The 110,873-nt window shown below is 61.5% G+C and carries 111 protein-coding genes, 1 tRNA gene, 4 pseudogenes and 1 riboswitch (2 of these 117 only partly in view); of the genes and pseudogenes, 55 read left to right on the forward strand and 61 right to left on the reverse strand.

Annotation, left to right across the window (positions count from 1 at the left end):
* Both HFO99_RS05065 and HFO99_RS05070 read right to left on the reverse strand, forming a co-directional pair.
* Positions 1-512, reverse strand: the start of a protein-coding gene (locus tag HFO99_RS05065; protein ID WP_222249481.1) for an AI-2E family transporter. The gene continues 595 nt to the left of window position 1, outside the view; the window shows 512 of its 1,107 coding nt (coding positions 1-512); the start codon lies at positions 510-512; its stop codon lies beyond the left edge, outside the window.
* Positions 513-700: 188 nt separating this feature from the next.
* The gene (locus HFO99_RS05070) at positions 701-1,525 is read right to left on the reverse strand and encodes a helix-turn-helix domain-containing protein (RefSeq protein WP_222359720.1); all 825 of its coding nucleotides are present in this window, start codon (positions 1,523-1,525) and stop codon (positions 701-703) included.
* A 97-nt stretch (positions 1,526-1,622) separates the two neighbouring features.
* On the opposite strand from HFO99_RS05070, the gene HFO99_RS05075 reads away from it, so the two are divergent.
* A complete protein-coding gene (locus tag HFO99_RS05075) occupies positions 1,623-2,546 on the forward strand; it encodes a phytanoyl-CoA dioxygenase family protein (protein WP_222359721.1) in 924 nt (307 codons plus the stop codon).
* Positions 2,547-2,740: 194 nt separating this feature from the next.
* Positions 2,741-3,661: a LysR family transcriptional regulator gene (locus HFO99_RS05080; protein ID WP_222359722.1), complete on the forward strand. Its 921-nt coding sequence runs from the start codon at positions 2,741-2,743 to the stop codon at positions 3,659-3,661.
* Here HFO99_RS05080 and HFO99_RS05085 read toward each other — a convergent pair.
* The 3 genes and pseudogenes from HFO99_RS05085 to HFO99_RS05095 all read right to left on the reverse strand — a co-directional run bounded on the left by HFO99_RS05085 (position 3,658) and on the right by HFO99_RS05095 (position 6,711).
* Positions 3,658-4,901, reverse strand: a pseudogene (locus HFO99_RS05085) (MFS transporter). The gene HFO99_RS05080 and the pseudogene HFO99_RS05085 overlap by 4 nt on opposite strands.
* Positions 4,898-5,524 (reverse strand): ArsR/SmtB family transcription factor, encoded by a 627-nt coding sequence (locus HFO99_RS05090; protein WP_222359724.1) that lies wholly within the window; start codon positions 5,522-5,524, stop codon positions 4,898-4,900. The pseudogene HFO99_RS05085 and the gene HFO99_RS05090 overlap by 4 nt, the downstream one beginning before the upstream one ends.
* Before the next feature lie 71 nt (positions 5,525-5,595).
* Positions 5,596-6,711 (reverse strand): adenylate/guanylate cyclase domain-containing protein, encoded by a 1,116-nt coding sequence (locus HFO99_RS05095; RefSeq protein WP_222359726.1) that lies wholly within the window; start codon positions 6,709-6,711, stop codon positions 5,596-5,598.
* Between the two features lie 241 nt (positions 6,712-6,952).
* Between HFO99_RS05095 and HFO99_RS05100 the strand changes: the two genes are divergently transcribed.
* Positions 6,953-7,177, forward strand: a complete 225-nt coding sequence (locus HFO99_RS05100) for a hypothetical protein (protein WP_222331626.1) — start codon at positions 6,953-6,955, stop codon at positions 7,175-7,177.
* A gap of 101 nt (positions 7,178-7,278) precedes the next feature.
* On the opposite strand, the gene HFO99_RS05105 is transcribed toward HFO99_RS05100, so the two are convergent.
* Positions 7,279-7,590, reverse strand: a complete 312-nt coding sequence (locus HFO99_RS05105; protein ID WP_222359728.1) for a GCG_CRPN prefix-to-repeats domain-containing protein — start codon at positions 7,588-7,590, stop codon at positions 7,279-7,281.
* A 120-nt stretch (positions 7,591-7,710) separates the two neighbouring features.
* Positions 7,711-8,157, reverse strand: a complete 447-nt coding sequence (locus tag HFO99_RS05110; protein WP_222309752.1) for an SRPBCC domain-containing protein — start codon at positions 8,155-8,157, stop codon at positions 7,711-7,713.
* 246 nt (positions 8,158-8,403) lie between these two features.
* Positions 8,404-8,546: riboswitch (FMN riboswitch) on the forward strand.
* Between the two features lie 78 nt (positions 8,547-8,624).
* On the opposite strand from HFO99_RS05110, the gene HFO99_RS05115 reads away from it, so the two are divergent.
* Both HFO99_RS05115 and HFO99_RS05120 read left to right on the forward strand, forming a co-directional pair.
* Entirely contained in the window at positions 8,625-9,059 is a 435-nt protein-coding gene (locus HFO99_RS05115; protein ID WP_222359730.1) for a 6,7-dimethyl-8-ribityllumazine synthase, read from the forward strand.
* A 267-nt stretch (positions 9,060-9,326) separates the two neighbouring features.
* Positions 9,327-10,016 (forward strand): VOC family protein, encoded by a 690-nt coding sequence (locus HFO99_RS05120; protein ID WP_222359732.1) that lies wholly within the window; start codon positions 9,327-9,329, stop codon positions 10,014-10,016.
* A 142-nt stretch (positions 10,017-10,158) separates the two neighbouring features.
* On the opposite strand, the gene HFO99_RS05125 is transcribed toward HFO99_RS05120, so the two are convergent.
* Together HFO99_RS05125 and HFO99_RS05130 are read right to left on the reverse strand one after the other, a co-directional pair.
* Positions 10,159-10,371, reverse strand: a complete 213-nt coding sequence (locus HFO99_RS05125; RefSeq protein WP_261323004.1) for a hypothetical protein — start codon at positions 10,369-10,371, stop codon at positions 10,159-10,161.
* Complete coding sequence (locus HFO99_RS05130) at positions 10,352-10,828, reverse strand: MarR family winged helix-turn-helix transcriptional regulator (protein ID WP_222331623.1); 477 nt, start codon at positions 10,826-10,828, stop codon at positions 10,352-10,354. Before HFO99_RS05130 ends, HFO99_RS05125 begins: the two co-directional genes overlap by 20 nt.
* Positions 10,829-10,926: 98 nt before the next feature.
* Between HFO99_RS05130 and HFO99_RS05135 the strand changes: the two genes are divergently transcribed.
* Complete coding sequence (locus tag HFO99_RS05135; protein WP_222331622.1) at positions 10,927-11,295, forward strand: antibiotic biosynthesis monooxygenase family protein; 369 nt, start codon at positions 10,927-10,929, stop codon at positions 11,293-11,295.
* Between the two features lie 103 nt (positions 11,296-11,398).
* Here HFO99_RS05135 and HFO99_RS05140 read toward each other — a convergent pair whose 3' ends face one another.
* On the reverse strand, positions 11,399-12,283 hold the full coding sequence (locus HFO99_RS05140; protein ID WP_222359734.1) for a LysR family transcriptional regulator: 885 nt from the start codon (positions 12,281-12,283) through the stop codon (positions 11,399-11,401).
* A gap of 123 nt (positions 12,284-12,406) precedes the next feature.
* On the opposite strand from HFO99_RS05140, the gene ampC reads away from it, so the two are divergent.
* Positions 12,407-13,564, forward strand: coding sequence for a class C beta-lactamase (ampC, locus tag HFO99_RS05145; protein ID WP_222359736.1), 1,158 nt, complete (start codon positions 12,407-12,409; stop codon positions 13,562-13,564).
* A 122-nt stretch (positions 13,565-13,686) separates the two neighbouring features.
* Here the strand turns inward: ampC and HFO99_RS05150 are convergent, their stop codons facing one another.
* Together HFO99_RS05150 and HFO99_RS05155 are read right to left on the reverse strand one after the other, a co-directional pair.
* Complete coding sequence (locus HFO99_RS05150) at positions 13,687-14,463, reverse strand: DUF1194 domain-containing protein (RefSeq protein ID WP_222359738.1); 777 nt, start codon at positions 14,461-14,463, stop codon at positions 13,687-13,689.
* A 113-nt stretch (positions 14,464-14,576) separates the two neighbouring features.
* Positions 14,577-15,479, reverse strand: coding sequence for a LysR family transcriptional regulator (locus HFO99_RS05155; protein ID WP_222331618.1), 903 nt, complete (start codon positions 15,477-15,479; stop codon positions 14,577-14,579).
* Between the two features lie 192 nt (positions 15,480-15,671).
* On the opposite strand from HFO99_RS05155, the gene HFO99_RS05160 reads away from it, so the two are divergent.
* Both HFO99_RS05160 and HFO99_RS05165 read left to right on the forward strand, forming a co-directional pair.
* The gene (locus HFO99_RS05160) at positions 15,672-16,397 is read left to right on the forward strand and encodes an SDR family NAD(P)-dependent oxidoreductase (RefSeq protein WP_222331617.1); all 726 of its coding nucleotides are present in this window, start codon (positions 15,672-15,674) and stop codon (positions 16,395-16,397) included.
* On the forward strand, positions 16,391-16,879 hold the full coding sequence (locus HFO99_RS05165) for a RidA family protein (protein ID WP_222359739.1): 489 nt from the start codon (positions 16,391-16,393) through the stop codon (positions 16,877-16,879). Before HFO99_RS05160 ends, HFO99_RS05165 begins: the two co-directional genes overlap by 7 nt.
* 208 nt (positions 16,880-17,087) lie before the next feature.
* On the opposite strand, the gene HFO99_RS05170 is transcribed toward HFO99_RS05165, so the two are convergent.
* Entirely contained in the window at positions 17,088-17,627 is a 540-nt protein-coding gene (locus HFO99_RS05170; RefSeq protein ID WP_222331615.1) for a Pycsar system effector family protein, read from the reverse strand.
* Positions 17,628-17,750: 123 nt separating this feature from the next.
* Between HFO99_RS05170 and HFO99_RS05175 the strand changes: the two genes are divergently transcribed.
* The gene (locus tag HFO99_RS05175; RefSeq protein ID WP_261323007.1) at positions 17,751-21,518 is read left to right on the forward strand and encodes a FecR domain-containing protein; all 3,768 of its coding nucleotides are present in this window, start codon (positions 17,751-17,753) and stop codon (positions 21,516-21,518) included.
* On the forward strand, positions 21,518-23,500 hold the full coding sequence (locus tag HFO99_RS05180; RefSeq protein WP_222359741.1) for a CHASE2 domain-containing protein: 1,983 nt from the start codon (positions 21,518-21,520) through the stop codon (positions 23,498-23,500). The genes HFO99_RS05175 and HFO99_RS05180 overlap by 1 nt, the downstream gene beginning before the upstream one ends.
* 43 nt (positions 23,501-23,543) lie before the next feature.
* On the opposite strand, the pseudogene HFO99_RS05185 reads toward HFO99_RS05180, so the two are convergent.
* A pseudogene (locus tag HFO99_RS05185) lies at positions 23,544-24,082 on the reverse strand (GNAT family N-acetyltransferase).
* Between the two features lie 44 nt (positions 24,083-24,126).
* Entirely contained in the window at positions 24,127-24,879 is a 753-nt protein-coding gene (locus HFO99_RS05190; protein WP_315860470.1) for a nucleotidyltransferase domain-containing protein, read from the reverse strand.
* A gap of 283 nt (positions 24,880-25,162) precedes the next feature.
* On the opposite strand from HFO99_RS05190, the gene HFO99_RS05195 reads away from it, so the two are divergent.
* Complete coding sequence (locus tag HFO99_RS05195) at positions 25,163-25,858, forward strand: fumarylacetoacetate hydrolase family protein (RefSeq protein WP_222359745.1); 696 nt, start codon at positions 25,163-25,165, stop codon at positions 25,856-25,858.
* A 10-nt stretch (positions 25,859-25,868) separates the two neighbouring features.
* Positions 25,869-26,399: a gamma carbonic anhydrase family protein gene (locus HFO99_RS05200; RefSeq protein ID WP_222359747.1), complete on the forward strand. Its 531-nt coding sequence runs from the start codon at positions 25,869-25,871 to the stop codon at positions 26,397-26,399.
* A gap of 241 nt (positions 26,400-26,640) precedes the next feature.
* On the opposite strand, the gene HFO99_RS05205 is transcribed toward HFO99_RS05200, so the two are convergent.
* Together HFO99_RS05205 and HFO99_RS05210 are read right to left on the reverse strand one after the other, a co-directional pair.
* Complete coding sequence (locus HFO99_RS05205) at positions 26,641-27,351, reverse strand: methyltransferase family protein (protein ID WP_222359750.1); 711 nt, start codon at positions 27,349-27,351, stop codon at positions 26,641-26,643.
* A 228-nt stretch (positions 27,352-27,579) separates the two neighbouring features.
* Positions 27,580-27,981: a hypothetical protein gene (locus HFO99_RS05210; protein ID WP_222249443.1), complete on the reverse strand. Its 402-nt coding sequence runs from the start codon at positions 27,979-27,981 to the stop codon at positions 27,580-27,582.
* A gap of 443 nt (positions 27,982-28,424) precedes the next feature.
* Here HFO99_RS05210 and HFO99_RS05215 point away from each other — a divergent pair, with 443 nt between their 5' ends.
* Positions 28,425-28,796: a hypothetical protein gene (locus HFO99_RS05215; protein WP_222359752.1), complete on the forward strand. Its 372-nt coding sequence runs from the start codon at positions 28,425-28,427 to the stop codon at positions 28,794-28,796.
* A gap of 29 nt (positions 28,797-28,825) precedes the next feature.
* On the opposite strand, the gene HFO99_RS05220 is transcribed toward HFO99_RS05215, so the two are convergent.
* On the reverse strand, positions 28,826-29,224 hold the full coding sequence (locus HFO99_RS05220; protein WP_222359754.1) for an ester cyclase: 399 nt from the start codon (positions 29,222-29,224) through the stop codon (positions 28,826-28,828).
* 89 nt (positions 29,225-29,313) lie between these two features.
* Positions 29,314-29,889: a transglutaminase-like cysteine peptidase gene (locus HFO99_RS05225; protein ID WP_222359756.1), complete on the reverse strand. Its 576-nt coding sequence runs from the start codon at positions 29,887-29,889 to the stop codon at positions 29,314-29,316.
* Positions 29,890-30,081: 192 nt separating this feature from the next.
* Here HFO99_RS05225 and HFO99_RS33310 point away from each other — a divergent pair, with 192 nt between their 5' ends.
* Positions 30,082-31,323 carry a hypothetical protein gene (locus HFO99_RS33310; protein WP_261323008.1) on the forward strand — a complete coding sequence of 414 codons (1,242 nt, stop codon included), beginning with the start codon at positions 30,082-30,084 and terminating at the stop codon, positions 31,321-31,323.
* A 268-nt stretch (positions 31,324-31,591) separates the two neighbouring features.
* Here HFO99_RS33310 and HFO99_RS05235 read toward each other — a convergent pair whose 3' ends face one another.
* The 3 genes from HFO99_RS05235 to znuC are packed head-to-tail and all read right to left on the reverse strand — an operon-like array spanning position 31,592 to position 33,766.
* Positions 31,592-31,990 carry a Fur family transcriptional regulator gene (locus HFO99_RS05235; protein ID WP_222331607.1) on the reverse strand — a complete coding sequence of 133 codons (399 nt, stop codon included), beginning with the start codon at positions 31,988-31,990 and terminating at the stop codon, positions 31,592-31,594.
* Complete coding sequence (locus HFO99_RS05240) at positions 31,987-32,802, reverse strand: iron chelate uptake ABC transporter family permease subunit (protein WP_222359758.1); 816 nt, start codon at positions 32,800-32,802, stop codon at positions 31,987-31,989. The genes HFO99_RS05235 and HFO99_RS05240 overlap by 4 nt, the downstream gene beginning before the upstream one ends.
* Entirely contained in the window at positions 32,795-33,766 is a 972-nt protein-coding gene (gene znuC, locus HFO99_RS05245; protein ID WP_222359760.1) for a zinc ABC transporter ATP-binding protein ZnuC, read from the reverse strand. Before znuC ends, HFO99_RS05240 begins: the two co-directional genes overlap by 8 nt.
* Before the next feature lie 102 nt (positions 33,767-33,868).
* Between znuC and znuA the strand changes: the two genes are divergently transcribed.
* From znuA to HFO99_RS05260, 3 genes are all read left to right on the forward strand, one after another.
* Complete coding sequence (gene znuA / locus HFO99_RS05250) at positions 33,869-34,882, forward strand: zinc ABC transporter substrate-binding protein ZnuA (RefSeq protein ID WP_315857778.1); 1,014 nt, start codon at positions 33,869-33,871, stop codon at positions 34,880-34,882.
* 571 nt (positions 34,883-35,453) lie between these two features.
* Positions 35,454-35,837, forward strand: a complete 384-nt coding sequence (locus HFO99_RS05255; protein ID WP_064248145.1) for a VOC family protein — start codon at positions 35,454-35,456, stop codon at positions 35,835-35,837.
* A gap of 163 nt (positions 35,838-36,000) precedes the next feature.
* The gene (locus HFO99_RS05260) at positions 36,001-37,332 is read left to right on the forward strand and encodes a hemolysin family protein (protein ID WP_222359762.1); all 1,332 of its coding nucleotides are present in this window, start codon (positions 36,001-36,003) and stop codon (positions 37,330-37,332) included.
* On the opposite strand, the pseudogene chrA reads toward HFO99_RS05260, so the two are convergent.
* Positions 37,329-38,749: pseudogene (gene chrA / locus HFO99_RS05265) on the reverse strand (chromate efflux transporter). The gene HFO99_RS05260 and the pseudogene chrA sit on opposite strands and share 4 nt — an antisense overlap.
* 1 nt (position 38,750) lies before the next feature.
* Positions 38,751-39,566, reverse strand: a complete 816-nt coding sequence (locus HFO99_RS05270) for a chromate resistance protein ChrB domain-containing protein (protein ID WP_222359764.1) — start codon at positions 39,564-39,566, stop codon at positions 38,751-38,753.
* 317 nt (positions 39,567-39,883) lie between these two features.
* Here HFO99_RS05270 and HFO99_RS05275 point away from each other — a divergent pair, with 317 nt between their 5' ends.
* The gene (locus HFO99_RS05275; protein ID WP_222249423.1) at positions 39,884-40,192 is read left to right on the forward strand and encodes a hypothetical protein; all 309 of its coding nucleotides are present in this window, start codon (positions 39,884-39,886) and stop codon (positions 40,190-40,192) included.
* A 239-nt stretch (positions 40,193-40,431) separates the two neighbouring features.
* Here the strand turns inward: HFO99_RS05275 and HFO99_RS05280 are convergent, their stop codons facing one another.
* The gene (locus HFO99_RS05280; RefSeq protein WP_222359766.1) at positions 40,432-40,734 is read right to left on the reverse strand and encodes a hypothetical protein; all 303 of its coding nucleotides are present in this window, start codon (positions 40,732-40,734) and stop codon (positions 40,432-40,434) included.
* 198 nt (positions 40,735-40,932) lie between these two features.
* On the opposite strand from HFO99_RS05280, the gene HFO99_RS05285 reads away from it, so the two are divergent.
* Complete coding sequence (locus HFO99_RS05285; RefSeq protein ID WP_261323009.1) at positions 40,933-41,106, forward strand: hypothetical protein; 174 nt, start codon at positions 40,933-40,935, stop codon at positions 41,104-41,106.
* 189 nt (positions 41,107-41,295) lie between these two features.
* On the opposite strand, the gene HFO99_RS05290 is transcribed toward HFO99_RS05285, so the two are convergent.
* The 8 genes from HFO99_RS05290 to HFO99_RS05325 form a co-directional block, all read right to left on the reverse strand.
* Positions 41,296-41,592, reverse strand: a complete 297-nt coding sequence (locus HFO99_RS05290; RefSeq protein ID WP_222249417.1) for a hypothetical protein — start codon at positions 41,590-41,592, stop codon at positions 41,296-41,298.
* A 142-nt stretch (positions 41,593-41,734) separates the two neighbouring features.
* Positions 41,735-41,810: transfer RNA gene (locus HFO99_RS05295), tRNA-Lys, on the reverse strand.
* A gap of 328 nt (positions 41,811-42,138) precedes the next feature.
* Positions 42,139-43,050, reverse strand: a complete 912-nt coding sequence (locus tag HFO99_RS05300) for a PhzF family phenazine biosynthesis protein (protein ID WP_222359768.1) — start codon at positions 43,048-43,050, stop codon at positions 42,139-42,141.
* A 164-nt stretch (positions 43,051-43,214) separates the two neighbouring features.
* Positions 43,215-43,988: an NUDIX hydrolase gene (locus HFO99_RS05305; RefSeq protein WP_222331601.1), complete on the reverse strand. Its 774-nt coding sequence runs from the start codon at positions 43,986-43,988 to the stop codon at positions 43,215-43,217.
* Positions 43,985-45,094, reverse strand: coding sequence for an endonuclease/exonuclease/phosphatase family protein (locus tag HFO99_RS05310; protein WP_222359770.1), 1,110 nt, complete (start codon positions 45,092-45,094; stop codon positions 43,985-43,987). The genes HFO99_RS05305 and HFO99_RS05310 overlap by 4 nt, the downstream gene beginning before the upstream one ends.
* A 459-nt stretch (positions 45,095-45,553) precedes the next feature.
* Positions 45,554-46,573, reverse strand: a complete 1,020-nt coding sequence (locus HFO99_RS05315) for an ABC transporter ATP-binding protein (RefSeq protein WP_222359773.1) — start codon at positions 46,571-46,573, stop codon at positions 45,554-45,556.
* Positions 46,561-48,255, reverse strand: coding sequence for an ABC transporter permease (locus tag HFO99_RS05320; protein ID WP_222359775.1), 1,695 nt, complete (start codon positions 48,253-48,255; stop codon positions 46,561-46,563). Before HFO99_RS05320 ends, HFO99_RS05315 begins: the two co-directional genes overlap by 13 nt.
* 7 nt (positions 48,256-48,262) lie before the next feature.
* Complete coding sequence (locus tag HFO99_RS05325; protein WP_222247311.1) at positions 48,263-49,240, reverse strand: ABC transporter substrate-binding protein; 978 nt, start codon at positions 49,238-49,240, stop codon at positions 48,263-48,265.
* A gap of 164 nt (positions 49,241-49,404) precedes the next feature.
* On the opposite strand from HFO99_RS05325, the gene HFO99_RS33320 reads away from it, so the two are divergent.
* The 4 genes from HFO99_RS33320 to HFO99_RS05340 all read left to right on the forward strand — a co-directional run bounded on the left by HFO99_RS33320 (position 49,405) and on the right by HFO99_RS05340 (position 53,082).
* Complete coding sequence (locus HFO99_RS33320; protein WP_261323010.1) at positions 49,405-49,854, forward strand: hypothetical protein; 450 nt, start codon at positions 49,405-49,407, stop codon at positions 49,852-49,854.
* A 34-nt stretch (positions 49,855-49,888) separates the two neighbouring features.
* Positions 49,889-50,779: a hypothetical protein gene (locus tag HFO99_RS05330; protein ID WP_261323011.1), complete on the forward strand. Its 891-nt coding sequence runs from the start codon at positions 49,889-49,891 to the stop codon at positions 50,777-50,779.
* A 99-nt stretch (positions 50,780-50,878) separates the two neighbouring features.
* Positions 50,879-51,937: an aldo/keto reductase gene (locus HFO99_RS05335; protein ID WP_222310586.1), complete on the forward strand. Its 1,059-nt coding sequence runs from the start codon at positions 50,879-50,881 to the stop codon at positions 51,935-51,937.
* Between the two features lie 101 nt (positions 51,938-52,038).
* On the forward strand, positions 52,039-53,082 hold the full coding sequence (locus tag HFO99_RS05340) for a DUF2278 family protein (RefSeq protein WP_222331595.1): 1,044 nt from the start codon (positions 52,039-52,041) through the stop codon (positions 53,080-53,082).
* 151 nt (positions 53,083-53,233) lie between these two features.
* Here the strand turns inward: HFO99_RS05340 and HFO99_RS05345 are convergent, their stop codons facing one another.
* Positions 53,234-54,454 (reverse strand): PLP-dependent aminotransferase family protein, encoded by a 1,221-nt coding sequence (locus tag HFO99_RS05345; protein ID WP_222359777.1) that lies wholly within the window; start codon positions 54,452-54,454, stop codon positions 53,234-53,236.
* Between the two features lie 266 nt (positions 54,455-54,720).
* Here HFO99_RS05345 and HFO99_RS05350 point away from each other — a divergent pair, with 266 nt between their 5' ends.
* The 6 genes from HFO99_RS05350 (at position 54,721) to HFO99_RS05380 (ending at position 58,604) form a co-directional block, all read left to right on the forward strand.
* Positions 54,721-55,821 carry a branched-chain amino acid aminotransferase gene (locus tag HFO99_RS05350; protein WP_222359778.1) on the forward strand — a complete coding sequence of 367 codons (1,101 nt, stop codon included), beginning with the start codon at positions 54,721-54,723 and terminating at the stop codon, positions 55,819-55,821.
* A 352-nt stretch (positions 55,822-56,173) separates the two neighbouring features.
* The gene (locus tag HFO99_RS05360; protein ID WP_222359781.1) at positions 56,174-56,425 is read left to right on the forward strand and encodes a type II toxin-antitoxin system ParD family antitoxin; all 252 of its coding nucleotides are present in this window, start codon (positions 56,174-56,176) and stop codon (positions 56,423-56,425) included.
* Positions 56,409-56,744: a type II toxin-antitoxin system RelE/ParE family toxin gene (locus tag HFO99_RS05365; RefSeq protein ID WP_222359783.1), complete on the forward strand. Its 336-nt coding sequence runs from the start codon at positions 56,409-56,411 to the stop codon at positions 56,742-56,744. Before HFO99_RS05360 ends, HFO99_RS05365 begins: the two co-directional genes overlap by 17 nt.
* Entirely contained in the window at positions 56,734-57,321 is a 588-nt protein-coding gene (locus tag HFO99_RS05370) for a class I SAM-dependent methyltransferase (protein WP_222359785.1), read from the forward strand. The genes HFO99_RS05365 and HFO99_RS05370 overlap by 11 nt, the downstream gene beginning before the upstream one ends.
* Positions 57,322-57,571: 250 nt before the next feature.
* Positions 57,572-57,835, forward strand: a complete 264-nt coding sequence (locus HFO99_RS33880; protein ID WP_409994927.1) for a DNA-directed RNA polymerase subunit alpha C-terminal domain-containing protein — start codon at positions 57,572-57,574, stop codon at positions 57,833-57,835.
* A gap of 25 nt (positions 57,836-57,860) precedes the next feature.
* The gene (locus HFO99_RS05380; protein WP_222331590.1) at positions 57,861-58,604 is read left to right on the forward strand and encodes a TIGR04290 family methyltransferase; all 744 of its coding nucleotides are present in this window, start codon (positions 57,861-57,863) and stop codon (positions 58,602-58,604) included.
* Here the strand turns inward: HFO99_RS05380 and HFO99_RS05385 are convergent.
* Positions 58,568-60,358 (reverse strand): hypothetical protein, encoded by a 1,791-nt coding sequence (locus HFO99_RS05385; protein ID WP_222359787.1) that lies wholly within the window; start codon positions 60,356-60,358, stop codon positions 58,568-58,570. The two genes, HFO99_RS05380 and HFO99_RS05385, sit on opposite strands and share 37 nt — an antisense overlap.
* A 147-nt stretch (positions 60,359-60,505) precedes the next feature.
* Here HFO99_RS05385 and HFO99_RS05390 point away from each other — a divergent pair, with 147 nt between their 5' ends.
* From HFO99_RS05390 to HFO99_RS05400, 3 genes are read left to right on the forward strand one after another with little or no spacing between them, the layout of a single operon-like run.
* Entirely contained in the window at positions 60,506-61,609 is a 1,104-nt protein-coding gene (locus tag HFO99_RS05390; protein WP_222359788.1) for an inositol-3-phosphate synthase, read from the forward strand.
* On the forward strand, positions 61,606-62,205 hold the full coding sequence (locus HFO99_RS05395; protein WP_222359789.1) for a histidine phosphatase family protein: 600 nt from the start codon (positions 61,606-61,608) through the stop codon (positions 62,203-62,205). Before HFO99_RS05390 ends, HFO99_RS05395 begins: the two co-directional genes overlap by 4 nt.
* 32 nt (positions 62,206-62,237) lie before the next feature.
* Positions 62,238-63,212, forward strand: a complete 975-nt coding sequence (locus tag HFO99_RS05400; protein WP_222359790.1) for a beta-xylosidase — start codon at positions 62,238-62,240, stop codon at positions 63,210-63,212.
* Here HFO99_RS05400 and HFO99_RS05405 read toward each other — a convergent pair.
* From HFO99_RS05405 to HFO99_RS05420, 4 genes are all read right to left on the reverse strand, one after another.
* Complete coding sequence (locus HFO99_RS05405; protein ID WP_222359791.1) at positions 63,186-64,487, reverse strand: Coenzyme F420 hydrogenase/dehydrogenase, beta subunit C-terminal domain; 1,302 nt, start codon at positions 64,485-64,487, stop codon at positions 63,186-63,188. The genes HFO99_RS05400 and HFO99_RS05405 overlap by 27 nt on opposite strands.
* A gap of 115 nt (positions 64,488-64,602) precedes the next feature.
* Complete coding sequence (locus tag HFO99_RS05410) at positions 64,603-65,664, reverse strand: polysaccharide pyruvyl transferase family protein (RefSeq protein WP_222310598.1); 1,062 nt, start codon at positions 65,662-65,664, stop codon at positions 64,603-64,605.
* Between the two features lie 316 nt (positions 65,665-65,980).
* On the reverse strand, positions 65,981-67,000 hold the full coding sequence (gene ilvC, locus HFO99_RS05415; RefSeq protein ID WP_222359792.1) for a ketol-acid reductoisomerase: 1,020 nt from the start codon (positions 66,998-67,000) through the stop codon (positions 65,981-65,983).
* A 49-nt stretch (positions 67,001-67,049) separates the two neighbouring features.
* Positions 67,050-67,715: a TetR/AcrR family transcriptional regulator gene (locus HFO99_RS05420; RefSeq protein WP_018074237.1), complete on the reverse strand. Its 666-nt coding sequence runs from the start codon at positions 67,713-67,715 to the stop codon at positions 67,050-67,052.
* Positions 67,716-67,889: 174 nt separating this feature from the next.
* Between HFO99_RS05420 and HFO99_RS05425 the strand changes: the two genes are divergently transcribed.
* Both HFO99_RS05425 and HFO99_RS05430 read left to right on the forward strand, forming a co-directional pair.
* Positions 67,890-68,336 (forward strand): hypothetical protein, encoded by a 447-nt coding sequence (locus tag HFO99_RS05425; RefSeq protein ID WP_222359793.1) that lies wholly within the window; start codon positions 67,890-67,892, stop codon positions 68,334-68,336.
* Between the two features lie 23 nt (positions 68,337-68,359).
* Positions 68,360-68,725: a DUF4087 domain-containing protein gene (locus HFO99_RS05430; RefSeq protein WP_222331582.1), complete on the forward strand. Its 366-nt coding sequence runs from the start codon at positions 68,360-68,362 to the stop codon at positions 68,723-68,725.
* Positions 68,726-68,743: 18 nt separating this feature from the next.
* On the opposite strand, the gene HFO99_RS05435 is transcribed toward HFO99_RS05430, so the two are convergent.
* The 3 genes from HFO99_RS05435 to HFO99_RS05445 all read right to left on the reverse strand — a co-directional run bounded on the left by HFO99_RS05435 (position 68,744) and on the right by HFO99_RS05445 (position 72,501).
* Positions 68,744-70,426 carry a hypothetical protein gene (locus HFO99_RS05435; RefSeq protein WP_222359794.1) on the reverse strand — a complete coding sequence of 561 codons (1,683 nt, stop codon included), beginning with the start codon at positions 70,424-70,426 and terminating at the stop codon, positions 68,744-68,746.
* The gene (locus HFO99_RS05440) at positions 70,426-71,484 is read right to left on the reverse strand and encodes a glycosyltransferase family 2 protein (protein ID WP_222359795.1); all 1,059 of its coding nucleotides are present in this window, start codon (positions 71,482-71,484) and stop codon (positions 70,426-70,428) included. Before HFO99_RS05440 ends, HFO99_RS05435 begins: the two co-directional genes overlap by 1 nt.
* 108 nt (positions 71,485-71,592) lie before the next feature.
* Positions 71,593-72,501: an AraC family transcriptional regulator gene (locus HFO99_RS05445; protein WP_222331579.1), complete on the reverse strand. Its 909-nt coding sequence runs from the start codon at positions 72,499-72,501 to the stop codon at positions 71,593-71,595.
* A 196-nt stretch (positions 72,502-72,697) separates the two neighbouring features.
* Between HFO99_RS05445 and HFO99_RS05450 the strand changes: the two genes are divergently transcribed.
* Positions 72,698-73,744 carry an NAD(P)-dependent alcohol dehydrogenase gene (locus HFO99_RS05450; RefSeq protein WP_011652713.1) on the forward strand — a complete coding sequence of 349 codons (1,047 nt, stop codon included), beginning with the start codon at positions 72,698-72,700 and terminating at the stop codon, positions 73,742-73,744.
* A gap of 59 nt (positions 73,745-73,803) precedes the next feature.
* On the opposite strand, the gene HFO99_RS05455 is transcribed toward HFO99_RS05450, so the two are convergent.
* From HFO99_RS05455 to HFO99_RS05465, 3 genes are all read right to left on the reverse strand, one after another.
* Complete coding sequence (locus HFO99_RS05455; RefSeq protein ID WP_222359796.1) at positions 73,804-75,759, reverse strand: elongation factor G; 1,956 nt, start codon at positions 75,757-75,759, stop codon at positions 73,804-73,806.
* A 206-nt stretch (positions 75,760-75,965) separates the two neighbouring features.
* Positions 75,966-77,231, reverse strand: a complete 1,266-nt coding sequence (locus HFO99_RS05460) for an NAD(P)/FAD-dependent oxidoreductase (RefSeq protein WP_222247279.1) — start codon at positions 77,229-77,231, stop codon at positions 75,966-75,968.
* 108 nt (positions 77,232-77,339) lie between these two features.
* A complete protein-coding gene (locus HFO99_RS05465) occupies positions 77,340-77,804 on the reverse strand; it encodes an Lrp/AsnC family transcriptional regulator (RefSeq protein ID WP_222359797.1) in 465 nt (154 codons plus the stop codon).
* Between the two features lie 157 nt (positions 77,805-77,961).
* Between HFO99_RS05465 and HFO99_RS05470 the strand changes: the two genes are divergently transcribed.
* The 4 genes from HFO99_RS05470 to HFO99_RS05485 all read left to right on the forward strand — a co-directional run bounded on the left by HFO99_RS05470 (position 77,962) and on the right by HFO99_RS05485 (position 81,833).
* Positions 77,962-78,681 (forward strand): aspartate/glutamate racemase family protein, encoded by a 720-nt coding sequence (locus tag HFO99_RS05470; protein ID WP_222359798.1) that lies wholly within the window; start codon positions 77,962-77,964, stop codon positions 78,679-78,681.
* 232 nt (positions 78,682-78,913) lie between these two features.
* Positions 78,914-79,831 carry a helix-turn-helix domain-containing GNAT family N-acetyltransferase gene (locus HFO99_RS05475; protein WP_222359799.1) on the forward strand — a complete coding sequence of 306 codons (918 nt, stop codon included), beginning with the start codon at positions 78,914-78,916 and terminating at the stop codon, positions 79,829-79,831.
* Positions 79,832-79,891: 60 nt separating this feature from the next.
* Positions 79,892-80,515 (forward strand): TetR/AcrR family transcriptional regulator, encoded by a 624-nt coding sequence (locus HFO99_RS05480; protein WP_222359800.1) that lies wholly within the window; start codon positions 79,892-79,894, stop codon positions 80,513-80,515.
* Between the two features lie 109 nt (positions 80,516-80,624).
* A complete protein-coding gene (locus HFO99_RS05485; RefSeq protein ID WP_222359801.1) occupies positions 80,625-81,833 on the forward strand; it encodes an MFS transporter in 1,209 nt (402 codons plus the stop codon).
* 9 nt (positions 81,834-81,842) lie between these two features.
* On the opposite strand, the gene HFO99_RS05490 is transcribed toward HFO99_RS05485, so the two are convergent.
* On the reverse strand, positions 81,843-82,259 hold the full coding sequence (locus tag HFO99_RS05490) for a winged helix-turn-helix transcriptional regulator (RefSeq protein ID WP_222247268.1): 417 nt from the start codon (positions 82,257-82,259) through the stop codon (positions 81,843-81,845).
* Between the two features lie 122 nt (positions 82,260-82,381).
* On the opposite strand from HFO99_RS05490, the gene HFO99_RS05495 reads away from it, so the two are divergent.
* The gene (locus HFO99_RS05495) at positions 82,382-83,269 is read left to right on the forward strand and encodes an SDR family oxidoreductase (RefSeq protein ID WP_222359802.1); all 888 of its coding nucleotides are present in this window, start codon (positions 82,382-82,384) and stop codon (positions 83,267-83,269) included.
* Between the two features lie 62 nt (positions 83,270-83,331).
* On the opposite strand, the gene HFO99_RS05500 is transcribed toward HFO99_RS05495, so the two are convergent.
* Positions 83,332-84,084, reverse strand: coding sequence for a pyridoxine 5'-phosphate synthase (locus HFO99_RS05500; protein WP_222359803.1), 753 nt, complete (start codon positions 84,082-84,084; stop codon positions 83,332-83,334).
* Positions 84,085-84,536: 452 nt separating this feature from the next.
* On the opposite strand from HFO99_RS05500, the gene HFO99_RS05505 reads away from it, so the two are divergent.
* Positions 84,537-85,229 (forward strand): MerR family transcriptional regulator, encoded by a 693-nt coding sequence (locus tag HFO99_RS05505; protein WP_222247261.1) that lies wholly within the window; start codon positions 84,537-84,539, stop codon positions 85,227-85,229.
* Positions 85,230-85,327: 98 nt separating this feature from the next.
* Here the strand turns inward: HFO99_RS05505 and HFO99_RS05510 are convergent, their stop codons facing one another.
* Positions 85,328-86,455 carry an ATP-dependent RecD-like DNA helicase gene (locus HFO99_RS05510; RefSeq protein ID WP_003541249.1) on the reverse strand — a complete coding sequence of 376 codons (1,128 nt, stop codon included), beginning with the start codon at positions 86,453-86,455 and terminating at the stop codon, positions 85,328-85,330.
* 73 nt (positions 86,456-86,528) lie between these two features.
* A complete protein-coding gene (locus tag HFO99_RS05515) occupies positions 86,529-87,452 on the reverse strand; it encodes a LysR family transcriptional regulator (protein WP_222359804.1) in 924 nt (307 codons plus the stop codon).
* 132 nt (positions 87,453-87,584) lie between these two features.
* On the opposite strand from HFO99_RS05515, the gene HFO99_RS05520 reads away from it, so the two are divergent.
* From HFO99_RS05520 to HFO99_RS05535, 4 genes are all read left to right on the forward strand, one after another.
* Positions 87,585-88,064, forward strand: coding sequence for a carboxymuconolactone decarboxylase family protein (locus HFO99_RS05520; RefSeq protein WP_064249572.1), 480 nt, complete (start codon positions 87,585-87,587; stop codon positions 88,062-88,064).
* A 67-nt stretch (positions 88,065-88,131) separates the two neighbouring features.
* The gene (locus HFO99_RS05525) at positions 88,132-88,887 is read left to right on the forward strand and encodes an SDR family oxidoreductase (RefSeq protein ID WP_222359805.1); all 756 of its coding nucleotides are present in this window, start codon (positions 88,132-88,134) and stop codon (positions 88,885-88,887) included.
* Between the two features lie 70 nt (positions 88,888-88,957).
* The gene (locus HFO99_RS05530; protein ID WP_222359807.1) at positions 88,958-89,374 is read left to right on the forward strand and encodes a cupin domain-containing protein; all 417 of its coding nucleotides are present in this window, start codon (positions 88,958-88,960) and stop codon (positions 89,372-89,374) included.
* A 192-nt stretch (positions 89,375-89,566) separates the two neighbouring features.
* Positions 89,567-91,048, forward strand: coding sequence for a mechanosensitive ion channel family protein (locus HFO99_RS05535; RefSeq protein WP_222359809.1), 1,482 nt, complete (start codon positions 89,567-89,569; stop codon positions 91,046-91,048).
* 115 nt (positions 91,049-91,163) lie between these two features.
* Here the strand turns inward: HFO99_RS05535 and HFO99_RS05540 are convergent, their stop codons facing one another.
* Positions 91,164-91,652, reverse strand: a complete 489-nt coding sequence (locus HFO99_RS05540) for an RrF2 family transcriptional regulator (protein WP_017965026.1) — start codon at positions 91,650-91,652, stop codon at positions 91,164-91,166.
* Between the two features lie 118 nt (positions 91,653-91,770).
* A pseudogene (locus HFO99_RS33325) lies at positions 91,771-91,963 on the reverse strand (MarR family transcriptional regulator); the annotation flags it as partial.
* Positions 91,964-92,109: 146 nt separating this feature from the next.
* Here HFO99_RS33325 and HFO99_RS05545 point away from each other — a divergent pair.
* From HFO99_RS05545 to HFO99_RS05555, 3 genes are read left to right on the forward strand one after another with little or no spacing between them, the layout of a single operon-like run.
* Positions 92,110-92,490: a hypothetical protein gene (locus HFO99_RS05545; RefSeq protein ID WP_222331566.1), complete on the forward strand. Its 381-nt coding sequence runs from the start codon at positions 92,110-92,112 to the stop codon at positions 92,488-92,490.
* Between the two features lie 34 nt (positions 92,491-92,524).
* Positions 92,525-93,040 (forward strand): RNA polymerase sigma factor, encoded by a 516-nt coding sequence (locus HFO99_RS05550; RefSeq protein WP_222331565.1) that lies wholly within the window; start codon positions 92,525-92,527, stop codon positions 93,038-93,040.
* Positions 93,037-93,819, forward strand: coding sequence for an anti-sigma factor family protein (locus tag HFO99_RS05555; RefSeq protein WP_222331564.1), 783 nt, complete (start codon positions 93,037-93,039; stop codon positions 93,817-93,819). The genes HFO99_RS05550 and HFO99_RS05555 overlap by 4 nt, the downstream gene beginning before the upstream one ends.
* Before the next feature lie 107 nt (positions 93,820-93,926).
* Here the strand turns inward: HFO99_RS05555 and HFO99_RS05560 are convergent, their stop codons facing one another.
* The 3 genes from HFO99_RS05560 to nthA are packed head-to-tail and all read right to left on the reverse strand — an operon-like array spanning position 93,927 to position 95,585.
* On the reverse strand, positions 93,927-94,295 hold the full coding sequence (locus HFO99_RS05560) for a nitrile hydratase accessory protein (RefSeq protein WP_222331563.1): 369 nt from the start codon (positions 94,293-94,295) through the stop codon (positions 93,927-93,929).
* Entirely contained in the window at positions 94,282-94,941 is a 660-nt protein-coding gene (gene nthB, locus HFO99_RS05565; protein ID WP_222331562.1) for a nitrile hydratase subunit beta, read from the reverse strand. Before nthB ends, HFO99_RS05560 begins: the two co-directional genes overlap by 14 nt.
* Positions 94,938-95,585 carry a nitrile hydratase subunit alpha gene (gene nthA, locus HFO99_RS05570; RefSeq protein WP_222310620.1) on the reverse strand — a complete coding sequence of 216 codons (648 nt, stop codon included), beginning with the start codon at positions 95,583-95,585 and terminating at the stop codon, positions 94,938-94,940. The genes nthB and nthA overlap by 4 nt, the downstream gene beginning before the upstream one ends.
* A 355-nt stretch (positions 95,586-95,940) precedes the next feature.
* Here nthA and HFO99_RS05575 point away from each other — a divergent pair, with 355 nt between their 5' ends.
* Together HFO99_RS05575 and HFO99_RS05580 are read left to right on the forward strand one after the other, a co-directional pair.
* On the forward strand, positions 95,941-97,215 hold the full coding sequence (locus HFO99_RS05575) for an SDR family oxidoreductase (protein ID WP_222331561.1): 1,275 nt from the start codon (positions 95,941-95,943) through the stop codon (positions 97,213-97,215).
* Positions 97,215-97,691: a DUF2269 family protein gene (locus tag HFO99_RS05580; protein ID WP_222331560.1), complete on the forward strand. Its 477-nt coding sequence runs from the start codon at positions 97,215-97,217 to the stop codon at positions 97,689-97,691. Before HFO99_RS05575 ends, HFO99_RS05580 begins: the two co-directional genes overlap by 1 nt.
* Here HFO99_RS05580 and HFO99_RS05585 read toward each other — a convergent pair.
* Positions 97,683-98,276 carry a LysE family translocator gene (locus HFO99_RS05585; protein ID WP_222310623.1) on the reverse strand — a complete coding sequence of 198 codons (594 nt, stop codon included), beginning with the start codon at positions 98,274-98,276 and terminating at the stop codon, positions 97,683-97,685. The two genes, HFO99_RS05580 and HFO99_RS05585, sit on opposite strands and share 9 nt — an antisense overlap.
* Before the next feature lie 151 nt (positions 98,277-98,427).
* Here HFO99_RS05585 and HFO99_RS05590 point away from each other — a divergent pair, with 151 nt between their 5' ends.
* Positions 98,428-99,276, forward strand: a complete 849-nt coding sequence (locus HFO99_RS05590) for an aldo/keto reductase (RefSeq protein ID WP_222359811.1) — start codon at positions 98,428-98,430, stop codon at positions 99,274-99,276.
* A 102-nt stretch (positions 99,277-99,378) separates the two neighbouring features.
* On the opposite strand, the gene ilvN is transcribed toward HFO99_RS05590, so the two are convergent.
* Positions 99,379-99,951, reverse strand: a complete 573-nt coding sequence (gene ilvN, locus HFO99_RS05595; protein WP_222309382.1) for an acetolactate synthase small subunit — start codon at positions 99,949-99,951, stop codon at positions 99,379-99,381.
* Positions 99,952-100,033: 82 nt separating this feature from the next.
* Complete coding sequence (locus tag HFO99_RS05600; protein WP_222359813.1) at positions 100,034-101,824, reverse strand: acetolactate synthase 3 large subunit; 1,791 nt, start codon at positions 101,822-101,824, stop codon at positions 100,034-100,036.
* A gap of 322 nt (positions 101,825-102,146) precedes the next feature.
* Here HFO99_RS05600 and HFO99_RS05605 point away from each other — a divergent pair, with 322 nt between their 5' ends.
* On the forward strand, positions 102,147-104,186 hold the full coding sequence (locus tag HFO99_RS05605) for an ATP-binding protein (RefSeq protein WP_222359815.1): 2,040 nt from the start codon (positions 102,147-102,149) through the stop codon (positions 104,184-104,186).
* Here HFO99_RS05605 and HFO99_RS05610 read toward each other — a convergent pair.
* Together HFO99_RS05610 and HFO99_RS05615 are read right to left on the reverse strand one after the other, a co-directional pair.
* The gene (locus tag HFO99_RS05610) at positions 104,171-105,097 is read right to left on the reverse strand and encodes a dihydrodipicolinate synthase family protein (protein ID WP_222359817.1); all 927 of its coding nucleotides are present in this window, start codon (positions 105,095-105,097) and stop codon (positions 104,171-104,173) included. The genes HFO99_RS05605 and HFO99_RS05610 overlap by 16 nt on opposite strands.
* A 21-nt stretch (positions 105,098-105,118) precedes the next feature.
* Entirely contained in the window at positions 105,119-105,733 is a 615-nt protein-coding gene (locus HFO99_RS05615) for a LysE family translocator (RefSeq protein WP_162116005.1), read from the reverse strand.
* A gap of 151 nt (positions 105,734-105,884) precedes the next feature.
* Between HFO99_RS05615 and HFO99_RS05620 the strand changes: the two genes are divergently transcribed.
* Positions 105,885-107,393, forward strand: coding sequence for a PLP-dependent aminotransferase family protein (locus HFO99_RS05620; protein ID WP_222359917.1), 1,509 nt, complete (start codon positions 105,885-105,887; stop codon positions 107,391-107,393).
* Here the strand turns inward: HFO99_RS05620 and miaA are convergent.
* Entirely contained in the window at positions 107,390-108,286 is an 897-nt protein-coding gene (gene miaA, locus HFO99_RS05625; protein WP_222309394.1) for a tRNA (adenosine(37)-N6)-dimethylallyltransferase MiaA, read from the reverse strand. The genes HFO99_RS05620 and miaA overlap by 4 nt on opposite strands.
* Between miaA and serB the strand changes: the two genes are divergently transcribed.
* Positions 108,285-109,175: a phosphoserine phosphatase SerB gene (gene serB, locus HFO99_RS05630; RefSeq protein WP_222359819.1), complete on the forward strand. Its 891-nt coding sequence runs from the start codon at positions 108,285-108,287 to the stop codon at positions 109,173-109,175. The genes miaA and serB overlap by 2 nt on opposite strands.
* Positions 109,176-109,509: 334 nt before the next feature.
* Here serB and HFO99_RS05635 read toward each other — a convergent pair whose 3' ends face one another.
* A protein-coding gene (locus HFO99_RS05635; protein WP_222359821.1) for a DegQ family serine endoprotease crosses the window boundary here: on the reverse strand, positions 109,510-110,873 show its 3' portion. Its footprint extends 388 nt past the window's final position; only the last 1,364 of its 1,752 coding nucleotides appear in the window; the start codon falls outside the window, past its right edge; it ends in the stop codon at positions 109,510-109,512.

Below are 110,873 nucleotides of genomic sequence, written 5' to 3' on the forward strand. Positions count from 1 at the left end.
GAAAGCCCGCCAGAGGCCAGGCCGCCGGCGAAAGATGCGAGCCACGCAGCAGGCTTGCTCAGCATCTCGCCGTATTGACGCAGCGCCGAAGGCAGGTTGGCGGTAGCGAGCGACCAGCCCTCCGAGATCTTCGCTCCGACCACCGGCAGGTCGGCAAGCCACGTTGGAGGCGGCGGAATTGTCAGGCTATGGTTCTGCAAACTGGACACAAGCCAGTAAATGGAAGACCCAAGCGACGTGATCACGACGAACATCGGCACCAGCACGACGGCAACGCCGACGATGCCGATGAGAGATGCCGACCAGCGATTGCCGATCCGATCGGACAGGCGCAGATGCAAGGGATGAAGCATGACCGCCAGGATCACTGACCAAAGCAGAATGCCGAGGAACGGCAACATGATCCTGGCGCAGACATAGACCAGAAGCGCGACGACTCCCAATTGAACCGCCGCATGGATGATGGACGGTCTCGACGGCGCGAGATCGACATTCGATGCGCTGGACGTCATTTTCCCCTCCCGGCCCGGCCTCCGCCAACGAGCGAAGCCGGACGTTCACGCATCGGACAACGAAACCTTCCAGCCGGTATCGGACCTGCGCGGCGAAGATTTTGCCAACGCCGTGAAAGATCGTCTCCAACGCCCCATCATCATACACGACTTCGTGAAAACGGGATACGGCGAGTGCTGCCAGGCTCTCAACCCCTGGTGTACCTGGCGCGAAATTCGCGAGGACTGCAGCCCTCGCGTTCGTGAAAGACACGCGAAAAATAAAACGGGTCATCCAGGCCGACCGTGGCGGCGATGGTTTCGATCTTCTCGTCGGTGGTTGTCAAGAGCTGTTTGGCGTGGTCCATGCGCGCACGAAGCTGGAACGCCTTGGGCGGCAGCCCGGTTTCGAGCGTGAACCGCCTGCGCAGCGTCGCCGGCGACATGCCGTGCTGGGCGGCGAAGGCTCTAAGGTCCATCGGTTGCATTGCGCTTTGCCGCAGCGTCTCGACGATTTCGGCCATGTCGGGCCTGTCTCGGCGCTGATCGGCCGCGGCGCTTGCCTGTCTTGCGGCCGATATGACGATGCGATGCAGCATCAACGCCGCCGATGCCTGCCCGAGGTTGGTATCGTCGAGCAGGTCGGCATGCAGGCTGCCGAATAGCCGCGCCATCTCATCTACGTGATGCAAGGCCACGACGGGCTGACGCTCGGTCATGAGCCTCAACCGGACGAAGTCTCGCGTGAACGACCCTTCGAAAAGCGCCCAGCGCTCGTCCCAGCCGCCTTCATCGGGGCCATAGGAATGCACTCGGTTCGGAAACAGCCAGAAGAGGATCGGCCCGGTGAGGCTCAGGCGGCCGCTGGCCGCGGTGTCCAGCCAGCCCTGCCCCCGCTCTACCAGCACGACGGCGAAACTCGGCAGTTTCCGGTTTGTCACCGCACGGCGGGCCTGCTGCCTGCCGCTGCCGGTAACAGCCAGTCCGCCGGCAGCGGCAAGCGGCATCCTATAGATGGCCTCTGGGTCTCTCATGGTGAGCGAAAAGTCCAGCTATGAATTTCCTCTATGTCGGTTGGTGCGCCGGATCAGGTAATTGACGGCAAGCCAACTCAAGCAACGGAGGAGTGAAATGTCAATTGTTGCGGAGGCCGTGCAGATCCGAAGGCCGGAATTTCCCCTTGCCGCCCATGGCAAAACCTTGCCTGCGGAGCGGACGGGCTGGCTCATGCCGACCGATCCCGCCATCGGCGTCGACGCCATCCGGCGCCGCTACCAGCACGATGGCTATGTCTGGCTGAAAGGCCTTTTGCCGCGGGCCGATCTCATCGATTTCCGCCGCTGGGTCTTCGAACGCCTTGCCGAAACCGGACTGGTCGAGCCGGGCAGCGATTTTTCTCTGGGGATCGCGTCTGCCGGTGGCTTCGACAGAAGCCTGGCGGACCGGCGCCTGATGTCACTCGTCCGCTCCGCCGCCTATGAAGGCTTCTGCGCGCAACCACTGCTCGCCCGCTTCATGGACGATTTCCTGCAGGGTATCTCCTATCTACACAAGCGCAAGATCATGCGCTTCGTCCATCCGGGATCGCTGACAGCCACGCCCGCCCACTACGATCTCGTCTATCTCCGCGGCGGCACCAGCCGCCTGGTGACGGCCTGGATACCGATTGGCGACACCCCCGCCGAGATGGGCGGCCTGGTCTATCTCGAAGGTTCGCATGCTCTGGGCACCAAGATGGAGGCCGAATTCAGGGCAGCAAGCGGCGATCTGTCTCCGGAAGAGCAGATCAGTGCCTATAACAGCCACATGAGCGAAGGCGGCTGGGTCTCCAAGGATCTTCCCGACATGGCAGAGCGTTTCGACACCCGCTGGCTCGCCGCCGATTACGAGGCCGGCGACGTGGTGCTCCACTCGCCCTACATGATCCACGCTTCGACCATCAACCAGGACCGCAGCCGGCGGCTGCGCCTCTCCACCGACATAAGATATCAGAATATCGACGATGAGATCGACGTCCGGTGGAACAACCACTGGAGCCTCGGCGATATGCTGTAGCCCGGCTTTCCAGCGCCCATCTTTGACCTGCGATCCGGTGCGATGGCTGCTGTAGCAGGTTGATTGGCGAAGGGACGTCTACATAGAGCGAAGCGTGGGGACCTTACTGCCGCGATGGGCGTTGATGGTCCGGGTCTTGAACGATCCCATGACTGCCCGACTTATTGACGTAGCCGAACCGCTCGAGTTGCCTCATGCCGCGTACGAACCTGAACGATATCCTGATCTTCATGGCCGTCGTCGATGCGGGGAGCTTTATCGCCGGCGGCCAGGCCATGGGCCTGTCCCGTTCCGCGGCAGGCAAGGCGGTCATCCGCCTGGAAGACCGGCTCGGCGCGCGTCTGCTCAACCGCACAACGAGAACGCTGAGCCTGACCGACGAGGGCCGGATGTTCTACGAGCGCGGGCTGCAGATCCTTGTATCGGTCGATGAGGCGGAGGCGAGCGTGGCAGGGCAGAACAGCACGCCGCGAGGTGTTCTCAGGCTCACCGTTCCCGATGCCTTCGGGCGGCTCGTCATGCTGCCCCTGCTTCAAAAATATCTTCGGGCCTGGCCCGACATCCAGGTCGAAGTGAGTTTCATCGATCGCCTGGCCGACATCGTCGAGGAAGGCTTCGATCTCGCGATCGGGATCGGCGCGACGACGACGTCGGACACCCGCCTGGTCTCGCGCGTGATCGCCACCTATAAGGCGTGGCTCTGCGCCTCGCCGTCCTACCTCGCCGAGCGCGGCGAGCCGGCCGATATCAACGATATCACGGCCCACGACTGCCTTATCTTTGCCAGCCGCAATCAAAGGCAGGGCTGGCGCTTTCGCGGTGAAGGCGGTCCCTGGGTCAAAGTGCAAGGGCGCAGCCGTCTGAGGCTCGATAGCGTACAGGCGATCCGCGACGCCGCCCTGGCGGGACTGGGCATTGCCCTCCTTCCCGATTTTCTCGTCGCCGACGATCTCCTCGCCGGGCGCCTCCAGCAGGTCCTGCCCAGCCTCGAAACTGACGACGCAAAGATCGTCGCTCTCTATCCCGACAAGCGCCTGTTGGAACCACGTGTCCGACGCTTCATCGATCTGATGGTCGAGGAGCTTGGGGGGCAAGGCACGCGGCGGCGACGCTAGCTCTGGGTGATAGCCTTGTCGAATCCGCGAAAGCTTTTCAGCGCCAGGGGAAAGAGAGTTGCGGCGAGATAGGCGAGGCCGGTGAGCGAAAGCGCCGCGGCAAGGCCGATCATGCTGATCAGCGCGCCACCGACGAGACCGCCACAGGGGATGAGAACAAAGCAGAGGGCGGCGTTCATCGCGGTAACGCGGCCGGTCAACGGCTTGGGGATGCGCTCGAAGATCACCGCAGACAGGATCGGATTGAGGAAGCCTGAGGCAAATCCTGCGATTGGCAGGGTGATGAAGACGAGGGCGAGCGGCGCATCCAGCGCAATAACGAGAAAGCGCGGAAATCCGGTCAGCAGGAACGCCACGGTATAGACCGTCAGGCGCGGCATCCGCTCGCCGATCGCAGCGGCAATCGCAGCACCGGCGATCGAGGCGCCGGTGAAGGCCGAAAACATCGCCCCCAGCAATTCCGGTCCATGGCCCGAGCTCTGCGTCCAGACGGGCAGCAGTACCGCGTGATAAGCTTGGTCCAGCAGGTTGGTGGTCGCCACCATCATGACAATGCTGACGAGTACCGCGTCGCCGCGCAGAAAGCGCCAGCCTTCCCTGAGATCGCCGAGGTAGGAGGACATCTCGCCCGGCCGGGCCTCGGGCGCGCCGCGGGCTCGGGGACACGCCGAAATCCGGGGATGCCCGCTCCCACAATCAGAGCAGCGGCGGCGAAGGTGACGGCATTGACGACCAGCGCCTGGCCCGGACCGATCAGGCCGATAAGCGCGCCGGCGCCGGCCGCACCCGCCGTCGAGGCCAGCCGCTCGATAGCACCGACGACGCCGGTGACCCGTTCGAGCGGCATGGCCGCCAGCGTGGCGATGTCGGGAACCATCGCCTGCTTAGCGGCATCGGAGGGGCCGCGCAGCATGCCCATGGCAAAGACAACAGGCAGTAGCAGCAGCATGGTCAACAGGCCGAAGAGATCGAGCAGCGGCACCAACCCCACCAGGGCCACCGACGCGGTATCGCAGACGACGGCGATTCGCTTCGGGCCGACGCGGTCGATCAGCGGCCCACTGAGCGCCTTGGCGGCGACATAGGGCAGCATTTCCATCATCGTCGTCAGCCCGGTCAGAACCGGGCTGCCCGTCGTGCTCAGCACCAGCCAGGGAATGGCGATGGTCGACAGCCGCGTGCCGGAAAGCGAAAGCGTCTCGGCTGCGGCAAGCGCCAGGAATGGCCCACTCCTTCTCATGGCTCGCCATCCCCCTCGCGGTGCGGAAGCCGGCCCGGATAGGGAAAGGCATGCAGCATGATCGAGAACGGAACCATATCCGGGGGTGCCAACTCTCCCAAAGGCGGAGCCACCCGCATCGCTTCGAGAATGATATCGGTCAGCCGCTTGGTCAGGGCTTCGGCCTGTTCCGCCGTCATCGGAATGATGATGTCGCTGGCCGTACTCGCCTTGCGCCATTCCGCCGGCAGCTCGGCATATTCCTCCAGCGCCTGCTGCATCTGGCCGACCTGCAGAGAGAGTATCGCCTGGTTGAAGGCGAGATCGAGATCCAGCGTTTCGCCCTCAACCTCGCTTGCTGGCACCGAGGTGAGCTCGTGGCTGGCGCGCCACCAGCGGTCGCGCCGCGAAGCATGCGGCGCTTCCTCGATGAAGCCGTACTGGTCAAGCTGACGAAGGTGATAGCTGGTCGCGCCGCTGTTCAACCCGAGCCGCACTGCCAGCTGCGTCGCCGTCGCGGGTCCATCGACCCTGAGCATGCCGAGCATGCGCAACCGGACTGGATGCGCCAGCGCCTTCAGCGCGGTCGGATCGGGCACAACGCGGGTGACTGATTGAGCAGGCTGCGGGCGCGGTGTTTTCATACCGCAAGCCTACTATTGCAAACATATCTTTGCAAATCTTTCTTTGCAAAACTGTCATCCCTGCCCGCAGCTCAATCCGTCGGAAGGGTGAACACCGCACAAGGGTCGGCAATGCCGCGCAGGCTGTGCTCTCCGAGCGGTGTCAGCGCCGTCGCCGTATTCGCCGCAACCGCACCCGAGATCAGCACGCTTCGGCCGAGTGGCTTACACAGCCCTTCCAGCCGGCTGACCAGATTGACGGCGGGGCCGATGGCGGTAAAGTCCAGCCGGTCGGCTGCACCGATATTGCCCCACAGGATCTCGCCGAAATGCACTGCTGCGCCGAAGGGCAGCGCCGCCAGCCCCTGCGCCTGGCGCAGCTGGTCGAGATGGGCCATGCCGGCGCGGCTGGCGGCGACCGCGCGCAGTGCGGCCTCGCAGGCCTCGCGATCCGCTCGGGCTGCGTCGCCCTCGCCTGACGTAGCCGTGACCGGAAAGATCGCCAGCACGCCGTCGCCGATGAATTTCAGCACCTCGCCGCCGAAGGCATGCACGGCGCCGGCGACGCGGTCAAACCAGGCGTCCAGTGCTGATATCATCACGTGAGGTTCGGTCACCTCGGAGAGCGCGGTGAAGTCGCGCAGATCGGCGCAGAGAAGGGCCGCGCGGATGGTCTCTCCGGTGCCGCGGGCAAGCGCGCCGGCCTGCACTCGCGCGGCGCTACGGCGGCCGAGATAGGCTTCAAGCAGCGCGGCCCGCGCCTCGCGGGCCGCCAAAGCGGCGAGCGGCGCTGCAGCAAAACGCGCGACCTCGCGCAGCAGGCAAGCCTCGGCCGGGCCGAATGCACCTGCCCCTTCCCCGCTGGCAACCCTCGCCCAGCCGAGCAGCGGGCTGTCCGACCGATTGTCCTGTGAAGGCCCGATCCTGTCTTCCCATACCGGCCCGAGCCCGCCCAACCACTCGCGCCCGGCCTCGCTCCGCGGAGCCGCGGCAAAGGCCAAAGCCTCAATGACAGCGCCGGTCTCCGCCCGCCACAGCCAGGTGCGCCGCGCGATGATCGGATGCGGCACCGAAAGCGTCAACGCGCCGCCCAAAAGCGGCAAGCCATCGGCCAGCAGCCGGCGCCCGAGTTCGGCCAGAAACCATTCGGGACTGGGCGAGGCACCGGCCTCGTCAACCAGCCAGGCAAGGGGAGACGGCAGATCCATGGCTTAACATCGCACGCTGACCGGGGCGGCCGCAAGGATGCCCCCCGGGGTGAGCGCAGGCAGCCATTCCGAATGTCCATGAGGACGTTCCCATCGACTCAACCTGTCGCTCCCAAAAGGACGACCGCATCCCTGTCGAAAACCATTCGACCACGGTGGAAAACAAAAAATAAACACTTTAAACTTGCGCGGCTTAGATTCCATTATAGGATCGTTCCTCATCGTGTATTTGAGGGGTACGATGGGTACGATATTCTGGCCGAAAGATCCGCTGGATGGGAATGACATGACGATGCTGACGTCGATCCTTCGGCGATGGTGCGAAAGATATCAGGTCGAGCTGACAGCGGAGGAGAGCAGCCGCAAGGCGAAGGAACTCGTCGAATGGTTCGAATTCGGCGTCAAGGATCCCGTCGAACTCGAGGAGCTGATCGACGACAAGTACTGGCTCGTCAGCAGGATTTGACCGTATCGGACAAATCGGGAGGGCGTCGGCGAACCTATCTCATCAGAAAAGGCCGGGCGAAATCGCTCCGGCCTTCGTCCATCTACAGTTAAGCGAGACCCTTAGTCATCATCATCCCGCCAACGCCGGTCACGATCCCAGCGCCGCTCATAGCGCCAGCGCGGACCATCCCAATCCCGGTGACGCCGCTCCCAGCCCCAGCGGGGCGGACCACCGTAGAAAGCTACCGGCGGCGGGCGGCGCCAGTTTGGCCGGCATTCGCCCCAGCGCGTCAGATGCCAGCCGCGACCGCAGGCGTAGTCGACCTTTGTGACATTGCTCTGCACATTGATTGTCCCAAGCGGCATCGCCTCCGCGGTGCCGAACGAGAGGCTGCCAGCGAGCAAGGCAGCCGCGATAGAAAGTGCCTTCATCGAGAACTCCATTTTCAATCCAGCCATCCCGAGCTTATGGCCGCCAAATTGAACTGGAGATGAATTGCGCGTTCATGTTTGACGCGCGCAGAGAGCGTGGTTGGCCCGCGAGGAAATCGCTCAAGTTCTGCCGTAAAAAGCGTCGGGACCCGGATCATGTCCGGCGGCGACCTCGGTCAACCGCCCGAGGTAATGCGCCCAGCCTTCCGCATGGCCGGCACATTGCTCGGCGCTCGGCAGGCCGCTATGGGTGAGCCGCAGCAACGTTCCGCCCCCCTGCTCGATCAGGTCGATCTCGACCAGGCTCGACCCCGGCGGCACCACCTCGCTGCCGTCCCAGCCAAAGCTATAGGCAAGGCGATGAACCGGCACCACCTCGCGAAATGAGCCGCGCGCAAAGCGGGCGCCGGTGACGTTGACGAGATAGAGCCCGCCAGGCTGCGGCTCAACCTGCGCCTCCGTCCCCATCCAACGCAAGATCTTTTCCGGGTCGGTCATTAGCGCAAACACCGCGGCCGGCGGTGCTGCGATATGCGCCTCGCGGTGGACGACGAAGGGGTCTTGCATCTCTCTCTCCCATGGTTGCCACGGCCCTGCCCGTCTCCGGTGGAGACGGCGCATCCTGTCTTGCCGTGCTATTCTGACGTGAATGTCCTCACTCAGAGCATGTAGGCGCAAGCCCATCCTCCGCAAGAGGGCTTGCCCGTCGCGATCGACGAACAAGCGAAATCGCCGCGATAGGAGCCCTGATCCTGCATTGGCCCCGAAGCATTTCGACCTATTGCCAGGCCGTCACCTTCCCCCTATTGTTCGCGCCGTTCTCAGGGCGGGGTGCAAGTCCCTACCGGCGGTATGCAATTTAGATTGCGAGCCCGCGAGCGCCTTCTCAGGAAGGGTCAGCAGATCAGGTGAGATGCCTGAGCCGACGGTCATAGTCCGGATGAAAGAGAACGTGCGTTCCTGCCGCCCTTGCGGCTGTCGGGGACGTTCGTGATCGCCTTGGGTGACGTGTCTGTTCGCCAAAGGAGATTACCATGACACCCACCCGCTATGCCTTCATCAAAGCCAGCTGGCACGCCGATATCGTCGACCGTGCCCTAGATGGCTTCCATCAGCTTATTCCGCGTGAGCAGGTCGATGTGTTCGATGTTCCCGGCGCATTCGAGATGCCGCTGCTGTCACGCGATCTTGCAGCAACCGGGCGCTATGCTGCTGTCGTTGCCGCCGCCTTCGTCGTCGACGGCGGAATCTACCGCCACGAATTCGTCGCCCAGGCCGTCGTCGATGGGCTGATGCGCGCCGGTATGGATACCGGCGTGCCGGTGCTGTCCGTGTCGCTGACGCCGCATCAGTATCAGGAAACCGAGCATCACAAGCAGATCTACCGCGCACATTTCGTCGAGAAAGGGCGCGAGGCAGCAAAGGCGGCTCTGACGATCGGCAAAACCCGCGCCGCTCTCGTTGCATAGGAGTATCCATCTTCCATCACGCCGGCTCGACGAGCCGCAGGACGACAGACGAAGGCGGCGGAAACGGGTCCCGCCGCCTCATTGGATCGACATGACCTTGCCAACCCGCGCGGATCGAGAGCGACGCGCCTTGCATTGCAGCGGAATCCGCCAATACCGGCCAAATCAGACAGAATAATTGATTCGACGGCCTCACCGCGCTGTGGTCCACTGGCCGGTGACATGTATCGCCATTCTTAACGCATCCCAAACCCCAAGGAGCTGAAGATGAGCAATGCAATGCGCAGCGAAACCCCCATTGAGACCCCGAGAACACAGCCCGTCGACACCAAGCTCGAGGTGGTTGTCATCCCCGTTTCCAACGTCGACCGCGCCAAACGTTTCTACGACGGCCTGGGCTGGCGGCTCGATGCCGACTTCGCCAATGATGCCGATTTCCGTGTGATCCAGTTTACCCCGCCCGGCTCCGGCTGTGCGATCATCTTCGGCAAGAACGTCACGGCCGCCGCCCCCGGCTCCGCCCAGGGGCTTTATCTTATCGTCTCCGACATCGAGGCCGCCCGCCGCGATCTCATCGCCCGCGGCGTCGAGGTGAGCGAAGTGTTCCACGACGCGGCCGGCGTTTATGCCGGCAAGGACGAACCCTATCTGTTCGGGCGGCTCCGCATTGGCGGCCGCGATCCCGATCACCGCAGCTACCGCTCCTTTGCCTCCTTCAAAGATCCCGACGGCAACGGCTGGCTGTTCCAGGAAGTCACCACGCGCCTGCCAGGACGCATCGATGCTGACGGGACGACATTCACCAACTCAACCGATCTCGCGTCAGCCATGCGCCGTGCGGCGACCGCGCACGGCGAACACGAGAAACGGAACGGCGGCAAACACGACGAGAACTGGCCGGACTGGTACGCCGAATACATGGTCAGCGAACAGGCCGGTAAGCAGCTGCCCTTATAGGGCAATGGCGGCGACCAGACGGCGACATCATTCGAGAGAAACATCCCGGCGGGTACCGCACGTGCCGCGCCGGGACTTCATCGCGTGTCTTTGCCGCGCGCAGCGGCCACCATACCATCGAGCCGGTCCTGGTGAGTGTTGATCATCGAATTGGGCTTGTAGGTTCGCCGATCTGCGTCTCCTGCTTAGGGAATTGTGCCGGAATGTGGAAGCGCAGCAGCCCTGCCTTGGTCGCGGCATCCAAGGCGTTGGCGGCCCGCAAGCCGGAGCCGAGCAGCGCCGGGATCAGAACCGCACTCAACCAGTGGATCGAGACCGCTATTGCGCCATGGCGATCAGGCCTGCTCCTCAACATCTCCATGTCCTTCCAATTTGCTGCGCAGCGCCTTCATGACGGCATGCGTGGTTTTGAGATCCTCGACCTGAAACCCTTCCGAGAGCATGTCGACCCAGGGGGCCTGCAGGCGCATGGCGGTTTCATATGCCTGTTTTCCTCTGTCCGTCAGCACGACGAGCTGTGCCCGTCGGTGGTGCGGGTTGGGCTGGAACGCCAGAAGCCCTTCCTTCTCCAGATCGTTGACGATGCGCTGGACGTTCTGGCGATTGGCGCCCATGTCGCGCGCCAGCCACGCGACCGGCTGTGGCCGGCCTGCGGTGACGACGGTGCCGAGAACTTGCCAGCGGGCGCTGGTCAGGCCGAGCCCCTCGACGAGCTTGTCGCCCGCATTGATCATCCGGTTATTGAGCCGGAAGAGATCCAGAATGAGGTCGGTCAAGGCTGTTCCGGGCGGGGTCCGTTGCGGTTCGTGCATTTGTCACCATATAGCTATATTGACATCATAGTGTCAAACTGGATACGTATCCGTATCACCAGATTGACATCATGTAACCAAATCAGATGGAGTCGACCATGTCGCTCATGCGCCCGATGGACCCTGCCTTCCCGATCGATCGCCAAATCGCGATCGATGCCTCCGCGATCGTCCTCACCAACCTCTTCACGCTCGACAAGACCGACGAGCAGGCCTTCCTTGATGCCTGGCAGGCCGATGCCGCCTTCATGAAACGGCAGTCGGGCTTCATCTCGACCCAGATGCATCGCGCCATCGGCGAAAGTCCGGCTTATCTCAATTATGCCGTCTGGGAATCGACCGCCGACTTCCGGGCGGCATTCTCGCATCCGGAGTTTCGAGCGAAGCTCTCGGCCTATCCGTCCTCGGCGGTCGCCTCCCCGCATCTCTTTCAGAAGGTCGCCGTGCCGGGCATCTGTGTGGCGTAAGCAAAGCGGCCGCTCTAGAGGCATGGCGGGAGGAGGGCCAACGAGTCGGACGCCGTGTCCTCGAGCATCGGGATGATCTCGGCCTCCGGCTCGCCGGAAACTGTCATTGCGATGCGGAAGACATCTGCGACGTCATCCAATCGGAAAATGCGAGCATGGCCGCTGTTGGCGGCCTCGATTGCAGTCGGGTCAGCCAATAGCTTCCCAACGATATGGTCGTAGGAAAAGGTTGTCTGATAGCCCCCGACGATAGATGTCGGGAAAACATCGACGGCGGTGCCAGAGCGATCCCCAGTCCCTGCAGGGCCGCCTCCATCATCGCCAGGGAAGAGTCGAAGACGATACCTGCGTTTATCTGCGCCGCCGGAGGAACGTTCGCTGCCGCGAACCAGGTGCTCCATTCGTCCGCCCTATAGCTCCGCAAAAGCGTCGCCTCGACCAGGTCTGCAGGCGACCTCAAACGCTCGGCGAATTTGGGCGTGCACAGAGGAGAGAGCGGAGCGTCGAACAGACGCAGCGCTTCTGTGCCATGCCAGGAACCGCTGCCGAAGCGAATGGCAAAGTCCAGTCCCTCGGCCGCCATATCGACGCGATTATTGTTTGTCGAAATGCGCACATCGATGAACGGATGCTGCCGTTGAAAATCCGAAAGCCTTGGCAACAACCAGCCGACGGCAAACGTCCCGACCACGCCAAGGAACAGCAATTCCCGCACCTGCCCGGCTTCAATCCGGTCCAGCGTGATCGCCATCTGATCGAAGGAATTGGTCAAGGTCGGCAAAAGAGCTTCGCCTTCTGCGGTGATTTTCAAGCCTCTTGGGAGGCGCTGAAAAAGCGCAGCCCCCAATCGCTTCTCCAGGCTTTTGACCTGCTGGCTGACAGCCGCCTGGGTAACGCAAAGCTCGATCGCGGCACGGGTGAAGCTGAGATGTCTTGCCGATGCTTCGAAGGCCCTCAAGCCATTTAAAGGGAGGAATTGCCGAACCATCTTAGCCCTAGATTTTCTTGGATCTCCTCCGAGATATCATCGTTTGCTGCCGCAAAACAGTGCCGTTAAATGCCGTCCTCATGCGCCTTTGCGTTGATTGAAAGCTGCCTGCGGAGGATGAAAATGAATCGTAGTTGGATAAAAACTCTATCGGCTACCTTGGTCTCGACGTGCATTTCCACGAGTGGCTTTCCGGCCGACGAAATGAAACTGAAAGCCATCTCGGACGCAGCGGTAAAGCCGATCATGGATAAATACGGCATTCCGGGGATGGCGGTTGCGATCGCCGTTGACGGAGAGGACCACATTTTCAACTACGGCGTCGAGTCGAAGGACACAGGCAGGCCCGTCACCCCGGCGACCATGTTCGAACTGGGATCAATCAGCAAAACCTTTACAGTCACCCTCACCTCCTACGCGGACGTGACCGGCCGACTTTCGCTGTCGGACAAGGCAGGAAAATATCTTCCGTCGATGAACGGAAGACCCTTCGGCGATGTCGAGCTGATGAATTTGGGCACGCACACGGCTGGCGGATTTCCGCTGCAAGTTCCCGATGAAGTCAAAACCGAAAAACAGCTGATGGAGTATTTCGCAAGTTGGAAACCTTCATATGCCGCCGGAACGCACCGAACATACGCCAATCCGAGCATCGGCGTGCTCGGATACATAACGGCGAAAAGCATGGGCAAAGATTTCACAGCTCTTATGGAAGACCAATTGTTTCCTTCTCTCGGGTTGACGAGCACGTATATCAATGTGCCGAAATCGAGAATGGCCGACTATGCCCAAGGCTACAAGCGAGGCGGTGAGCCGGCTCGGATGACACCCGCCACTCTTTCGTCCGAGGCCTATGGAGTGAAATCCACAGCAAGCGACATGATCCGGTTCATCGACGCAAACATGGGACTGGTCAAGTTGGACGGAAAGCTCCAGCAGGCGATCACCAACACGCACACGGGATATTTCGATGTCGGCGCGATGACGCAAGACCTCATTTGGGAGCAGTACTCCTATCCCGCTGCGTTGACGACGTTGGTGGACAACAATTCCAGCGCGATGCTCAAAACCATTCCCGTCAAGCAGTTGACGCCGGCGATGGAACCGCGCGACGATGTGTGGATCAATAAAACCGGCTCAACCAATGGTTTCGGCGCATATGTCGCGTTCATCCCGAAAGAGCGGCTCGGCATCGTCATTCTGGCCAACAAAAACTATCCCAACGACGACCGCGTCTCTGCCGCTTACCAGATACTGACTGATATAACTTCGGCGCGCTGACCCGGTAGAGCATGATGCCGAAAAGTGTGCGCGGTTTTCGGACGACATCATGCTCTAACCATGTAATTCAGAACAGGATTGAGATTTAGGCCGACCCGGCCTAAAATCATCCTGTTCGGGCATCAGCGGTCGAAAATGTCCCGCCACTGCTTCTCACCGATCATGCAGTCAGTGCCCGCCTCAGCGCCGGCGATCTTCTGCACCATCGCCGGCGGGGATAGGCCGCTGATCTCCAGCACCAGCTTGCGGCGCACGGCAACGGCGAAATCCTCGATCTTGCGGACCGGCAGCACGAAGGCGCCGGGGCCGCCGATCACGCAATCCGCGTAATATTTGTCGAGCCCGTTGGGCGCATCGGAGGGCCGCAGCATGATGGCAAGGCCGTTGATGATCATGCCGGTTTCCACCGCCTTGTCGCGGGCGGGGGTGACGGGATCGCCGGAATTGTTCGGACCGTCGCCGGAGACATCGATCACCTGTCGCCTGGACTGAAAGGGACTCGAAACGATCATGCTGGCGCCCTGAGCGATCGCCGTGGAGATCGACGTGCGCCGTTGCGTGGCAATCGGTCGGGCTTCGAGTTTATCGGCAAAAGCGATCGCATCCTCTTGCGTCTCGATCACCTGCCAGTCAATGACGGAATCCTGGACGACATAGCCAGCCCATTCGAAATAGCTGATGGCGATGCGGCCGGTCAGCCCGTCCTTCACCGCGTCGATGAATTCCTTGTGCTTGAGCGCCTCGACATAACCCTCGCGCTGGATGCCGATCTCCTCGAAGTCCATCGACCGCGAAGTGTCGACGGCAAGCACGAGGGTCACATCGACCTCGCTTCCCGCCGCCTGCGCGATGGGGACGAGGCCGGAAAGACCGATAAGCACCGCAAGTGTCGTCAGCATTGGCAATCCAATCCCTGCGCCATCCAAGCCGGCGAACTCTAACACAGCTTGGCCGACGCAGGATGCTCGGCCCCGCGTACGGCTTCAATTTTCGGTGATGGAATTGGAAGCCTTCAATGCAAGGGAAGCCACAAGGGGGTCTTCCATGCTTTCAGCGCCTCGAGAAAGACCTGCAATCGGGAGGGCAGGAATCGGCGCGTGGGATAGACGGCGTGCACGAAAATTTCCTCGGACGACCAGTCCGGCAGCAGACGGACGAGCTCGCCTCTTCCGATCTGTTCGTCGCAATAAGTCGAAGGCAGCAGGCCGATGCCGTGTCCGCGATAGGTGAAAGCGCTGACCGCATCGAAATCCCTGCTCGATACCGGCCCCGACACATGCAGGCGAACCGATTTGCGACCGCTCACGAGATGCCATTCCGCTTCGCCGTTGCGGCCGTTCAAGAGCACGCACTGATGGCCCTTCAGGTCTTCGGGCTTCAAGGGAAGCACCCTGCCCCTCAGATAGTCCGGTGCAGCGACCAGATAGCGCACGCTCTTGCCGAGCCGCTGCGCGACGATGGTCGAATCCTTGAGTTCGCCGAAACGGATGCCAAGGTCGATGTTCTCCGCGATCAGATCGAGGAACAGGTTGGTGACGAAGAGATCGACCTGGATCTTTGGATAGGTCTTCAGGAAAGCCGAGAGGAATTCGTAGAAGACCTCCTGTCCGAAGATGACGGGCACGGAGATCTTCAGCAGGCCTTCCGGTTTTCTCTGTGTCTCGGTGAGCGCCTGCTCGGCGTCGACGAGATGGGCGAGCGGTTCGCTGCATCTGTCGTAATAGGCCCGGCCCTGCGCAGTCAGGCTCAATTTGCGGGTCGTCCGCTGGATGAGCGTCACGCCGAGCTGCTCCTCCAGCGACGTCACCTTCCGGCTGACGGTCGATATCGGCATGCCGAGCGAATGGGCAGCACGGCTGAAGCTGCCGTATTGCGCCACCTTCACGAAAACGGCGATATCGTTCAGATCAGCCATGCTCTGATTGTTGCATATATGCAAAATAGAATCCAGATATTTCCATCTAATCGGGTAATCGAGTTTTCGCCATATTCACCTTGCGAAAACAAGACAACCCGATGGAGGCGCATTCGCAGCAGCCCCATCTCGAGCGACCGGCCTTTGCAGCCGCAAGGCCCGCGTTGCCCGAACCAGATTATGGAGATCAGCATGACTACGAGAAAAACAGTCATCGTCACGGGCGCCTCCCAGGGTATCGGAGCCGGCCTCGTCAACGCCTTCATCCAGCGCGGCTATAATGTCGTCGCCACCTCGCGCCAGGTCAGAGCTTCGAACGCCTTTCAAACCTCCGACAAGCTGGCGCTCGTCGACGGCGACATCGGCGATGCCGAAACCGCAGCGCGGGTGGCAAGGACCGCAATCGATCGCTTCGGCTCGATCGACGCGCTCGTCAACAATGCTGGCATTTTCTTAGCCAAGCCGTTCGTCGAGTTCACCATGGCCGACTTCCAGAAATTGTCCTCGACCAATCTCGAGGGTTTCATCCATCTGACCCAACTGGTCGTCCGACAGATGCTCGCGCAGAAAACGGGCGGTAGCGTCGTCAGCATCACCACGCCATTGACCGATCATCCGATCGCCGGCTTCGCCGCCTCAGTCTCGATGATGACAAAGGGCGGCATCAACGCCATCTCCAAGAACCTGGCGATGGAATATGCGAACGAGGGAATTCGCTTCAACATTGTCGCTCCTGGCGTGGTGGACACGCCGCTGCACAAGGACAATCCGAAAGATTTCCTGAAGACGCTGTCGCCGATGGCAGGCATATCAAACGTCGAGGAGATCGCCGATGCCGTCATCTTCCTCACCGAAGCGCCGCGCGTAACCGGGGAGGTGCTGCACGTCGACGGCGGCGCACATCTGGGCAGATGGTAGACCATGCGAAAGCGCAGGCAGCCGGCGCGGAACGGCGGCTGCAGGATCTCGGCATCACGCTTCCCCCGCCGCCGACACCCTTCGGGGCCTATGTCGAAGCGATAAGGACCGGCAACCTGGTCTTCTTCAGCGGGATGCTGCCGGTCGTCGGCCATGAGCCGCGCTATATCGGCCGCGTCGGCGGTGCGCTAACGGCCGAAGACGGCAGGAAGGCGGCCGAAACCGCAACGCTGAGCGCGCTCGCAGCCGCCAGGGACTATCTCGACTCGCTGGACAGGGTCGTCAGGGTCGTCAAGCTTGGCGTCTATATCGCGACCGAAGGCGATTTCCGCGACCATCCGAAGGTTGCCGACGGAGCATCCGAAATGCTGCTTGCGGTCTTCGGCAAGGAAAAGCTCTCGGGCCGCGTCGTGCTCGGCGTCGCCAGCCTGCCTTTAGGGGTGCCGATCGAACTCGAACTTGTTCTTGAGGTCGAGGAGTGAATGGGCGCGGCATTGTCCAAGGTCCTCATCCTGAGGCGCGTAGCCCGCAGGGCGAAGCCTCGAAGGACACGCTCCGGCACTGCTCCTTGCATCTACCGACCGCCGGCGCACCCGCCTCGTCCTTCGAGGCCCCTGCGGGGCGCCTCAGGATGAGGCTCTCGTGGGGCGCCGGCGTCGGCCGACTGACAAGCTCAAAGCATCACCACCCTCACACAGCCACCAACAGCAGCACATAGGCGATCACACTCACCATCAGCCCGCGGAACGCAAATGTGACGCAGCGGTATTTGCTGCGGGCGATGGTGGAGAGGATGTCGGCGTTTTCGAGATACTGCTCGAAAAGGTAGCGCTCGTCGCGCCGCAGCGCCGCATCGAAGAACCGGTCGCGATGACCGTGCCAGGCGCCCCAGAACAATGACGTCGAGTTGTTCAAATGGCGCGGCAGTACGACGAGGATCGCCGACAGCATCGAAAAGACCGAAGCTGCGGCAAGCAGGCCGGAGAACAGCATACTGCCGGGCGTCCCGCTCACGTAGCGCGCCAGGCTGAAGACTGCCCTGACATCGCTGGAACTCACCAGGAATGCCAGCATGAAAGTGAAAATATAAGCGGCCTTCTGGTCAGAGATCTTGATCTGATCATAAAATATGTCATTGATTTTCTTGATATGATCGAAATACCCGGCGCCGATGTCACCCGTCGACGGTTCGCTTGGCATAAGTTCAGTTGCACTCTCGAAATCGCTCACCCGAATACTCCATCCCATAAGTGTTTCCCTGATATTACACTTCACACGGAATTCAAGAACACGTGTGCAATATGCTTGACTTTTCTTTTCTACTTGGACAAAGGGGAAGCGGGGGTTGGGGTCATGCTGGGTCGCTGGAAAAACATTTGTCGCGCCGGGGTGGCGCTTGCGCTTGTCGTACCGGGCTTCTCGCCGGCGGCGGCTGACCCCGTGCAGCGTGCAATACCGGTCGCCGGTTCCGTCATCGCCCGCAAGACCGGCGAGGAGGTCCGCTTCATCGACGTGTCGAACTGGCGCGTCGTCGACATCAATCAAGACCTACTGACCGGTGACGTGCTACGCACCAACGCCAACGGCCAGCTCGCCATTGTCTTTTCCGATCACACCCAGGTTCGCCTTGGCCGCAATTCCTCGCTGCAGGTCAAGAAGATGGCCGCGAGCGGCGACACGAGGCTGGAGCTGCAATCGGGAACGATCTGGGCGCGCGCCGAGCGCGGTGGCCAGGGCCTGACTGTGGAAACGCCGGCGGCCGCAGCCGCCATCCGCGGCACCGACTGGACCATGACGGTTGAGGGCGCCAAGACCTCGATGATCGTGCTCGAAGGCCGCGTCGCGCTCACCAACCCGCAGGGCAGCGTCGAGGTAAACGAGGGCGAAGGAGCGGTCGCCACGATAGGCCAGGCGCCGCGCAAGCTCGTCATCGTCACGCCCGACGATCGCGAGCAGATGCTGTTCTACCTGAACCTGCGCGACGGCTTCGGGCTGATGCCGACCTCGCCACTGCCGGCAGGCCGCATGGCGACAGAACGCCGCCGCCTGCTGGCGCTGCCGCCGGAGCGGCGCACCACCGATGACTGGCTGGAACTTGCCGAAGTGCAGAGCGCCTTCGATGGCCGGCAGGTTACAGCCGCCACGCTTCAGGAGATTCGCCGCCGCAAGCTGACGACCACCCAGAAGGCCCGCCTCGACCTGATCGATGCCACGATCGCCGGCTCCGAAAAACGCTACGACGAAGCGGCAGGATTGTTTGCGGCAGCACTGCCGCATCTCGACGCCAGCCGCCGGAACATGGCGCAATATGGCGGCTATTTCGCCCGTTCGCTTGCTGATCCCGCCCATGTCGAAAAGCCGCCTTCGGCTGCTGTCGGCCCCTATGGCGCGATCATGCAGGCCTATACCGCCGGCTTTTTGCAAAACCCGCGCGCCGCCCTCGATGTGATCAACCAAGCCGAAAAGCGTTTCCCGGACGATCCCACCCTGCCCGCGATCCGCGCCCAGCTGGCGCAGCTGATCGATGACCGCGCCCAGATGCAGGAGGCGGTGAACCGCGCTCTCTCGCTTGATCCCAACCATCCGATCGCCCTTGCCGCGCGCGCCTCCTACAAGGCAAGCTACGAAAGCGACATCGACGGCGCTTTAGCTGATCTGAACCGCGCCATCGAGCTTGCGCCGGGGGCGTCGGGATCATTGAACTCGATGGGCCTGCTGCAGAGCGCCCGCGACGCCAGTCGCGAGGCCGAGGCCGCCTTCCTGAAGGCGATCGCGCTCGATCCGCAGGATCCCGTGCCGCACGCCAATCTCGCCATCCTCTATCTCGATCAATCGCGCATGAAGGAAGCCAAGCGCGAAATCGATACGGCTCTTGCCGTCGATCCGTCCTTCGACATCGCGCTTCTCGCCCGCGGCCGCTACTATCTGCAGACTGGCGAACGCGACAAGGCGCTGGCGGATCTGCTGGCGGCCAGCACCGCTAATCCGGCGCATTCGCAGTCACAACTGATGCTCGCCGCCGCCCATTACGAAAAGGGTGACCGCATCCCCTCCGCGCAGGCGATCGACAATGCCGACAGACTCGACAAGAACGATCCCGTCATCTCCTCCTTCCGAACCGCTGTCGACATCGATGACTATGACGCCGACGGCGCAATCCGCAACGCCCAGGAGTTTCTCCGCCGCTCCAGGGCGCGCGGCGGCGACTACAGCGCGCTCGGCGCCAACCAGGATGCCGGCTCGACGCTGAACAACGCTTTCCGCCTTCAGGGCCTGGATGCCTGGGGCCGCTATTACGGCGATGCGGTCTTCAGTCCCTTCGAAGGCAGCGGCTATATCGATCAGTCGATCAAAGGTAGCATCTTCCCCTTCGTCAACGCGACGAGCTTCAGCGATGACAATGTCATCCAGTATCGCAGCAACGCATCGAGCTACTCATCCTTTATCCAGGGCTTGCTGCTTGATCCGCACATGCTCTCCGGTCGCTCGCGCTCGGCAACGCTGCTGCGCACACCCTTCATAGAAGGCTCGCTCGGCGGCGGCATCAACAGCGTCGACGGCCATACCAGAGGCATCGGCGAAGCCGACATCCAAGGCTATTCAAACGAGACGATTCCAATCAGCTTCTATGGCAATCTGACCTGGGAAGAGCTGGCGCTCGATGGGGACTACCGCGACTTCGGCGGATTTGCGACCGACAATGAACTGCTCGGCGGCAACGGCTATCTGACGGCGACTGTGACGCCGGATGACCGCGTCGTGGCCTATTTCAATCACGCCAAGATTGATGGAACGCTGAATGCGCTGTCGACGGATCCCTCGCTCTCGGATGCGCTGAATCCCGTATTGCGTTTCTTTGGCTTACCGCTGGCACCGGACGAACTGCCGCTCTACACCACTCGGCGAGATACAACGCAACTCACCAACGCCGGCCTTGGCTGGAGCCATACCTTCGCCTATGAGAATGTCCTGAACGCTGCATTCCTCTATCAGCAGACCGAAGCGAAAACCACCAACGACATACGGTTCGACTGGGCGGACGTGCCGCTTCTCGGCGGCCCCGGCAGGGACATCAGGCCTTTCCTTCAAACCAGCGACGAAAATGACTCGAAGGCCTACATCGCGGCGCTCAGCCACAGCATCGGCGATGAGTCGCTGACCTGGCGTTACGGTATCGAGGGCGGCTGGATCGACGCGTCGCGCGAGACCTATTTCCATCTCGAGGATGTCATTCCGGGCCTCATCGACGGTGTGACCGCCGGACCCACGGAGGTTGAGACCCGCATCAATATCGGTCGCGCCTATGTCGACCTCCTCCATGAAATCACCCCGAACCTGAAGGGCGAATATGCGCTCTTCGGCACGCGCCTGGAAGGCGATGGCGTTGATGTCAGCCGGCTCGAACCACGCTTCGGCCTTGCCTGGGCGCCGACGCAGAACCATTGGCTTCGCGCGGCCTTCATGCGCCAGAGCACCGACACAGGCGTTCCTACCCTTGCGCCGATCGGCATCCTGGGGCTTCAGGCGAACCAGTTCACCGTCGGCACTGAAGGTTACGTCGATACGGCGGCGCTCGAATGGGATGCTGAATGGACCGACCGTCTCTTCACCACAGTGGAGTACCAGCATCAGGAACTCCATGATTTCTCGATCGGTCTGCCGCTGATTTCGCTTCCGGCCCTCGATAGCCTGCCGCTCTCGCACGGCAGCATCGACCGCGCCGCCGTTGCCGCCAACATTGCGCTCGGCAATGGCTTCGGTCTCTCGGCCACCTACGCCTACATGGATTCCGAAAACAAGGATCCGGGAACCTTCAACTACGGCGGTAACCTGCCCTATATACCCAAGAATTCCGGCCAGATCGCGCTGACCTGGGTCAACGAGGCCAAGGTCAAGACGACTGTGGCGGCGAATTATGTCGGCGAGCGCGACGGCGACGATCTCGGTACCAAGCTCGACGACTACTGGAGCCTCGATGCCCACCTAATCTGGGAACCCCTCGACAAACGAATCGCGCTGGAAGCCGCTGCCTATAACCTGCTCGACGAGGAGTTCGAACTGACGCCCGGCGTACCCGGCTGGGGCCGCGCCTTCAAGGGCACGCTCAAAGTCCGCTTCTGATGCGGGCGCAGAAAAAGCCTCGGCACCTCAGACCGGCCGGCCGGCAAGCCGAAAGCCGCCATCTCAGGCTGCTGGTGCTGGCGCTCTCGACACTCGTCGCCATCTCACTGCTGTCGCGCCTGCCCGCCTGGTCGCTGTTGGAGCTGAGAAGCTTCGACTATCTCTCGACCGTCGACGATCCCCGTCCGCCGCAAGACGGACCCGTCATCGTCGCGATCGACGAGCCTTCGCTTGCCGATATCAATTCGCAGTGGCCTTGGCCGCGCAGCCTGCATGCCCAGCTTGTCAGGCAGCTACGCACGGCCGGTGCCCGTGTCATCGGCCTCGATATCATCATGGCCGAACCTTCGAACCCCGACAACGACGACGCGATTACTAGGGCTGTCGGCCCGGATGTCGTGCTCGCCGGCGACGAAACGCTGATCGAGACGCCCCAGTCCTCGCAACTGATCCGCGCCACGCCGCTGCCGCAACTGACTGAAGCGGGTGCTGTAACCGGCATCGCCTCCGTCGATCTCAGCGGCGACGGTGCGTTCCGGCGCATTCCAGGTTATGAGGACGGCTTTGCCGCCATGCTGATGAAAGCGTCGGGAGCAGCACCCAAAGCCTTGCCGGCCGGCCGGCTCATCCAATCCTTCGGCGCGGCCCGGAGCTATCCCACGGTCTCCTACTACCAGGCGCTTGACCCTGAGAACCTGCTGCCGCCGGATTATTTCAGGGGCCGCGTCGTGCTCGTCGGTCTCAGCCTGCAGAATGCACCTGCCATCGACAAGGGCGGCGTCGATGCCTTCGCGACACCTTATACCGTCCACACCGGCACGCTGACCTCCGGCGTCGAGATCCAGGCAACGATCTACGACAATATCCGCCGTGGCCTGTCGATCGCGGAAGCCAGCCTTCCGCTGGTCGCCGCCTGCATCCTGATCTCCGTGCTGCTCGCCGCTGCCACCGTCTGGCGCTCGACTGGATGGCTGACGATCGTCGCCAGCGTCGTGGCCGTATTCGCCTTCGCTGCTGCGAGTTTTGCCGGCATCCGCTTTGCCCATATCTTCGTCTCGCCGCTCGGGCCAGTCGTTGCCTATGTCTCGGTCGCCTTCGGCCAAGCCGCCTTCGATTATGCCGAAGAACGTCGCAACAAGCGTCAGATCATCCGCGCCTTCGCCCAATATATCTCGCCCGATCTCGTCCGGCGCCTGTCGCACGACCCCTCGCAGCTGAGGCTTGGCGGCGAGCGGCGCACATTGTCGGTGTTGTTTTCCGATGTGCGTGGCTTCACCACCATCGCCGAGACCTTGAAGGATGATCCGGAGCAACTGACCGGCCTGATCAACCGGCTGCTGACGCCGCTCTCCGATGTGGTGATGGATCACGGCGGCACGATCGACAAATATATGGGCGACTGCATCATGGCCTTCTGGAACGCCCCGCTCGACGATCCCGATCATGCACTGCACTCCGTCAAAGCCTCGCTTGCCATGCAGGCGGCGATATCGAGCCTCAACCGCGAGCTGGAACGGGAGGCGGCGATGCGCGGCGGCAGACCGCACGTGCTAAAGATGGGCGTCGGCATCAACACCGGCGAATGCATCGTCGGCAATATGGGCTCGACCCGCCGCTTCGACTATTCCTGCCTCGGCGACAGCGTCAACCTCGCCTCCCGCCTCGAAGGCGCTTCAAAGAATTATGGCGTGGCGCTGTTGCTCGGCGAGGAGACCGCAAGACTGGTCGCCGGCACCTACACCGTCGTCGAGCTCGACCGCATCATCGTCAAGGGGCGCACCGTGCCCTCGCCTGTCTATACCGTCGTGCACAAGGCCGACGCCGACGCCCTTGCCACCCATCGGGCCTTCACGCAAGCGAAATACGCCGGCACGCTTGTACCATTCGACCCCGCCTTCGACAGGCTGGCCGCCGATATCCCCGAGCTTGCCCCCTACTACGCGATCATCCGCGATGCGCTGACCGAATCCGGCGAGGAATGACCGGCGACGACGTCACGCCTGATAATTGCGCATGGATGTCCCTTTATGAGCCGCTCGTTTTGCCAAAGGCATACATGTTTATCGGCGCGCCACGCAGCATCACCTCGCGGTCGAAAGTGAAGCCGCATTTCTCGAGAATGCGTTTCGAGGCGGCATTGACGGGGCGAACCAAGCCGATCACTCGGTCCGCACGCAGATTATCGAAGGCGAAGGTCAGCGTTTCCCGGACCAATTCCGTGGCATATCCCTGCCCCAGCTTTCAGGTTGCAGATGATAGGAACGGTTGAGGTCGTCGAATTCCTTGGAAACGGTCACACCGCCGAACCCGATCAACGCACCGTTCGCCTCAACTGCCCAACGCCCAAACCCGTGATCTTTCCAATGCCCGATGTCGCGCGCAAGCCGCTCTGCGCTTTCCGCCGGCGTGTCAGGCCGGGGCACTGGTCGGTGTGCGACCAATTCCGGCCGCGAAAAAAGTCGGCTCAGGAAATCGATATCCCCTTCCACGGGAATTCTGAGGCGCAATCTGGCGGTACGCTTTACTGCCGACGGCAAGGCACCCTTGAATTCGTTCCCAAGCATCTTCCATCCAATTTTCAAAATGCGGCAACGTCACCGATACCAAATTATTCCAGGCGGCGCGCTTCCAGCGGCGCATCCTGCCTGAATCCCTCGAAATAGCGGCCGCCATGCAGGGCAAGCTCCCGATCGGCCAAAGCCAGGAACCGGGCGCCGTCACCCGCAGCCGCCAGACTGAACGCCGCGTCGAATTCGGCCGCCAATTGCGCGTCGAGCTCCCTGATCAGACGGGGCGCCCACTTTCCCCGGCCAGCCCACGCGCCACGTCCAAGAAGCATCAGGTCGGCGAGCTTCTGATAGAGCAGCGCCGCGATGGCGGCGATCTCGTCGGGTGGGCGCGTTCCGCGCAGATCGTCGGCCAGATCGGTGACCTGATAGCGCAGCAAGTCGTAGTCTGCCCCGGCAAGAGGCTTGGGTCCTGCCGCCAGCATACTTGCCGCCTTTGCCTGGATGACGCGCGCGCAGTCGATATCCGATCCTATTATACAGCCCGTCGCGACCATGTTGGCCATGATGGGATAGCCGCTGTCGGCATCTTGATGGAGATAATGCGCCAGTGTCTGCGGATCGTGGCCGAAGACCTCGACCGGGAAGCCGTCCTCAGTGAACGATTCCCGCCAGGCTCTTTCAAGACACGGGAACACGACGACCAGATCGATATCCGAAAAGGTGGTGCCTTCGCCGCGCATGATGGAACCCGCCGCGTAGGCGAAAGCAGCCCCAACATAGCGGCCGGCGACACAGCGGCGGGCAGCCGCCAGAGCCCGCTCCGCAAGAATATTTTTATGGATATCGTCCACGATCTCGTCCTCGAATGCGGGCACGGGCGGGAACAAAAAACCCGCTCGTCACCGGCGGGTTGGTCTTAGCAGCGATGAACCGAATTCAGTTCAAGCGTCTACCACCCACCGCGGCGCGGTGGTCGTAGACGTCATCGAAATTGCAAAAATCCTGCTCATGGCCAAGGATAACCCGCGACTGTGACAGCGTCAATGCACCGAAGCCGGACGCCAAGGACGCTTCCCCGGCGCGATGTTTTCCGTCTAAGATGGCGCAAGACTCGTAAACAGGAAGAGCCCGCCAATGTCCGATCCCGTCACCGTCATCCCGCTTCCGCAACCGGTGCTATTGCCGGTCGAGGGCAGCGTCGAGCATTTTCCGGTGCGCCGCGTCTATTGCGTCGGGCGCAACTATGCCGACCATGCGATCGAGATGGGCCATGATCCCAGCCGCGAACCACCCTTCTTCTTCCAGAAGAATGCCGACAACCTGCTGCCGTCGGGCAAGGCTTTTCCCTATCCGCCGCTGTCGAACGACGTGCATTACGAGGTCGAGTGCGTGCTGGCGCTGAAATCGGGTGGCGCGAACATCGAGGCCGCGGACGCGCTCGACTGCATCTACGGCTATGCCGTCGGCATCGATTTCACCCGCCGCGATCTACAGGGTGAGGCAAAGAAGCTCGGTCGTCCCTGGGAGGTCGGCAAGGCCTTCGAACATTCCGCTCCTGTCTCGTCGATCGTTCCGGCAAGCCGTCTCGGGCACCCCGCTGAAGGTAAGATCTGGCTGGAACAGAACGGCAAGCGCGTGCAGGACGGCGATCTCAACCAGATGATCTGGAAGGTGCCGGAGATCATCGCGGAACTGTCGAAGCTCTTCACTCTCGCGCCTGGCGATATCATCATGACCGGCACGCCCGCCGGCGTCGGCGCGGTGGCCAGGGGCGATCGCATCAATTGCGGCATCGACGGCGTTGCCACCCTAACGGTCGAAGTCGTCTGAGGAGAGAGCCATGCCCGTCTATGCGCTTGGCGGATCGACGCCGAAACTGCCCGCTGCCGGCCTCTATTGGATCGCACCGGATGCCAATATTATCGGCCAGATCGAGCTCGGCGAGAATGTCGGCATCTGGTTCGGCGCCGTGCTGCGCGGTGACAACGAGAAGATCACCGTCGGCGAAGGCACCAACATCCAGGAAGGTGTGATGGCCCATACCGACATGGGCTTCCCGCTGACAACAGGCAAAGGCTGCACCATCGGCCACCATGCCATCCTTCACGGCTGCACCATCGGCAACAACACGCTGATCGGCATGGGCGCAACCATCCTGAATGGTGCAAAGATCGGCAACAACTGCCTCGTCGGCGCTAATACGCTGGTGACCGAAGGCAAGGAATTCCCCGACAATTCGCTGATCGTCGGAGCACCCGCCCGGGCCGTGCGGGTGCTGGATGAGAAGGCTGTCGAGAGCATCCGTCGCTCGGCGGAAAACTACGTGGCGAATTGGCAGCGGTTTGCGCGGGATCTCAGGCAGATCGGGTGACGCAAGGCCAGTGGCCAGCCCCGTCCTTCGAGGCCCCTTCGGGGCACCTCAGCAAGGATGATGCTGGAGAGAGGGCGGCGGGTGAGAGAAAGGCAGCCGATGACGGTCGCGAATTCATCAGCCTGCCAGACATCCATCAGCCTCCCAACCATACGGCATACCGATCAGCCCTCATCCAGAGGTGCGCAGGCCAAAGGCCGGAGCCTCGAAGGACGGGGGCGGGTGTGGGCGCCTGCGCCGTTCACCACACGCCCGGAATCCATCGCCAGCGCACACGCGCCATATACTCCTCGTACCCCTCGAGCCCCTTGCGCAATTCTGCCTCCTCCCCCAGCGTCCGGCCGAAGAGAACGACGACGAGCAGGCCGGCGGGGATCAGCGCGTAGAGCGATCCAAGCGACAGCGCCATGCCGACGCTGAGCACGATAGCGGTTGCGTATCCGGGATGGCGTATGGTGGCGTAGGGTCCAGTATCGATTACCTTGTGGTCGCGGTCGGTCTGGATGCGCACCGTCGGCTCGAAATGCCGGTTGACCGATTGCGCCCAGATCAGGCCGAGATAACCTGATGTCATCAGCACGTAGCCGATAAGGACGACCCAATCTGGCTGCGGCGCCCAGTGGAAACGCCGGTCGTCGAACGCGCCGACCGGAAGAATGGCGACAAAGAGAATGATTGTCAGCGTCGCCACCACCGCGTCCCAGGGCTTGGTGCCTTTCTGATAGCGGCTGCGCGCCGCAAACAGCTCCGGATTTGTCCGCCAGATCCAGATGATCGCGACACATGTCAGTGCAAGGAAGAGACCGAGAAAGATCCAGCCACGCGGCCAGTCGAGCGTGCCGGCCGGCCAGAATAGCGCGGCAAACATCACGGCAATAGTGATGGCGAGCGAGCCGCGTGATGGCGCCGTCGCTGCGAACGAGTGATTGGGCCGGGTGTCCTGCTCTGTCATGACCGCTCTCCGTTCAACCGGGAACGAACTGTCTGCATCCTAACGGCTGCCGCCTAAGTCTAACACCACCGCACCGGATTGAGGAGGTGGAACGCACCCGATAGCAGCGTAGCGAACGAAAGCTGCGCTTGATCGTAGCGGCGCTTTTGCATCCAGCATTCGGAAATGTCGAAAAAATTCTGCCGTCGCGGCAATGGTGGCTGACGGCGGATTTCGGTAAAGAGCCGCCTACTCGGCAGCTTCGAGAAACTGGCCGTTTCGTGAGGAAGACGCAAGCGCCTGAACCCTGGCTTCCGCCTTGGCGATCAGCTGATAGAATTCGTCTTGGGCTTCGACATCCAGTTGAATGACCGCATTGACATCATCAGCCGTATCGCAAACGCAGGCGACCGCCGAAATGGGACAGATGCCGCCGGGATAACGTTTGCCGGTGCCGGTATAGGCGCGACGACCCCAACGCTCGGAATAGACCGTCTCTTCCCGCTCGAGTTGCAGGATAGTTCCCTTGCAGGCGATCACGATAGCCGCCTTGCCGTAAGCGAACCAATGATAGTTCAGCTTCCGGAGAATATATTTGCCGGTGATATCCTCGCCAGCCAGTTCGGCGGGGTTTTCAATCATTCTAATCATGACGGCTTCCTCAACGTTTAAACAATATCCGTCATGTCTTCGCGCGCAGCAAGTCAAAAAACGCAGCTTTTGGAGACACTTAGTCACAAAGTGTTTCCGATTCTTACATTAACCACGCGCCTGAGCACCCCTTGTGCACACAATTATTCGTCGAATTTCCCGTACGCTGCTACCGATTTCGTCATTGTCCGAAGTGGCAGTCACGTCGATGTCCCCTTGTGTTTTTCGGCACGGCCCCGATATGTCTCACTGATAGGCCCGAAGACGGCGCCGTTTTCATCCCGGGAAACGGCTGGCTGTTTCGCCGGTTCGCCATGGAGCATGATGCCGAAAAGCGTAAGCCGTCTTCGGACAACATCATCCTCTAACTATTTAATTTAGAACAGGATTCAGATTTTTAGGCCGACCGAGCCTAGATCATCCTGTTCCAGCAGGAGAGCATCATGGTCGACGCGATCAACCCCATCTCCGCCACCGCCCCCTCCGAACCCACCAAGGTCGGCACCAGCACCTCGATCGGCTCCGAACCCGACAATGCTTGGGTCGCTGCCCGCCAGTCGCAGATCACCGCCGATCAGTTGGCAGCGAAGTGGGCCGTAGAGAAGGAAGCCGCAAGCGACCTCATCTCGCACGCGAATCTGATCGACGATCATGAGCAGCATCCGCAAAAGCGGCACGGGCATGCGGCATCGGAAGAAGGGGAAGAGGCCGGCGAACAGCCGGAACAGCCGGTCTTGTCAGGCGAAAGCGATCGGATCGGCACCCGCAATTTCGACGACGACACGCCCTTCGGCGAACGCGTCGCCATCATCTGATCGAAACGCAGACCGGAAGCCGCCCGCGATCAATTCGAGCTCGCAAGCTGGGACTCGATCGCCGTCTTGTCGATGACCGACCAGACTTCGACGATCTTGCCGCCGCGAAATTCGTAGATGACGTTCTCGGTGAAGGCGAGGCGCCTGCCGTTTACATCGAGGCCGAGGAATTTTGCCTTCGGCCTGCAATCGAAGCCGAGCCGGCAGGCGATGTATGGCGGATCGCTAAGGAGCATCAGCACCTTGAAATAGAGATCGGGAATCTCATCGAAGTCCCGCTCGAGCATGGCGGCGTAGCCCGGCAGCCCGAGGCGCCGGCCGTTGTGAACTGCATCGTCGCCGACGAACTGCCCGAGATTGGGCCAGTCCTGCCTGTTCAGGCAGGCGATGTAGCCGCGGTATATCTCCGCGAGTTCGGTCTTCGTCACGCGATCGTCCCTGGCTTGGTTACTCCGGCAAAGATAGCGCCGGGATCTGCGCCTGCCAGCGGCGAACGCGTCGCCTCGAGACTTTCAGTTCAAGAGAACTCGCCTGCACGGGGACCAGCAAGCGTCACGCGCCATCCCGTTCGCGATTGGAAATCCTGAGTGGCCAGAAACGTATAGCCCGTCGTGCGCCAGAGCCGCACGGCGCTGGTCAGATTGTCGAGCACATAATCGCCGCCGTCCGTCCGGGCAATCAGAACGACATGGTTTTGATCCTGCGGTCCAATCACCACGGAAAGCGCCAACCTGTTCGGTGGATAACCAGCCTCGATCAGGTCCTTCATCTTCTGGAGAGCGTAGTCCTCACAATCGCCTCGGCCGGCAACCGGCAGAGACCAAACATCCCTATTTCGGGAAGACGGGCGATCTTCCGCGGGAATGATACGTCCATTTACGGCACGATTGACCTTTTGAAGAAGCGCTGTTCCTGCCTGATCATTCAGCTGTTGCGTCGCCATCCTGCCGCACAGCCACTTGTACTTGGCGCAGGCTCCGGCGAATCCCACGGGTGCGCCGATGCTTCGCGTTGCAGGAAGCGATGATCCCGCAACAGCTTGAAAATGCAGAAGAATGAATAAAAAGCCAGCGAGCGGAAAGAGGCGCTTCATAGCCGATTCCTTTTATTTGTTTCGAGACGATAGCATAAGCAGAATAAAGATTTAGTAAAATTTTATACTAGCGAATTTAACTGTATTAAACGATTGAGACAGATTAACCATTGTCTATTCTTCGTGTTAATTGATTGTTAGCGTAAGAGTTCTCCCCATTAACATTCAGTTAACCTTGGGAGATGGATTGAAATGATCAGCAGAGCAGCGAAATTCAGCATCGCCGTTGCTTCCCTTCTGGCAAGCAGCAGCTTGGCAACGGCAGCCCCGGCAGTCGTTAATTGCAAGGCCGCAGTTCGCGGTACGCTCGAATACAGGCTGTGCATGCCGACCAGTGCAATTCGGTCCGATAGCAGGTTCAGTCCGAACGATAACGATCGCGGCAACCAAAACATTGGCGGCGGCAAGAAGACATCCAGCACCGGCTCCGTCGCCAGCAATGGGAATGATGGTAATGGCAAGGGGAACAGCGACGGCGGCAATGGCGGTGACAACGGCGGCGACAATGGCGGCGACAATGGCGGCAACAACGGCGGCGGCAATGGCGGCGACAATGGCGGCAACAACGGCGGCGACAACGGCGGCGATAACGGCGGCGACAATGGCGGAAAGGGTGATCATGGCGGCAAGGGCGGGAAAGATCACGGGCACGGCAAGGACGGCCGTGGCCACGGCGGCAAGGACCGCGATCATCACGGCCACGACGGAGGCGGAAAAGATCACGGTCACGGCAAGGGTGGCAACGACGGTCACGGCAAGGGCGGCAACGACGGTCCCGGCAAGGGTGGCAATGACGGCCCCGGCAAGAGCGACAATGACGGCCCCGGCAAGAGCGACAATGACGGTCCCGGCAAGGGTGGCAATGACGGCCCCGGCAAGAGCGACAATGATGGCTCCGGCAAAAGCGATAATGGCGGCTCCGGCAAGGGCGACAATGGTGGCTCCGGCAAGAGCGACAATGGTGGCTCCGGCAAGAGCGATAATGGTGGCTCCGGCAAGAGCGACAATGATGGCTCCGGCAAGAGCGATAATGGCGGCTCCGCCAAGGGCGACAATGGTGGCCCCGGCAAGAGCGACAATGGCGGCTCCGGCAAGAGCGACAATGGCGGCTCCGGCAAAAGCGATAATGGCGGCTCCGCCAAGGGCGACAATGGTGGCTCCGGCAAGAGCGACAATGGTAGCTCCGGCAAGAGCGACAATGGTAGCTCCGGCAAGAGCGACAATGGTGGCTCCGCCAAGAGCGACAACGGGGGCTCCGGCAAGAGCGATAATGGTGGCTCCGCCAAGAGCGACAATGGTGGCTCCGGCAAGGGCGACAATGGTGGCTCCGGCAAGAGCGACAATGGCGGCTCCAGCAAGAGCGACAATGGCGGCTCCGGCAAGAGTGACAATGGCGACTCCGGCAAGAGCGGCTCTGAATCCAAGCCGGACTAAGCTTATCCGTACAGAAATGCAAAAGGTGAGGCCGCTCTCGCGGCCTCACCTTTTGAGTCATTGATTAATGTATCGATCGGCAGCAAAGAAGGCGAGGAAACCAACGCGTGGATCATCACCTTCGGGCACGCCGCCTCCCCGCCCTCGCTCATTCCTGTCCTCGGGCTTCGGCCCGAGGGATGTCACAGCAATGAGTGTGGAGATGATGGCGCCCCGGCAAAGTCCCGTCGGTGAGATAGGATAGGGCGCCGACGAATAGTGTGGCCGCTTACGCCGCACAAGCCTTGCACAAACCGCGAATCTCGATTGTCGTCTTCGCTGGTTTGAACTTCTGCCCGCGCACCCATTCCATCAGCCGATGATCGACCTCGTGGTCGTGGAACTCCGTCACCTGGCCGCAGCTTTCGCAGATGGCGAAGGCGACGATGCCGTGGCTGTGGCAGTCGTCGCCCGGATGGGCGCAGGCAACGAAGGAGTTGATGCTTTCGAGCCGGTGCACGACGCCGTATTCGAGCAGCTTCTCCAGCGCCCGGTAGACCTGCAGGGGCGCACGAAAACCGTGGTCGCGCAGCTTGTCGAGGATGGTGTAGGCGCTGAGCGGCCCTTCGGCCTTTTCAAGCACGTCGAAGACCAGCGACTGGTTCTTGGTTAATTGCGGTGTCGTCATGAGCCTTGTCCTTGCATGACCGCGCGGTGGCGCCTGACGGGAAGCAGGCTGAGCATGAAGAGGATCAGCGCCGCGACCACGATCGAGGGGCCGGAAGGCGTGTCATAAGTAAGTGAACCGAACAGCCCGCCGACGACGGCGGCGGCCCCGATCAATGAGGCGAACACCGCCATGATCTCCGGCGTCGGCGAGAAGCGCCGCGCCGCAGCCGCCGGAATGATCAGCAGCGAGGTAATCAGCATGATGCCGACGATCTTCATGGCAATGGCGATGACGACGGCCATCAGCAGCATGAAGAACAGCCGCGCCCGCTCCGGCTTCAGCCCCTCGGCCTCGGCGAGCTCGGCATTGACGGTCGCGGCCAAAAGTGGGCGCCAGAGCCGGGCCATTGCCACGAGCACGAACAGCCCGCCGCCCCAGATCAGCGCGATGTCGGTCGTGGAAACGGCAAGGATATCGCCGAACAGGAAGGCGATAAGATCGATCCGCACCCAGCTCATGAAGGCGACCATGACGAGGCCGATCGCCAGTGTGGCATGCGAGAGAATGCCGAGCAGCGCATCGGCCGACAGCGCCTGGCGTTTCTGTAGGAAGAGCAGCAGCACCGACACCAGCGCGGCAACGGCAAAGACAGCCAGTGTCAGGTTGAGTTCGAACAGCAGCGACAGTGCGACGCCGAGCAGCGCCGAATGGGCGATTGTATCGCCGAAATAAGCCATACGCCGCCAGATGATGAAGCAGCCGAGCGGCCCTGTCGTCAGCGCCAGGCCGACGCCGGCAAGGATGGCGCGCACGAAGAAATCGTCAAGCATGACGCTCTCCCTCCGCATGCGTGTGCGGATGGGCGTGGTCATGTTCGGCATGCCCGGGGTCATGGCTATGGTCATGCCCGGGGTCATGGCTATGGTCATGCCCGGGATGGCCGTGATCGTGCTCATGACCGGTATGGCCATGTTCATGGTGATGACCGTCATCGGGGAAGCAATGATCAGTCACCGTGCCGTCGGCATGCTGCACGCGCCCATCAGGCAGATGCGTATGATCGTGGTGATGGCTGTAGACGGCAAGCGTCTGCGCCGCCCGGCTGCCGAACAGGCGCACATATTCCGGGCTGCGGCTGACGGATTCAGGCGTGCCGCGGCAGCAGACATGGCCGTTGAGGCAAATGACGGTGTCGGTCTCGGCCATGACGACGTGGAGATCGTGCGAGATCAAGAGGATGCCGCAGCCGGTGGCGTTGCGGATCGACTTGATCAGGTCGTAGAGCGCGATCTCGCCGGAAAAATCGACACCCTGCACCGGCTCATCGAGCACCAGCAGATCGGGTTTGCGGGCAATAGCGCGCGCCATCAGCGCCCGCTGGAATTCGCCGCCGGAGAGATGCTGCACCTCGGCATCGAGCATATGGGCGATGCCGGCGGATTCGAGTGCCGAAAGAATGTCGCGCTCCGGCAGCGGCCCGGTCAGCGTCATCAGCCGGCGCACCGAAAGCGGCAGCGTCCAGTCGATCGACAGCTTCTGCGGGACATAACCGACCTTCAGGCCGGCGTTGCGCTCTACCCTGCCCTCGTCGGGCTTCAACACGCCGATCGCTGCCTTGGCGCTGGTCGACTTGCCCGAGCCGTTTGGCCCGATCAGCGTGACGATCTCGCCGCGCGAGACGGAAAAATCGACGCCACGCACCAGCCAGCGGCCATTACGCAGGATGCCGACATTTTCAAGCGAAACCAGCGGTTCGGCCCGGATACCAGCGGGGGTCTTTGCGGGAGAGAGCATCAAATTTTCCGAAAGTCCTGTTGCGTCCTGCTATTGCACACGTTATAGCATAACGCAATTGATGTAATAACATAACAACTGCAATTCAAGCGGAGCATATTGATGAAACGCGCCCTGGGGCCTGCCCTTAAAATCTTGGCCCTCAGAATGCCGGCCCTCGCAATCCCGGCCCTGGCGATCCCCGCCCTTCTCTTCGCCGGCACTATGCGAGCAGCTGACGCGCCTGTCGTCGTCACCTCGATCAAACCGATCCATTCGCTGGTGTCGGCGATCATGCAGGGTGTCGGCGAACCGGAGCTGATCGTCGATGGCGCCGCCTCCCCGCATACCTACAATCTGAAGCCGTCGAATGCTCGCGCTTTGCAGGATGCCAAGATGATCTTCTGGGTCGGCCCCGGCCTCGAGGCCTTTCTCGAAAAGCCGCTGCAGGCGCTGGGCCGGGATGCCAGCATCGCCGAACTCGACAACGCCCCCGGCCTCGTCAAGCTGCCTTTCCGTGAGGGCGGCGCCTTCGAAGCGCATGATGATGGTGACGAGCATCATGAAGCCGAAGCCGCGCATGGCCCCGACGCTGAGCACGACGATCACGAGCACGGCACATTCGACACGCATCTCTGGCTCGATCCGATGAACGCCAAGGCGATGGCCAGCGAGATCACCACCACGCTGGTTGCCGCCGATCCCGCCAATGCGCTGACCTATCAGGCAAACGCCAAGGCGCTGGACGACAGGCTGACGGCGCTGGACAAGGAAATCACCGCCACCGTCGCCCCGGTCAAGGGCAAGCCCTTCATCGTCTTCCACGACGCCTACCAGTATTTCGAGCACCGCTATGGCATCCGCGTCGCCGGCTCGATCACCGTCAGCCCGGAAACTATTCCCGGCGCCGAGCGTGTTTCGGAAATCCACCGCAAGGTCGGTGAACTCGGCGCCACCTGCGTCTTTGCCGAACCGCAGTTCGAGCCGCGCCTCGTCAATGTTGTCATCGAAGGCACGCGCGCCAAGTCAGGCGTGCTCGATCCCGAAGCGGCAACACTGAAGGCCGGCCCCGATCTCTACTTCACCCTCATGCGCAGCATCGCAAACAGCATGAAGGACTGCCTCTCCAACGCATAACTTTCATGCGCCGCTCCGCGCGTCCTATCGGACACGCGACGCTCCGGAGAGAGCTGAGGCGGAAAAGGCGGACAACCCCGTTCCGCCTTTTTTCGGCGCATCGAATGTAATGATATAACATTAAGACAAATTTAATGAGGCTCTCATGGACAACAGACTTCCCGTCACGGTGCCTTCCTGAGAAGATGAACTGAAATAGAAATTAGCATTTTGTAAATGGAATCCAATAGCTACATGCCGAAGCTTATACTTTAGATTAGACTCATACTCGGTGATCTGGCGCGTCAGGCCGGCGTCGTCCTGTGAAGCCCTTCGGCCTTTGCTGCTCATCGCCTAGAAGGCGCGGCCGTGGAGGGTTGTTGTCCCGCTGCTGGCAGGCGGCATACTCTCGATTCGATCTAGTCTCGCCCAAAAGCGCTCGGCGATTTGGCACAACAAGATGCATAAAAAAACTTGAAACGGGCGCATAATCGAGTTTCGAACCGACGCATCCTAGGAATAGGAGAGTTCTGGATGTCCCCCGCGAGGGGACGATCAGGTCAAGACAACGAAGACCACAATGGAGGAAAACATGCCTGGTATCAGCATGCGCTACATCGTCGACGACGTCGACGCCGCGGTTGAATTCTACACGAGACATCTCGGCTTCTCCGTCGCACTTCGCCCCGCGCCGAGTTTCGCCATCCTGACCAGGGACGGTTTTCGTCTGTTCGTCAGCGGCATGACGGGACCTGGCGGAGCATCCCAAGCAATGCCAGATGGGCGAAAGCCGGAGCCCGGCGGTTGGAATCGCATTCAGATCGAGGTCAAGGACCTGGAAGCAGACGTCGCCGCACTGCGTCAGGCCGGCGCGCGTTTCCGCAACGAGATCGTGCAGGGCATAGGCGGCAAGCAGATCCTGGTCGATGATCCGGCCGGAAACCCGATCGAGCTCTTCGAACCACCCAAGCGGTGAATGGCGCGACGCCGGTCATGCGGTTGCAACGCATTTGCGGTCATCCGCAAACCGACGCAGTATTTCGATCACGGTCTCTCGCCGCGAGCCTGGCCGGAACGCCTTGCCACCAGTGTGCGAGCGTGTAGTTTCGGACTCCCATCAACTCGAAGGCAGGGAAAACATGTCCGATTCCGCCGGCGGGCTCTCCGACTATATCGGGATACTAGCCGTGTTTCTTCTCGTCGCCGCCAATGGCTTCTTCGTTGCCGCCGAATTCGCCCTGGTGTCGGTCAGGCGTAGCCGCGTCGCCGAACTCGCTGCGGCAGGCCGCATGAACGCCTCGGCACTTCAGCGCGCCGTCGATAATCTCGACTCCAACCTTGCAGCCACCCAACTCGGCATCACCATCTCGTCGCTCGCCCTCGGCTGGGTTGGCGAACCGGCGCTTGCCCACCTGATCGAGCCGCTGCTATCATGGCTGCCTGGGCAATGGGCGACGGCGGGCGCGCATACTGTTGCCGTCGTCATCGCCTTCGTCATCATCACAGCACTTCATATCGTGCTCGGCGAGCTCGCACCGAAGAGCCTGGCGCTTCAACGCAGCGAGGCCACTTCGCTTGCCGTTGTGCGTCCGCTCGGTCTGTTCCTGGTGCTGTTTAAGCCGGCGATCTCTGTTCTGAACGGCATGGGCAACCTCGTGCTGCGGGGTGTGGGTCTTCGCGCCGGAACCGGCGAATCGTCGTTCCATTCGCCTCAGGAACTCAAGCTGCTAGTCGCCGAGAGCCAGGAGGCCGGCCTTCTCAACCAGGTGCAGCAGCAGCTCGTAGAGCGGGTGTTCAACATCGGCGACAGGCCGATCTCCGACATCATGACGCCGCGTCTCGATATCGAATGGTTCGACACCGACGACAGCGAGGCCGAGATCCTGAAGACCATCCGCGAATGCAGCCACGAGCAATTGCTGGTCGCCCGCGGCTCGATCGACGAGCCGATCGGCATGGTGTTGAAGAAGGACCTTCTCGACCAGGTTCTCGACGGCGGCAAGGTCCGGCCGATGGAGGTGATCAAGCAGCCGCTGGTGCTGCATGAGGGCACCTCGGTCGTCCGCGTGCTCGACAGTTTCAAGGCCTCACCCGTTCGCCTCGCCATCGTCATCGACGAATATGGCAGCCTCGAAGGCATCGTCACCCAGACCGACCTGCTCGAAGCCATCGCCGGCGACCTGCCGGGATCCAACGAAGAGCCCGACATCGTCGTCAGGGAAGACGGGTCGCTCTTGATTGATGCGATGATGCCGGCCTTCGACGCCTTCGAACGGCTCGGCTTGCGCGATCGTCCGGATGCCGATTTCCATACGCTGGCGGGTTTCGCGCTGCATCAACTCCAGCACATTCCCGAAGCCGGCGAAACCTTCGTCTTCGACAACTGGCGCTTCGAAGTACTCGACATGGACGGCATGCGTATCGACAAGATGCTCGCGACGCGCATTTCCGCGGACGGGGCGGAGGCCTAGCCGACCGCCAGCGTCCAGAGCATCCCCGTGGCCGCACAGGCTAGCAGCGTCGCGATCACAGAAGCCTTGAAGCGGAAGATCGCTATCGCCGCGGCGGCAGACAGCGCCATTGCCGCCGGCACGGCCGATTGCAGCAGGGGGATATCGAGCCGCAAGCCGCCAAGGTGGACGGTCGCAACCTCGGCAAACAGCGTGTGCAGGGCAAACCAGATAGCGAGGTTGAGGATGACCCCGACCACCGCCGCCGTTATGGCCGACATCGCGCCGGCGAGCGCGATGTTGCCGCGCAATTTTTCGATGAACGGCGCGCCGAGGAAGATCCACAGGAAACAGGGCACGAAGGTGACCCAACTCGTCGGATCGCCGCAAGGGTTGCAGCAAGCATCGGGTTCAGCGCTCCCGGATCGCGGTAGGCGCCCATGAAGCCGACGAACTGGACGACCATGATCAACGGCCCCGGCGTCGTCTCGGCCATGCCGAGACCATCCAGCATCTCCCCGGGTTTCAGCCAGCCGAAATGCTGCACGGCCTCCTGCGCGACATAGGCAAGCACGGCATAGGCCCCGCCGAAGGTGACGACCGCCATCTTGCTGAAGAAAAGGTCGATTTCGGTAAAGACGCTATCGGCACCGAAGGTTGCGTAGAGCGCCGCGAGTGGAGCGAACCAAAGGACGATCAGCACGGCCGACATACGCAGCGACCAGGCGAGATTCGGGCGCGCATGCGCCGGTATGCCCTCGCCGAGTGCCGACTCGGCATCCGACAGCACCGGGCCGCTTCCAGCCTTGTGGCCGCCGCCCGTCTGAAAGGCGGCAAGCCCGAAGCTGCCGCCGAGGAAGCCCGCAATGCCGGCGGCGAGCACGATCAGCGGGAACGGCACATGGAGAAAGAAGATGGCGATGAAGGCCGCGGCCGCGATACCGACCATGACGCGATTCTTGAGCGCGCGGCCGCCGATGCGGATGACGGCCTGCACGACGACGGCGAGCACCGCTGCCTTCAGCCCAAAGAACAGGCCGGCGACGATGCCGACGTTGCCGTAAGCCGCGTAGATATAGCTGAGACAGAGGATCGACAGTAACCCAGGCAGTACGAACAGCAGGCCGGCGACGAGACCGCCCACTGTCCGATGCATCAGCCAGCCGATATAGATGGCGAGCTGCTGCGCCTCGGGTCCGGGAAGCAGCATGCAATAGTTCAGCGCATGCAGAAAACGGTGCTCACCGATCCATCGCTTCTCGTCGACGATGATCCGGTGCATGACGGCGATCTGGCCGGCGGGGCCGCCAAAACTCAGGGCGGCGACGCGCAGCCACACCCTGAAGGCCTCGCCAAACGAGACGCCGTGATGATGCCCCTCTCCCGCGTCGTCCTCCGCCATTTTGCTGCTGGGAGCATTATCCGTCATCTCAACCATCTCATGCCTTCTTCTTTGGCGCGGGCCAATTGTGGGTCTCCTCGGTCGCATCGCGGCACCAGCGGAAAAAAGCGTCGTAGAGAAGCATCCCGGCCTCGAGTTGCTCTAGATCGTCGGAATACATCCTGGAGAGGCCGAGCGATGCCGCAAGCAGTCCCGCCGCCTCAGGGGCGAGGTCGAGCCTTGCGGTATCAGCCGCCCTGACGATACGCGCCAGGCGCAGAAGCGGTTCCGACGCCAGTCCGAACTCTTCGATCATGACGTCAAAAGTGCAGAATTCGCCGCGATGGCTCCAGAACACGTCTTCGATATCGAAGGGCGTCGCCGCAAAGCGCTCGCCGACGGCCAAAACCTCGGGCGCGGGCACGAACAGGAACACGGCGTTCGGATCGACAAAGCGCCGGATCAACCAGGGACAGGCGATACGATCGATTTTCGGCCGCGCGCGCGTCACCCACACGGTGCGCTCCTCAGCGTCGCGTTGCGGCAGCTTTGCATCGGGCACGGCCGGTCCGCCCGCGATCCACGCCTCGAAGCCACCTTCGAGGCTTTCCGCGTCGATCCCGGCATGGCGGAGATAGGCGGCAACACCATGACTGAGCTTGCCGCCTCTCTGGCAGACCACGACGACGGCTTCGGCATCGACACCGCCAACCCAGGACGCGACGTCGGCATGAGCGCGCCGGATCGAGCCCGGCACGAGGTGCGGATCGAGCGCGAAGTCCTCCTCCGTGCGCACGTCGATAATGACGGGAGCCCCAGGCGTCCCGATGAGGCGGCTGAGCTTTTCAGGTGAGATTTCTAGAAATGACGGCATGACGCGTCCCTCCGTTGATCGGTTTTACTGGACGCGATTCTTCAGCATGACGCCTCGTGGGGTGATCGCGACCCCATGGCCAAACCATGCGCAAACAGACCCCGTCGTGTCAAGCGCATTACGCCATGGCGGCTGCCGTCGGCGGCAGCTCTTCCACCGGGTCTCAGAGGTGAGCGGCAAAGCCACGATTGCACGGAGCGCCACTAACGAGCTGGAATGAAGAATACGAAAACCCAATCGGTACAAGCGCTTCGGCCCAGAACGGAACAAAAAGCCCTCTTCGGCATTCTTCTCTCACCGAAAGAGGAGAAAGTACCATGACGTACGACCCCAATAATGCCAACGACCCGAACCGCCCACTGAACCCAAACTTGGATCTGCGCACCACGCCGAGCGCGCGCAGCAGTAATACGTGGATTGTCTGGGTCGCTGCATTGGCCGTGATCGCTGTCGCTGCATTCGCCTATTCGCAGTGGAGCACCCCCGGCACATCGCCGGACACGACGGCCTCCACGACCCAATCCGAGCCGGCGCCGGCCAAGCCGATCGCTCCCACCGATAACAGCGCAACGCCCGCGCCGGCACCAGCACCGGCCACTCCGCCGGCTGCGCCGGCCCAGCAGTAATCGCTGCCCGGCCGGAAGAAGCCGGCCCAGTGCCGGCTTCCTTTCTGCTGCGAGCCCTTGAAGATTTTTAAGAAAACCCTATTCAAGGGATGCTGAAATCTGTTTCTGACGGCTGACCACGAAGGTACTAGCAGCCGTTATCGAGACCGATCGAGGAAGGTCGATGCGAATTTCGCCCGGCCTTTTTTCTTGACCCGTGATCCATGCCGAACAGCCGTACTGGCAACGCCTGATCGGGATTATTTGGGAATCCTGTTATAGAAAGACTGCGGATCGTACACGCACTCGTAGTCGAGTAGGCAAAGCTTGCCATTGGCATCCCTCACCCTTGCGGAGTCGTACTTGTCGCCGAGATTGCACCTGGCCGGCGGATAACGGAAGCTGCGGCCGCCAAAGCCCATCCGCACAAAAACCGCCTTGTTCTTGCGGATGATCTGCGCAAGCTCTTCGCAACTGTGATCTCTGGCATTGACCTCCATCGCCTCGACGGCAAGAGCGACGGACGGAAACAGCAGTGCGACGGCCAGAACAACGCTTTTCATGGAAACTCCTGAATATGAGAGAGCGAAGTTAAGGCATCGCACCCCATGCTGCCAGTCCAGAAACCCTCCGAACTGCACGCATGAGCACAGCCGCGCTTTTTTCTCCCGGCACCCTTCAGAAATCAGCTTCGCACGAGCTCTTCGAAGGCCAGAAGCTTCGATTGGCCGAAAATCAGGCGTTACGCCAAAAACGCGACCTTGGCCCTCCTGATCGCGATCAAGCTTGCGGTTGTGATTATTTACGTCCTCAAACTGAACGCCTCGCATTCCTTCCAGGAATACGCACCGCCGATAGCAATGATGGCGGCACTGCCGCTTTTCATCGTCGCAGCTCTCTGGCTCGCCGGCATAAAACTGAGCGGCAGCGATTGAGGTAACCTCGGTTGGCGCCGTCTGAAGTTGACCGCCGCCCGCACTTCCCGCTCGCTCCCTCTCACAACGGAAGCGTCCAGAGCATGATGCCGAAAAGTGTGAGCGGCTTTCGGACGACATCCTGCTTTAACTCTTTAATTTAGAACAGGATTCAGATTTCAAGCCGACCCGGCCTAAAACCATCCTGTTCTACGGAAAGTTATAGGGCGACGCGGGGTCGAAGACGCAGGAATAATCAAGGATGCATTGCTTTCCCCCCGCATCGCGCAAACTGGTCGTGGTGCGCTTATCACCCATGCTGCACTGAGCGGGCGGATAACGGAAACTGCGGCCGCCGAAACCGACGCGAACAAAGACCTTTTTGTTCTGGCGAATGATCTGAGTAAGCTCGCTGCAGCTATGCTCGCTCGCTTTGACGTTCATGGCGCCTGCGCCAAAGGCCGGTAGCGGCAGAGACAAAGCAACGACTAGAATGACGCTTCTCATGGGACCCTCCCAGTGTGTGAGGGAAACTAGCGCGCATAGATCACTGCGACCAGTCATTTGGGCAAGGCTAGCGATGTCGCCCGCTTTCAGCAGGCCGGAAAATCCGGCCTGAGTTCAGATACATCAATCTTTTCAAGAAATTTGGTGGGTGATGTAGGGCTCGAACCTACGACCCGCTGATTAAGAGTCAGCTGCTCTACCAACTGAGCTAATCACCCGTTCGCGCTTGGCTGCGCGGTGTGACGGGGCGTATAAACAGGATCGGCAGGCTTGTCCAGCGCATAGGCGAAATTTCTTTGGTTAATCGCGAAGATTTTTCGGCATGGCTGAAATGCAGCGCGTAACCCCGAAAATCGGAATCGATTTTGGGAAAGGATTATGCGCCGATTCAAAGTGATAGAGCGTCCTAGCACGTCCTATCGGACGCACGGCGCTCCAATGCATGTCGCCCAAAAGTGCGCAGCGGTTTTGGGATGATAACGACTTGCATAAAACAAAGACTTAAAGCGCGTCGCATGCGGATTGACGCGACACGCTTTAAGGAAATCAAAGATCGAGCGTGCCGCTGGCCAGCCGTACGGCCTGGCCGCCGATCCGCGCGTTGGAGATCGCCGCGCCGTCGACATCGATATGCAGATGGATGATGGACGGCCGGCCCATCTCGACGCCCTGCTCGATCATGATCGGGTGATGCCCGTCCGTCAGCCGGTCGAAATGGTGGATCGCACCGGAGAGTGCGGCCGCCGCCGAGCCGGTGGCCGGGTCTTCGACGATGCCCATGCCGCTTGCGAACATGCGCGCGTGAAACTTTGCCACGTGGTTGACGCCGCCGCGGCAATAGACATAAGCCGAGGCAAGCGCGCCATCGACGAAGGGCACGATCTTTTCCCAGAGTTGCGGATCGAATTCCACCCGCTGCGTGGTTCCAACATCGTGCACCGGAATGAGCAGAAAGGGGACGCCAGCGCTCCAGACCGACGGGACGTGATTTTCGAAGCCGATCTCGGTCACCTTCAGCGACAGCGCATCGGCGATGCCGAGCTTGTCGAGCGGCATGATGGCCGGCTGCGATTTGCGCGGCAGGTCGAATTCGGCAAAGCTCGCCTCACCCTCTCTCAGCCGTACCGCGCAACGTACCGGCCCGACATTTTCCTCGAGCACCGTGACGAGATCGCGCGTCGCAGAACCGTGCGCCCGTTCGGCCAGCGCCACCGCCGTGCCGACCGTCGGATGGCCGGCAAAGGGCAGTTCGCGCCCAGGCGTGAATATCCTCAGACGCGCCGCATAGGCGGGGTTGGCCGAAGGCTGCACGAAGACCGTCTCGGAGAGATTGATCTCCCGGGTGATCGCCTGCATCGCCTCGTCGCTGAGATTGTCTCCGTCGAAGATCACCGCCAGCGGGTTGCCCGCAAGCTTTCGATCGGTGAACACGTCATAGACGCTGTAGCTTCGCGCCACATCGGCCTCCTTGAATCGTCATCGCGCCGCCAACCTGCCCGACCGGGCGAGCGAGTGCAAGGCGCTAAAACGCGTCACGCCAACCGGATTCACATGACGCGCTTTCGATCTTTGGGGGATGCATGTCGTTATCCCGAAACGCTACACGGTTTAGGCGGCATACATCAACTCCGCTCGGCCTTGCCAAAATACCAGTCGATCACGGGCAGCATGGAAATGTTATAGGGATGAGCCGAAGGATCGGCCGAGCGGATCGCCACGGCGCCCGCGATCTCCTGGTCCTCGGCGACGAGCATGTGGCTCTCGATCCGCGCGATCATCTCGTCAGCCGTCATCTCGAAGCGGTAGAGCCGCAGCAGCGTTACCGTGCGCTTGTTATGGGTGGCGAACAGCCGCTGCCCCGCCACGGATTCGGCAAGATCGAGCCCGGTCTCCTCCTGGACTTCGCGGCGCATGTTTGCCTCGATGTCACAGCGTCCGTCGACAATATCCTCCGGCTCCAGCGAGCCGGCGGCGAAATAGACCTGGCCGGGATTGGCTGTATGCGCGCCCATGCGGATCGCCACCAGCGCACCATCGGAGGTTTCGAGCACGGGATAGGCGAAGACATGGAGGCCGCCCTGGCGCTGCGGCTGGCGGCGCCACCACATGAAGGCGGAAAAGGGAATGACGTGACCCTCGCCCGCAATCCCGTTTTCACTGAGCGAGAGCCGCTGCTGAAACACCATGCGCCCATCGAACAGCGCCGGATTGGCGGCCGTCTCCCTGGCCCAGTTCTCCCGAATCGCCGCTTGTTCGGCGACGGCGAAGGGATGGGGACCGGGCAGGATGCGCAGATCCACACCGGCAATCGGGAAAACCATGGCCTCCGGCGGCCAGCCGGCGAAATCATCGGAAAAATTGATCTTGGTGAAATTCGCGTTCAAATTTGCATTCATGGGAGATCCAGTGTCATGACGACAGGGCAGTGATCGGACGCCTTCGGCCTGTCCCAGCCGGTGCGCGGATAACGCTCCACCTCCTGCCCCGGCGGGAAGATGGTGCGGTAGGGCTGGCCGCTGCGGATGATTTCGGGCAGGCGGCCGGCATTATGGGCGGCAAGTGCTGGCGAAAGCCAGAGATAGTCGAGTTGGCAAAGCCACTGCTCCTGTGGCCCGCGAGCGTGATAGAGCGTCCAGCGGTCGAGGGGTTCGCGGCGGCGCACGACATTTTCGGCAAAGCCGTCGCTACTGAAAACGTCGAGCGCGCTTTCGGTCTCGTTCTGATGTTCGAAGCGATAACCGGTGCCCCGGCGGCCGATGGCATCGACACGCTCCTGATAATCGTTCATGTCTCCGCAGATGGCGAAGCTCCTCGTGCCGGCTTGCTCCGCACCGAAGCGGTCCTCGATGATGCGGCGAACGGCGCGCGCCTCGGCGCGACGGATCGGCATGGTCGATTGCCGCCCGTCCAGCCCGTCGCGCGGATTGCCCATCGACTTGAAATGCACGACATAGAGCGAAAACGGCCGGCCGCCGATCAGAAGGTCGAGCTCCAGACAATCGCGCTTGAAGATCTTGTCGTCGATACGGTTGGTGAGCGCCAGTTCATCATTGAAGAGATCGAGATCGCGATAGGTCGTCATCGCATGGCTTCTGATATCCCTGAGCTCGATCTTCTGGCCGTCGCGCGTTTCCTCGCGCATGAGGACGGCAACATCGATGCCGCGGCTGTCATTGCCCTCGACAAGGAATTTCTGCCGGTAGCCGTTTCCGACCATGCGGAAGAGATAGCCGTATTCGAAGGCCTGAAGGGCAGCCATATTGTCGATCTCCTGCAGGCAGAGGATATCGGCGTCAGCATCGGCGATCGCGAGCGCCGTCATCTGCCGGGTATCGTCGGCGGCGGCAATCACCCGAGCCTGCTCGAGCTGCTGATAGACGCCCTCGCTCGACACCTGGAAAAGCTTGATGACGCGATCCTGGCGCAACTGGTTGCGGAAGCCGGTAAAATCGAAACGGGTCAGCAGATTTTCGACATTGAAGGTGGCGAGGCGAAGCGACATGGCAGGAGTCCGGTTGCGGGCAGTACCTTAACCGGCAATGGCCGCAGGAAAAGACGGCGGACGCAAGAAATATGCGAATAACCGCCGGCTTGCAGCCCGGACGCAGCGAGCTACGTGTCAGCTCGACAAGCGGTGGCAGCGGTTAGAGCAGTCATGTAATGTCTTTTATATTCCTCATGAATTTCTAGATGTTCTGGAGCCGCCAAATCATGCCCCCAAAGAGAAAGAGATCCTGGAAGCGCTGGCGTGGATGTGCGAGCAATACCTCAGCCGGGGCAATGGCCTTCTTGACCACAAGGCGATGCTACGCCGGCGAGTTAGCGATCGAAGTCCTTGCCTCCTACGGATTCGTTAAATTGGATATCCAAGGTGACAGATGGATTGAAGAAGGACTGCTTCTTCTTGAAGGTTCGTAAGGCTTTTCAACTCGGCATCGTCAAAGCTCAAAATCCTAATCCATCATAGCCGCCAGCCCGCGCGGATGACGGCGCGTACCGCCTCGCCGGCCTCGACGGCCACGCGGCTGTAGGCGCGAAGCGTCTGGCCGTCGCCGAGGATCAGCTTCACGGCGTAGCGCTCGCCCTCGAACAGGACGGATTCGACGGTTGCGGGAACCCCCTGGCTGCCGATGACCACATCCTCCGGCCGCACGAGGATATCGGCGCCATTGGTATTGGCAGCATGAAGCGCATCCTGCAGTTCGTCCCACTCCAGATGGCGTTCACGGTTCACAACCGGCAGCGTGAGAATGGCCCCTCGTCCGATCAGGCCGCCGACGATGCGGCCTTCCGGCCGGGCATAAATTTCGGCGGGAGCCGCCACCTGCAGCAGCCGCCCTTCCGACATGACCGCAACGTCGGTCGCAAGCGCCATCGCCTCGCTCTGGTCGTGGGTGACGTAGATCATCGTCGCGCCCGAACGCTGGTGGAATTCGCGGAAGGTTTCCTCCATCTCCTGTTTCAGATGCCGGTCGAGATTGGCAAGCGGCTCGTCGAGCAGCACCACATCGGGCGACGTCACAAGGCAGCGGGCGAGCGCCACGCGCTGACGCTGGCCGCCGGAGAGATCGGCCGGACGCCGTTCAGCATAATCGGCAAGCCGCACGGTGGAAAGCGCGTCGCGCACCTTCGTCCGGTAGGCCTCGCCCGAAATGCCGCGCACCTTGAGGGGATAGCCGACATTGTCGGCGACACTCATATGCGGCCACAGCGCATACGACTGGAAGACCATCGCCATGTTGCGCCTCTCCGGCGGCAGCGACTGCGCGGCATCGGCAAGCAGCCGCTCGCCGAGATGGATCGAGCCGTCACTCGGCGTCTCGAAACCGGCGATCATGCGCAGCACCGTCGTCTTGCCGCAGCCGGAAGGCCCGAGCAGCGCCAGGAAGCCGCCCTCGCGCACCTCGAGCGAAAAGCCGCTGACGGCCGCTCGCCCGGTGCCGAAATCCTTGCCGAGCTGGTTGAGGATCAGCTTCGCCACGGGACCACTCCTTTCGGCAGTCGTTTGGCCAGAAGCTCAAGCAGCAGCATCAGCGCGACGACCATGATTACGACCAGCACCGAAAGCGCCGAGGCGAGATCGGAACTGCCGCTGTCGTCGAGATTGTAGATGGCAACGCCGAGCGTCTGGGTGCCGGCCGACCAGAGTAGCGCCGAGATCGTCAACTCGTTGCAGGCGATCAGGAAGACTAGGATGACCGAGGCCCCGGCGGCCGGCGCAATCAGCGGAACGATGATATCGGCAAGCCGGCGGAAGAAGCCGGCGCCGGAAAGCCGCGCCGCCTCCTCGAGCGCCGGATCGAGCTGATGGAAGGCGCTGACCACCGGCTTCAGGCTGACAGCGAAGAACGAGGAGAAATAGGCGATCAGGATGATCCAGATCGTGCCGTAAAGCGAGATGTGCAGGATCGGAATCGGTGCTGCGAACACCAGGATGAAGCAGACCGCCATGACGATGCCGGGCAGCGAATAGGGTATCTCGATCAGGCTGGAGACGATGCGGGAAGCCGCATCCTTGCGCTGCGTCAGCGTGTAGGCTGCGAGCACCGTCACCACGAGGAGACAAAGCGCGGTCGCGCCGGCGAGCGACAGCGAATTGATAAAGGCGGTGCGCGTCACCGCCTGCCGGAACAGGATCTCCTCAAAGGCATGCAGCGACATGGTCTTGAAAGTGAGCGGCACGCCATAGGCCGGCACCAGTGCGCCGGCGACAAGCGCGAAGAAGGGTGCTGCCAGCATGACGGACAGGATCGCCCAAACGAGCGGTGTGAAAACAAGGCGCCAGGCGCCGAGCTCGAAGGCCGCACTCGCCCCGGATAGCCCGATGACGCGGTAGTCGCGGCCGCGCAACGCCCGGTCCTGGATCATCAGCCCGACGACCGAGATGATGGCGATGATTGCCGAGAGCACGGCGACGTCGCCGAAGGTGCGGCTGGTGAAGGCGGAAAACTTGGTGAAGATCAACGTCGGCAGCGTGAAGATCGAGACCGGAATGCCGACAATGGCGGGAATGCCGAAATTGCCGGTGCAAGAGACGAAGGAGATCGCCGCACCCGCAATGATGCCGGGCAGCGATAGTGGCAGGATGATATCGCGGAACACCCGCAAGCTGGAAGCGCCGGAAAGCCGTGCGGCTTCGACCCCGTCGCGCGGCAGCGTCATCAGCCCGGCCCGAAGCGCCAGGTAGACCAGCGGCGCATGCTGCACGCCATAAAGCAGCGCGATGCCCCCGACCGAATAGAGCGGCTGCGGCGAACCCATCGGCGGGGCGATATGCAGCGCCTTCAACAGCGGGCTGGAGGGGCCGGACATCTGCACCCAGGCCAGCGCCGTCACCTGCGGCGGGATCATCATCGGCAGCACGAACAAGAAACTGAGCGCCCCGTTGCCGCGGATATCGGTCAGCGTCAGCTGGAAGGCGAAGAGGCAGCCGATAACAAGCGAAATGATCGTGCCCAAAATGGCAGTGACGACAGTGTAATAGGTCGCCGACCAGAGTGACGGTTCGCTCAGAACCGCCATCACCCCGCCATTGGCGAAGGCCGCCATCCCGACCATGGCAAGGCGGGCGAGCGGCAGCACGCTGAGGATCAGGACGACGATGACGACAAAAGGAAACAGCCAGGCCGGCTGGCTGTTTCCGGTTTTGATGTATCCGTGCATGAAAGGATCAGTTCGAGCCGTAGATGCCCGAGAAGGTCTTGAGATCCTGATCGGTATTCTTCAATGCTTCGGCCGCCTTGATCGGCAGGACCTTGATGCTGTCTCGCGCCGGAAAGCCTTCCGGCAGCTTCATGCCCTTGCGGGCCGGGATGTAGCCGAGCTTCAGGAAGCCTTCCTGGCCCTTTTCGGAGAGCACGTAATCGACGAATTTCTTGGCGGCATCGGCGTTTTTGGTGCTGGCAAGGATACCGACCGGCTCGGTGACGGCCGAAACGCCTTCGCTCGGAAAGACGAATTCGACGGGGGCGCCCTTGGCCTTCTCGCGGATCGGCAGGTAATCGACGACCATGCCGTAAGCCTTCTCGCCCGTGGCGACCGACTTCAGAACGGCGCCGTTGCCGCCGGCGGCGATTGCGCCGTTTTCCGCGAGCGACTTGTAGAAGTCCCAGCCGAGGCCGGGAATGGCGGCGAGCGTCTGGGCGTGGATCAGGGCCGCACCCGAGGCGAGCGGGCTCGGCATGGTGACGAGGCCCTTGGCTTCCGACTTGGTCAAGTCCTTCCAGCTCGCTGGCTTCATCGCGGCCGAGGTGTTGTACATGATGCCGGTGGTGATCAGCTTGGTCGAATAGTAGTAACCTTCGGCGTCATAAAGGGCTGCATCATACTGGGCAGCTTCCGGCGACTTGTAGGCCATGAGCTTGCCGTCCTCCTTGAGGCGCTCCAGCGTCACCACGTCGGCAATCAGCAGAACATCGGCAACCGGGTTGCCGGCCTGGATCTCGGCCTGCAGCTTGGCCATGATCTTCGGCGTGCCGTCGCGAACCCAGTCGACCTTGATATCGGGATTGACGGCCATGAAGCCGTCGACGGTCGCCTGTGCGTCTTCGTTCGGCTGGCTGGTGTAGAGAACGAGGTTTGCGGCGGACGCCGGAATGGCAAAGAGGCTCGCGGCGAGAAGCGCTGCGGCGGAAACGATGGTTTTCATGGGGAAGATCCTCGATTTCGATAGCCCTCCCTTATTAGGGGTCGTTGACAGACATGTGACAGGGCGCCGCAGCCGGCGCGGCGCCATTCCCACAACCTTCCTTGGTGGTTCGCCTGCCCTGCCGACAATACAGTTGATCGCCCCCCCGATTTCTGGAATCGCCTATGAACGCGGCCCGATCCGGACCGATTCGAGGGGATGGCAAGAATGAGACGGACACCTGGCGCGCGCGCCTGCGCTACCAGTTCGACAAGAGCATGGCCGCCGGTCCGATCGCCCTGATCGGCTGGCTGGCGGTGATATCGCTGGTCGTCATCATCGCTGCCGGCCTGGTGCTGGCACTGACCGGCATTGCGCCGGACGGCGGCGAGCATATGAGCTTCGTCGAGGGTGCCTGGGAATCGCTGATGCGCACCATGGACGCCGGCGCGATGGGCGGTGATATCGGCTGGCCCTTCCGCGGCGTCTCCCTTGTCGTCACCATATCGGGCATCTTCGTCTTCTCGGCCCTGATCGGCGTGCTGAGTTCCGGCCTCGAGGAAAAGCTGGACGACCTGCGAAAGGGCCGCTCGCAGGTGCTCGAAAACGACCATACGATCATCTTCAACTGGTAGCCCTCAATCTTCGACGTCATCTCCGAACTCGTCATTGCCAACACCAGCCGGCGCCGCCCGCTTCCTGCCCGGCGAGCGCGCCATCATCATCGCCGAAGACGATGCCGCGATCAAAAGCGCCGCCGCCGAGATGCGTGTCGACAAGGAGGCGATCCGGGCTCCAGTGACACGCGAGACAAAGGCGGAGCGCACGCTGATGCTCGGCTGGAACCGCCGCGGCCCGATCATCGCCCGCGAGCTGTCGCGTTATGTCGCCCCGGGTTCGCAACTCACCATCGCCGCCGATACGCCCGATATCGAAGAGGAGGTTCGTGGCCTGACGCTTGCGAGCGACAACATGGCGGTCACCTGCCGCGTCACCGACACCAGCAGCCGCGCCGAACTCGACGACCTCAATATTCCCGGCTACGACCACGTGCTTGTGCTCGGCTACTCCGACCACATGGCCGCACAGCCCGCCGACACCCGCACGCTCGTCACCCTTTTGCAGCTACGCCGGATCGCCGAGAAGACCGGCCGCCACATCGGCATCGTCAGCGAAATGATCGACGTGCGCAACCGTGAGCTTGCCGCCGTCACCCGCGCCGACGATTTCGTCGTCAGCAACAAGCTCGTCAGTCTGATGCTGGCGCAGGCCTCCGAGAACGGCCAGATGGCGGCGATCTTCGACGAACTGCTCGACGAGGACGGCTCGGAAATCTACATGCGCCCCGTCACCGACTATGTTTCGATCGACAAGCCGCTGACCTTCTATACGATCTGCCTTGCGGCGCTGCGCCGCGGCGAGGTCGCGATCGGCTATCGACGGCAGCGGCAGGGAGAAGCCGACGCCCGCAATCTTTCCGGCGTCGTCGTCAATCCCGGGAAATCGGATCTTCTGGCCTTTGCCGAGGCCGATCGCCTGATCATCCTCGCCCGCCAGTGAACCCGCGTGTGAGAGTTCACGCAGGCGTGAACGCGCGGCAATTTGCCATTGCCGGGCTTTGCGCTACGTCACTCACATTTCGATGAGGGAGGAATTCCAATGGAATATCGTCTGCTCGGCCGTTCCGGCCTGAAGATTTCGACTTTGACCATGGGCACGATGACCTTCGGTGGCGTCGGCTGGGCAAAGACCGTCGGCGACCTCGGCGTCGCCGAGGCGCGCAAGATGATCGACATGTGCATCGATGCCGGCATCAACCTGATCGATACTGCCAATGCCTATTCATCAGGCGAATGCGAAAACATCATCGGCGATGTGCTCGGCGGCAAGCGGCCGCAGGGCGTGTTGCTCGCCACCAAGGCCCGCTTCAGCATGGGCGACGGCCCGAACGATCAAGGCCTGTCGCGCTACCACCTGATCCGCGAATGCGAGGCAAGCCTCAAGCGCCTGAAGACCGATGTCATCGACCTCTACCAGGTGCATGAATGGGACGGCCAGACGCCGCTGGAAGAGACGATGGAAGCGCTCGACACCCTGATCAGGCAGGGCAAGGTGCGTTACGTCGGCTGCTCGAATTATTCCGGCTGGCACATCATGAAGGCGCTCGGCATCGCCAACGAGCACAGGTACCAGCGCTTCGTCAGCCAGCAGATCCACTATACGCTGGAAGCGCGCGACGCCGAATACGAGCTGCTGCCGATCTCGATCGACCAGGGTCTCGGCGTGCTGGTCTGGAGCCCGCTCGCCGGCGGTCTGCTCTCCGGCAAGCATCGCCGCAACCAGGCAGCCCCCGAAGGCACGCGCCAGTTCGCCGGCTGGACCGAACCGCCGATCCGCGATGAGAACCGCCTCTGGAACATCGTCGAGACGTTGGTCGCGCTCGGCGAAGAGCGCGGCGTTTCGGCGGCACAGGTGGCGCTCGCCTGGCTGATCGGCCGCAAGGCCGTGACCTCGGTTATCATCGGCGGCCGCACTGAAGCCCAGTTCCGCGACAACATCGCCGCTGCCGAGCTGAAACTCACGGACGACGAACGCAAGCGCCTCGACGCGGTCAGCTTGCCGCCGGTGATCTATCCCTATTGGCATCAGCTGAACACGGTTAGCGACAGGCTTGGTGAAGCAGACCTGGAGCTTTTCGGTCCGCATCTCCAGCAATAGGCGATAGCGGATCCGGCATTGCACGGCGAAAGACAGGCGTCACAAAAGATGCGCTTTCGCCGTGTTATCGTAAGACCCCCGCCACTCCCGCGAGGTTCTCCATGCTGAAGAATTACAAAGTCCTGAAGGGTACGGCGAGCGCACTCGCCCTCGACGACGACAACGATCCGCACATCGAGATCCGCATTGAGGCGAACGGCGTCAGCTACCGCATCGCGCTCAACGTCCGCTCCAAGGAATCGCCGCACGACTTGCTCTACGCCAATATCGTCGATTTCAAGCACCCGGCGCTGACCGAGGCGCTCGAAGCCCTGCCGATGGGCCTGACAGACATCCGCAAGGACCGTCCGGAGCTTGCCGTCGACTATGTCCGCGGCGGGCTGATCGAGCGCGAGGACATGAATGTCGCGCCCTTTCAACTCACCGGCCCGAAGAACGACCTGCGTGACTTCATCGAGCCGATCGTCCAGGAAGGCATTGTCGATTCCGACGTACACTTCTACGCCTTCGGCGAGGCCTGGGGGCCTGAGAACAACAAGCCGGACCAATATTTCGACTTCGAACCGGGCAACGGCATCCACGACATCCACATGAACCAGGGTGACGGCGGCAGCTTCAAGGCCACCAACGGGCCGAACCAGGACGGCGCCCTGTTCGTCCATTTCAACGATACCGACGAATGGGCGGCGATCTTCCTCTGCTTCCAGTCGCAGAACTGGAACACCGATGCGACGACCGGTCATCCGGTATCCGACAGCCGCGGCGGCCAGGGCCGCGGCGAAGGCACACGCCGGCCGCAGCCGATCGTCGCCTCGTCGCTGCGCATCGTCGCCGCGCTGATAAACCCGGTGAACGATGAAGGCGGCACGGAGGCCGAAACGGTGACGATCATCAACCGTTCCGACATGGAGGCATCGCTCGACGGCTGGAAGCTGGAGGACGAAAACGGCAGGAGCCAGACGCTGTCGGGATCGCTTAGCGCCGGCGAGTTGCGCACCATAGCGCTCGATGCCGCAGCCGGCGGCCCGCATCTTGCCAACAGGGGCGGCGACATCATCCTGCGCAATGCCGACGGCGCCGTGGCCGACCGGGTCGGCTACGGCAAGAGCGAGACGGCGAACGAAGGCTGGACGACGATCTTCTGAGAGATTCGCGGCAACACCTCGCCTCCTCGAAAGCATTCGTTATGGAAGCAAAAGCTTACGGCTTGCTTCCCCTTCTCCCCAGCGGGGAGAAGGTGGCCCGAAGGGTCGGATGAGGGGGCCGCACGGCACGCCCTCTCCTCAACCTCTCACGTCAGCCGCCGATTTCGGCCGAGATCAGCGCGCTCAGGCGGCCAATGCCGTCCTCGATCATCTGCTCGTTGGCGCAGGAGAAGCTCACGCGGAAGCTGTTGGCGCCCGAACCATCGGCGAAGAACGCCTTGCCGGGCACGAAGGCGACCTTGGCGGTTTCGAGTGATTTCGCCAGCAGCTTGGCGCCGTCCATGCCCTCCGGCAGCGTGATCCAGATGAACATGCCGCCCTCCGGCTTCGTCCAACTGGTGCCTTCCGGCATGTATTTCTCAAGTGCGGCCAGCATGCAGTCGCGGCGTTGGCTGTAGGCCGCCTTGATCTTGGCGACCTGCGCATCGAAGCCGCGCTCGGCGACATCTGATATCGCCATCTGGTTGATCGTCGAAGAATGCAGGTCGGCCGCCTGCTTCATCAGCACCAGCTTGCGGATGACGGGCTCGTTGGCGACGATGAAGCCGACGCGAAGACCGGGCGCCAGCGTCTTCGAGAAGCTGCCGCAATAGATCGTGCGCGTATCGTTGATATGGCCCTTCTCGGCGATCTCGAGCGCCAGGATCGGCGGGATCGGATCGCCGTCGTAACGCAGCGACTGGTAGGCCGCATCCTCGATGACGGCGATGTCGAGATCTTCTGCCAGTGCCAGGACCTTTTTGCGGCCGTCGAGATCGACGGTCTCGCCGGTCGGGTTGGAGAAGTCGGCGGAGAGATAGGCGAACTTCACCTTGCCGCCGGCAGCGGAAGCGGCCGCACGGTAGGATTCGGGCGTCCGGTTGCCGTTCGGCGTCAGCTGGTCGTAGACTGGTTCATAGGCGTTGAAGGCCTGCAGCGCGCCGAGATAGGTCGGCCATGTCACGAGTGCGGTGTCATCAGGCGACAGGAAGAGCTTGCCGAGATAATCGAGACCCTGCTGCGAACCGGACACGATGAAGACATTGTCGAGCTCGCAGGGGATGCCGAGAGCCGCCATCTGCCCGACCAGCCATTCGCGCAGCGGCTTGTAGCCTTCGCTGACCGAATATTGCAGCGCCGAATTGACGGCGGCGCCGTCGAAGATATCGGCATAAGCCTGCTTGAACTCCCGATCCGGAAACAGCGCCGGATCAGGAATGCCGCCGGCAAAGGAGATGATGTCGGGCCGGTCGAGAAGCTTCAGGAGTTCGCGGATTTCGGATGCGCGCATGCGCGACGAGCGCGACGCAAACATGGTGTCCCAGTTCAGCATGGGGTTTCCTCATATTTTCTATACCGCCGACAAACCATGCGGGGGAAATTATGTCAATAATACTGACCTATTTTCTTGTCATGGTGACAAGTGTAGACGCCATCCGATATCAAGGCGCTCGATCCAGAATTTGCTGCTCGATGTCAGCCCCATCAAGCGATTATTCCGCTGATCAAAGCCGAACCGGCTGATTCAGACCTTTCCAAGACCGGCTCGGCGGCGCTAGTGTCGCCGCCACTATTCAATGTACTATCAAGGTGCCAGCAATGACCGTGACGTCGGCCTCTCCTGAAATCAAAATCGAACTCCACAAGTCTCCCGTCTCCGACGCCGACCGCATCCAGGCACTGGAGACGCCCGGCTTCGGTAAGGTCTTCACGGATCATATGGTCCTGGCACGATGGACTGCCGACAAGGGCTGGCATGATGCGAAGGTTACGCCGAGGCGTCCTCTGGAGCTCGATCCTGCAAGCGCCGTGCTGCACTATGCTCAGGAAATTTTTGAAGGCATGAAAGCCTACAAGGCAGATGATGGCCGGATTTTGCTCTTTCGGCCTGAAGAGAACGCACGCCGCTTCGCGCAGTCGGCGACCCGCATGGCGATGCCTCCTCTGCCCGAAGAACTCTTCCTCAAGGCGGTCGAAGAACTGGTCCGCGTTGACAAGGCCTGGATTCCGTCCGGCGACGCCAGCCTGTACCTTCGCCCCTTCATGTTCGCCAACGAGGCGTTTCTCGGCGTTCGTCCGGCTCAGGAATATGTCTTCTGCATCATCGCCTCTCCGGTCGGCGCCTACTTCAAGGGCGGCGCGAAGGCCGTCTCCCTCTGGGTCGAGACGGAATACACCCGTGCAGCCAGCGGCGGCACGGGCGCCGCAAAATGCGGCGGAAACTACGCAGCCAGCCTCGTGGCGCAAGCCGAGGCGTCGAAGAAGGGTTGCGATCAGGTCGTCTTCTTGGACGCCGCAGAGCATCGCTGGGTCGAAGAACTCGGCGGCATGAACGTCTTCTTCGTGATGAACGATGGATCAGTGGTGACGCCGCGCCTTGGCGGCACGATTCTGCCGGGCATCACCCGGGCCTCCGTGATCGTGCTCGCCGAAGAAAGGGGCTTGCGCGTCGAGCAGCGCCCCTACTCGTTCGCGGAATGGCAAGACGACGCTGCCAGTGGCAAGCTCGTCGAAGCCTTCGCTTGCGGCACTGCCGCAGTCCTGGCGGGCATCGGCCTGGTTCGACATGCCGGCGGCGAATTTCCCGTCGGAGACGGACAGACCGGCAAGTTGACCAGCGAACTACGCCAGCAGCTCGTCAGTCTGCAGAAGGGCGTAACGAACGATGAGCATGGCTGGACGCGCCTCATCCCGGCCTGAAATCCGGATGTTCCACACGAACGGCGGCGTCAGCACCGACTTGGTGGGCGCCGCTCTCCGCCTCCACAAAGTCGTCGGGCCGGCGATCTATTCCCCTCGCCGCGGCAACTCATAAACTCGCCACCACCGACGCGATCATTTCTGCGACCGCGGAGCGCCATGATGTCGATATCCTGACTTGCAACGCCATTTCAACGATCTCGAACGCGCCATCCATATCGATAAAAAGACTGATCCGCATGTGACCCAAGCCCTCGACGGCTGGGCACAACGCTTCTATCACAAACTGAGAAATGATAATCTGGCATCTGGAATGGCTGAAAACCGGCATGTGCAGGCGGCACCGAATCCAATGGCGAAAATGACGATCTCGCTTCCGGATAATCTGGCGGAATACGTCGAAAACCGTGTCGCAACCGGCAGATACAGCAGTGCCGGCGCATTCCTGGCGGAGCTCATTCTGAAGGACCAGCTTCATCACAAGCTTGACGACGAAGAACTGCGCAACATGCTGAGGCAGGCTGAGGAAAGCGGCCCGAGCGATCGACGCATTCCCGACATCCTGTCGGAAACGAAGGCGAAGCTGCGTGACAACAACCTATAGGCTGACCCGAACGGCGGACGCGGTGTTATCAGGCATCGACGAATATGCCTGCCTCAACTTCGGCGAGGCTCAGGCAGACGCTTATCTTCTCGACTGGGACAGGATTTTCGTGCTTCTTTCGCACGCGCCTTCCATGGGCGAAGAGTGCGATGAACTCGGCGCTGGCCTTCGCCGCCTCCTCCACATGCGCCACGTGGCCTTCTACCGGGTGACATCGGAAGGGATTGTCGTCATTGACATCATCGATGCGGACCGGCTTCCCGAAAGACATCTTCAATCCAATCGACGCGGGCGATCGGCCGAACAGCATGCCTCTTGACTGCACCTCCGCCTTCTATGAGGAAAATGCCGAGACATATGCCAACCGGGCGCGCAGCCTGCCAAAGCAGCGGCTCGATGCCTTCCTCGCCGGGCTCGCACCGGGTGCGGCAATCCTCGAACTCGGCTGCGGCGGCGGGCGGGACAGCGCCTACATGCTGTCGCAGGGTTTCGACGTTATGCCGACGGATGGCTCGGCCGAGCTTGCAAGACAGGCCGAAGCGCTGATTGGCAGGGCGGTCAGAGTCATGCTGTTCCAAGAGCTCGACGCCGACAGCGCCTTCGACGGCGTCTGGGCGCAGGCAAGCCTTCTCCACGTCCCGCGGCCCAAGTTGCCCGACGTCTTCGCCCGCATCCGGCGCGCCCTGAGGATGGGCGGCATCATTCATGCGACCTTCAAGGCAGGCGATGCCGAAGGCCATGACGGCTTCGGGCGCTATTACAACTACCCCTCCGCCGACTGGCTGTCGGAGCTTTTGACGAACGGCGGCTGGCGGAACATTGCCATCAGCGAGAGCGACGGCGGCGGCTATGACGGCAAGCCGACCCGCTGGCTGACCGTCAGCGCAGAACGTTAGAGGCCAGAGCTTTCGCCCTATGTTCGGCGCGCAGTTCTTGGCGCCGTCGCGATTTCAGGCGAAAACGCCGCCCCGCCCTCCGTCAATAGAGAAGACACCCTGCTCGTTGAGTGCGTTGCTGCCGGTCGTTTCATGTCGGCTGAGACATCAAGAACTTCGCACACGATTGCCGGATTTTTCTTCTTCAGCGGGAACCGAAAACCATCAAGAGGGTTCGATCACAATCTGACGAAGCCGGCTATAGCTGAACATGCCGCAGGTGTCTCAAAAGCGGACTAAGAATGGACGGGGAGATACCGAAGATCTCTTATTGACCACCTGTCTCCCTGGATGGATTGCCCGTTCGCTCGCCAGAAGTGGAATTCACCGCATGAGCCAATTGGCAGACATGAAGAACGCCGAACTCCTCAAGCTCGGGGGGATTGGCCCTCGGTCCGTTGAGCAGATACGGTCGGCTATCAGAAAATTCAAGCGCAACCGAACACACATCTCGGCGGCGCATTCGAAGGAATGATCGACGCTGCGGATTGGAGTAAGGTATGAATGAGAAGGCTCGACTGGAAAACGACATCGCAGCCCTGAGGCCATGGTTTCACAATCTGCGAATTAACGGCGTTCAAACCGCGCCGGATCATTTCCTCGGTGACTATCCGTCCTTCAAATGGGCACACTTCCAGCAGGTTGTGCCTGAAGATCTCAACGGATGCAGCGTTCTGGACATCGGCTGCAACGCCGGGTTCTACTCGCTTGAAATGAAAAGAAGAAATGCCGGACGGGTCGTCGGAATCGATTCCGACCCGCATTATCTCAGGCAAGCTGAGTTCGCAGCCAGACAGACAGGCGAGGATATCGAGTTCAAGCTGATGTCGGTGTACGAGGTAGAAAAACTCAGGGAGAGATTTGACCTCGTCCTTTTCATGGGTGTCCTCTATCACCTGCGGCATCCGCTACTGGCCCTCGACCTTCTGCATGAGCATGTCGTCGGCGGAAAGATGCTGTTTCAATGCATGCAGCGGGGTGAAGAGGAGGTCGCGGCACTCGATGAAAATTACGACTTCTCCGACGCCACGATATTTGAGCAGCGCGGCTTTCCGAAGCTTTATTTCGTGGAAGAACGTTACGCCGGCGATCCCACCAATTGGTTCATTCCGAACAAGGCGGCGGTCGAAGCAATGCTCAGAAGCGCTGGGTTTGTCATTCGTGCAAATCCGGAACGGGAAGTTTATCTGGTGGAACAGGGGACCCGCTATCCCATGGCGGAACCGCCTCCCTCACTTTGCTGAAGAAATTCCGGTCCAAACCGCTTCTGCAGTCGGTCCAGGTAACGTTTGATGGTGCGTTCAATGCGCGCTGTCTCGGCGCCGTCAACGCTGGCCTTGGCCTGTGACCATAGACCTATCTGAAAACCGAGATAACATGCCTCGAAAATCTTAAGTACATCGTCGCGCAGGTCGCAATCCGCTTCCCGACCGACGAGGCCGACAAGACGATCGCGCTCCTTGCTCGATAGTTCGAACTCCACGCAAGCACCCACAACGTCCCAGGCGATGTCCTGGCATCCAATCAGATCATGGGCCGCATTGTGGTCGAGCGCATCCGTCTTTATGATCCGCCCGGTGGTGCTCGTCAGCCATTCCCATGGGTGAAGCCGGTTGTCCGTATCGACCCGTCGCAATCGTCCGGCTAGCCGCTCGGGCCTGCCTATTGCGCGCCGCAATTTTTCTGCTGTGTCCGATCCCGCCGCTTCCGCAACATTGAAAATAGCCATTTCGCAAAGTTTCTGGATCGAGGCGCCGCCGTTTCGTGCCGGCAGGTGACGGGCCCGGAAACCAAGATAGCGTCCGAGGTGATCCACCATATGGGGCCCGCCTACCCCGCTATTGTCGAGAGCCGTTCCATCTATCCATTCTTCGATGATGAATCCGTAACAGGTGCCGGCAATCCTCGGAATAAAGCCGGCTTCGCTCAGCAAAGAGCCTCTGCGCGCCTTGTCCACGTCGCTCCCGCAAAGCCCGGCAAACTTGACGTGCCAGGCTTCTCCTTCGGCTTCCATCAGGAACTTGCGTTTTTCCCTCTGCATATAGCTCGGCGGCCAAAGCGAAGGATCGCGATACCGCACGGCGCGCCATGCGCCGCCGGACAGATCCCGCCACGACGATCTCGCAACGCCGACGACGTCGGCCGCCCATGTGTGCAGCCGTTGTTTTGGGTCTTGCGCGGTGAGGGTAAGATCATCGAAGCTGACGATATGGCGTGGCCGGTCTCGCCAACGGGTCAGATGCGTGTTGCTCGCATGCGGACCCGGCTCACCAGCGTGACTTGGGAAAAAGTGAAGCCGATCAGGCGCCACGCCATTCGCCTGCAACCAGTCCCCGACGCAGCCGAAAGAACTCCCCGATAGCCCCGGCCCCTCATCGACGATGGCAAAATCGGTTTCAGGATCGGCAAGGATGCGCTTGGAAAAAGCCGGCGTAACATGTACCTGCCGCTCGAACGGGTGGCCCGTTGGACGCAGCGAATAGGCAGGCTCGGCACCCAAGGCTGCGGAAACCAAGGCCGCCAGTCCGGTCCCAATACTTCGTATCCCGATAACGACTGTCTTAGGCGTCAACTTCGAGATCGACGCCGCCTCGATATAGCTCTCGGGATACAAAGCATAAAAGGCGTAGCCCTCTGCCCGCTTCATCCGTACCGGATCGGTGCTGTCTAAAGATTCGAGTTTGGCTGTCCAATCTTCTGGAAAGGACAAAATCCCGGCAAACCCGTCTCGCCACGATCGCATGACCTCCCGCGCCTGCATGAGCAAAAGTTTCGCGCCTGCGTCCTGAAGTTCGGACACATCGTCCACGCCTTTTTTTCCGAATTCCAGATCGGCCAATGCCTGGACCAGTTCTCCGGTCAGGATGAACGCCTGGACTAGACTTTCGTGGCGCTGCCGGCCTGGCTGCATTTCGATACACGCCATCATCAATCCTCTGATCGATGCGCGCACTGCCGCTGCGCTCTCGATGTGCTCGACATCGCCATAGACCAGCATCCGGTCCTCCTTCTTTACCACGTTGCCTGCCCGAACTGGCTGGATGATCGTTAGTCGCAATTGAAAAAATCAGAAGACCCGGGAACCGTTGCGGCTCCCGCTTGTTAGCTTTGTAGATGCCTCAGAAAGCAGCCCCTGGAGGGAACCATGCGTTCGAAATCCATTCGCGTTGGATTGGTGGGAGTTGGCAATTGCGCCTCGTCATTGGTTCAAGGACTTACCTACTATGATAACGCCCGGGAAAACGAGCCGGTTCCAGGCCTCATGCATACTGATCTCGGCGGCTATCACGTGCACGATATTGAGATATCCTGTGCCTTCGATGTTGCCGCTTCAAAGGTAGGGCGGGATGTCGCGGAAGCGATCTACGCCGAGCCAAACAACACTCACCGTTTTGCAGATGTCGCTCCGATTGGCGTGGAGGTAATGCGCGGGAGGACGATGGATGGGATAGGGAAGTATCTTCGGGATCGGATCGAGGAATCGACTGAGCCTTCAGCGGACGTGGCGGAAATCCTGAGGCAAAGCCAGACGGAAGTGCTAATTTCCTATCTTCCCGTTGGCTCGGAAGAGGCAACGAAGTGGTACGCCGAACAAGCGCTGGCGGCAGGTTGCGCCTTTATCAATTGCATTCCGGTATTCATAGCCTCCAAACCGGAATGGCAGCAGAAGTTCGCTGCCCGAAAGCTGCCGATCATCGGCGACGATATCAAGAGCCAGGTGGGGGCAACGATCGTCCACAGAATGCTCGTCAATCTCTTCCGCGAACGGGGCGTCCGTGTGGATCGCACCTATCAGCTCAATTTCGGCGGAAACACCGATTTTCTCAATATGCTGGAGCGCGAGCGGCTGGAATCGAAGAAGATTTCCAAGACTCAGTCGGTCACCAGCCAATTGGATATTCCGCTTCCAGCAGACGACGTACATGTCGGACCGAGCGACCATGTCCCTTGGCTCACCGATCGGAAATGGGCTTATATCAGGCTTGAAGGCACCACGTTCGGTGGCGTGCCGCTCAACGCAGAGCTCAAGCTTGAGGTGTGGGACTCCCCCAATTCCGCCGGCGTGGTCATCGATGCAATACGATGCGCGAAATTGGCCCTCGACCGAGGCGTTGGCGGAGCCCTGACTGGGCCATCGAGCTATTTCATGAAATCGCCGCCGCAGCAGTTCACCGATTACGAGGCCCGCCGCCGAACGCAGAATTTCATCGATGACCAGGAGGATGTTCTGCGCGGGGCCGCGGAATGACGGTAACGTTCTTCCTGGTCCGCCACGCCGCCCACGACAATGTCGGCAATTTCCTGGCCGGCTGTACTGCCGGGATTTCGCTTGGCGAAGCCGGCCGCTCGCAAGTTCAGCGTCTCGGTCAGAGGCTGCGCCGCGAGGACATCACTGAGATCTACACCAGCCCGCGCGAACGTACACGGGAGACGGCAGAAGGTATCGCATCGGCCTGTGGTCTGTCTCTACCGCAAACAGACAATGCTTTGGACGAGGTGAATTTCGGCGACTGGTCTGGAAAGACGTTCGAAGTCCTTAATGACGATCCTCTGTGGCGGCGCTGGAATACCACACGCAGCCTCACCCGCACGCCAGGAGGCGAGACGATGCTGGACGTTCAAACTCGGATCTTCGGCCTAATGGAGACTTTGGCCAGCGGCGGTGACAAAACCCGAATAGCTCTGGTCTCTCATGCCGATGTCATCAAGGCGGGTGTGAGTCACGTTCTGGGACTGCCGATCGATGCTTGGCCAAGATTTGATATTGCGCCCGCCTCCGTCACGACAGTTGTGATCGGCGACTGGGGTGCAAAAGTGATGACGCTCAACGAAGTGACCTTATAACCCGTTCGTTAAATCCTGCCCGGGGAAGTCAAATGATCGAAGCTGCAATGATCTGGAACGAGCCGAACAACAAATCGCATTGGGATCCGGAAATCGATCCTGAATGGAGCCTATTTGCGCAAATGGCAATCCTCGCCGCCGATGCCATCGGAGTCAAGAATCCGGAACTGACGAAGGTACTCGGCGGAATATCTCCAATCGACCCCCTCTTCATCAGCCGCATGAAAAATTACGGCGTGCTCGATCACCTCGATGCCGTCGCGCTGCATGGTTTCCCCCTCGACTGGAACCTCTGGCAGATCCATGAGTGGCCGGAGAAAATCAACGAAATTCGCGCTGTCACCGATCTGCCGATCTGGGTCAGCGAAGTGGGTGTCTCGACTTTCGGCGCCGAGGAAGTGCAGTTGTGGGGTCTGCAACGAACTGCCGAGTTGCTCAAGGGTAAAGTCGAGCGCTTGCAATGGTACAGCCTCTACGACCTCCCCCGGTCATGGGAGGCAACCACCCGTCATCGCGAAGCCGAAGGCTCCTCCTATTACCGGCACTACTATATGGGCATTCTGCGCGAAGACGGAACGCCCAAACCGGCGCTTGAGGAGTTTGCCAAACACACGCCGGATTTCGGGCTGGTGCAATGGTTCCACTTCGAAGACCCGCGGCTGGATGAAGCCGCTGCCTGGATGAAGCGCTTGGGAGTAAAATCTGTGCGCACCGGGCTTTCCTGGGCGGACCGATTCCGGCCCAATGCCCTCGACTGGTTCGACCGACAGATGCGTGCCCTTGAAGACTTCGACGTAACGGCGACATTCTGCTTCACGCCCGAGCATAGAGGTATCGCGCCGCACCATACCAGTCCGCCTCTGGTGCCCGAAGAATTCGCCGGATTTTGCGAGGAAATGGTTGAACGCTACGCACCGCGCCAGGAAAGCGGATATGTGTCACGCGTTGCCAAGTCAGCTGCGCGATTGCTGGGCCTCGAATCACGTGCGTCCCTCGGAGCCGGCTAAGCCGAGGCTGTGGGCTATCCTGCCAATCGGCCCACGAGAATAAGCCACCCCCTGGTAGCATGCCAAGGCGGCACGAGCCCACAGGATGTAAAGTCTGGGGCTATGCAGGAAACGGGCGATTGAAAACACCCGGTGACTCCAAAAGCTGATCCAGTAGCGCATGATGTAGACCGCCTTGCGCTGCGAAGACAGACTATGGCTGCCGACACGGACACGTTTGCGCGGGCGCATACCCGTACGTGGCCAGGTCAAACGGAATGAGAGGCCCTCGCGACGCTGACGGAATCCCGCAGCTTGGGTGGCTACAACAAAATCGGCGTCGACGTGAGACAGTGCGATCCTCTTTTCATCTATCCCAGCAAGGATCGCATCCAGAAGTGCTTTTGAGCGGACGATAACCACATTCGTCCCTCGTCCATCCGAGGTATAGGGCTCCTTCCAGGCATCCCCGAAAGCGATATCCGCCGTTTCTGCGACGACGTCGTCGCAGAAATTGCAGGCGGAATTCTGAAAAAAGCCCGCCCCCCAGTCCCCATCGGCCAGATGCCACCAGTCTTGGGCACGCGTATCTCCGTTTTCGAGTGTCAGTTGCGTCCGATACCAATTCGCAGGCCGATCCGGGGACTTTAGCCTGTAGTCGAGCCGTTTAACCTGCCGAATGTCTTGCCCCATCTGCCAAGCAAAACTCTCTGCCATGCGCGCGCTTTTCATGTGGCCGCAAAACAACCCAAGCGTGAAGGCAATGCGCTCTTCCAATATTGGGTCATCGGCACAGGCCAGCCGCACCGCCTTGATGAAACAGGGAATGCCAACCACTGCATACCGGCCGGGCGCTTCGCGAATGGACTGGAGCACTCCGGAAAGTTCGACTGGATAATATCGAGATTTGGCACCGGCCTGGAGTTCCTGCAGATTGCGTGACAGCGAATAATGAAACAGGCGCCCTTCCAACTGCGGATCGTCGCTCTCCTTGACGTGAGCGACACCGTCAACGAGCCCAAGGCGCAGCAGTTCCGCCGCCACCCAGCTGACCATGCCCCCGGAACTGCCCTTCGAACGGTATTCCCCTTCCTCGACATGGCCGACAAAAGCAGCCTCGAAACGACCCAGTAGAGGGTCTTGGTTTTTCGCGCGGGGAAAATATTCGGCCGCCAATTCGTCCTCGTCGCGAGCCATTGGCGAAAACGGGCAAATTCGGGCAAACTCTTCATCACCGCCCTGCAACCAAGTCCGTGGGGCTGTGGGCTTCATCTGCCCGTATCGGTCGAGTCCCATGCGCACATCAGGCCGCGCTGACTTTGCGACGCAGGAGCCGCAGCCGATGCAGAGGCCGGAGGCCGCAATATCCCCGGGGCCGATGCCCGCTGTGAGATGATCCTGTTGCTGGGAGCTATTGCAAGGCATGGCTGAGATAGGCGCTGGATCTATCACGCAAGCAAGTTATTCGTTGCGAGATAGCCGCGGGAAGTGGGTTATCAAGAATAACATCTAGATGCGATGGGATTGTATCCTCGGTGAGGACATGATGCTCGGCGCGGACGAGCTGCATGAGATCGCGAACCTTGTTGAAGCGATAATCGGAGAGGGCGCATGCAAACGGCTTTTCGTTGACCAGCGAGAACACGCATCCATGAAAAAAGTTCGTCACGACAGCCTTAGCTTCCGAAATGAACTTGGCGAAGTCCTCCGGCCCGGCATCGATCCATTGCTCGTCGGCCCAATCGTTCCGATAGCCAATGCTGACGAGCGGATAGCCCCGATCTCCTGCCCACCGGCGCACTGCATCTTGGAACCACGTTGGAAAACTGTGCCCGTAGACGGCTATATAGGACGCCGCGTCCCCGTCATCTCTGCTCGCGGTCGTCATCTGCGGAAATTGCAGACACGGGTCCAGAACGAGCTCTGGCTCCAGTCCCAATCTCTCGCGGACGATCCGCTCCGAATGGATGTCCCGGACCGAAATATGAGAAAACTTCCGCAGCTTTTCCGCCCAACCCTCCAGCCGCTCCGACGATTCCAGGCTTCCAAACGTCGCGGCATAGGAGATAATGCGCCCGCATCGCAGACCCTCTCCATAAAACACTGGATACCCGCCATACCAGGGATGGCGAAGGTTCCACACCTCGTCGCTGCCGACGACGACGAGTGAAAAGTCGTCCATTGCGGCGGGGTTCTCTAAGGGAAAAGGCGATGAAAGCGGTAAGCTGGCAAAGGAGCTAAAGAATTTCCGGATCTTCGCTTTGTAGAGCGGGTAGTCTTCCTTCGGCGTTGTGACAGGAAGCAGCGGTTGCAGCGCGCAACGCCATTCGGCGCGGTTCACGCGGTCGGACATGTGCTCCAGGAGAACGGCTTCGACTCCCATGGACGCGAGGCCTTCGGCCAGACAGCGTGCCTGCCAATAGGAGCCGTAATTTATGCAGCGATGAAAGGTGAGAATTCCGACCTTAAGCATTTGGTCCCTGAAGCAGATCGAGTATCCTCCGATAACCGATCAATTCCAGTTCCGTTCCCGACAAACTGAAGCGCGCCTCCTCGTTCGAGATCAGATGTTGTCCTGAGGGCGCCGATTCGCATCGAACCGTCAGCGGAACCTGTCGCTGCGTGACGTGACCACCACCAGCCGGTGCTCTATTTCCATCTGTTCGGGAGCAGTTTTCTTCAGCATGTCGCGATGAATTAGATAACCCCCAGCTCGGCCGGGGGTTTATCGGCAGTCTGGAGGCCGGAGTTTTTACTCCGGCCTCGCCGTTTTGCTTCACTGGAACAGCTTAGTTGACCGACTTGTCGACCAGTTTGTTCTTGCCGATCCAGGGCATCATGCCGCGCAGCTTGGCGCCGACTTCTTCGATCGGGTGGCTGTCGTTCAGGCGGCGGATGCCCTTGAAGCGCGAGCCGCCGGCGCGGTATTCCTGCATCCAGTCGGACGTGAACTTGCCGGTCTGGATGTCCTTGAGGACGCGCTTCATCTCGGCCTTGGTCTCGGCGGTGATGATGCGCGGACCGGAGACATATTCGCCCCACTCGGCCGTGTTGGAGATCGAGTAGTTCATGTTGGCGATGCCGCCTTCATAGATCAGGTCGACGATCAGCTTCACTTCGTGCAGGCACTCGAAATAGGCCATCTCGGGCGCGTAACCGGCTTCGGTGAGCGTTTCGAAACCAGCGCGGATGAGCTCGACGAGACCACCGCAGAGAACGACCTGTTCGCCGAAGAGGTCGGTTTCGCACTCTTCGCGGAAGTTGGTTTCGATAATGCCCGAACGGCCGCCGCCGACACCGCAGGCGTAGGAGAGAGCGAGTTCAAGTGCATTGCCGGAAGCGTTCTGGTGAACGGCAACGAGGCAGGGAACGCCGCCGCCCTTCTGGTATTCGCCGCGAACCGTGTGGCCCGGGCCCTTCGGTGCGATCATGACGACGTCGACCGAAGCCTTCGGCTCGATGAGGCCGAAGTGAACGTTGAGGCCGTGAGCGAAGGCGATGGCTGCGCCATCGCGGATGTTGCCGGCGATGTCGGCCTTGTAGATGTCGGCCTGCAGTTCGTCAGGCGTTGCCATCATCATCAGGTCTGCCCAGGCGGCAGCTTCGGCAACCGTCATGACCTTGAAGCCATCGGCTTCGGCCTTCTTGACGGTCGGCGAACCGGCCTTGAGTGCGATGACGACGTTCTGAGCGCCGCTGTCCTTGAGGTTCAGTGCGTGGGCACGGCCCTGCGAACCATAGCCGATGACGGCGACCTTCTTGGACTTGATGAGGTTGAGATCGGCATCACGATCGTAATAGACGCGCATTTGAAGTTCCTTCCCTTTGCTTGTCTTGTTGACTGTCATTAATGCGGAATCAGCCGAGAACCGGCATCTCCGCCAGAACCTTGTCCGTGCCATAGAGCCTGAGAAAGGCGGTGACCGCCCTCTCCGCCTGGCGTGCGGTATCCTTGAGGCCCGGTTCGCCGAGCAGCATGCGCACATGCAGGTCGGAAACAACAAGGCCGTAAAGTGTGTGATAAGCCTCATCGGCATCGGAAAAACGCAGGAGCCCTGCCCGCTTCCCGGCATCGATCAGCGCCATGGCGCGCCGGTCGATCTGGCGGCGGCCGCGCTCGAGCAGCAGCTTGCCGAGTTTCGAGCCGTCGCGGTTCGACTGGCCGATCGCCAGCCGGTTCAGCGCCAGCGAGACGTCGCCGGCGAGCACTTCCAGCAAGTCACGCGCAAAAATGACGACATGGTCGTGCAGGCTCGCCGCCGTCAACCGCTCGCCATTGCGCTCGAAGGTGCGCACCTTGCTCGCCTGATAGGCGATCATTGCAGACAGCAGCCCGTCGCGATCACCGAACCACTTATAGAGGCTTTCCTTCGAGCAATTGGCGGCGCGCGCAACACCCGAAGTCGTCAGCGCCTTCTCGCCGCCATCGACGAGCAACTGCAGCGCCTGCTCCAGAACGGCGTTCTGGCGCGGCGAAAATTCGCTCGGCTCTGCGGTATCGACGGACACGATCATGGCTCCCATATACGTACCGTACGGTACGGTTCGTGAGGTTTATGCGATAAACCGATCAGGTCGTCAAGAAGTCCAGATAGATTTTTTTAATACGGGAAACCGCGATGAAACACCAGAAATGGATAGGCGCGAATCCTCGGCGATCGCATAGTGTCGCGCGATACCATTTGCCCGGAGGCTTCGATGTCACGCCTGTCTGCAGCTCTTCTCCTGCTCGGAGCAATTCTCCTTGGCGACTCAAGCGCTCTCGCGCAGTCCGACAGCGACGTCTATAACCGCGTCGAGGAACTGCACGGCGATGCCGCAAGCTTCGACCGGCCGTTGCGCCAACTTGTTCGGGCGATGCGCTCAGGCGACGCCGAGACCATCGCCGGCCTTGCCGAATACCCGCTGACGGTCAAGGCCAACGGCGAGACCTACGACGTCGAGAACGCTGAGGATTTCATCGACAATTTCGACGATCTCGTGACGCCGGAAACGCGCAGCGCCGTCGGGCGCCAGCAATACGAGGATCTCTTCGTTAATAGCGACGGCGTCATGCTCGCCGGCGGCGCCGTCTGGATGGGCGCGATCTGCGAGGACAACCCTTGCGAGGCGAGCCACTGGGCGATCATCGCGATCAACAATTAAAATCTGGCGACGAGGAAAAGCCGATGAAATACCGGATAGCCGCCGCGGTCATGATCGCAGCTCTTGTCGTCGCAGCCAATGCGCGGGCCGCCGAGACCCGCTGCGGCTGGATCGAGAATCCGACACCCGCCAACTGGTGGCTGGAGGACGCAGAGAATACCTGGACGATCATGACCCAGGGCGATGATGCCGGCGAGGTGGAAGGCATGGAGTTGATCTCCGACATCTCCGAACATGATTATGTCAGAACCAACGGCAATTACGGCTATGCCTGCGCCTGCATGAGTGTGGAAACTGATGGCAAGGATCGCATTACCCGCATCCTCTCCTTCCGCCAGCTAAAGGTCGCCAAATGCCGTGCCGACAAGGCGCTGAAATTCCCCGGCTGATCCGCGAAGAGCCGCAGTCTATGACGCCCTCATGCAACCCGCGGGGATCGACAGAGGCTCCGCCGGCATCGCCTTGTCGATTGCGTAAAGCTTCGCGAAACCCGCATCTTCGACCAGCGTCAGGCCAGCCGGCATCAAGGTGCCGACATAGCGGTCGGGGATATCGGCATTGGCGACGAGGATGAAATCGAAACGCCTGCGCCAATCCGACAGATAAGGCGTAAAGTTTCTATATTCCTGCATCATTGCCGGGCATGAGAGCACGGCGATCGACAGCAGATTGCCCTCGGGAACCGCGATCTCGGACCATGGCGGCAGAACGGATAACGGCTGCTTGCCTTTTGCCGTGAAGAGCGTCGGCACGAAAGCATGCGAGAAGGGCACGGCAAGCGTCGGCAGGTGCCGGAAAGTATCCAACCCCCAGGCAAAATACCGGTTGGAGTGGGCAAGACCACTCACTGTCTCGGGTTCATGTCCCAGAGGCAGCACGGCTGCACCGGCCGGCACCTTTTTAAGCACAGTCTCGACGGCGGCAACATCCTTCTGTGCCAGCCACCAGTTCCAGCCGATCCAGCCGGTGCGACCGAAGACTGCGAGATTGATGATGAGCGCCAGCAACAGCGCTTGCCGGCGCGTGAGATTGGCAAAGGGGCACATCATCGCCATGGCGACGAGCGCTGTCATGATCGGAAAGCGCCAACTGATCCATCCGGTGCCGAGCATGTGGCGAGGCGAAACACAGGAGAGCAACAGCAGGCCGCCGGCGGCAACGGCAAGCCCCGCATGCATGCGAATGTCGCCCGCGCGGACGGCGCGCGTGCAGATGAGGATCAGCGGCAGAACCAGCACGACATCCACCACCGGGACATAGGTCGTGATGGCGGAGAGCAGATTAAGGACGATCAGGATGATGCTGTCGTTCCAGGCAAGGCCGAGGCCGTTGCCGCCGGCGTTGGGCAAAGCCGCCGTATGGAGATAGAGCGCGAGCGGCGGCAGGACGCAGGCGCCGAGCGCCAGCGCCAACCGGCCGGCGAGCCTCATCAGAGCCGCCTTCGATCGCACTATATCGATGCGCCAGGAAAATTCGAGGCCGCAGACGATCGCCATATAGAAGCCAAGCGCGAAGAGATGCATCACCGTCAGCAGCAGCGCGGCGGCAAGCCGCCAGGCAAAAACCAGGGCGGGATTTCTGCGCTGCAGCCGCAGATCGACGCAGGCGAAGAACAAGGCAATGCCGAGGCGGATCTGGAAGTTGATGAAGCCCCCGACCATGGTGGCGCACCAGCCGAGCGACAGCATGGCGGTCTGCCAGTGGTGCCGACCGCCGAACAGCGCGCGGTGCAGGCCGATTCCCCCTAGCGGCGGCAGCACGATCGCCAGGAAAAGCAAAGCCCGCGCAAGCCTGCCTGCGCCGATAAGCGGCCCCAGCCAGGCGGCTAGAACGTCGATCCCGACATTGGTGAAGGTGCGGTTCCAATCGACGGCATAGATCTCAGGAAACGGCTGCTCGCCGATCCCGCCCGAAAGGAGCCAGATACGGGCGTAGTGATTGGCGTAATCGAGAACCGGCGGAAAGGGAAACAGGAGAACCAAAGCCGCGGCAAGTCCGACGAATGCGACGATCGCAACGGTGGAATCCTGCCTGGCGATCGATTCCTCAGGCCCGGCTGCGGCCACAGCAGGCGCGGCAATCCGGTCCATTATCCGATCCGGCTGTTCTTTTGCGAGCGCGGCGGCTCTTCGGATGCAAACGCCGCATCCAGCGCGGCGCGCTTGTCGCTGGCGCTCATCTCCGAGAAAGCGATCGACAATTCTGCGTGTTCACTGCCACGCACGATCGTCCCGACCATGAACATCGGCCGCTTCTTGCTCTCCTGTACCAGACGGCCGAGATACTCGCCGATGATGCCGATGCAGATCAGTTGGATGGCGCTGAAGGCGCTGACCGCGGCCATGATCGACGACCAGCCGGTCACCGTCTCGCCCTGCAGCCAGCGAACGAAGGTATAGACGAGCAACGCGATCGCGACGCCGGCGCTCATCATGCCAAGCCATGTGGCTATACGCAGCGGCGTCGTCGAAAAGCTGGTGATCGCATCCAGCGCAAAATTAATCATCTTGCGCAGCGGATATTTCGTCGTGCCGGCAAAACGGGCGTCACGCTCGTAAGGGAGAGCCACCTGCCTGCCGCCGATCCAGCTGACCATGCCGCGGATGAAGCGATCGCGCTCCGGCATCGCCAGCAGGATATCGACGACGCGCCGGCGCATCAGCCGGAAATCACCGGTATCGCGCGGAATGGTCACCGAGGCGAGCCTGGACAGCGCACGATAGAAAAGCGAAGCGGAGGCGAGCTTGAACCAGCTTTCCCCCTGACGGCGCGTGCGCTGGCCGTAGACGACGTCGGCGCCGCGCTCCATGATCGGCATCATCATCAAAAGCAACTCGGGCGGATCCTGAAGATCGGCGTCGATCAAAAGCACGCGCTCGCCCCGCGACGCGGCAAGACCCGCCGTCGATGCCAGCTGGTGGCCGTGATTGCGCAGAAGACGAACGCCGAGCAGCTGCGGCACATCGGCCGCCAGATCGGAGATGATTTCCCACGTGCGGTCGGACGAGCCGTCATCGACGAGAATGAGCTCGAAGCCATCGCCGACAGCGCTATGCGCGGCAGCAGCGGCGCGGCGGCAGAATTCGCGCAAGCCCTCTTCCTCGTTGTGACAAGGAGCGACTATGGAGAGAAACGGTGCTTGCGTCATGCGGACATCTGGGCCTGCTTGATATCTGCCGCAAGACTAGCCGGAAACGTCAAACAATCCTTTAATGATCGCACCGCGCATTGGCACGTTTTTGCTGGGCGCGGTACTCTATTCCGCCGCCATGACATCGCGGGCTCCGTCGACATCGCGGGCCGGTGAAGCGCCGTAGAGGCGGCTGTATTCGCGGCTGAACTGCGACGGGCTCTGATAGCCGACGCGGTGGCCGGCCGTGCCCGCATCGAGGCGCTCCACGAGCATCAGACGGCGCGCCTCGTGCAGGCGAAGCTGCTTCTGATACTGCACCGGCGTCATCGCCGTGACCGACTTGAAGTGGTGATGGAAGGACGACACGCTCATGCTGACGCGTTCGGCAAGGTCTTCGATGCGCAGCGGCCGCGCGAAATTCTCCTTCAGCCATGCAACGGCGCGCGCAATCCGGTTGCTGTGGCTATCTGATGTGGCGATGTTGATCAGCCGCGCGCCATCCGGCCCGGTCAGCACCCGGTAGAGGATTTCCTGCTCGATCAGCGGCGCCATGGCGGGAATGTCGCCCGGACGATCGAGCAAACGCAGCAGCCGGACGGCAGCATCCAGGAGCTCCGGCGGAGCGACATTGACCGCCATCCCGCGCTGCCCGTCGGTATGAGCGGCCGGACGCGGAATATCGATGCGGCTGAGCAATTCCAGCAGCTTTTCCGAATCGATTGCCAGCCCCAGGCAGAGATGCGGGACCTCGGGGCTTGCCTCGGTGACGCGCCAGGCGACCGGCAGGTCGAGCGAGGTCAGCAGATAGTCGCCGGTCCCGTAGCTGATAAGTTCCGTGCCGAGGCGCAGGCTCTTGGCCCCCTGCAGGACAAAGGCGAAACAGGGCCGATAGCTGCTGTGCAGCGGATCGCTGGGCCTGGACCGGCGGCTGACATGAAGATTGCCTATATCAGTCGCAAACTCGCCGTCACCAGCCGCGAAGCGCATCGCGATATCGACGATTTCCTGATAGGGGCTGAAGGGCAAAGTCATGCGGCAACTCTTTCTGTCTGACGCCGGGTATACCGTCCTATCTAGAGTGTCTTCACCATTTCGCAAACAGGTAGGCGCCTCACTTTTGCAGGATCGTGCAAAAAGCTGAGAGGATCGCTCTAACCCTCTGCCGCCGTTCCGGGCAATAGTCCACCATCTCTTTCAACCCCCACCACAATCGAAAAGGATGGTTCCCATGCCTATTGCAAGAGGCTACGCCGCGACCGACGCTTCCAAGCCGCTGACCCCTTTCACCTTCGAACGCCGCAACCCGAACCCCGACGACGTCGTTATCGACATCAAGTTTGCCGGTATCTGCCACTCGGACATCCACACTGTCCGCAACGAATGGAAGAACGCCGTCTATCCGATCGTGCCGGGCCATGAGATCGCCGGCATCGTCTCGGCCGTCGGCTCTGATGTGACCAAATTCAAGGTCGGCGATCGCGTCGGCGTCGGCTGCTTCGTCGATTCCTGCATCGGCTGCGCCGAGCGCGACCTTGATCGGGAACAGTATATGCCGGGGCTCGCCGGCACCTACAATGACTTCGAAGCCGACCGCAAGACACGGACCCAGGGCGGCTATTCCGACTCGATCGTCGTCAGGGAAGGCTATGTCATGTCCATTCCGGACAATCTGCCGCTCGACGCCTCCGCGCCGCTGCTCTGCGCCGGCATCACGCTCTACTCGCCGCTGCGCCACTGGAATGCCGGTCCCGGCAAGAAGGTCGCGATCGTCGGCATGGGCGGTCTCGGCCATATGGGCGTCAAGCTCGGCGCCGCCATGGGCGCCGATATCACCGTTCTGTCCCAGAGCCTTTCCAAGAAGGAAGATGGGCTGAAGCTCGGCGCCAAGGAATATTACGCCACCAACGACCCGGAAACCTTCACGAAGCTCGCCGGCACTTTCGACCTGATCATCTGCACCGTCAGCGCCGAGATCGACTGGAATGCCTATCTCGGCCTCCTGAAGGTGGATGGTTCCTTCGTGGTAGTCGGCGCGCCGGAAAACCCGATCCCCGTGCATGCGTTCTCGATCATCCCCGGCCGCAAGAGCATATCAGGCTCGATGATCGGCTCGATCAAGGAAACCCAGGAAATGCTCGACTTCTGCGGCGAGCACAACATCGTCTCCGAGATTGAGAAGATCAACATCCAGCAGGTCAACGAAGCCTATGAACGCGTCCTGAAAAGCGACGTCCGCTACCGCTTCGTCATCGACATCGCCTCGCTGGCAGCTTGAGAAAACGAGAGGCGGCTCGCGAGAGCCGCCTTTTTGATCACGGCATCCTCCATCCGTTCTCATGCTGAGGCTCTCGTGGACCGCAGCCGCAGCAGATATTCGACTGGTTTGAACGGATCAGGGCCTGAACGCTGGCGCGAACGCGGCGGGCCGGCCATCGGGGCATGATGGTCGAAAGAGGTTTCCATGGTCCCCGCTCCGCTGGTCAGGCCCGGCAATTGCTGCTGGACGCTCTGGATCATCGCGGATGCCATGGTGCCTTCCAGCCGGGCCATGCCGTCGGCAATCACGGAATCCGTCATCGTCGCGGCAGATTTCGCAAGCAGGGTCAGCAAGCCGCTCAAGCTCTCCGCGGGCGCTTCGAGATGAAAGCGGTCGATCGGTTCGCATAGGACGGTTTGCGCGGCCGACAGTGCATCTGCCAGCACCCAAGGTGTCAGTTGCCGGAAATCGGCGGCGGTGCTTGCAGGCGAGCTGTGCCGGGCTGCCGTCATCGCCACGTGGCAATCGATGACCTGCCAGCCGAAAATGCCTTGCTTCAGCGTTTCGAACACGGTTTCTTCGACTGCCCTGTAAAAGCTGGCGGGCATCTGGCCCACCTCCACATCAAGTGCAAAGCTGTTGCCTGCCCCTTCTGGACGCGGTTCGACGCGTAGACCGACGGTGGCGAGAAATGGATTGGGCTCCTTGAAGAGGATCTGCAGGCCTTCCCCGGTTCCCATAAGCCTTTCCACCAAGATGACCGTGCTTTCCTCGAACCCAGCCTCGAGACCGAAATCCGTCAGCAGGGTCGATTGAACGACTTCCTTCTGCACCTCGCCATAGAGCGATACGAAGATTTCGTCGGCATCATCGTTCCGGCGCAGATTGATCAACGGATCCTGCTCGCCCATCTGGTTCAGCGCCAGCCAGAGGGCCGCCTTGTCGGAGGGCCGCCGGGCAAGGACGCGGGTTTCGAGGCTGGGCGGGGCAAACTGCGCCTGCCCGCCCGCGAGCAGGTCGGTGCCCACCACATCCCCGATGCGAGCGCCGGCAAGGCCGCTTACGCGCGCGATCTGCCCGGCGCAAAAGATTGCGGCGCCATGAACCCGGCCGGCCCCGAAAACCTCGATCGCCGTCACTCTTTCCGGGCCTTTGGGCAAATCCAGATGTTGCCGCAGCCGGACTGTGCCTGACGTCAGATACATATAGGCGAGCTTTTCACCGCCCCAACCGCGTTCGATCTTAAAGATTTTTCCGGCAATCGACCCGTCCGGATCGAGGCGCCGGCCGGGCAAAATCGTCGCAATGGCCGATGTCAGGGCCGGCACGCCGACGCCGGTCGTTGCCGCACCCGCAAAGACTGGATGCACCAGACCGCTCGCGACCTGATCGGTCAGGCAGCGTCCAAGCCTATCCGCCGTCAGGCGATCGGGCGTCAAGACGTAATCGTCCAGCAGCGCCTCGTCATTCTCCGCGAGAGCTTCGCAGAGCGGCGTGAAAAGCGGTTCGCATCCGGGAGCCAAAGCCTCCACCCTGGCAAGCCTGCTGCCGGCATCGATGACGGAAGACATGGCGATGGGGCGAACGAGCAAGTGGCTGGCAAGAGCCTTCAGCACGTCCTCATATTGCGCGCCGAGACGATCGACCTTGTTGACGAAGAAGACGAAGGGAACGCCAAGCCGCCGCAACGCCCGCACCAGCACCCGCGTCTGGGCCTGCACACCTTCGACCGCCGAAACGACGACGACCGCGGCATCCAGCAATCCGAGCACCCGCTCGACCTCGGCGATGAAATCCGGGTGACCGGGCGTGTCGATGAGATTGACGATCCTGTCGCCGATCGTGAACGACACCACCGCGGCTCTAATCGTGATGCCGCGTTGCCGTTCGAGTTCGAGAGTGTCCGTCTGTGTATTGCCGGTATCGACGCTGCCGAGCTTGTCGATAACGCCGGCGTCAAAAAGCAGTCTTTCGGTAAGGCTAGTCTTGCCTGCATCTACAGGGGCGAGAATGCCCAGATTCAAAGTGCGCATGAACCACCAACTTCTCAGAATTTCGAATGTGATTTTCGTGAGAAGTGAATCGGCGCATTGGAACCTCTACTCGCTGTAGCTACGGATGCGTAACCGCTGGTGGTTTTCGGAAGACGCGGGGCAAACCCTAAGGGCGGATCCGAAGATATGTCAAGCTTGGCGAAATCGCTGCTTCGAGGCTTGGCCTCTCGAGGACGGGAGAAGAGTTAGCCCTCCTCTCGCATCGTCTCTCGCTGGGTGATCAGCCGGGCGCTGTGCTGGCCGCTCAGATAGATCCACAGCCAGCTCCAGGCGACGGAGAAGCGCGAGCGGGTGCCGATCAGGAAGTAGATATGGGCAAGGCCCCAGATCCACCAGGCGAGCCAGCCCTTTAGCTTGATCCGGCCGAAATCGATGATCGCAGCACTCTTGCCGATCGTCGCCAAGCTGCCCTGATGCCAGTAGCGGAAGGGCGCCGGCGCCGGTTTGCCGGATATGCGGGCGCGAATCACCTTGGCGACGTATCCGCCCTGCTGCTTGGCGGCGGGCGCAATGCCCGGCACCGGCTTGCCGTCCTCGCGCATGACCGATGCGGTATCGCCGACGACGAAGACGTCGGGCAGCCCCGGAGCGCTCAGATCCTTCTCGACCACGACGCGGCCCGCCCGGTCGGCCGCAACGCCGAGCCATCTTGCCGCCGGCGAGGCGGTGACGCCGGCTGCCCAGACGATCGTCCGGCTGGCAACGAAGGTCTCGCCGATCTTCACGCCGTCGGCGTTGCATTCGGTCACCGGCTTGCCGAGATGGATCTCGACCCCGAGCTTCTCCAGCGCCTTCTGCGCATAGGCCGAAAGCTCCTCGGCGAAGGTCGGCAGCACCCGCGGGCCTGCCTCGACCAATACGACGCGGGTCTTGCGCGTGTCGATGTTGCGGAACTCCTTGGGCAGCGTGAAATGCGCGAGCTCAGCAATGATGCCGGCCAACTCGACGCCGGTCGGCCCGGCGCCGACGATGGTGAAGGTCAGCAGCGCGTCGCGCACGGCAGGATCGCTCTCCATCTCCGCCTTCTCGAAGGCGAGCAGCAGGCGCCGGCGGATCGTCGTCGCGTCCTCCAGCGTCTTCAGGCCCGGCGCCACCGGCTCCCATTCGTCATGGCCGAAATAGGCATGCGTCGCTCCGGTCGCCAGCACCAGCGTGTCATAACTGAGAGTCATGCCGTTGCGTAGGGAAACTGTCTTGGCGCCGCTGTCGACGCCGGTGACTTCGCCGAGTAGCACGGTCACGTCAGGCCGGTCGGCATAGAGACGACGGATCGGCCAGGCGATTTCAGAGGTGGAGAGAATGGTGGTCGCCACCTGATAGAGCAGCGGCTGGAAGAGATGGTGATTGCGCCGGTCGACCAGCGTGATCCTGACACCGGCATCCTTCAACCCGTTGACGAGCTGCAACCCGCCGAAACCGCCGCCGACAACGACGACATGATGATCGCTCATGACCTACCCCTTTGCGCCATTTCGCTCAAAGCCAATGTGGCCTTCGCCGCGCTGGTTGCAACTGCCGTTTCGGCATAGCTCCCCTGCATCCCGGCCGGTCGAGCCGGCTCAATCGGCATACCCCACGGGGATCGCCGTGCTGCCCTTCAGAAGCTCCATTGAGATTGAGGCCGAGACGTCGAAGAGCTCGATCTTGCGCACGATCTGCTTGTAGATCACATCGTAGTGCTCGACGCGCGGCAGGACGATCTTCAGGATGTAGTCGTGATTGCCAGTCAGCCGGTGCGCTTCGACGATCTCGGGAATGTCGCTGATGATCCGGCGGAAGGTCTCCGTCCATTCGTCGGAATGGTGCGCCGTCTTGACCAGCGCGAAGACCGTCGTCGGTACGCCCATTTTTTCCCGGTCGAGCACGATGATCCGCCGGGCGATATGGCCGCTCTCCTCCAGCCGCTGGATGCGCCGGGAGCAGGCCGAAACCGAAAGCGCCACACGCTCGGCAAGATCGGTCACGGATATGCCTGCATCTTTCTGCAGCATGTCGAGAATGCGCCTGTCGCGATCGTCAAGCATGTGTCTAAACTGAACCTTTCGCCGAATTTTTGCATAAACTCATAAAACCACGCAAAATAATATCACGTATTCCACAGAGATGACAAACAACGCAAACACGTCGCGCCGGAATCGCGGCATCATTCCCGACAGTTGAGAAGCATGGGAGCTTGAAGAAATGGAAATGATCGGACTGATCGGCGGCATGAGTTTCGAAAGTTCGGCGGTCTATTACCGCCTCGTCAACGAGATGGTGCGCGACCGCAAGGGTGGCCTCGCCTCGGCTGAACTCATCCTGCATTCGGTCAATTTCGAAGAGATCGTCGCGCTCCAGAAGGCCGGAGACTGGGATATGGCCGCCTCGCGCCTCGGCGACGTGGCGCTGCGCCTGCAGATCGCCGGCGCCCGCTGCATCCTCATCTGCACCAACACCATGCACCTGATCGCCGACAAGGTCGCAGACAAAATCTCCGTGCCGCTGATCCACATCATCGACGAGACGGCAAAATCGCTGCATGCGAGCGGCCGCAAGCGCCCGCTGCTGCTTGCCACCCGCTACACGATGGAGCACGGCTTCTACGGCGACCGCATGAAGGGCCTCGGCCTCGACATCATGGTGCCCGATGCCGGCGACCGCACCACCGTGCACGACATCATCTTCAACGAGCTCTGCGCCGGCAAGGTCCTCGACAGTTCGCGCGACAAGCTGATGGCGGTGATATCACGTGCCATCGACAACGGCGCCGACAGCATCATCCTCGGCTGCACCGAAATCTGCCTGATCCTCGATCCCGACCACCTGCCGCTGCCGGGCTTCGACACCACCGCGATCCATGCGCGGGCGGCAGTCGATTTCGCGCTCGGCGCAGATGAAGAGGCAGAAGAGGAAGCGGCCTGAAGTTCTACGGACAATTTAGTTGACCCAGTCAACTAAATGCACGACAAAGTCTCTGTTCGGAGATTTTGCCGGTTTGCTGACACCTCGCTCCCTCCTCGGCGTCATCCTCGGCCTTGTGCCGAGGATCTGCCACGTATCGACCGGAGGCAGATGCTCGGGACAAGCCCGAGCATAACGAAGGAGGAGTTGGCCGACTTCGTCTCGCAAGAATCTCCATCTGGAGATTCTTGCCATGCCCGATATCGCCCTCATCGAAACCGCTCGCGATTTCAACCGCTTCTATACGAACTTCCTCGGCCTCTTGAACAAGGCCTATCTCGACACCCCCTTCACGCTGACGGATGCCCGCATCCTCTTCGAGGTCGGCTCGCACGATGGCGTCAGCGCTGCCGCACTCGTCCGCGACCTGCAGCTCGACCCGGCTTATCTCAGCCGCATCCTCAAGCGTTTCCGCGCCGAGGGGTTGATCGAGACCAGCCCCGATCCGACCGACCTGCGCAGCCAGGTCATCATTGTCACCGAGCGGGGACGAGAGCAGTTTGAAGAACTCGGCCAGCGCGCCAATGCGCAGATCGCCGCCCGTTTCGACAATCTCGCCAGCGGCGAACCGGAGGCCGCAGTCTCCGCCATGCACACGATCCGTGCGCTGCTCGACCCGGCGGCGAAGCCCGCGCCGGCAATCATCCGCGCTCACCGGGCCGGCGATATCGGCTGGATCGTCCAGAGCCAGGGCCGCTTCTATGCCGAGGAATATGGCTGGGATCTGCGCTTCGAGGCGCTGGTCGCCGAGGTCGCCGGCAAATTCCTCGCCAATTTCGATCCGGTCAAAGAATATTGCTGGATCGCCGAACGCGGCGGCGTCAATGTCGGCTCGGTGCTGATCACCAATAGTGGCGACGGCGTCGCCAAGCTCCGCCTGCTCTATGTCGACAAATCAGCCCGCGGCCTCGGTCTCGGCAAGCTGCTGGTCGATGAATGCATCCGTTTCTCAAAACAGAAGGGCTACCGCGAGCTTTCGCTCTGGACCAACGATATGCTGGAGACCGCCCGCGCCATCTACGTCAAGGCGGGATTCCGCCTTGTCTCCGAGGAGAGACATCGCATGTTCGGGCCCGAGGCCAACGGCCAGACCTGGGTGCTCGACCTTTGAATTTGCTGCATCGCAGAGATTTCACTTGATTTGGAAACGTTCGTTCCCTAATTAAGCGCCATGACCGTTGCCAATCTCACACCAGAAGCAAAGACCCGCAGCCGTGGCCGTCCGCGCGCGTTCGATATGGACGCAGCACTGGATGCGGCGCTCCGCGTCTTTTCCGAACGCGGCTATCACGCCGCCTCCATCAGCGAGTTGACCGAAGCAATGGGCCTTGCTTCGGGCAGCATCTACAAGGCATTCAAGGATAAGCGCGGCATCTTTCTTACTGCTTTCGCCCATTATCGAAAACTCGGCCGACGGCGTCTGGAAGCGATGATCGCATCTGCGAAGACCGGTCGCGAGAAGGTCTTCCAGATGGTGATGTATTATGCCGAGCTCTCCTATGGCGAGGCCGGCCGCAAAGGCTGTCTCGTCGTCGGCGGCGCCAACGACTTCGGCCTGCTTGACGAGGAAGCCGCTGCCCACGTTGTGACTGCCTTTACCGCGGACGAAAAGCTGATGGCCGATCTCATTCGCATCGGCCAGGAAGACGGCACCATTCCGAAGACGGTAGACCCGGATGCCGCCGCCCTCGCCTTCCTCTGCTTTACCAAAGGCCTGCGCGTCATCGGCAAAACAGGACGCAGCAGGGAAGAGATGCTGTCTGCGGCCGAGGCCGGGATGAAGCTCGTGACCTGAACGGTCCGCACCTTGGACGAGAGAAATGCCGGCATTCGGTCAAGGATCGGGTGGCCGCAGCCAGCATTTTTGCATTCTTTCAATCTTTCTTTGAATACCGGAGTTTCTGATGAGCGTTTCAGCCACCACGCCGGATGAGGCCATTCCCAGGTCGCTATCCCCCTGGCTAACCTTCCTTTTCGCCGCCGCCTGCGGGCTGGTGGCCGCCAATCTCTATTACGGCCAGCCGCTGGCCGGCCCGATTAGTGCCGATCTCGGCTTCACACCTGCCGCCACCGGCCTGATCGTTACGCTGACGCAGATCGGCTACGGCCTCGGACTGCTGCTGATCGTGCCGCTCGGCGACCTCACCGAAAACCGCCGTCTGGTGTTGATGTTGATCGCCGTCTCCGCAGTCGCGCTCATCGGCGCGGCGTTGTCGTCGACGCCCACGACCTTCCTCATCGCCTCGCTCTCTATCGGTCTTTCATCGGTCGCAGTTCAGGTCCTGGTTCCCTTCGCTGCCAACATGGCGCCGGATGCAACGCGCGGCCAGGTCGTCGGCAACGTCATGAGTGGCCTGCTCTGCGGCATCATGCTGGCCCGCCCCTTCGCAAGCTTCGTCGCCGAGGCCTCCTCCTGGCACGTGGTCTACTACGTCACCGCAGCGCTCATGCTCGCGCTTGCCGTCGTCTTGCGCATCAACCTGCCGGTTCGCCTGCCGAAGACGAAGCTGCGCTATGGCGAGCTGCTCGCCTCTATGGGCCATCTGGCGCTGACCTCGCGCGTGTTGCAGCGCCGGGCGCTCTATCAGGCCGGCATGTTCGGTGCCTTCAGCCTGTTCTGGACGACGACGCCGCTGCTGCTCGCAAGCCCGACCTTCGGCCTGACGCAGAACGGCATTGCCCTCTTCGCGCTCGCAGGCGCTGCCGGGGCCGTCGCCTCGCCCATCGCCGGCAGGCTTGCCGACCGCGGCATGACGAAGATCGCCTCGACGCTTGCCATGCTGCTCGGCATGGCCGCCTTCCTGATCAGCCACTTCGCCGCAGACGGCTCGCTTACCGCCCTGCTGCTTTTGACGGCAGCGGCGATCCTCCTCGATTTCGGCGTGACCACCAATCTCGTCTGCGGCCAGCGCGCCATCTATGCGCTGAACCCGGAACACCGCAGCCGGCTCAACGGCCTGTTCATGGCGACCTTCTTTGCCGGCGGCGCGCTGGGCTCGGCGCTCGGCGGCTGGGCCTATGCGACCGGCGGCTGGACGATGACGGCCTGGATTGGCTTCTGCTTCCCGGCGCTAGCCTTCCTGCTGTTCCTGACGGAAGGACGCGGTGAGTAAGAAACCGGCCTATTTGTCGGCGCAATCGAAATGCGAACGGGCGGCGCGAACGGCATCATGGTTCGCCTCCGCCCAGTTCAGAAGCTGCGACAGTGGCTGGTAGAGCGAACGTCCAAGTTCGGTCATCGAATATTCGACGCTCGGCGGCTTGGTCGGGAAGACCTGGCGGTCGATATAACCATCCCTCTGCAGGTCGCGCAGCGTCTGCGTCAGCATGCGCTGCGAAATATCGGGGATCATTCGCCGCAGCTCGCCAAAGCGATAAGGCCGACCCGCCAGCACCTCGAGCAACAACGTCGACCATTTGCCGCCGATCTGCTGCATCATGTCCCTGACCGGGCAATTGCCGAAATCCAGGCCGGCGAGATCGATCTCGCGCCGCGCCCCCAGCATCCTGTTCTTCAGACTGACGACCGCTCCACTCATCTGCTGGTTCCCTTTTGGTAACGTAGAGCTGAAAAACTGCCTCCTTTACACTGCCTAGTCAATTCCTATTCTAGTGTTACTCTCTTTTCGAGACCACTGCACAGCACAGAAGGAAACGACGTATGAGCGAAATCATCCTGGTCACCGGCGCTGCCGGGCAGCTCGGCCAGCGTATCATCCATCACCTCATCGAGACCTACAAGGTCGCCCCCGGCAACATTGTCGCGGCAACGCGCAGCCCCGAAAAGCTCTCCGAACTCGAAAAGAAGGGTGTGGTCACCCGCAAGGCCGATTTCGATGACGCGGCTGGCCTGGAGAAGGCATTCGCCGGCGTCGACCGGTTGCTGATCATCAGCACTGACGCACTGGATACTCCCGGCAAGCGCCTCGCCCAGCACCAGGGCGCCGTCGCGGCGGCAGTCAAATCAGGCGTCAAGCACATCGCCTACACCTCGATGCCGGCGCCTGACAATTCGGTCGTCACCTTCGCGCCCGATCATCTCGGCAGCGAAAACGCCATCAAGGCAAGCGGCATCGCCCATACCATCATCCGCGACGCCTGGTATCATGACAATTATCTGCACGGCATGCCGCACAACCTGCTGGGTGGCAAATGGTACAGCGCCACGGGCGACGGCAAGATCTCGACCATCTCGCGTGACGACTGCGCCCTGGCGATCGCCGCGGCCCTTGCCTCCGGCACATCGGAGAGCGCCACCTATACGGTGACCGGCACGCAGTCGCTGGACAGCCGGCAGATCGCCGCCATCGTTTCCGACGTCGCCGGCAAGCCGCTCGAAGTGATCGACGTTACCGACGAACAGCTCGGCCAAGGCATGCGCGGCGCCGGCCTTCCCGGTTTCGTCGCCGACATGCTTGTTTCAGCCGACGCCAACACCCGCGCCGGCAATTTCGACATCGTTACCGAGGACTTCACCAAGCTGACCGGCAAACAGCCGCAGCCGCTGAAGGATTTCTTCGTCGAATATAAGGCGGCCCTGACCGCCTGAGGCAGCATAAGGTCGTCTGGAAAGCTCGCCTCGCACATCACGGGGCGGGCTTTCTTCAAGGATCAGATCGTCTGCCCGCAAGCCCGGCAGAAGCGCCGCACCGTTTCGGCCATGCCAAACTCCAGCGCATCGGCGGTTAGCCCATGGCCGATCGAAACCTCGGCGAGAGCGGGAATGCGCTTCACCAGATCAGGCAGGTTCTCGACCGTCAAATCGTGACCGGCATTGACGGCAAGACCGATCGCAAGGGCTGCATCCGCCGTTCGCCCGAGTGCTTCGAGGATCGGGGCCGCCCGCTCCGGCGCGTCGAAGCAGCCACCATAGGGGCCGGTATAGAGTTCGATCCGATCGGCGCCGACCGCCTTGGCGATCTCAACCGCCTGTGCGTCGCCGTCACCGTCGGCAAACAATGACACCCGGCACCCCATCGTCTTCAGCCGCGCGACGGCATCGGTCAAGAACGCCTGGTGCTTGCGGAAATCCCAGCCGTGATCGGAGGTCGCCTGCGCGGGATCGTCAGGCACCAGCGTCACCTGCTCGGGTGCCGCGCCTGCGCAGAGTTCGAAAAATTCCTCTGTGGGATAACCCTCTATATTGAACTCGGCCTTGGGGAATTCGTCGTCGATCAGGTTGCGGATGACAGGCAGGTCGGAGAAGCGAATGTGCCGCTGGTCGGGGCGCGGATGCACCGTCAGACCGCTAGCGCCGGAGGCAAGTGCGATCCGCCCGAGCGCTTCGACGCTCGGCCACGGCAGATCGCGTCGGTTGCGCAGCATGGCGATGGCATTGAGGTTCACGGAGAGCTTGGCGGGCATGGCTGATATCCATCGGTCACGGAAACGGGAGGCCCTGCTTTTAAGCCAAGGGCCGTGCAATGGCCAACGAGATTCGCAGATGGATGTGATGCCGATCGCTGATGGGCACCGAAATTACGCTGAGCATTTGCCGCACGCTTACCGCAGACAGTAAATCCCGTCACCTTTGAAGAGGACCGCGAGATCCCGCAGTGCGGCACATGTTTTTGTGCAAGACACCCAAGAACCCGGCAAAATATGCCGGTAAAGTTGCTATCCCATTTAAAAGAGATTATTTTTAGCACTTATAAAAAAGATCGTTCACGCATAACGTGGACATCGTATCGCGTAGAGTACGCCGCGTACTGCTTCTTTCCCAATGAGAAGAACGCCTAGAGGAAACCCCACTCGCCGCGCATGGGAAGCAACTGGCAAAGCCGCATGAGGTGCAACAACATGCCCCAGGAGGGTTCATGCCAGACGGTTCCAAACGCCTGTTTGCCACCGCCGGTATCGCTTCGGAGGCCCGATCGAAATATCGGTTCCTGCCTTCGGCCGCGCTACCGCCGGATCTACCGGATGGTCCGGTGCCCATTGCCGACATGGCAAACGCATTCGGCGTCACGCACAGGACACTGCATTTCTATGAAGAGAAAGGGTTGATTTCAGCCAACCGCATCGGCCTGATGCGGGTCTACGGCCAAGACGACGTGATGCGCATGGCCGTCATTACAGTCTGCCGAGAGACAGGCATGCCAATCGCCGTCATCCAGGAACTGATGGACGAACTCCGCAATGCCGATTCGCAGGAAACGGCCGAGGCGATATTCCGCGAGGCCTTGCAGGTGCGCAAGCGCGAACTGACGGCCGAAATGTCGACGCTGCACCGCCAACTCCAGCAGGTCGCCGACCTCCTGGATTTCGACGGCAGCGTCGAGGCGCCGTCGCTAAACGACAATCAGGACAGTGCAAGCCTGACCGCACAGGAGCGGCGTTGCCTGGAACTGATGGCGGAGGGCTATTCCACCCAACGTATCGCTCGGGCGCTCGACCTGAAGCATGACGAAACCCGTGACCTGGAGGCCGGAATCATCCTGAAGTTCCGCGCCAACAACCGCTTCCAGGCCATCGCCAAGGCAGTTCTGCTCGGCATCGTGCAGGCTTAACGCCACTCATGAGCCACCCGCCCAAGACACGGCCGCCACCGTTTCTTCCTCGCCAGTCCAGATCGGGAATGCGACCCTGGTCGCGGGTGCGATCGGGATCAGCGGACGATCGTCAGCGTCTCCGCCGCGCGCGTGATCGCGGTATAGAGCCAGCGTTCCCGCGTATCGCGAAACGCCCAGCTCTCGTCGAAGAGCACGACATCGTTCCATTGCGAACCCTGCGCCTTGTGAACGGTAAGTGCATAGCCGTAGTCGAACTCGTCGTAGCGTTTGCGGGTGTTCCAGGGAATCTCGCCCTCGACATCCTCGAAGGCCTGCTTCAGCAGCTTGATCTTGGCTGCTCCCCGGTCCATGTCGTCATCCTCTGGCCGGACGAGCAGATTGATGCCGGGCTTCGTCGTTTCCTTCGACGAGGTCATCACCTGCCAGAGCGAACCGTTGAGCAGGCCCTTTGCCGGATCGTTCCTGAGGCAGACGAGCTTGTCGCCGGTCTGGGGATAATCGGCGTTGAAGCCTTTCAGCTCGCGCAGGCGCTGGTTGTAGCGCCGCCGCGTGCGATTGGTGCCGACGAGCACCTGGTCGGCATCGAGCACCAGCTGCTGCGTCACCTCGTTCTTCGAGATCACCTTGGCCGTGCCGTAGTCGCCGTACATCACCTCATTGCCTTCGCGCACCTGCATGGCGAGCTTGATGATCGGATTGTCGCGCGCCTGCCGGTGGATATCGGTGAGCAAGTAGTCCGGGTCCTGATTTGTGAAGTAGCCGCCACCTGTCACCGGCGGCAGCTGGCCGGGGTCGCCGAGCACCAGAATCGGCGTGCCGAAGCTCATCAGATCCTTGCCGAGTGCTTCGTCCACCATCGAGCATTCGTCGACGATGATCAGCGCCGCCTTCGCGACCGGACTTTGCCGGTTGATCGAAAACATCGGCGCAATCGAGGTCTTGCCCGTTTCCTCGTCTTCCACCGCCTCCTCGCCGCGCGGCCGATAGATCAGCGAATGGATCGTCCGGGCGTTGGAGGCCCCCCGCGAGCGCAGCACCTGCGCCGCCTTGCCGGTGAAGGCGGCAAACAGCACGTCGCCATCGACATTTTCGGCAAAATGCTTGGCAAGTGTCGTCTTTCCCGTTCCGGCATAGCCGAACAGGCGAAAGAGCGGCGAGCGCCCTTCCTTCAGCCATTTCGAAACAGCCTTCAGGGCTTCATCTTGTTGCGGCGCAAATTGCATGATCGCAGGACTTGGCAGGATTCGCGGGCTTTAGGCAAGGCGGAAAACGGCAAATCGCCCGGCCGGACGATCATCAGTTCCACTGCCCGTCCGCGCCGCTGGCGCACATCGACGGGTCCTGCCCCATAGCCTCGGTGAGAAAATCCAGAACCGTCTTGACGCGCAACGGCATGTTGCGCCGCGAGGGATAGACGACAGTAACCGGCAGCCGGCTCGGCTGGAAATCCTTCATCATGGGGACCAGCCGGCCGGCGGCGATATCGGGCATCGCGATGATGTGCGAAAGCACCGCAAGACCCGCTCCAGCAAGGGCTGCCCGGTGAATGGCGACGGCATTGCAGGCGGTCAGCCGGGGCGAAATCCGGACGGATATGTCTTCCGAACCGTTCGAGAAGGACCAGGTATTGGCCTCGCCTGCCCTATGGTAGCACAGGCATTCATGGTCCTTGATCTCCTTCGGTGCGCGGGGAGCCGCCCTGCGTGCGAGATAGGCGGGAGATGCAACGAGGAAGGCGGTCGTCCAGCCGATCCGCCGGCAGACGAGGCTGCTGTCGGCGACCTGGCCCAAGCGCACTTCGAGATCCAGGCGCTCCTCGATCATATCGGAGCCCTGCTCCCTGAAGATGAGTTCGATCGAGAGCTTCGGATGGGCGGCGAGAAGATCGCCGAGCCGCTCGCTGAGATAGAGACCGAGTGGTGCTGGAACGCTGAGCCTGACCTTTCCCGAGGCCATGGCGCCGTCCGATCCGGCCGCATCGCCAAGCTCCTCAACCGCTTCGAGAATCCGCAGCGCCATCGGCAGCATCCGCTCCCCCTCTGCCGTCAGCGACAGGCCGCTCGTCGTGCGATGCAGGAGGCGGGTGTTGAAATGGCCCTCGAGGGCTGCGACCTGTCGCGAGACCGCCGGCTGCGTCACGTCGAGATCATGCGCCGCCGCCGAAAACGAACCCGTCTCCACGACGCGCTGAAAGGTCCGCAATGCCGAAACGATATCCATCCCCCTGCCCCTCATACTTTTGCGCATAGGCCTTATGCAGCCAGACTAAACGAGAATGGCTTTACAGTCCAGTAATTAAGGATATCTTATATCCATAAGGATATTAAATATCCTTAATTAAAGGAGAGACACATGACCCAGCGACTGAACTACGCCCAACAGTCCCCCGAGCTTTTCAAGAAATTTATGGAATTCAGCATGGCGCTGAAGAGCAGCGTGATAGACGAGAAGCTGCAGGCCCTCGTCGAGATCCGCGCTTCGCAGATCAATGGATGCGGCTTTTGCCTCGACATGCATGTGAAGCAGGCAAAGATCCTCGGCGAAACCGAACTCAGGCTTTATCACATCGCCATCTGGCGGGAATCGACCCTGTTCATCCCCCGCGAGCGCGCAGCGCTTGCCTGGACGGAAGCCCTGACGAAGTTGCCCGAAGGCGGCGTTCCCGACGAAATTTACGAACGGGTTCGCGGCCAGCTTTCCGAGAAGGAAATCTCGGACCTGACCTTTGTCGTCATGGCCATCAACGCCTGGAACCGCGTCAACGTCGGCTTCAAGACCGTGCCCGGCGCGGCCGACAAGGCTTACGGCCTCGATAAGGCTGGGCTGAACTAAACCTTCGAATTCACCGCATAATTCAACTTTAACGCTGCCGCATCGCGGCAGCGAATGGAGATCTGTTATGAAAATCGTTGTCATCGGCGGAACCGGCCTCATCGGTTCGAAGACTGTCGAACGCCTGCGCAAGCGCGGCCACGAAGTGATCGCCGCCTCACCGAACTCCGGCGTCAACACGATCACCGGGGAAGGACTGGCGGAGGCGCTCTCAGGCGCCGAAGTCGTGCTCGACCTTGCCAATTCGCCGTCCTTCGAGGACAAGGCCGTGCTCGAATTCTTCGAGACCTCGGGCCACAATCTTCTCGCCGCCGAAAAACTCGCCGGCGTCAAGCACCATATCGCCCTCTCCGTCGTCGGCACCGAGCGTCTGCAGGAAAGCGGCTATTTCCGCGGCAAACTCGCCCAGGAAAAACTGATCAAGGCGTCAGGCATTCCCTACACCATCGTTCACTCGACGCAGTTCATGGAATTCCTTGCCGGCATCGTACAATCGGGCACGGTCGGCCAGACTGTCCGCCTGTCGCCCGCCTACATTCAGCCGATCGTTTCCGACGACGTCGCCGATGTCATGGCGGATGTGGCTCTGGCACCGCCCGCTAATGCGACGATCGAGATATCAGGTCCGGAACGGGCGCGTCTCAGCGAACTCGTCGCCCGGTATTTGAAGGCCATGAAAGATCCGCGCACCGTCGAGGCCGATGCCGAGGCGAAATATTTCGGCGCGAGGCTCAACGACCAGTCGCTCGTTTCCGACAACAACCCGCGGCTCGGCTCGATCACCTTCGAGCAGTGGTTTGCGAAGTCCGCCCAGCCGAAGTGATCCGACTTGCCCTGAGGACGCGGCCACTCGGGCGCGTCCTGCCCAAACCCTATCAACCATGGAGATTCCAATGATCAGAACACATTTCCTCGCCGCCGCTCTTGCTTGCATGGCGTTCACCGGCGCTGCCGCCGCGGACGGAAACACGGCTGCGAAGGTCACGCTCGTCTATGAGCACGAACTTCCGAACGTACCGGGTAAGAGCATCAAGGGCGTGCTGGTCGAATATGGCCCGGGTGGCTTCTCCGAAGGCCACATCCATCCCAATACGGCCTTCATCTACGCCACCGTGCTCGAAGGGTCGATCCGCAGCCAGGTCAATGATGGGCCGGTCAAGGTCTATCAGGCCGGAGAGAGCTTCTCCGAAATGCCGGGCGACCGCCATGGTGTCAGCGCCAACGACAGCAAGACGAAGCCAGCCCGCCTGCTTGCCGTCTTCGCCGTCGACACCAAGCAGAAAGAGCTGACCTATCCGCTCAAGAAGTGACGATCCGCATTACAGCGCCGCGCGTCTTTCAGACGTGCAAAGGACGCTGTAACACTTTCAATCCTCGCATCGTGCTTTCCGAAAATCGGTTCCGATTTTCGGGCCGATGCGATGCCGCCCGCGCGGGCCACGCGCTTGCGCGGGAGGCCGAGATGCTGAATCATGTGCGGCCCACACCCCGGAGACAGAGAGATGATTGACGACGCCCTCCTCGGCAAGCCTCTGATATCCCTGATAACAGTCGGATTCGCCGGGATCGTCGTCTGGCATCTTCTCTCCCGCCACCGGCCGACGACGCGGCTGGTGGTACAGATCCTCTTCTTTGCGGTGATGACGCTGATCCTCGTCGTCAGCGGCATCGAACCCCACCGGTTTCAAGGATACGAGTCCGAGGATCCGCAGGCTTTGCTCGTCATTGTCGCAAAATCGCTCTGGTGGATCCATCTGGCATGGGCCGTCATCGGTTTCATCAGGCTGTATCTGGTGCTGGAGGGCAATCCGCGGGAGGCCCGCCTGCTCCAGGATCTGGTCATCGGCGTCGTCTATATCGGCATGGCTCTGTCGGTTCTGGCCTTCGTCTTTGGCGTGCCGATCGGAACCCTCGTCGCCACCTCGGGGGTGGTCGCCATCATTCTCGGCCTGGCGCTCCAGAATACGCTGGCCGACGTCTTCTCCGGAATCGCATTGACGCTCGGCCGGCCATACATCATCGGCGACTGGATCCTTCTCAGCGACGGCACGGAGGGGCGCGTCGTCGAAAGCAACTGGCGCGCGACACACATCCTGACCGGTGCCAACAATGTCGTCGTTCTGCCGAATAGCTTTCTGGCAAAGCTCGGCCTGACGAATGTAAGCCGACCGGACGAGACCCATCTCCTGGTCCTGACCATCCGCATCGCCCCGACACGGATGCCGGCATCGATCCGGCACGTCATGGCAACGGCGCTGGCGAGCTGCAATTCGATCGTGCGCGAGCCGCCGCCGGTCGTGGCACTCAAGGGGCTGGATGCCACAGCGCTGGAGGTCGAGCTGCAGTTCCGGGTGACGAGCCCCAGCCAACGGGCGACGGCGCGAAATGAGGTGCTTGATCTCGTCTATCGTCACTGCAAATCGGCCGGCCTGCTTTTGGCCGTTCCAGCGGCGGCCTCGGTCCTGACAAGCGATCTGCCGATCGAAGAAGGCGCGCGGCCGCCCCGTGTGACGCCGCTCGAACTGATCGAGGCCATTCCGATCTTTGCGACGCTGACAAGCGAGGAAAAGCAGAAACTCGCCGAGACCACGGCCGTGCGGGAGTTCCGCAAGGGCGATGTCATCGTGCGGGAGGGCGAAATGCTCCCGTCGCTGATGATGGTGCGGGCAGGTATCATCGCGGCGCGGCACGGCGATGAGGAGCGCGGGCGGCTTGCGCCGGGTGATGTCTTCGGAGAGACCGGCCTGCTCGCAGGCATGCAGGAAGTCTGCACCCTGGAGGCTCTTACCCCGGTCACAACCTATGAAATCGATCAGGAGGCCTTCGCGCCGCTGCTGAGTGAACGCCCCGCGCTGGCGGAAGAAATCGCCGAAGACCTCGCCAGCCGCGCCGAGCGCTTTCGCGACAACGCCGCCCTGCTCCCGGAACACGCCCGTAGCGCGCACGCCATTCTGAAAACCATCAGGACCATCTTCAGGGCATAGAGCAATTCCAGCAAAAGTGCGCAGCGGTTTGGCGTCCGGACTTGCGATAAACAAATACAGGGCATTTCCGCGGCCCGGAAAAAGGCGGAGAATGCCATGAAGGGCGGCACCCCGCTCAGCCGGCCCGCTTGAGCACCCATTCGAACGTGCTCCGCCAAATATCGGCCGGCACTTCCTCGGACAAGGTGCCGACCAGATCGGAAAGCCGCACGCGCCTCAGCGTATCCCGCCAGGCTTCGTCGGCTTCCCACATGATGCGGGCGACCGCGCAGGGCTTGCTGTCGCAATAACCAGCCGGCCGGCAGGGATTGTTTTCCCGAATGTTCGTGCAGGTGAAGCTGCGCGCCTTCCCCTCGACCGCCTCAACGATCTCGAGAAAATTGATCTCCGACGGAGCCTGGGCAAGCCTGTAGCCGCCGCTCGGCCCGAGCGTGGTCTCGACCAGCGACGCCTGCGAAAGGCTCTGCAGCGCCTTGGAGAGATATTCCTTCGGCAGGCCATGAAGCTCGGCGAGCGCCTTGGTGGAAAGATACCTGCCCTCTGGCAGGCCCGCGAGAATGGCGCAGCAGTGAAGCGCCCACTCGACCTGGCTTTTCAGGATCATTCAACAACTCGTGTGATGGCTGGCTCTGCCAATGGGATTAAGGACATATCATATCCGAAAACCAGCCCGATGTAAATGACCTGCAAAAGCAGCGTCTTGCTGCTTGAACGACGACACTCGACGAGATCATCAGCGCCGAATACATCTCCGTCGGGGTCATCAGGTAAGGCGGTCCGGAACGGCGAGCGTTGCGATCACGTCGAATTAGCCGCGGTCGAGGCCAAAATCGGCAAGTGTGGCCTCGATACTGGGACGCACCAGGTTCGACAGCCGGAAGGCCCGCCCAGGATCGCCATCGGCTCCGTGTCGAGCGCCGACCGGACATGCGCGGGTGAAACGGGCTTCGGCCCACCTTGCCCGCCATGAAAACTTTTGCTGCGCCTGGAATAAAACCACCGCGCCTCGTGTCTCATCTCAGGTATCGCAAGATTGCGTGCCCAATCTGAGGAGAGACATCATGAAATCCGTGAAATTCCTGTCCGTCGTGGCGGCCGTCGCCCTTGCCGCGACCGCTGCTTTCGCCGCTGCTCCCGTCAAGGAAGTCGAATCCGCCAAGGGCAAGGTTCTTGCCGGCGAAAACGGCATGACGCTCTACACCTTCAAGAAGGACATCAAGGGCGTTTCCAACTGCAACGACGATTGCGCCAAGAACTGGCCGCCGCTGATGGCCGCTGGCGATGCCAAGGCCGATGGTGCATATTCGATCATCGAGCGCAAGGATGGCAAGAAGCAATGGGCCAAGGACGGCATGCCGCTCTATTTCTGGGTCAAGGACAAGAAGATGGGCGACATCACCGGCGATGGCGTCGGCGGCAACTGGGATCTCGCCAAGCCTTGATCGCCAAGATCCCGATCACAAGCGAGTTGCCGGCGTGAAAACACCCGCACCCGAAACCTTCGAGGGCCAGATCCTGGCCCTCCTGCCCTCGCTCAGGCGCTATTCGCGCAGCCTGACGCGCTCGGATGCCGATGGCGAGGATCTGCTCCAGGATTGCGTCGAAAAGGTTCTCGCGCGCCGCGGCCAATGGCGCGGTCTCAACCTGCGCGGCTGGGTTCTGACCATCATGACCAATCTCTACCGCAACGGCCGGCGCGGCAAGGCGCGCGACGGCCTTGTCGAGCTCGACGCCGCAGAGGATCTCGCCGCGTCCGAACCGCCGGCCGATCCGCTGGAACGCGCCCGGCTGGACGATGCGCTGAACAGCCTTTCGGAGGAATACCGCGCCGTGTTGATGCTTGTCGTTATTGAGGGATACACGTATGGCGAGGTCGCAGCCGCGCTCGATATCCCCATCGGCACCGTCATGTCTCGCCTGTCGCGCGCCCGCCGGCGCGTCGCCGAGCGATTGAAGGCCGACAACATCATTACGCTCCGGAGACCGAAATGAACGAGACCAATCCGAGCGTCACCGAAGCCGACCTCCACGCCTATGCCGACGGCCAGCTGCCGGAAACGGCACGCCCCCGCATCGATGCCTTCCTGGCAGACAATCCCGACGAGGCGGCGATGGTCGCCGAATGGCAGGCGCAGAATACAGGCATCCGATCGCTGTTTGCAGGCTATGAAAAAACAAAGGAAACCGACGCTCTCCTGGTTTCGCCGCCGCGCGGCACCTCTTCCGGGCGGAAACGCGCGGCGATCGCCGCAGCCGCCCTCCTCGTCTTCGCGCTCGGCGCCGTCAGCGGCCATTATGGTCCGGCCCTTCTGGAAAAACCGGAGTTGAAGCTTGCCGCCTCCGAAACCCTGCCCAAACAGGCTGAGACCGCCTTCATGGTCTATGCCGCCGAGGTTCGCCACCCCGTCGAAGTCTTCGCCAACGAGGAGGCCCATCTCGCCACCTGGCTCGGCAAACGCCTGGCGATAGAGAATCTCAAGATCCCGAACCTGCAGTCGCTCGGCTTCAAGTTGGTCGGCGGCCGCCTGCTGCCGGTCGATGGCAGGCCGGGCGCCATGTTCATGTATGAAAATCAGGCTGGCGAGCGACTGACCGTCCTGGTCGGCCGCAACACGGAAAATCGCACGACGAGTTTCCGCTTCGCCTCATCGGGCAATCTCGAAACCTTTTACTGGATCGACGGCGAACTCGGTTATGCCGTGACCGGTGAAATCTCCCGCGAGACGCTGCGGGAGGTAGCCGAGGAGTGCTACAAGCAGTTCCCGTCCTAGAGTAATTCCAGGAAAAGTGCAAAGTGGGTTTTCGTCCGGAATTGCATCAAGAAACAAAAGGTTAGAGCGGTTTTGCGCTTCCATGAACAGGTGAACCGATCTAAGGATCAGCGTGAGGGATCGTTGCCGAGCTCGATCGGCCGTCCATGCGGCGTCGCCTCTGCCGCCCGCTGCCAGCTCTGCTGCAATACCAGGATCGTTTCCGCATCGGCGATTCCGTTGTCGACGATGAGGTCGGAGAGTGCCGCCACCCAGCAGTCGAAATAGTCGCTGCCATCTTCGGCCCGGCCAGGCTTGTGCAATTGCGCGGAAAGCGCTTCAGCCCATTCGCTCCAGCTGAACAGGCCTTTTGCGTGCAGGTGCACAGTCATGGCAAAAGCTTCGGCCGCCCATGGCTCGGGAAAAACCGGCTCGCCCTCCGGCGACTTCGGCAGCCCGGACGATTGCGTCAGCGGCGATATCTCATGCCGGCTCAAAATAGCTCTCCCAGGCATCGATCGACACGGTCAGCGTGGGATCGGCATCTCCGCCCCAGATCTCCGCGCCGTCGAAAACGACCGTATAGAGCCATTGCGGGTTTTCGCCCTCGCCATGCGCATTGTCATCAGGGAAGACGAAGGCGCCCTGCACTGCCTCGACCACGCCTGTTTTGGCTCGGGCATAACGCGGCAGGCGCGTATGCGTCAGCGGATTGAAATTCTTCGTCTTCACCGTCTCACCGACCGCAAAGAGCGGCGCGGTCTTAACAGGACGATCGCAAGGCCCGCCCTTCGCCAGAACGCCGGGCACCATATCCGCCTTCAGCACACGCTTCGGAAGGGCTCCTGGCTGCTGCGCATGGCCGGACAGCAATTCCGCGCGCGTCGCAAAGCCGTGCCGTTCGAGCAGCTTGTCGATGCCGCGGATCCAGATCTCGTAGTAGCTGGCAGCGAGATAGTCGGCCGGCGGAATATTCTCGCGCGCATGCCGGCTTTCATCGATCGTCCATGCGCCGAAAGCGCCGCAGGAAAGCGTGATGCCGAGCGCCCGCTTTTCCCATTCGGCATGGAAATAAGGCTCGTCTTTTTCGGGCGCGACAGCTCCGAAGCCCATCTGCCCGCCGAGATCGTGCGGTCCGTTCATGTGGCGCTCTCCGGCTTGCGGGCAACGGCCGTGCCGATCATCGCATCGCGACTGACGAGGCCGGCGAGCGTCTGCTCATCCATTCCCTCTGTCCCTTCTGGCCGCTCGGGAATGACGAGATAACGCAGCTCCGCCGTCGAATCCCAGACGCGGACCTTCTTGTCCTCCGGCAGCGTCAGCCCGAATTCGGCCAGCACGCCGCGCGGATCGATGACGGCGCGCGAGCGATAGGCCGGCGCCTTGTACCAGACCGGCGGCAGGCCGAGCACCGACCAGGGATAACAGGAGCAGAGCGTGCAGACGACGAGATTATGGGTCTCGGCCGTGTTGAAGACAGCGCGCATATGCTCACCCTGCCGGCCGGTATAACCAAGGCTGGCGATGGCCGCCGTTGCATCGCGCCTCAGCCAGCCGGCGAAATCAGGATCGTTCCAGGCTTTCGCGACGACATGGGCGCCGTTCCTCGGCCCCACCTTCGTCTCGTAAGTCTCGACGATCGCATCGATCGCCGCCGGATCGATCAGCCCTTTCTCCGTCAGCAGCGTTTCCAGCGCCTTCACGCGCGCCTGCATGTCGGAATAATGATTGTCATGATCGTGCCCGTGATCGTGGGCATGACTATGGTCGTCGTGATCGTCGTGCAAGGCAAGATCCTCCCGTAACGGCAGATAGGCACTCCGCCTCTTCTTTCCAGCGGCGGTCCGAGGCTTGGTTCCCTCTTCTCCCCAGCGGGGAGAAGGTGGCCCGAAGGGTTGGATGAGGGGGCTGCACGGCAGACCCGTCATTGTTGCACTTCGCTTGCGCTCCGCGCTTTCGCGGCTTCGCCACTCACCCCCTCATCTGCCTGCCGGCATCTTCTCCCCGCTGGGGAGAAGGGAGAATGAGACAAAGCCACGCTCTCTACCAAAGCATTCCTCGAAATATCTTCCTCTTTCTAACATACAGCGCGCATCCGCCAAGCCCTTCTATGTCTCATGCGCTTTCCGCTAATCTCCTGCCATGAACATTCTGATTCTCGGCGCAACCGGCTTCATAGGCTCCTTCGTCGCGACCCGGCTCGTTGCCGACGGCCACGTCGTAACCGGGCTTGGCCGCAATCCCGTACGTGCCGGCTTGAAACAGCCAGCGATCGACTGGCGGCGCGCAGATCTCTCGCACATGACGAAACCAGCGGATTGGGACGATATCCTCAGGGACCAGCATGTCGTCCTCAATTGCGCCGGCGCCCTGCAGGACGGCTTGTCGGACGATCTGTCGGCCACCCAGGCAGAGGCGATGCTGGCGCTCTATTCCGCCGCAAAACGCTCGTCGCACCCGCTCATCGTGCAGATATCGGCAAGGACGGCGGGAGCCGCTGGTGATCTTCCCTTCCTCGCCACCAAGCGGCGGGCCGACGAGGCGCTGGCGGCAAGCGGCCTTCCTTACCTCATCCTGCGCCCTGCCCTCGTTCTCGGCCGCAATGCCCATGGCGGTTCGGCGCTGCTGCGGGCGCTTGCCGCCTTTCCCCTGGTGCTGCCACTGGTTCATGCCGAAAGTCCGGTCGAAACGCTTTCGGTGGACGATGTGGCGGAAGCCGTGTCGCGGGCGGTCTCCGGCGGCATCTCCGGCGATATCGATCTTGCCGCCAACGAAGTTCTGACGCTCGCCGATCTCGTTCGCCTTCACCGCCAGTGGCTCGGCCTGCCGCCCGCCCGCGTGTTTGCTCTTCCCGGCTGGCTTGCAGGCCCGGTGAGGTGGCTGGCCGACCTATCAGGACTGCTCGGCTGGCGTTCGCCGCTGCGCTCGACAGCGATGACAGTGATGTCGGAAGGCGTGCGGAGCTCGAAAGCGAAGAGCAGCTTTGCCACGACACCCGCGGCAGCAACGCTCGCGGCCAGTCCCTCCGGCGTACAGGATCTCTGGTTTGCCAGGCTCTATCTTCTGAAGCCGCTCGTCCTATCGGGCCAATCCGTTTTCTGGCTGCTCTCAGGCTTGATCCCGCTGCTGGCGCTGGAGAAGACGTCCGCGCACTTCCTGTCGTTCATGCCTGAGCCCGCAGCAACGGTGCTGACGCTTGCAACCTGCCTGACCGACATCGCTCTCGGTGCTGCCGTCCTCCTTCGCCCGCTGGCGAAACGTGCCCTTCTCGGTATGCTTGCCGTGTCGTTCGCCTATCTTGCCGGCGCCAGCCTGCTCGAACCCGCACTCTGGCTCGACCCGCTCGGTCCCCTCGTCAAGGTGCTGCCGTCGATCCTGCTGACACTCACCGCACTTGCCACCCTGGATGAACGCTGATGCTTGAGCAATGGCTGCTGCTTGCTCATGTCATCGGTGCGACCGTGCTCTTCGGCACCGGCACCGGCATCGCCTTCTTCATGGTGATGGCGCACCGGACGCGCGATCCCCGGTTGATCGCCCATGTCGCCAGCACGGTTGTCATCGCCGACACGATCTTCACCGCCACCGCAGTCCTTCTCCAGCCGATGACCGGCTATCTGCTGGCCCGGTCGATCGGCTGGGAACTGTCGGAGGGATGGATTGCGCTGTCGCTGCTGCTCTATGTCGTGACTGGCCTGTTCTGGCTGCCGGTCGTCTGGATCCAGATCCGGCTGCGCGATCTCGCCCGGGCCGCAGCAGCGGCGGGAAAAGCCCTGCCGCCGGCCTATTTCAGCCTTTACCGCATCTGGTTCGCCTGCGGTTTTCCAGCCTTCTTCGCTGTCATCGGCATTCTCTGGCTGATGCTCATGAAGCCGGCAATCACTCTATTTTAGCATCGGCCAGAGGCTTAGCACCAACAGCACCGCCATGCTGATATTGAACCATTTCAGCCGCACCGGATCGGAAAGCCATTCCCTCAGCGCCGAGCCGAAGCCTGCCCATGTCGAAACGCTGGGCACATTGACTGCCGCAAAAGCGAGACCGACGATCAGTACGCTCACCAGGTAGAGTTGCGGATTGGTGTAGGTCGCCATCGCGGTGACCGCCATCACCCAGGCTTTCGGGTTGACCCACTGGAAGGCGGCCGCCGCCAAGAAGGACATCGGCTCGACGCCGCTCCTGCCTTCGCTGAGCGAGCGCGACGAGGCGATCTTCCAGGCGATCCAGACGAGATAAGCGCCGCCGGCAAACTTCAGAGCCGTATAGACCATAGGGACCGTGTGCAGCAGCGCGCCGAGCCCAAGACCGACGCCGATCAGCAGCGAGAAGAAACCGACACCGATGCCGAACATATGCGGGATCGTCCTGCGGAAGCCGAAATTCACGCCCGATGCGAAAAGCATCATATTGTTCGGTCCCGGCGTGATCGAGGTCGTGAAGGCGAAGAGAACGAGGGCGAGAAATGTATCCAGCGGCATGCGACCTCCCGAAGCCAGCTTTTCTGCGGCCTGCTTATTTAGGTCAGCATAACTGTCCTAAACCACCGATACCATTACATCATTGTCATGGTGACAGGATTACTTGAAAGATGGCGATCCGGCCCAATCTCCTGTCGAAGGGACAGAAACCATGCAGGACGACCCGATTCCATCGATCACATTCCCTGATGGCACTGAGGTGCCGGCGCTCGGCCAGGGTACCTGGGCCATGGGCGAGGATGCCGGCCATGCCAGGGCTGAGATCGAAAGCCTCAGGGCCGGCATCGATCTCGGCATGACGCTGATCGACACCGCCGAAATGTACGGCGACGGTGGCGCCGAAGAGATCGTCGGCCAGGCGATCAGGGGCCGGCGCGATGAGGTCTTCATCGTCAGCAAGGTCTATCCCTGGAATGCCAGCCTGAAAGGCACGATTGAGGCCTGCGAGCGCAGTCTCGAACGGCTGGGTACCGATCGCATCGATCTCTATCTGCTGCACTGGCGCGGAGACCATCCGCTCACAGAGACCGTCGCCGCCTTCGAAATGCTGAAGGCATCCGGCAAGATCGGCGCCTGGGGCGTCTCCAACTTCGACACCGACGACATGGAGGAACTGCTCGGAGTGCCCGACGGCGCCAATGTCGCCGCCAACCAGGTGCTCTACAATCTCTCCCGCCGCGGCATCGAATTCGATCTGCTGCCCTGGTGCCAGAGCCGCGGCATTCCCATCATGGCCTATTCACCGATCGAGCAGGGAAGCATCCTGCACCATCCCGAGCTGATTCACATCGCCAAGGCCTATCAGGCAACGCCCGCCCAGCTGGCGCTCGCCTTCCTGCTGGAGCGCGACGGCGTCATTGTTATTCCGAAGACCTCGAATGCCGAACGCGCAGCCGAAAACCGCGACTGCGTCTCGCTCGACATCACCGACGACGACTGGGATGCCCTCGACGCCGCCTTTCCACCGCCCACAAAGAAAAAACCGCTGGAGATGCTTTGATCTCCAGCGGCCTTCCCAACTATTGCAGCATCGGGTTTAGATGCCCGGGCTGTCATCTTTACATGCCCGGGCTGTAATCTTACATGCCCAGGCTGTAATATTTTACATGCCCTGCACGCCGCGGTTCATCGCCGCAATGCCCGTGCGGCACACCTCGATGAGGCCGAGCGGCTTCATGATCGCCACGAACTGATCGATCTTCGACGATTTGCCGGTGATCTCCAGAATGAAGTGACCGACAGTCGCATCCACTACCTTGGCATGAAAGGCATCGGCAAGGCGCAGGGTCTCGGCGCGCACCTCGCCCTCGCCGATCACCTTGATCAGCGCCACTTCGCGCTCGATCGGCCGGTCCTGGCCGAGTTCGCGGGCGCGCACCGTCAGGTCGACGACGCGATGCACGGGCACGATGCGCTCGAGCTGCGCCTTGATCTGCTCCAGCACCTGCGGCGTGCCGCGTGTGACGACAGTAATACGGGAAAGATGCGCCTGATGCTCGGTCTCGGAGACCGTCAGGCTCTCGATATTGTAGCCGCGGCCGGAAAACAGGCCGATGACCCGGGCAAGAACGCCCGGTTCGTTGTCGACGAGAACCGAAAGCGTGTGGCTTTCGACCGCCGCCGTTTCCGGCGAGATGAAATAGGCGGAGCCCGTGGGCTGTAGGTGTGCGTTCATGGTCTTGAGTTTCCTCTTCCCTGCCGCATAACCCTGAAATCGAAAGCGATTTTCGGAAAGGGTTATGCGCAAATTAAAAATGTCAGACGAGCGCGCGGCCCTTGGCGTCGATCGCATTGGCGACCGCTTCGTCGGTGGCTTCGTCCGGCAACAGCATTTCGTTATGGGCCTTGCCCGAGGGGATCATCGGGAAGCAATTGGCGAGATTGGCGACGCGGCAATCGAAGATGACAGGCTTTCTGACCTCGATCATCTCCAGAATGGTGTCATCCAGCGCATCCGGCTTTTCGCAGCGCAGGCCGACAGCGCCATAGGCTTCCGCCAGCTTGACGAAATCGGGCATCGCCTCCGTATAGGAATTCGACAGGCGGTTGCCGTGCAGCAGTTGCTGCCACTGGCGCACCATGCCCATATACTGGTTGTTCATGATGAAGATCTTGATCGGCGCATCGTGCTGGATCGCCGCCGACATTTCCTGGATACACATCTGGATCGAGGCATCGCCGGCAATGTCGATGACGAGGCTGTCTGGATGGGCGATCTGCACGCCGAGCGCTGCCGGCAGGCCGTAACCCATAGTGCCGAGGCCGCCCGAGGTCATCCAGCGGTTCGGCTGCTCGAAACCGAAGAATTGCGCCGCCCACATCTGGTGCTGACCGACCTCGGTGGTGATGTAGGTATCGCGGTCCTTGGTGTGGGCGAAGAGCCGCTCCAGCGCATACTGCGGCATGATGACGTCGCTGCTCTTCGTATAGGCGAACGAGTTGCGCGCCCGCCAGCGGGTAATATCGGTCCACCAATCGTCGAGACGGCTCTTTTCCGGCTTCTTCGGCAGCGCCCGCCACAGGCGGACCATGTCTTCGAGGACATGGCCGACATCGCCGCGGATGCCGATATCGACACGGACGTTCTTGTTGATCGAGGATGGATCGATATCGATATGGATCTTCTTCGAGTTCGGCGAAAAGGCATTGAGACGGCCGGTGATGCGGTCGTCGAAACGGGCGCCGATGCAGACCATGACGTCGCAGTCGTGCATCGCCATGTTGGCTTCGTAGGAGCCGTGCATGCCGAGCATCTTCAGCCAGTTCTTGCCCGAAGCAGGATAGGCGCCGAGGCCCATCAGCGTCGAGGTGATCGGGAAATCGGTGAGCTCGACCAGCTCGCGCAGCAGCTTGGAAGCCTCGGAGCCGGAATTGATGACGCCGCCGCCGGAATAGATGATCGGACGGCGCGCATTCGCCATCAGTTCGATCGCGGCATGGATCTGGTTGAGGTCGCCCTGGATCTTCGGCTGGTAGCTCTTCTGGATCGCGTAATCGGCGGGCGGCGTATAGGTGCCGGTCGCAAACTGCACGTCCTTCGGAATATCGACGACGACGGGGCCCGGACGGCCGGACTGGGCGATGCGGAAAGCCTCGTGAATGACGGCGGCAAGCTGGTTGACATCCTTGACCAGCCAGTTGTGCTTGGTGCAGGGCCGGGTGATGCCGACCGTATCGCATTCCTGAAAGGCGTCGGAGCCGATCAGTGGGGTCGGAACCTGGCCGGTCAGGCAGACGAGCGGGATCGAATCCATCAGCGCATCCTGCAGTGGCGTGACGGCATTGGTGGCGCCCGGACCAGAGGTCACCAGCATGACGCCGACCTTGCCGGTGGAGCGGGCATAGCCTTCGGCCGCATGGCCTGCCCCCTGCTCATGGCGGACGAGGATGTGCTTGACATCCTCCTGCTGAAAGATCTCGTCATAGATCGGCAGGACTGCGCCGCCGGGATAGCCGAAGATATGTTCGACGCCGTTGTCCTTCAGCGCCTTGAGAACGATCTCCGCTCCCGTCATCCGATTGCCTGCCGCCTGATTGTCCGTGCTCATCTGTCTGTTCCGTTTGATGCTGGGATTGCGTTTGTGGCCGGAAGCCCGAATTTCGGGCATAAAAAAAGGCCCCTGAGGAGCCTGTCATCTAGCGCATGGGTGGCTATCGCCGGATGGTTACACCATCCTGCCCATGCGCTTTCCCACCACGATAAGAGCCGTTGCGATTTTCATGGTCGGAAGTGATAGACAGAAAATTTCGCAGCGTCAACGCATGCCGCAATAAAAAACTGCCCCACGCCTGCATCCCGAAAATCGATAGGATGAAGGATTTGTTAAAGGATCGACTTTATTCTTCTACGCTACTGCAGGGAGTAGCCCTTTGCTCAACAACGACTTGCGCACGTCTGGCAAGGCAGGCGAGCATGATCGCCGCGATGGCCATGCGCCGGGAAATCGCTTTCTCGGCCGCGTCGTTGCATGCAGCGGTTCGCGGGCGACGATTGCCGCCGTCGCCGAACAGGGCGGCACCGATCTTACCGAACTCTGGTCCGTGGGCCGGCTGATATCGATCAGCGTCGGCCGCAACCGCGTCGTCGCCCTCGTCTATCAGATGAACACCGGCAGCCATGCCTGGGGTGAAGGCGAAGACAATATTTTCAAGATCGAGACCGAGCTGCTCGGCGAAGTCCGTGTCGACGAGGACGGGCGCGAGGAATTCTCGACCGGCATCTCGCGTTATCCCTATCTCGGCGCCATCGCGCACCGCATCCGATCGGCCGACCTGATGCGCATCTACGATGCCGGCGAAGGTACAACCGCCGTCATTGGCAAGCTTACGCAGGACGAAAGCATCGATGCGGCGATCCACATCCCCACGATGCTCTCCAAGCATTTCGCCGTCGTCGGCTCCACCGGCGTCGGCAAGTCGACGGCCGTGTCGCTGCTCCTGCACAAGGCGATCGCGGCGGATCCGAAGCTGCGCGTCCTGATCCTCGATCCGCATAACGAATTCGCCGCCGCCTTTCCCGAGCACGCCGTCACCATCGATACCGATACGCTTGATCTGCCCTTCTGGCTGATGCGGCTTGAGGAGTTCGCCGAAGTCGTGTTTCGCGGCCGCCCGCCGGTGCCCGAAGAGCTCGATATGCTGCGCGATATCCTGCCGGAGGCCAAGCGCGCCTTCCGCGGCAGCGACAACTCGCTGGTGCGCCGCACGACGGAAAAGAGTTCGATCACCGCCGATACGCCGGTTCCCTACCGCATGGCCGATCTGCTGGCGCTGATCGACGAGCGAATCGGCCGCCTGGAAGGCCGTTCGGAAAAACCCTTCCTGCGTTCGTTGAAGATGCGCATCATCGCCGCAATCAATGATCCGCGTTATCATTTCATGTTCTCCAACAACACGATCACCGACACGATCACCGACACCATCGCGCAGATCTTCCGCATTCCCGGCGAGAACCGGCCGATCTGCGCCTTCCAGCTTGCCGGCATTCCTTCCGAGGTGGTCAATTCGGTCGCTTCGGTGCTTTGCCGCATGGCCTTCGAGGTGGCGCTGTGGAGCGAGGGCGCCATCCACATGCTCGTCGTCTGCGAGGAAGCGCACCGCTATATCCCCTCCGATCCGAGCCTCGGCTTCGTGCCGACGCGCCAGGCGATCGCCCGCATCGCCAAGGAGGGCCGCAAATACGGCGTCTCACTCGGCATCATCACCCAGCGGCCGGGCGAGCTCGACCAGACGATCCTGTCGCAATGTTCGACACTCTTTGCCATGCGCCTCGCCAACGACCGAGACCAGGAAATCATCCGCTCGGCCATTCCGAATTCGTCGATCTCGACGACGAGCTTCATCTCCTCGATCGGCAATGGCGAAGCGATCGCCTTCGGCGAGGCGATCAGCGTGCCGATGCGCATGCGCTTTTCCCGCGTCGACGAAAAGCTCCTGCCTAAGGCGAGCAGCGCCAACAGCAAGAACAGCGAAGAAGATCCGGATACGGTCGATCTGCGCAAGATCGTCACCCGCATGCGGGCGGTGACCGTCGGACCCGACATTTCGAATTTCCAGCAGAGCTATGCCGCATCCGCGGCAGACTTCGACGAGGCTGATCCAGCCGACGAGGATCTCGACGCGAAGCAATACACGCCGCCCGTCTCTTCCGCCGCGCCGCCCGCCTCCGCGCCGCTCGAATCCTACCGCCGCGAACTGCTGCCGCAAGCACCGCGGCTGGACCCGGCTACGTCACCCGCGATCGATCCCAGGCTGGACGCGCTCCGCCGTGAGATGCGCCGCGATGAGCCGGTCTTTGCCCGGCCGGCACCGCCGGCGGATCAGCCCGCCATCTCCCGCCGGGAACCCGGCACGTCGCTGCGCGAAAGCATCCTGAAAAAACCGCTGAGCAGCCTTTACAACAAGGATTGAGGCTTCAGCTCGCTCTCCAATGCGATCAGAGGCTCGACGGCGTCGAGCACCCGTTGCCGGTCCATCGGCCCGAGCGGCAAGAGAGGGCGTGGGAGCTCTGCCCTGGCAAGTGAGAGAAGGTCGACCAGCGTGTAGACCACGCGAAGGCTTCCGAACGCCTTGAACGTTTGCCAGAGCGGCTCGAGAAGACCATCGAGCCGACGCACTTCACCGTCTTCGCCTGCAATCGCGGCCTTGGTCAGGGCAAGGGCGACGCGCGGAAGCACGCCGCCGATGACGCTGTACCAGGCGTCGGCACCTGAAAGCAGCGCTTCGGCCGCGCCCCAGTCGCCGCTGTAGCCTATCGCAAGCCTGGTCTTCTCTCGCAATGCCGCCAGCTCGCCTTCGAAATCGCCGTCAGCAGGCAGAGGCATCTTCACGGCCCTGATCGTCTCGATATCGGATAGGCGCTGCAGAAGATCCCGGCTGAAGGTGAAGTGGGTCGTGCCGGGATTGTTGTAGATACAAAGCGGCAGCTTCGCCGCCTCGGTGACCGCCAGGAAATGCTCGTAGGCTTCGTCCTGGGTCAGCGGCGTGTAGGACACCGGCGCAAGCAGAAGAGCGTCTGCACCGGCGGCTTCGGCATCCCTCGCAAGGCTCCGGGCGTGGTCTGTCCTCAAAGCACCGACACCGACGACGAGGGGAATACGACCGCGAATGCACTCGACCGCAGCCTCGACGGCTCGCCGTCGCTCCTCGCGTGTAAGAAAGGCGTAGATCCCGGTGCTGCCGAGAAGGCCTATCGAAGCGACGCCTGCATCACACAGGCGTTCCAGCAGGCGGCCGAGGGCTTCGGTGTCGACCCGGCCATCCCTATCGGCGGGCGTGGGCGGAAAGGCCGAAAGACCATGAAACGGAGAAGCGACAGACATGATGCGATCCTGAAAATCCGGTCAATGTGAGAACAGAAGGCGCGATCCGGCGCCCGCGAAGAAGACGGCGAGACTGCCTTCGATCCACCGCCGCGCACGGGCGTAGCCGCGCACCATCGGTGCCGTCGAGAAGAGCACGGCATAGCCGGCAAATATCGAGATCCCCAAGAGCACGCAGCCGCCGAATGCCGTGACGGCCATCTCCGGCGAAGCGCCGGGCTTGAGGCCGAGCGACATGATCGCCACCCAGGCCAGAACCGCCTTCGGATTACCGAGATGCATCAGAACGCCGCGACGATAAAGTGTGCCGAGTTGCGCGGCGGGTCGAACGACCTCGCTTGCCGGTCTATCAGGGACGGCGGCCGAGCGGGCCGCCCTCCAGGCGAGCCATAGAAGGTACAATCCGCCTCCGATCTTGAGAAGCAACAGCGCATGAGCATAGCGGACCAGAAGTGTCGAGATCCCGGTGACCGCGACCAGCCCCCAGCATGTCGACATCGTTATAACCCCGGCGGCAAGGGCGAGCGCCGGTCGACGCCCTTGCCGCATCGCCATATTCATGATGGCCATGTTGCTTGGTCCGGGACTGCCTGCAGCGATTGCGTAGGCAATGTAGACGACGAGAAGGTCCTGCATTTGTGTTTTTTCCAGAAGTTTGCGCTCGCGCACGGCACCACGCCGAAGACGAAAAATACGCCGTCGGGAAGTCACCAATCCGCTTCCTTTTCTTTTAATATTGGTCCACCATGAAGCTCCATTTTGAATAATTTATATGGACCATTTTGAAATGTCCAAACGGCGCAACACCATCGAAATCCCATCGCTCAACGCGATCGATCGAACGGCCAATGTCAGCCGTCAGCTTGCCCAGGCCCTGCGGAATGCAATCGCCTGCGGTGAGCTGAGGCCAGGCGAACGCCTTCCTTCGACGCGGAGCCTTGCGGCTTCGCTGAAGATCGCGCGCGGCACTGTCGTCGAGGTGTTCGACCAGCTGACCGCCGAAGGCTATCTCGAAGCGCGGGTCGGAGCCGGAACTCGTATTGCCGCTCATCTGATGGACGCAACGCCGGCGCTCCCGCCCGCGCCGGCAGTGCCATCAATCGCGGATCCTGTCGACTTGCCTTCCCAGGCTGCCCGGCTGATCGCCATCGCCCGTGCGCTCATCCCGCACCCGGCCGTTCCCTTTGCCATCGCCGTCCCGGCTTGCGGTATTGCGCCCGACGACAACTGGCGCCGTCTCGGCAACCGCGTGCGCGCGTCGCGCCAGGCCGCGCCCTCGGGTTACCACGACCCTATGGGCCTGCTCGAACTCAGGCGTGCCATTGCCGACCACGTCCGGCGCGCGCGGGCCGTTCATTGCGAGCCGGAACAGGTCATCGTCACGTCAGGCACCCAGCAAGGCCTCTATATGGCGGGCCGGGTCCTTCTCTCGCGTGACGATCCGGTATGGGCCGAGGACCCGGCCTATCCCGGCTTGACGGCAGTGCTCGACGATCTCGGCGTACGGATGCACCGCCTGCCGGTCGATGCACAGGGAATGAACGTGGAACGCGGCCTCGAGCTATGCCCGCAGGCCCGCGCCGCATTCGTCACCCCTTCGCACCAATATCCGATCGGGATGCCGCTCAGCATGGCGCGGCGCAATGCCTTGATCGCCTGGGCTGACCAAAATCGCGCCTGGATCGTCGAGGACGACTACGACAGTGAGCTGCGTTATGCCGGACACCCATTTCCCTCGATGCAGGGATTGCGTCCGTCACGCGTCATCTATCTCGGCACCTTCAGCAAGGTGCTCTTTCCTTCCCTGCGCCTCGGCTACGTCATCGCCCCTTCTCCGCTCGCAGAAGCCTTTGCCGGCGCCCGAGCCATTCTCGACCGGCATTCGCCGACCGCCGAACAGCACGTTCTGGCGGCCTATATGCGGGAAGGCTATTTCGAAGCGCATATCCGGCGCATCCGCGGCCTCTATGCCGAACGCCGCGCTGTTCTGCTCTCGGCGCTCGATCGGGCCTTGCCTGAGGGATGCCGCGTCCAGGAGAGCGACCAGGGCATGCATATTCTTCTGTGGCTGCCCGCGGAGGTCGACGACGTGCAACTCGCAGCCCGCGCCATGTCGTCCGGCATCGCCGTGCGTGCGATCTCCCCGATGTATGCCGCGCGGCCGGCGCGCCCCGGCCTGATGCTGGGCTTCGGCGGATTTCTGCCGGAACAGCTGCAGGCGGCGATTGGCGGACTCGTCAAACTGCTGAGCCAGCAGATGTCTCAAGCAGGAGGCCCGCAACGAACCGAAACCTAAACTGTCAGCCGTTCCCAGCTATCGTCCATCTGGTTGCGAAACCATGTCATTTGCCGCTTGGCATATTGCCGCGTCGCCGCAGTCCCCTTCTCCAGCACCTCCTCGCGCGTCATCTCGCCCCTCAGCATCGCCATAATCTGCGACACGCCGATTGCCTTCATCACAGGCGCCTCGGCCGGCAGATCGAGCGCGAGCAGAGCCCGCACCTCGTCTTCCGCGCCTTGCTGCAGCATTTTTTCGAAACGCCCGTTGATGCGTTGATGCAGCACTGCTCTGTCCGGCAGCACAACGATCTTGCGGGCCTCAGCCGCGTCGATGACCTCCGGCCCCGACCGGCCCTGGAAATCGGCGATCGACCGTCCCGTGGCCTTCATCACTTCGAGCGCCCGGACGATGCGCTGCCCGTCCTGTCGGTTGAGGCTTGCGGCCATGGCGGGATCGGCCTCGGCGAGCTCCGCATGCAGCCCGTCCGGCCCCTCCTGCAACAGCCGCGTCCTGAGTTCGTCCCGCAGCGCTTCGGGTATCTCGGGCATATCGGAGAGGCCGCCGGTCAGTGCCTTGAAATAAAGCCCGGTGCCGCCGACGAAGATCGGCAGCCGCCCCGCGGTCCTCAGCACCGGCAGCAGTGCTGCGACATCGCGCAGCCAGGCGCCGGTGGAATAGGCCGCACCCGCCGGCACGTGGCCGTAGAGATGATGCGGCACACCCCGCATCTCCTCCTCCGACGGCCGCGCAGTCAGCACCTGGAGCGTGTCATAAACCTGCATGCTATCGGCGTTGACAACCGCGCCGTCATGGCGCCTGGCCAATTCGACGGCGAGCGCGGACTTGCCGCTGGCGGTCGGCCCGGTTATCAGGATCGCGTTCACTGTGCTCAGAAGGTTTTCCATCATGGCCCTCGTTGCCACGCTTGTTGCCAATCCGTCAAATCCCGTGCTGACCCCGGAAATCGCCGAACGGGCGGCCGAGGCCGTGAACGCTTCCGGTCTCTACTGGCTGGCCGATGGCGTTGCCTGCGACATCGCGCTGCGCGACAGCACCGATAGGCAAGCGGCCGAGGCCAATCTCCTTGCCGTCATATCAAGCGCGCCCATCGACCTCGTTATCCAGGAGCAGGAGACCCGCCGCAAGAAGCTGCTGATCGCCGATATGGATTCGACGATGATCGGCCAGGAATGCATCGACGAGCTCGCCGCCGAAGTCGGTCTGAAGGAGAGGGTCGCCACCATCACCGCCCGCGCCATGAACGGCGAGATCGCCTTCGAGCCTGCCCTGCGTGAGCGTGTCGCCCTGCTGAAGGGCTTGCCGATATCCGTCGTCGACGAGGTGATCGCCAAGCGCATCACACTCACCCCGGGCGGCCCGGAACTGATCGCCACCATGAAGTCGAAAGGCCATTACACCGCGCTTGTCTCCGGCGGTTTCACCGATTTCACCAGCCGCATCGCCGCCACCCTCGGTTTCGACGAGAACCGCGCCAACACGCTGCTCGAAGACGGCGGCATTCTCTCCGGCTTCGTCGCCGAACCGATCCTCGGCAAGCAGGCGAAAGTCGATGCGCTGAACGAGATTTCGGCCCGCCTCGGCATTTCGCCGGAAGAAGCGATCGCCGTCGGCGACGGCGCCAACGATCTCGGCATGCTGCAGCTGGCCGGCGCCGGCGTCGCCCTTCACGCCAAGCCGGCCGTCGCCGCCGAGGCGCAGATGCGCATCAACCACGGCGACCTGACCGCCCTGCTCTACATCCAGGGCTACCGGAAGACGGATTTCGTGAGGGCTTGAAGGCGATACCAGCGACATTCCCGAAATCGGGGCTGATCACTGGCCGCTCGCACGGAAGGGCAACCTCCGTAAATCCGCCAAATAGCCTGTCACCTTCGGACCGCTACGCCAAAGATCCTCCTTTCGAAAGGCCGCCCGGCACACCCTCTCCTCCCTCATTCCTGTGCTCGTCACAGGAATCCAGCCACCGCGCGTCTGCGCGGTGAATGACTTACGCCAAGAGAGAAGAGTCTTCTTCGCCCAAGGACTTGGGCGCACTGGATTCCTGTGACAAGCACAGGAATGAGGAAGAGTTGGAGACCACGGCGGCTAATTCACCACCGCCGTAGCGCGCTTATTCCATCGGCACCGCAACGAACCGCAGATCGCCATTCGCCGACGCGATCATCAGTTGGGCGTTGCGGCGGCCTTCCTGTTTCAGCGCCTGCACCTTGGCGGCGACCGCATCCGGTGACTTCATGAACTCCTGCGCCACCTCGACGATCACATCGCCGGGCTTCAGCCCCTTCTCGGCGGAAGCGGAGCCGGGCGTCACCTCTGTCACGACGACGCCGTCGACGCTCTCGGCGATGCCGAAGGCCTTGCGCGTCTCGGCGCTCAACAGCGACAGCGACAACCCGAGCACGTTCTTCGGCGTTGCCGCATCCGGCGACACCTGGCCCTTATGCTGGTCGGGCGTACCCGGCGCTGGTTGGGCCTGATCGCCGGTGTCAGGCTGGTCCATGTCGTTGTTCTCGCCGGGATCCGGGGTGATCACGCCATTATCCTGCGAGCCATCGGGCGCCGCATCGTCGGATGTCGCCGCCTGATCGCTGTCCTCGAGCCGGCCGAGCTTCACCTTGACGGTCTGCTCCTTGCCGTCGCGCAGCACCACCACGTCGACTTCCTTGCCGACCGTGCTTTCCGCCACGACGCGCGGCAGGTCGCGCATTTCGCTGACGGTCTTGCCGTCGAATTTCAAAATGACGTCACCAGCCTTGATCGAGCCGTCGTCGACGGGGCCACCCTTGATGACGCCGGCGACCAGCGCGCCCTTTGCGGTGTCGAGCCCCAGGCTGTCGGCGATATCGTCGGTCACCGGCTGGATGCGCACGCCGAGCCAGCCGCGCCGCGTCTCGCCATATTCGCGCAGCTGGTCGACGACGCCGGAAGCAAGCTCCGACGGCACCGAGAAGCCGATGCCGATCGAGCCGCCGCTCGGCGAAATGATCGCCGTATTGATGCCGATCACTTCACCCTTCATATTGAACAGCGGCCCGCCGGAATTGCCCTTGTTGATCGCCGCATCCGTCTGGATGAAATTGTCGTAGGGACCGGCATTGATGTTGCGACCGCGCCCGGAAATGATGCCGACCGTCACCGAACCGCCGAAGCCGAACGGATTGCCGATCGCCATCACCCAGTCGCCGATGCGCATCGTGCTGGAATCGCCGAATTTCACCGATTTCAGCGGCGTCTTCGGCTCGACCTTCAGCACCGAAAGATCGGTTTTCGTATCGGTGCCGATCAGCTTCGCCTTGAGCTTCGAACCATTGGCGAAATTGATCTCGATATCGTCGGCACCCTCGATCACGTGGTTGTTGGTGACGATATAACCGGCCGGATCGATAACGAAGCCTGAACCGAGCGAGCTGACATTGTGGTTGCCGCCCTTGTTGCCCTGCTGCTTGTTGAAGAAATCGTTGAAGAATTCCTGGA

Source organism: Rhizobium leguminosarum, from assembly GCF_019798305.1.
In the GTDB taxonomy this organism is placed as follows: Bacteria; Pseudomonadota; Alphaproteobacteria; order Rhizobiales; family Rhizobiaceae; genus Rhizobium; species Rhizobium leguminosarum_U.

What these genes read in the sequence shown, in the direction of transcription:
- HFO99_RS05125 (WP_261323004.1), bottom strand. Translation starts at nt 10,371, where the DNA reads ATGTTGAGGAGCAGGCCTGATCGCCATGGCGCAATAGCGGTCTCGATC.
- HFO99_RS05290 (WP_222249417.1), bottom strand. Translation starts at nt 41,592, where the DNA reads ATGAGAAGCGTCATTCTAGTCGTTGCTTTGTCTCTGCCGCTACCGGCC.
- HFO99_RS05380 (WP_222331590.1), top strand. Translation starts at nt 57,861, where the DNA reads ATGAATGAGAAGGCTCGACTGGAAAACGACATCGCAGCCCTGAGGCCA.
- HFO99_RS05090 (WP_222359724.1), bottom strand. Translation starts at nt 5,524, where the DNA reads ATGAAAACACCGCGCCCGCAGCCTGCTCAATCAGTCACCCGCGTTGTG.
- HFO99_RS05200 (WP_222359747.1), top strand. Translation starts at nt 25,869, where the DNA reads ATGCCCGTCTATGCGCTTGGCGGATCGACGCCGAAACTGCCCGCTGCC.
- HFO99_RS05175 (WP_261323007.1), top strand. Translation starts at nt 17,751, where the DNA reads ATGCTGGGTCGCTGGAAAAACATTTGTCGCGCCGGGGTGGCGCTTGCG.
- HFO99_RS05440 (WP_222359795.1), bottom strand. Translation starts at nt 71,484, where the DNA reads ATGACGCAAGCACCGTTTCTCTCCATAGTCGCTCCTTGTCACAACGAG.
- HFO99_RS05585 (WP_222310623.1), bottom strand. Translation starts at nt 98,276, where the DNA reads ATGCCGCTGGATACATTTCTCGCCCTCGTTCTCTTCGCCTTCACGACC.
- HFO99_RS05305 (WP_222331601.1), bottom strand. Translation starts at nt 43,988, where the DNA reads ATGAATGCAAATTTGAACGCGAATTTCACCAAGATCAATTTTTCCGAT.
- HFO99_RS05390 (WP_222359788.1), top strand. Translation starts at nt 60,506, where the DNA reads ATGCGTTCGAAATCCATTCGCGTTGGATTGGTGGGAGTTGGCAATTGC.
- HFO99_RS05270 (WP_222359764.1), bottom strand. Translation starts at nt 39,566, where the DNA reads ATGCCGTCATTTCTAGAAATCTCACCTGAAAAGCTCAGCCGCCTCATC.
- HFO99_RS05525 (WP_222359805.1), top strand. Translation starts at nt 88,132, where the DNA reads ATGAAAATCGTTGTCATCGGCGGAACCGGCCTCATCGGTTCGAAGACT.
- HFO99_RS05310 (WP_222359770.1), bottom strand. Translation starts at nt 45,094, where the DNA reads ATGTCGCTTCGCCTCGCCACCTTCAATGTCGAAAATCTGCTGACCCGT.
- HFO99_RS05160 (WP_222331617.1), top strand. Translation starts at nt 15,672, where the DNA reads ATGACTACGAGAAAAACAGTCATCGTCACGGGCGCCTCCCAGGGTATC.
- HFO99_RS05455 (WP_222359796.1), bottom strand. Translation starts at nt 75,759, where the DNA reads ATGCGCACTTTGAATCTGGGCATTCTCGCCCCTGTAGATGCAGGCAAG.
- HFO99_RS05110 (WP_222309752.1), bottom strand. Translation starts at nt 8,157, where the DNA reads ATGCAAGACCCCTTCGTCGTCCACCGCGAGGCGCATATCGCAGCACCG.
- HFO99_RS05530 (WP_222359807.1), top strand. Translation starts at nt 88,958, where the DNA reads ATGATCAGAACACATTTCCTCGCCGCCGCTCTTGCTTGCATGGCGTTC.
- HFO99_RS05360 (WP_222359781.1), top strand. Translation starts at nt 56,174, where the DNA reads ATGGCGAAAATGACGATCTCGCTTCCGGATAATCTGGCGGAATACGTC.
- HFO99_RS05485 (WP_222359801.1), top strand. Translation starts at nt 80,625, where the DNA reads ATGAGCGTTTCAGCCACCACGCCGGATGAGGCCATTCCCAGGTCGCTA.
- HFO99_RS05325 (WP_222247311.1), bottom strand. Translation starts at nt 49,240, where the DNA reads ATGAAAACCATCGTTTCCGCCGCAGCGCTTCTCGCCGCGAGCCTCTTT.
- HFO99_RS05620 (WP_222359917.1), top strand. Translation starts at nt 105,885, where the DNA reads ATGTCCAAACGGCGCAACACCATCGAAATCCCATCGCTCAACGCGATC.
- HFO99_RS05540 (WP_017965026.1), bottom strand. Translation starts at nt 91,652, where the DNA reads ATGATCCTGAAAAGCCAGGTCGAGTGGGCGCTTCACTGCTGCGCCATT.
- HFO99_RS05470 (WP_222359798.1), top strand. Translation starts at nt 77,962, where the DNA reads ATGGAAATGATCGGACTGATCGGCGGCATGAGTTTCGAAAGTTCGGCG.
- HFO99_RS05395 (WP_222359789.1), top strand. Translation starts at nt 61,606, where the DNA reads ATGACGGTAACGTTCTTCCTGGTCCGCCACGCCGCCCACGACAATGTC.
- HFO99_RS05555 (WP_222331564.1), top strand. Translation starts at nt 93,037, where the DNA reads ATGAACGAGACCAATCCGAGCGTCACCGAAGCCGACCTCCACGCCTAT.
- HFO99_RS05450 (WP_011652713.1), top strand. Translation starts at nt 72,698, where the DNA reads ATGCCTATTGCAAGAGGCTACGCCGCGACCGACGCTTCCAAGCCGCTG.
- HFO99_RS05545 (WP_222331566.1), top strand. Translation starts at nt 92,110, where the DNA reads ATGAAATCCGTGAAATTCCTGTCCGTCGTGGCGGCCGTCGCCCTTGCC.
- miaA (WP_222309394.1), bottom strand. Translation starts at nt 108,286, where the DNA reads ATGATGGAAAACCTTCTGAGCACAGTGAACGCGATCCTGATAACCGGG.
- HFO99_RS33880 (WP_409994927.1), top strand. Translation starts at nt 57,572, where the DNA reads ATGCCGCAGGTGTCTCAAAAGCGGACTAAGAATGGACGGGGAGATACC.
- HFO99_RS05080 (WP_222359722.1), top strand. Translation starts at nt 2,741, where the DNA reads ATGCCGCGTACGAACCTGAACGATATCCTGATCTTCATGGCCGTCGTC.
- HFO99_RS05135 (WP_222331622.1), top strand. Translation starts at nt 10,927, where the DNA reads ATGTCGCTCATGCGCCCGATGGACCCTGCCTTCCCGATCGATCGCCAA.
- HFO99_RS05370 (WP_222359785.1), top strand. Translation starts at nt 56,734, where the DNA reads ATGCCTCTTGACTGCACCTCCGCCTTCTATGAGGAAAATGCCGAGACA.
- HFO99_RS05095 (WP_222359726.1), bottom strand. Translation starts at nt 6,711, where the DNA reads ATGGATCTGCCGTCTCCCCTTGCCTGGCTGGTTGACGAGGCCGGTGCC.
- HFO99_RS05205 (WP_222359750.1), bottom strand. Translation starts at nt 27,351, where the DNA reads ATGACAGAGCAGGACACCCGGCCCAATCACTCGTTCGCAGCGACGGCG.
- HFO99_RS05240 (WP_222359758.1), bottom strand. Translation starts at nt 32,802, where the DNA reads ATGCTTGACGATTTCTTCGTGCGCGCCATCCTTGCCGGCGTCGGCCTG.
- HFO99_RS05520 (WP_064249572.1), top strand. Translation starts at nt 87,585, where the DNA reads ATGACCCAGCGACTGAACTACGCCCAACAGTCCCCCGAGCTTTTCAAG.
- HFO99_RS05480 (WP_222359800.1), top strand. Translation starts at nt 79,892, where the DNA reads ATGACCGTTGCCAATCTCACACCAGAAGCAAAGACCCGCAGCCGTGGC.
- HFO99_RS05535 (WP_222359809.1), top strand. Translation starts at nt 89,567, where the DNA reads ATGATTGACGACGCCCTCCTCGGCAAGCCTCTGATATCCCTGATAACA.
- ampC (WP_222359736.1), top strand. Translation starts at nt 12,407, where the DNA reads ATGAATCGTAGTTGGATAAAAACTCTATCGGCTACCTTGGTCTCGACG.
- HFO99_RS05405 (WP_222359791.1), bottom strand. Translation starts at nt 64,487, where the DNA reads ATGGGACTCGACCGATACGGGCAGATGAAGCCCACAGCCCCACGGACT.
- HFO99_RS05500 (WP_222359803.1), bottom strand. Translation starts at nt 84,084, where the DNA reads ATGCCCGCCAAGCTCTCCGTGAACCTCAATGCCATCGCCATGCTGCGC.
- HFO99_RS05280 (WP_222359766.1), bottom strand. Translation starts at nt 40,734, where the DNA reads ATGAAAAGCGTTGTTCTGGCCGTCGCACTGCTGTTTCCGTCCGTCGCT.
- HFO99_RS05100 (WP_222331626.1), top strand. Translation starts at nt 6,953, where the DNA reads ATGGGTACGATATTCTGGCCGAAAGATCCGCTGGATGGGAATGACATG.
- HFO99_RS05430 (WP_222331582.1), top strand. Translation starts at nt 68,360, where the DNA reads ATGAAATACCGGATAGCCGCCGCGGTCATGATCGCAGCTCTTGTCGTC.
- HFO99_RS05335 (WP_222310586.1), top strand. Translation starts at nt 50,879, where the DNA reads ATGGAATATCGTCTGCTCGGCCGTTCCGGCCTGAAGATTTCGACTTTG.
- HFO99_RS05590 (WP_222359811.1), top strand. Translation starts at nt 98,428, where the DNA reads ATGCAGGACGACCCGATTCCATCGATCACATTCCCTGATGGCACTGAG.
- HFO99_RS05140 (WP_222359734.1), bottom strand. Translation starts at nt 12,283, where the DNA reads ATGGTTCGGCAATTCCTCCCTTTAAATGGCTTGAGGGCCTTCGAAGCA.
- HFO99_RS05150 (WP_222359738.1), bottom strand. Translation starts at nt 14,463, where the DNA reads ATGCTGACGACACTTGCGGTGCTTATCGGTCTTTCCGGCCTCGTCCCC.
- HFO99_RS33310 (WP_261323008.1), top strand. Translation starts at nt 30,082, where the DNA reads ATGATCAGCAGAGCAGCGAAATTCAGCATCGCCGTTGCTTCCCTTCTG.
- HFO99_RS05235 (WP_222331607.1), bottom strand. Translation starts at nt 31,990, where the DNA reads ATGACGACACCGCAATTAACCAAGAACCAGTCGCTGGTCTTCGACGTG.
- HFO99_RS05340 (WP_222331595.1), top strand. Translation starts at nt 52,039, where the DNA reads ATGCTGAAGAATTACAAAGTCCTGAAGGGTACGGCGAGCGCACTCGCC.
- HFO99_RS05610 (WP_222359817.1), bottom strand. Translation starts at nt 105,097, where the DNA reads ATGTCTGTCGCTTCTCCGTTTCATGGTCTTTCGGCCTTTCCGCCCACG.
- HFO99_RS05400 (WP_222359790.1), top strand. Translation starts at nt 62,238, where the DNA reads ATGATCGAAGCTGCAATGATCTGGAACGAGCCGAACAACAAATCGCAT.
- HFO99_RS05465 (WP_222359797.1), bottom strand. Translation starts at nt 77,804, where the DNA reads ATGCTTGACGATCGCGACAGGCGCATTCTCGACATGCTGCAGAAAGAT.
- HFO99_RS05425 (WP_222359793.1), top strand. Translation starts at nt 67,890, where the DNA reads ATGTCACGCCTGTCTGCAGCTCTTCTCCTGCTCGGAGCAATTCTCCTT.
- HFO99_RS05120 (WP_222359732.1), top strand. Translation starts at nt 9,327, where the DNA reads ATGAGCAATGCAATGCGCAGCGAAACCCCCATTGAGACCCCGAGAACA.
- HFO99_RS05130 (WP_222331623.1), bottom strand. Translation starts at nt 10,828, where the DNA reads ATGCACGAACCGCAACGGACCCCGCCCGGAACAGCCTTGACCGACCTC.
- HFO99_RS05490 (WP_222247268.1), bottom strand. Translation starts at nt 82,259, where the DNA reads ATGAGTGGAGCGGTCGTCAGTCTGAAGAACAGGATGCTGGGGGCGCGG.
- HFO99_RS05350 (WP_222359778.1), top strand. Translation starts at nt 54,721, where the DNA reads ATGACCGTGACGTCGGCCTCTCCTGAAATCAAAATCGAACTCCACAAG.
- HFO99_RS05615 (WP_162116005.1), bottom strand. Translation starts at nt 105,733, where the DNA reads ATGCAGGACCTTCTCGTCGTCTACATTGCCTACGCAATCGCTGCAGGC.
- HFO99_RS05385 (WP_222359787.1), bottom strand. Translation starts at nt 60,358, where the DNA reads ATGCTGGTCTATGGCGATGTCGAGCACATCGAGAGCGCAGCGGCAGTG.
- HFO99_RS05460 (WP_222247279.1), bottom strand. Translation starts at nt 77,231, where the DNA reads ATGAGCGATCATCATGTCGTCGTTGTCGGCGGCGGTTTCGGCGGGTTG.
- ilvC (WP_222359792.1), bottom strand. Translation starts at nt 67,000, where the DNA reads ATGCGCGTCTATTACGATCGTGATGCCGATCTCAACCTCATCAAGTCC.
- HFO99_RS05475 (WP_222359799.1), top strand. Translation starts at nt 78,914, where the DNA reads ATGCCCGATATCGCCCTCATCGAAACCGCTCGCGATTTCAACCGCTTC.
- HFO99_RS05075 (WP_222359721.1), top strand. Translation starts at nt 1,623, where the DNA reads ATGTCAATTGTTGCGGAGGCCGTGCAGATCCGAAGGCCGGAATTTCCC.
- HFO99_RS05445 (WP_222331579.1), bottom strand. Translation starts at nt 72,501, where the DNA reads ATGACTTTGCCCTTCAGCCCCTATCAGGAAATCGTCGATATCGCGATG.
- HFO99_RS05575 (WP_222331561.1), top strand. Translation starts at nt 95,941, where the DNA reads ATGAACATTCTGATTCTCGGCGCAACCGGCTTCATAGGCTCCTTCGTC.
- HFO99_RS05320 (WP_222359775.1), bottom strand. Translation starts at nt 48,255, where the DNA reads ATGCACGGATACATCAAAACCGGAAACAGCCAGCCGGCCTGGCTGTTT.
- HFO99_RS05510 (WP_003541249.1), bottom strand. Translation starts at nt 86,455, where the DNA reads ATGCAATTTGCGCCGCAACAAGATGAAGCCCTGAAGGCTGTTTCGAAA.
- HFO99_RS05105 (WP_222359728.1), bottom strand. Translation starts at nt 7,590, where the DNA reads ATGAAGGCACTTTCTATCGCGGCTGCCTTGCTCGCTGGCAGCCTCTCG.
- HFO99_RS05515 (WP_222359804.1), bottom strand. Translation starts at nt 87,452, where the DNA reads ATGGATATCGTTTCGGCATTGCGGACCTTTCAGCGCGTCGTGGAGACG.
- nthB (WP_222331562.1), bottom strand. Translation starts at nt 94,941, where the DNA reads ATGAACGGACCGCACGATCTCGGCGGGCAGATGGGCTTCGGAGCTGTC.
- HFO99_RS05435 (WP_222359794.1), bottom strand. Translation starts at nt 70,426, where the DNA reads ATGGACCGGATTGCCGCGCCTGCTGTGGCCGCAGCCGGGCCTGAGGAA.
- HFO99_RS05210 (WP_222249443.1), bottom strand. Translation starts at nt 27,981, where the DNA reads ATGATTAGAATGATTGAAAACCCCGCCGAACTGGCTGGCGAGGATATC.
- znuC (WP_222359760.1), bottom strand. Translation starts at nt 33,766, where the DNA reads ATGCTCTCTCCCGCAAAGACCCCCGCTGGTATCCGGGCCGAACCGCTG.
- HFO99_RS05070 (WP_222359720.1), bottom strand. Translation starts at nt 1,525, where the DNA reads ATGAGAGACCCAGAGGCCATCTATAGGATGCCGCTTGCCGCTGCCGGC.
- HFO99_RS05495 (WP_222359802.1), top strand. Translation starts at nt 82,382, where the DNA reads ATGAGCGAAATCATCCTGGTCACCGGCGCTGCCGGGCAGCTCGGCCAG.
- HFO99_RS05345 (WP_222359777.1), bottom strand. Translation starts at nt 54,454, where the DNA reads ATGCTGAACTGGGACACCATGTTTGCGTCGCGCTCGTCGCGCATGCGC.
- serB (WP_222359819.1), top strand. Translation starts at nt 108,285, where the DNA reads ATGGCCCTCGTTGCCACGCTTGTTGCCAATCCGTCAAATCCCGTGCTG.
- HFO99_RS05275 (WP_222249423.1), top strand. Translation starts at nt 39,884, where the DNA reads ATGACGTACGACCCCAATAATGCCAACGACCCGAACCGCCCACTGAAC.
- HFO99_RS05155 (WP_222331618.1), bottom strand. Translation starts at nt 15,479, where the DNA reads ATGGCTGATCTGAACGATATCGCCGTTTTCGTGAAGGTGGCGCAATAC.
- HFO99_RS05420 (WP_018074237.1), bottom strand. Translation starts at nt 67,715, where the DNA reads ATGGGAGCCATGATCGTGTCCGTCGATACCGCAGAGCCGAGCGAATTT.
- HFO99_RS05260 (WP_222359762.1), top strand. Translation starts at nt 36,001, where the DNA reads ATGTCCGATTCCGCCGGCGGGCTCTCCGACTATATCGGGATACTAGCC.
- HFO99_RS05580 (WP_222331560.1), top strand. Translation starts at nt 97,215, where the DNA reads ATGCTTGAGCAATGGCTGCTGCTTGCTCATGTCATCGGTGCGACCGTG.
- znuA (WP_315857778.1), top strand. Translation starts at nt 33,869, where the DNA reads ATGAAACGCGCCCTGGGGCCTGCCCTTAAAATCTTGGCCCTCAGAATG.
- HFO99_RS33320 (WP_261323010.1), top strand. Translation starts at nt 49,405, where the DNA reads ATGAACGCGGCCCGATCCGGACCGATTCGAGGGGATGGCAAGAATGAG.
- ilvN (WP_222309382.1), bottom strand. Translation starts at nt 99,951, where the DNA reads ATGAACGCACACCTACAGCCCACGGGCTCCGCCTATTTCATCTCGCCG.
- HFO99_RS05115 (WP_222359730.1), top strand. Translation starts at nt 8,625, where the DNA reads ATGACACCCACCCGCTATGCCTTCATCAAAGCCAGCTGGCACGCCGAT.
- HFO99_RS05195 (WP_222359745.1), top strand. Translation starts at nt 25,163, where the DNA reads ATGTCCGATCCCGTCACCGTCATCCCGCTTCCGCAACCGGTGCTATTG.
- HFO99_RS05410 (WP_222310598.1), bottom strand. Translation starts at nt 65,664, where the DNA reads ATGCTTAAGGTCGGAATTCTCACCTTTCATCGCTGCATAAATTACGGC.
- HFO99_RS05225 (WP_222359756.1), bottom strand. Translation starts at nt 29,889, where the DNA reads ATGAAGCGCCTCTTTCCGCTCGCTGGCTTTTTATTCATTCTTCTGCAT.
- HFO99_RS05165 (WP_222359739.1), top strand. Translation starts at nt 16,391, where the DNA reads ATGGTAGACCATGCGAAAGCGCAGGCAGCCGGCGCGGAACGGCGGCTG.
- HFO99_RS05215 (WP_222359752.1), top strand. Translation starts at nt 28,425, where the DNA reads ATGGTCGACGCGATCAACCCCATCTCCGCCACCGCCCCCTCCGAACCC.
- HFO99_RS05600 (WP_222359813.1), bottom strand. Translation starts at nt 101,824, where the DNA reads ATGAGCACGGACAATCAGGCGGCAGGCAATCGGATGACGGGAGCGGAG.
- HFO99_RS05505 (WP_222247261.1), top strand. Translation starts at nt 84,537, where the DNA reads ATGCCAGACGGTTCCAAACGCCTGTTTGCCACCGCCGGTATCGCTTCG.
- HFO99_RS05255 (WP_064248145.1), top strand. Translation starts at nt 35,454, where the DNA reads ATGCCTGGTATCAGCATGCGCTACATCGTCGACGACGTCGACGCCGCG.
- HFO99_RS05180 (WP_222359741.1), top strand. Translation starts at nt 21,518, where the DNA reads ATGCGGGCGCAGAAAAAGCCTCGGCACCTCAGACCGGCCGGCCGGCAA.